Genomic DNA, 114,772 nt, shown 5'->3' on the forward strand with positions numbered 1-114,772 from the left:
CGACTCCAGCTCTGGGTGGCGGTGTGCTTGGTGAAGTACTTCCTCGATCAGTACGAACTCCTCCACGGGCCACTGACTCCAGCCGAGAAAGATCGGGTCGTCGACGATTCCCGGTGGCTCGGCACCACCCTCAACGTGACCGCGGAGCAGTGGCCGGAAAGCTACGCAGACCTACAGGAGTATTGGCGCGGTCAGCTCGACGACATGACCATCGACCCACCGGTACGCGCACTGCTGCAACAACTCTCGGATCTATCATTCCTGGAGGAGCGGATCGGACCGGCGGGCACGATGGCGCACAAGGTACTCGGCCGCCCCATGAGTTACCTCATCAGAGCGGGACTGCCGCCCGAGTTCCGCACCATGATGCACTGGCGATGGAGTCCCGAGGACGAAGCGGCCTACGACCGAACCCTGCGGGTCGCCCGCCTGGTCGAGCCGGCGACCGGGCGGGTCGCGCGAGGTCTGCTGCAGGCGTACCTCTACGACATGCGTCTCCGGCGGCGGTTGGGGATCAAGGTCTTCTGAGTCGGCGTGCCCACTAAGGCAATCGTTTCCTTTCTTGCAGGAATGCCGCTGTGGCAGTTGAGTTGAGCCATGACCGTCGATCACGAACATCAGCACCGCGGCGAACCGCACACCGGTTCCCTGGCGAATCGGTTGAACTGGCTGCGCGCAGGTGTCCTCGGCGCCAACGACGGGATCGTCTCCACAGCAGGCATCGTGGTAGGCGTGGCGGCCGCCACTGCGGCCCGTGCACCGATCTTCACCGCAGGCATTGCCGGACTCGCTGCGGGTGCCGTCTCGATGGCGCTGGGCGAATACGTCTCGGTCAGCACCCAGCGCGACACCGAGCGAACGTTGCTGGCAAAGGAACAACGGGAACTGCTCGAACAACCGCAGGCCGAGTTCGACGAACTCGTGGGCCTCTACGAGGCAAAGGGACTCACGCACGAGACCGCGTGCCGGGTGGCTCGGGAGCTCAGTGACCACGACGCCTTCGAGGCGCACGCCGACGTGGAGCTCGGCATTGATCCGGACGAGTTGACCAACCCCTGGCAGGCCGCCCTCTCGTCGGCGGTGTCGTTCACTGCCGGGGCGCTGCTCCCCCTGATCGCCATTCTCGCGCCGCCGGTCTCATGGCGAATCCCGGTGACGTTCATCGCCGTGATCGTCGCCCTTGCGCTCACCGGTGCCATCGGTGCGACACTCGGCGGTTCCCGTCCGTGGCGGCCGATGCTGCGCGTGGTGATCGGCGGTGCGCTCGCGATGATCGTCACCTTCGCCATCGGCCGGCTGGTCGGGCACACGGTGGCGTGATCGCGGCTCCACATGTGTGAACGTACCCGTTACCGCAGGGGCCGAAACTGTCGGAAGCGAGCGGTAGTCTAAGGGGTTCTGGCCAGCTCAAATTGACGAGTTTCTTTGCGGCACTGAATAATTGCTTGACTCGAACGTATGTGCGAGTATGCTGGATGGCATGGGGGAGATCAGCTCGATCATTGCTTGTGCGCGTGAGGTCACGGTCGCCGATGCGGCGTCGGGGCGGCAGGTGTTCGACGCTACGAAGGCGTTGATGGAACTGCGTAACGTTGTCGATCACCGGCTGGCGATCCACGCCGCGGCGCTCGACCGGTTGGGCGTGGCACAACAGTCCGGCGGCACAACGCGCAACCTGCTGATCGAGATGGGTGCCGCACCCGGCGTCGCGTCACGCTGGTTGCGGATCGGTACAGCACTGACAGCCTTGCAACGGCTGCCGGGCTACGCCGACGATGGCGTGTTCTCCGGTGAGCATGTCGATGCGATGGTGGCCGGGTTGGCGCACATCGTGCGTCGGGCCGCCGACGGGCTCTGCGATGAGGAACGCCTCGAACACGAGCAGGCGTTGATTGCCCAAGCACTGTCCGGAGCCACACCCACAGCGATCGAACAGGTCGCGCGGGGACGCGGCAACCAGGTCGCCGAGGAAACCGGTGGCGTGCCCGCCGGTGAGGACCGCCGACTCAACGAATTCAACGTCGTCCCGACCACGGATGGGCGAGTGAAAGTCTCTGGTGACCTCGACATCGTGATCGGCGAGAAAATCACCGCCGCCATCGACTCACTCACCCCGGCGCGACCCGAACCCGACGGCTCCCCCGACGCCCGCACCCCCGGTCAGCAACGCGCCGACGCACTCGAACAGATCCTCGACGCCGCCGCCTGCGCGAACACACCATTCATGACCGCCCCGAAAACCCACATCAACCTCACCATCCCCGTCGACACCCCCGACCTCGCGTCACTGCCATGGCTCGGCCCGCTATCACAGGCGACCGCGAAGATGCTGGCGTGTGATGCCGGCATCACCGAGATCATCATCGACGGCAACCGGGCACCACTGGACATGGGCTTTGAACAACGCCTGTTCACATCCCACCAACGCAAAGCCATCATCGCTCGCGACCAGTGCTGCATCAAATGCGGGGCACCAGCCTCCTGGGCACACATCCACCACATGACCCACTGGATCGACGGCGGACCCACCGACCTCGACAACGGCTGCCTGCTCTGTCCGTCCTGCCACGCCCAGGTCCACGCCCACGGCTGGGACATCGCCCTCGGCATCGACCGCCACCCCTGGCTGATCCCACCGAGCGCCGTTGACCCGCACCGAAAACCATTGCCCGCCTACCACCGACGCACCATGCACCTCGACAACATCGCCGCCTGAGGTCTCGATACGCCTCCTCACCACGTTCGTCAGCTACCCGACCAGCGGACCGGGAAGTTACGCACACCAGCGCAGCACATTTCGGGAAGAACATTCACCGTGCACCCGACCACCATCGGGACCGCACACGAACCTTGACAACTCAACAGTGTGAGGGCATCTCGGCAGGAGCCCCGTTGCCCCTGGCCTGTGTGACACAGTCTCCGGGGCAACGTGGCTCCCGATCACGATGCGCGATTCAGACCCAGCGCGGCCGCGGACCGGTCGAGACTGTGCGCCGCGGCCTCCCGGTTCCAGTCCGTACGGTCGAGATCCGGGATCGCCTCCGCCACCACAGTTTTCCAGCTCGTCTCCCATTCGTCCGGGAAGCACCGACGGAGTAGGTCCACCATGATGGGGACCGCCGTCGACGCGCCCGGCGAGGCGCCGAGCAGCCCGGAGATGGAGCGATCAGCACTCACGACGAGCTCTGTCCCGTGCCGGAGCACGCCGATCCGCCGACTGTCCGGTGTCACGAGTTGGGCGCGTTGACCGGCCGGGATCAGCTCCCACTCGTCGGACCGCGCGGACGGAAGGAACTTCTGCAACTGCGCGAACCGCCGCCTGGGACCGGCGACGAGTTCCGTGAGCAGGAAGCGGATCAGTGACAGGTTGTGCAGACATGCAGCCAGCAGGACATGCACATTGCGCCACCGCAGCGTGGTGAAGAAGTCGATGAAGCTGCCCTGCTTGAGGAGCTTGGTACTGAACGTCGCGTATGGCCCGAACAGCAGGTACTCGTCGTGGTCGACGATGCGTTTGTCCAGATGCGGCACGGACATCGGTGGCGCACCGACCGCGGCCTGTCCGTAGACCTTGGCGTCATGCCGGGCGACCACGGACGGTGTCGCGCAACGGTAGAACGCGGCGCCGACGGGCAATACCGCGTAGCCGTCGATCTCGGGGATGCCCGTGCGTTGGAGCAGTCGCAGGGCGAACCCTCCGGCACCGACGAACACATGCTGCGCTTGCACAGTGAACCGCTCTCGCCGTCGCGTCTGCCGGCCGGTCACCCGCCAACTGCGGTCCGGGTTCTGGCGGAGGGCTCGCACGTCGTGATCCAGAAGCACCGCCCCGCCCCGCTCGACGATGATGCGCGTCAGGGCCTTGGTCAAGGCGCCGAAATCGATATCGGTGCCACGCGGGTGACGCGTTGCGGCGATCGGTTCACCTACTTCACGTCCTTCCATGACCAGCGGCGCCCACGCGCCGATCTCCTCCCGGTCCTCCGAGTACTCCATCTCCGCGAAGAGCGGGTCGGCAACCAGGGTCTGGAAGCGGCGACGCAGATAGTCGACATCGCGACGGCCGAACACGATGTCCATGTGTGGCGTCGTCGTGATGAAATCGTGTGGATCCTCGAGGAGCCCCTCGTTCGCGAGGTACGCCCACCACTGTCTGCTGAGATGGAACTGCTGGGCCACGGTGGCGGCCGTGCGCCGGTCTGCCGGGTCCGGCATGTAGTTGAGTTCGCACAATCCCATGTGCCCGGTCCCGGCGTTGTTCCATGGGTCGCTGCTCTCCATCGCTAGCGCGCCGGCCCGCTCGACGAGAAGGACCCGCCAGTTCGGCTGCAGGACCGCGATCATCGACCCCAGCGTCGCCGACATGATCCCTCCCCCGACGAGGACGACGTCGGCCTCGTGGCGACGCCCATCGTCGGCGCCTGTGTCCGTACCCATGTCATGGCTCCCTTCGGTAGACGCCCGATCACTCACACCGTCCCGCATCGCACATTGATCCGTCCAATGAATCATCAGTCGAATATCATCCATATATGGATGAATGGGTCACCGAACTCGCACCACAATTGCGCGCCCTCGTCGAGCTCGCCGCCCACGAAGGTCACGTGACCGGATCGGCGTCGACCCTCGGCATCCCACAGTCATCGATGAGTCGTCGGATCCACGCACTCGAGAAGGCTCTCCACGTACCGCTGGTGGTGCGGGACGGCCGGACAGTGCGCCTCACGCCGTCGGCGATCGCGCTGGCCGATTCGGTGCGTACGCCGCTCCGCGAGGTCGAGGCCGCACTCACCCAGATCGCCGACGCCGCCGATCCCGACCACGGCACCGTGCGGTTCGGTTTCCCCTTGACCATGGGGTCAGGGCCGGTCACCGACCTCCTCGTCGACTTCAGCCGTCGCCACCCCGGCATCCATCTTCAGCTCAAGCAGGCGCATGGTGCGGAACTCAGCGACGATCTCCGACACGGCAGGCTCGACCTCGCGATCACGATCCCACCACCGCCCGACCTGCCGCATCGAGTGCTCGCGACACAGGAGATCTGCGCTGCGCTACCGGAGGGCCACGCGCTCACCGGCCGTCCATCGATTCGACTGAGCGAGCTGGCCGACGAGCGATTCGTCGCGAACCCCCCGAGCTATCACCTACGCCAGGTCACCGAAGAGTGGTGTACAACAGCAGGATTCGTCCCCGAGATCGGAATCGAGATCACCCAGTTCTCGACCATTCGAGACTTCGTACGCAAAGGCCTCGGCGTGGCGCTGCTGCCGCGCACCGCCGACCGCGTCCGCGGCATCGTCGAGAAGCCCATCGCCGGCGGCGATCACACGCGTCAGATTGCACTGACGTCGGCCACCACCACCCAGAGCCCCGCAACGCATCGATTGAGCACTTTCATCGTCGGGCACCGTTTTCAGTGATCAACCCGTGCCGACCGACGGTGTTATCCTGGCCAGAGGCAACACGATTGCCCTGCCCCAGGATGTGAATGGCCCCGTGTCCCAGAAGACCGATCCACGATGACACCTGACCCTCGCCGCACACCGGTGACCGAGAGCGGGTTCACCCTGTTCGAGGATCTCGAACTGCACATGCAGTTCGCGCCGGTGTGCCGATTGACCGACGGCGCCGTCGCCGCGCTCGAACTGCAGCTCCGCGGACCTTCCGGGACCAGACTCGGGACGGCCGACGCGCTGCGTCGCGCCGCGAGATTGATGGAACAGCATCACGTCATCGACCGGCGACGCCACGAGTTCGCGCGCTCTGCCCGCGCTCGGTCCGTCGCCACCGTCATTCCTCTGCTGGTGGCGATGGATCTCGAGCTCCTCGACGATCTCGAAGGCGACACCATGGACACCCTCGAACGTCAGATCATGGTCGTCATGCCGAGCGCGGTGTCCCGCAGTCCCCAGCGCACGCTCGCTCGTGTCGCCCGGGCCCGGGCGGCAGGGAAGGTCATCTGCGTCGACGGCCTCGAACGCAGTGAGGACGCCGCGACCCTGCTCTCCCTGATCGAGCCGGACATCATCATTACCGGGTCAGATCTGTTGCAGCACAATGCTACTCAGGACTCTGCCCGCCTGGCTCACATTTTGGCCGCACACACCGAGCGAAGCCACGCGGTCGTCATCGCCGAAGGCGTCGACGACGATGCCCGGCGAATCACGGCCATGACGATGGGCGCCTCGTTCGGGATCGGCGGACTCTATCCCCCGGTGGAGAATCCCACTGCACTGTCGAACGTTCCGGTCGTGCCGCTTCCCGACATTCCTGTCTGGTCGACCCCCGGTCCGGACCAGGACACCCCATACGCCATCGCGTCGGCGTCCATCGCGCCACGCCTCGGTGACAAACGCCTCCTCATCGAGATGAGCAAGGCGCTCGAACACCAGGCGGCCATCGGTGGCGCGGCGATCGTCCTCGGCACCTTCCAGCACGCCGAGCACTTCACCCCGCGAACCGCGGAACGATGGCGACTGATGTCGGAGAAGACAGGTCTCGCAGGGGTATACGGCGTCGGGCTGCCCGACTTGCGCGAAGGCAACGTCCATCGCGCACCGCTGCGGCGCGACGACGACCTCGTCGACGAGTGGAATGTAGCCGTCCTCGGCCCGCACTTCGCTGCACTGCTCTCGGCGCGCGACAAGCACAGCGGCCACGCCGACCTCGACCGCACCTTCGACTTCGTGCAGAGCTACGACCGGATGACCGTCACGCAGGCAGTGCGCTCGATCCTGCTCCGCTTCGACTGAGGCCGCCGGGAAACCTACGGTCGACGCCTCAGATCGGCATCAGATAATGCTTGCGCGGCGTGCGGTACTCCGTCTTGTCGCGCAACTGCGCCAAAGCCTTTCGCAGCTGTAGCCGTGTCTCGGCCGGCTCGATGACGGCGTCGATGTAACCACGCTCGGCCGCCAGGTAGGGCGTGGCCATGTTGGTGTTGTAGAAGTCGATGAAGTCGCGACGCACCTTGTCGGCGTCGGCCGCCGACATCCCGTCGGTCTCACGGCGGGTGAGCACCGCAGCCGCCGACTCCGCGCCCATCACCGCGATCTTGGCGGTCGGCCATGCCAGGTTGATGTCGGCGCCGAGCTGTTTGCAGCCCATCACCGCGTATGCGCCGCCATAGGCCTTGCGCAACACCACTGTCACCTTCGGGACGTCGGCCTCCACGTAGGCGTAGAGGAACTTGCCGGAACGACGGATGGTGCCCTTCTGCTCCTCGGCAAGCCCCGGAAGAATTCCCGGCGTGTCCACCAGGAAGACGAGCGGGATGTGGAAGGCGTTGCAGATGCGGACGAACCGAGTGGCCTTCTCCGACGAATCAGTGTCCAGCACACCGGACATCACGTTCGGCTGGTTCGCGACCACGCCCACGGCACGACCGTCGACCCGGGCGTACCCGGTCAGGATGTTCGGTGCGAACAACTCGCCGACCTCATGGAAGGCGCCGTCGTCGAACAACTTGATGACGATGTCGTGCATGTCGTAACCGGCATTGTCGTTGTCCGGCATGAACTCGTTGAGCGACAGATCCGTCTCGGTGATCTCCGGCTCCAGACCGGGATTGATGATCGGCGGCAGCTCGTACGCGCTCGACGGCATGTACTGCAGGTACTCGCGCACCCACTCGAATGCCGTCTTCTCGTCCACCGCGACGTGATGAATGTTGCCCCAGCGCGCCTGATTGTGGGCGCTGCCGAGGTCCTCGGCCGAGATGTCCTCGCCGTTCACCTGTTTCAGCACATCTGGTCCGGTGACGAACATGTAGCTCTTGTCCTCGACCGCGACCAGGATGTCGGTGTTGGCGGGCGTGTACACCGCACCACCGGCACACTTGCCGAGGATCACCGAGATCTGTGGCGCGAGACCGGACAGCAACAGATTGCGCCTTCCCATCTCCGCGTACCAGGCCAGCGACGTGACCGCATCCTGGATGCGGGCACCCGCCGAGTCGTTGATGCCGACCATCGGGCAACCGATCTTGCCGGCCCACTCCATCAGCGCGGAAACCTTGCGGCCGAACATCTCTCCGACCGTTCCGCCGAACACCGTCTGGTCGTGTGAGAACGCCGCCACCGGGCGGCCGTGCACCAGTCCGTGTCCGGTCACCACACCATCGCCGTACCCGCTCTGAGCGGCACCCGGCATCTTTGCCAGCGCGCCGATCTCGACGAACGTCCCGGCGTCGAACAGCATCTCCAACCGCTCGCGCGGCGAGCAGATGCCCTTCGCCTGACGCTTGGCGATCGCCTTGTCGCCTCCGGGTTCCTTGGCGGACTCCAGCTTCTCGCGGAGGTCGGCCAGCTTTCCGGCGGTGGTGTCAGTCACGGTGCTCTCTTCCTTACTCGCCGGCGTTGCCGCGGCGGCCCACATTCTTCAAACGCGCGGTGAGGTCCGCCCCGACCCTGCCGATATAGGGCTCGTCGACGATCGAGAGGTGGTCCCCGCCGATGTGGATGATCTCCAGGTCGTCGACCACCTCGCCCCACCGGCCGTCCTCATCGATCTTCGCCCACTGCGGTTCGAGTTCGATTGCGCCGTCGTGCATCTTGTCGGCACGGTAGAGGACCACCTTGCCGTCGTAGCTCGTCGGCTCGATGTTCGTGAGCGCGCGGTTGTCGAGGAACGAGGTGCGCTGGTGTTCGATGATGCCGCCGGGGATCTTGGTGCCCGACATCGACATCATCTCCATGATGATCTGGAACTGTCCCTCGTCGTCGGCCTCCACCAGCCGATCCATCGGGATGGGGACGTCCCCGTCGAGGTCATACGTCTTGACGGCGAAGTCGCGCCAGCGCTCCAGGCGGGCCCGCTTGGTGTCGGCGGTCTCGACCACCGGCTCCGACGGACGCACCACGTCGATCAGGCCGACGAAGTCGACGACCTCCCCCTCGTCGCGCAGCACCTGCGCACATCCGTAGGCCAGCGCGCCGCCGAGCGACCACCCGATCAGCACGTACGGCCCATGCGGCTGGATCTCACGCAGGCGCGGCATGTACTGCAGTACGCGCTCCTCGATCGAGCCCTCGACGCGGTCGAAACCGATCACCGGCTGGTCGTCGGGAAGGCGCTTGAGCAATGCCTCGTACGCCGAGGTGTTGCCACCCGCCGGATGGAAGAGCAACGCGGGCACCGGATCACCGGCCGACGGGTCGTACGACTTCTTGCCGTCCGGGACGAGACGCAGGTACCGGATGAAGCCGTCGGTGTGTGCGCTCGCGTCGAGGAACTCGCGAACGTAGTTCGACATCTCCTCGATGGTCTCGGAATCGAGGATGTCCTCGACGTCGATGTCACCGCCGGTACGCTCGTTCAGCCGATCGGTGAGCTGCTGGGCCATGTCGTCCGTGAGTACCGGGAGCTTGTTGAAGACGCCCCCGGCCGACTTCTTGGTGACCACCGCATACACACCGAACGTCAGTCGCTCGGCGGCATCTCGCGGCGGCACGTCGGAACCCGTGGCGTCGGCGACCGCCGACTGATCCGTGAGGTTGGTCGCGGGTTTCGGAGTGCCGTCGGTGGGTTTGACGTTGCCGTCGGCAGGAACCGTGTTGCTGTCGGCAGGTCTCGATACGGCGCTCGCTTCGCTCGGGCCTACTCGACCGGCGGTGGAGTCGTCGGTGGCGGTGCTGTCGGCAGGAACCGTGTTGCTATCGGCGGGTTTCGGGTTGCTGTCGGCGTCGATGAGTGCGTTCAGGGCCGCGGTGTCGAGATCGCCTTGTCCGGTAGAGCCTTCCGCGAGCTGGGCGACCTCGTCGCGGTGCTCGACGGCGTAGCTGACGAACTTGACCACGTCGGAGAGGTTGGCCTGCCGCATCGCCTGGAGCTGCAACTGCGGGATGTCGAACTCGAACTCGACACGGTTCTTGATGCGGACCGCCATCAGGGAATCGAGCCCCAGCTCGATCAGCGGGATCTCGCGCGGTAGGTCCTCCGGGTCGTAACCCATGGACTCCCCGACGATCACCGCAAGCCGATCTTCCACGGACTCATCAGAATCCGCGTTCCACTTGTTGCCGATGTCATCCACGACCTCGTCCTCGACGACAACCTTGTCGTCGGCGAAGACCGCTGCCGGCGACGTCTGCGCAGACTCGGGCTCGCCGGCCGGGGGCACCTCGCCCCCGGTCACGACCGCCTCGAACAGCATCCGGAAGTCCTTGTCCTGCTTGCTGTGCACCGTGACCGATGCACCTCCCGGGTGCGGGCTGAGGGTGGTGGTCAGCGTACCGACGGCCGGGATGTCGCCGTGGCCGAGAGCAGCACCGACGGTGGCGCCGGCCAGTACCTGCGCCGCGGCCGCCCGCACGAGTTCGCGCGGATCGGTGACCGCCGAGGCGTTCACCTCCCAGGCGTGACGCCCGTCGGGCAGTGCGACGTGCGAGCCCGGGACCTTGCCCGAGGACCCGCCGGACGACAGCTGCGCCTTGAGCCAGAAGTCCTTGCGCTCGAAGCGGGTCCGCGGGATCTGCCCGAATCCCCCGATGCCGAACAGCGAGCCGACATCGACCGAGTGTCCGTGCACGTACAGCTTCATCAGCGCGTTCACCACACCGAAGCTCTCGTCCTCCTTGCGCCGCAGCGTCTCGATGAGCTCGGCGTCGTGCAGACCGGCCGAGAAGGTCACCGCGGCAACGGAGATGAGGACGGCAGGGTTCGGCGAGAGTTCCAGGAACGTTCGGTGGCCGTTCTCCACGGACTTCGCGATGGCCTGGCTGAACCAGACGCTGTACCGCAGGCCCTTGCGGAAGTAGTCGATCGTGTGGACCGGGTCGTGGCCCGGGCGGTAGAACGTCTCCCGGTCGACCGAACTGTAGAAGCCGACGGTCGGACGCAGCGGCTCGATTCCGGTGAGCTCGTAGGACAACTCACCGAGGATCGGGTCCATCTGGGAGGTGTGGCTGGCACCCTTGGTCTGCAGCTTGCGACCGAGCTTCCCCGCCTCTTCGGCGCGCGCGACGATCGCATCGACCTGGGATTCCGGACCGCCGATCACCGTGTGCGTCGGTGCCGCGTACACACAGATCTCGAGATCGGGAAAGTCGACGAGGACGTCGTTGATGTCCTCGGCGCTGTACTCGACGAGCGCCATCAGGCGGATGTCGTCGCCCTGCAGCATCGACTCGCCCTCGCCCATCAGACGCGAACGCTGGCAGATCACTCGGGTCGCGTCTTCCAGCGAGAGTCCGCCGCTGATGTACGCCGCGGACGCCTCGCCCATCGAATGCGGTACCAGGACACCGGGTTCCGCGCCGTGATGGCGGAGCAGGTCGGCCAGGGCGACCTGGATGGTGTAGATACCGACCTGGCTCGTCTCGATGCCGTAGGTCTGCTCGTCGTCGAGGAACACCTCGGCGATCGAGTAGCCGAGCTCGTTCTGCACGTACTCGTCGACGCGGTCGACGTACTTCGCGAACACCGGATTCTCGGTGTAGAGCTGCTTGGCCATCTTGCGGTGCTGCGAGCCGAACCCGGAGAGCAGCCAGACCGCCGACGCCGCGTCGGGAGAATCAGCCGAGTAGACGAGCGGATTGTTCTTGCCCTCGGCGATCGCCCGCATACCGGTGATCGCATCCTCGTGGGTCCGGGCCATCACCACGGCGCGTGAGCGTCCGTGGTTGCGGTGCGCCAGGGCTCGGCCGATGTCGGCGAGCGCTGTCGCCTGTCCCGCTTCGGATTCCAGCCATTCCAGCAGGTCCTGAGCAGACTTCCGACGACGCGACGGCAGGAATCCCGAGATCACCAGTGGCACCACGGATCCCTCTGCGGCGCAGGGGGCGAAGCCGTCGGCCGGGTCTTTCTCGGTCTCCGCGATCGGCTCGGTGTCGGTGTTCGCCTGTGCGGCGAGGATGGCGCGTTCGGCCTCGGTCAGGTACTCGTCGTCGTCGAGGTCGGTGTCGAGGTCGGTGTCGAGGTCGGTGTCGAGGTCGGTGTCGAGGTCGGTGTCGAGTGGTCTCGATACGCCACTCACTTCGTTCGCGGCTACTCGACCAGCGGAAGCATCGTTCGCGGCTACTCGACCAGCGGAAGCATCGTTCGCGGCTACTCGACCGGCGGAAGGGTCGTTCGCGGCTACTCGACCAGCGGAAGCATCGTTCGCGGCTACTCGACCGGCGGCGGGGGCAGCACCGTCCAGATCCGACGGGAGTACCTCTCGGACCACGATGTGTGCGTTGGTACCGCCGAACCCGAAGCCGGAGACGCCGGCGATCGCGTGCCCGGAGTAGCGCGGCCACTCGGTGGTCTCGGGGACGACCTTCAGTCCGTTCGATCCGAACTGGATGTACGGGTTGGGACCCGCGTAGTTCAGCGAGGCCGGGATGCTGTCGTTCTGCATCGACAGCACCACCTTGGCCAGCGCGCCTGCGCCCGCGGCGGACTCCATGTGACCGAAGTTGGTCTTCGCGGAGCCGAGCAGGGCCGGCGTCCCGACCACGCGTCCCCGGCCGACCACGCGTCCGAGTGCATCGGCCTCGATCGGGTCACCCAGGATGGTGCCGGTGCCGTGGGCCTCCACGTAGTCGACGCTGCGCGGATCGATGGCCGCGTCGGTGTAGGCGTCGCGCAACACATCCACCTGCGCCTCGGGGTTGGGCGCGAAGATGCCGTTGGAACGACCGTCCGAGTTGACCGCGGACCCCGCGATCACCGCGAGGACCTGGTCACCGTCGCGGCGGGCGTCGGCCAGTCGCTTGAGCACGAACAAACCGCCGCCCTCGGAGCGCACCATGCCGTCGGCGTCACTGGAGAAGGCCTTGATGTGGCCGTCCTTGGCGACCGCGCCGATGGTGTCGAAGCCGACGGTCGCCGCTGGGGTCAGGATCATGTTGACGCCGCCGGCCAGCGCGACCTTCGACTCGCCCGACCGCAGGCTGCGGACCGCTTGATGGACGGCCACCAGCGAAGACGAGCACGCCGTGTCCAGGGCCACGGACGGACCGTGGAAGTCGAAGAAGTAGGAGACGCGGTTGGCGATGATCGACGTCGCCGTACCGGTCAGTGCGTAGGCCGCCGTCTCGTCGGAGCCTTCGCCCAGCCCCAGCGCGGCCATCAGCTGGTAGTCGTTGGTGGACGTGCCGACGAAGACGCCGACCGCGCCGCCCTTGAGGTCGCTGGGCGGGATGTGCGCGTGTTCGAGCGCCTCCCACGTCAGTTCCATCGCCAGCCGCTGCTGTGGGTCGACCATCTCGACCTCACGCGGGCTCATCTGGAAGAAGTCGGCGTCGAACGCCTTCACGTCGTCGAGGTAGCCGCCGCGCAGATTCCGCGCGTCGAGCACCTCGGCCATGCGCGGGTCGGACTTGAACTCGGTCCAGCGGTCGTCGGGTAGGTCGGAGATGCCGTCGCGGCCCTCGATCAGGGCCTCCCACGTCGACTCCGGGGTGCTGCCGGCCTTCGGGAACCGGGTCGAGAGTCCGACGATCGCGATGTCGTCGTCGGCATCGCGTTCGCGCTGCCAGAACGTGTCGGAGACCGCGTCGAGGCCCTCGTCCGGATCACCTTCGATGATGCGCTTGGACAGCATCGCGATGGTGGGGTGGTTGTAGGCGGCGGTCGCGGTGAGGATGACGCCGGTCTTGTCCTCGACGTCGGCGGCCAGCGCAACCGCGTCGCGCGAGGACAGGCCGAACTCCTCCATCGGGCGGTCGTCGGAGATCTGATCTGCCGGGATACCGGTGGCCTCGGACACCCAGCCCCGGAGCCAGTCGCGCAGTTCGGCGACGGTGAGGTCACCGGCCGTCTCGCCGGCGGTTCCCTCGCCGTGCCCCTCGATGTGCGAAGCGTCGTCAGCGCCGCTCGTCGACGAATCGTCGCCGGGCCCGACGTTGCTGGACTCTTCGGTATTCAGTTCAGACATCATTTCCAGACTACTGATCGAGGGCACCCGCAGAGGTGACCACGGGTGATTCGGGGTACCGGGGTGTCGACGCCGCTACTCGGCGTCGGGAAACGCGGTCTGCTTGTAGCCGCCACGAAGACTGCCGTCGATGTAGGCCGCGCGGGTGGCGCGACGGGCGATCTTGCCGCTCGAGGTCCGCGGGATCGATCCGGCCGGCACCAGCAGGATGTCGCGGGCCATCACTCCGTGCCGCGATGCGATGGCGGCGCGGACGGTGTCGGCGACCTCTTGCGGATCGTTCCGCTTGCCGGGGCCGCGCTCGGCGACGACCACGAGCTGCTCCGATGCGTCGTCGGCGTCGAACTTCAGGCCGCTGGTGGACTGCTCGAACACCACCGGGGGCAGCTGATTCGACGGCACGGCGAACGCCGCGACGAAACCGGGGCGCAGGCTCGCGCTCGACTCCTGCGCGCTGTACTCGAGGTCCTGGGGGTAGTGATTGCGGCCGTCGACGATGACGAGGTCCTTGACGCGGCCGGTGATGTAGAGCTCGTCGTCGAGCCAGACGCCGTAGTCGCCGGTGCGCATCCAGATCGAGTCCGCCGGCGCGCTCTCGGTGTGACTGCCCTCGGCGAGCGGGTTGGCGACCTTGTTGTGGAACGTCTCCTCGGTCTCGTCCGGCTTGTTCCAGTAGCCGGCACCGATGTTGAGGCCGCTCAGCCAGATCTCGCCGACGTGGCCGTCCTGCTGCTCGGTCGCGGTCTCGGAATCGACGATCGCCGCCCACTGGCTGACCGCCACCTGGCCGCAGGAGACCTGCGCGACGGCGTTCGGCGAATGCTGGTCGACGATCTTGAAACGGCCCGCGTTGAGTTCGTCACGGTCGACGTAGATGATCTTGGCCTCGTTCTCACGCTGGGTCGCGGAGACGAAGAGTGTTGCCTCGGCCATGCCGTAGCACGGCTTGATGGCCGTCTTCGGCAGTCCGTAGGGCTCGAAGGCATCGTTGAACTTCTTCATCGAGCTGACCGTGACCGGCTCCGAGCCGTTGATCAGACCGATGACGTTGGACAGATCGAGGCTCTCGCCCTCCTTCGGCAGACCGCGCATCGCAGCGTGCTCGAAGGCGAAGTTCGGGGCGGCGGCATAGGTCTCCGCGCCGTCGCTGGCGGCGGCGAGTTCCTTGATCCAGCGGCCGGGGCGACGAACGAAGGCCTGGGGACTCATGATGGTGATGTAGCGGCCACCGAGCGCGGGCAGGATCACGGTGAGCAGACCCATATCGTGGAACATCGGCAGCCACGTGACGCCACGGGCATTGCGGTCGATCTCGATCGTGTCGTAGATCTGCAGCACATTGGCGGCGACGGCCTGGTAGGTGATCTCGACGCCCGCGGGCACGCGGGTGGATCCGGACGTGTACTGCAGGTACGCGACGGTGTCCTTGTTGTGGTCCTTGCCCGCGACCGGGGCCACCCAGCTCGACCCGACCGAATCGGGAACGGCGTCCACGGCGATGACCCGCGGGCGCTCCTTGGCGGGGAGCGGCTTGAAGAAGTCACGGACCGCTTCGGCGGACTTCGTGGAGGTCAGGATCGCGGTGGGCCGGCAGTCACCGAGGACCGCGTGCAGACGGTCGGTGTGCCCGGGCTCGTCGGGCGAGAAGAGCGGGACCGCGACGTTGCTCGCGTAGAGCGCGGAGAAGAACCCGATCACGTACTCGAGCGACTGTGGTGCGAGAATCGCGACCCGATCGCCCGGCTTGGTGACCTGCTGCAGCCGTGCCGCCACCGCACGCAGTCGTTTGCCGAACTGCGCCCACGTCAGATCCTGCGCCTCACCGTCACGCTCACGGCTGTAGTCGATGAAGCGGTAGGCGAGCGTGTCGGCCTCGTCGCGCACATTGCGCTCGACGTAGTCGACGAGTGTGGCGTCCTCGGTGAAATGCAGTTGTCCGTTCTCATCGAGGAACTGCTCGAATTCTGTGTTCAACATCCGTTACTCCTGTGGCCCCCACGTGGCAGGCAGCACCCCCTGGTCGATCGGCACTCCCCGCGATGCCGTCCGGCCTGCGCCCTCCACGCCCTGTGTACTACCGCGGTCACGGTAGTCCAATCTTGTTATCTGCTCGAAATGCTCATGATCGTCAACTCGATCTTCGTGGCGGTGCAGAGCGGGCAAATCCCCCGGCTCGCCGCCACCCGATGTCCGTTCACCTGGTCATATGCGTTCAGGCCGTCGGCAATCTTACTCTCCCTTGAGAAGCTGGATCACCGGCGCGAACGCATCCATCTGGGTCGGAAAGACCCCTACGTAGGACATCGACGTCCGCCGCCGGACCTCCCGGATCTGGTCCGCTATCTCCTCGAAGGTACCCATGGCCAGATATGGCGAATGCAGCACGTCCGCGACGGTGAACTCGGTGTCCCGCTCGATGTTGGGCGGATAGCCCTGCTCGAGTGCCTTCAACGCCATCTCCGCCGTGGCCTCGCGGTCGTCGGTGATGACGATGACGGCGATCGTCCAGTTCAGTTCGATCTCGTCGAACCGGTCGCCCGCGGTCTCCCGAATCCGGTCGACGCGCTCGGCGGTCTTCTCGATCGTCATGTCCGAGAGCTTCATCTTGCCGTCCCGGGTGGTGCTCGGCGCCACCGAGATGATGTCGGCGTGCTTGGCGGCCAGCGCCAGCATCTTCGGCCCGCCGCCGCCGACGGCGATCGGCGGACGGGGCCCCTGACGCGGTCGCGGGCTGCCCTCGAGTCCGTTGATCTGATAGAACTCGCCGTCGAAGTCGACGGTCTCGCCGCGCATGAGGCCGTCCAGGATGGTCAGCGCCTCGTCGAGGCGCCGGATACGGACGCCGGGCGTCTCGAACTCGATGCCCGCCTTGTCGAACTCTTCCTTCATCCATCCGGCGCCGATACCGAGCTCCAGCCGGCCCTTCGACAGCACGTCGATGGTGGTGGCCTCCTTGGCCAGGAGCGCCGGATGCCGCCAGCCGTTGGCCAACACGGACGTACCGAGCCGGATGGTGCTGGTGGCCTGGGTCAGCGCGCCGAGTGCCGCGATGGGACCGACCTGGTTGCCGAGATGGTCCGGGACGGCGAAGGTGTCGTAACCGTATTCCTCGGCCGTCTGCGCAAGCTTCACGAACTTGCGCGCGCCGCCTTCGTCCTTGTTGCCTTCGCCGCCGGCGCCGAACCGGAACTTTCGCAGGTTCCCGGGTTCGCTCATTCGAAATATCTCCTCATGCGCGTGTGCGCGGTCGTCTGGGGCAGGAGCCCGATCGCCAACACACGTTAATGGAGCGAGAGGGCACCACCAAACGAATCGGTGAAGGTCGGCGGCATATTACGGCGTGTGCCACATCTGGGACCTTTGACCCAGTCAGGGGTGGCGGCCTCAGTTGTGTGCGGGCCGCGGCGCGTCGTGAATCACATCACTCGCCCAGCCGTACATCCACTGGGTCGCGGTGGAACCGTCGTGGGACCAGTACCGCGGCGTCCCGTACATCGCGTGCACCGGATTGTTGATGGCACCCGCGAGCCGGCTCACCGCTCCGATCGGATTCGTCACCGTCGGTGAGTCACAGATGAGATCGCCAGGCGCGCAGATGGATTGGACCCGATCCTGCAATTCGCCGAATCCGCCGCTGCGTGGTCCGGTCATGGTGATCCCGGGCACGATGCCGCGCATTCCCGACAACGCGACCTCGGCTCCCACACCGTTCGGGGAGGGATCGATGTCGTTCTGCTTGCCGGGTTCGCGGCGGCCGTCGGCGATGAGTCCGACGCCGAGGACGAGGTCCTGATCCGAAGCGGAGAGCACTCCCCGCCCGTTGCCGATGTTGCTAGCGAGGTCGCCGGCGATCACCGCACCCTGCGAGAAGCCCATGATCACGTAACGCGTCAACGGGCAGTTCTTGTTGGTCTCGATGATCTTGCCCGCGGCCCGCTTGTAGCCCTGCGTCCGTGAGACGTTGTAGTCGCTCTGATGGTCGGCCAGATTTGTCGGATTCCGGAACTGCGCGATGTAGGGCACGGTGTAGACGCTCGTGCGCGACGTCGGGAACTCATCGGCCAACGCGCCCGACACCCGCAGCATCAGCGACTTCGGATTGGCCGTCGGGTGGTACGGGTCGTCGTCGGGTGCGGATTCCCACGTCCCCGGGATGACGAGGCTCAAGACGTCGGGACAGTCGGCGGACTGGGCGTCGGGCCGCCCCGTGGTCTCCGTCGTCGACGGCCCGCCGGGAGTGGGGAGTCTCGGGGGTCCGGGCTTGAGGAGGGTGATCACCAGGATCACGATCAGGATGATCGCGGCGATCGCCAGCAGACCCAGGAACAACAGCAATTTCGGCAGCCGGCGCTTGCCGCGCGGCTTGGCCTTACGTGCGCTCACCCGTCAGCAGTAATGCTCGTCAGCGGCTTTGATCACCTTGTCGGCCTTGGAGTTCGCCTCTGCCACGGTCTTGGTGCCCGGGCCCACAGATGCCGTCACGAAGGCCTTGACCGTCACCGGATCGGTGCCCTTGCGCCGCTCGTTGCAGACGTATTCGGCCATCGTGAGGGCGACCGAGTTGTCGGTGTCGCCCATGAACGTCACCTTCTGCGCCTTGAGGGCCCCGAGATATGCCTGGCCCTTCGCGTTCACCTTCTGCCCGTTCGGGCCGGGGAAGCTCTGTGGCACGCCGGTGCTCGGATCGGGCGCGGTGGCCGGCAGTGCCGAGCCTGCCGCGGCCGATTGCCCGTTCTGTGTCGTCGAGCCGGACGTCGGGGCCGCGGAGGCGTCGGAGGTATCGCCGGCCGAGCTCGGCTGAGACGAGTACATCGAGGTGGTGGTGACCGGGTTACTGGTGATCGGGGCGGTGGCCGTCGAGTCGTCGGAACAGGCCGACACCGAACCCAGCGTCAGCGCGGCGCCCGCCACGACCATCGCGAGTTGCAGAAACTTACTGGTCATCGTCACTTCCTCGTCGCGCCCGGACAGTGGTTCCGACGGTGATCCATCGACCCCCGACCGCCCCGGCTCTCACCTGATGCCGCGCCTCGCCATCCGGCGATCGGCCTGCCGCAAGGCTACCTGCTCAGAGGCGCCACTCCGGCACAGTGACCCGCCCGACCTGCGGAAACACACCGATTCCTCAGCGAAGTCTCAGCACAGGCGACACCTGCGCTCAGTTTCGCGGCCCCAGCCCGAGTCCATCACTTGGTGACCCGTGCCCCGTCCTTGGCGGTCCACACGATCCGGCCGTGCTGGAAGGTGTTGAACCGGCCCTTGCCGTCACGGGTGGGAAGCTCGTCACTGGTCGGCAGGCCGAGCTTGCCGCCCGGACCGCCTGCGCCCACGTAGGCCCCGCCGATGCCGCCACCGATGACCTTCGGACCCTTCGGCCCGGTGATGATGCGACCGCCACGGAAGTCCTGGGCCTTGCCGCCGGGCACCGAGTACACGGGGGTCAGGCATTCACCGAGCGACTTCCGGTTGGCGTCGTAGGCCTTGCGGAACCCGACCTTGCAGGCGGGACGATCCGCACCGAGCCCCAGCGCAGCGGCCGCTTGAGGCCAGGATTGTTCCATCTCGAACTGCCAGTACGGCCACGTGTGTGTGCCCGACGGCCGGTACACGGCCTGACCGGGAATCCCGAGCTGGTTCAGCTTGATCGCGAACTGCTGAGAGGTCACGCGGCTCAGGATCTCCAGGCCGACGCCGGAGTAGTTGGTGGCCAGCATCGGGATGTCGGAGGCCTTGTCGTGCGGGCCGATCAGACCGTTGCCCGACGACACGTAGAGGCTCGTCCCGCGTAGCTTGTCGGCGAGCAGGTACGGATCGTGTTCTTTCCAGGCCGGATCGCTCGGCGGACCGAACATCTTCATCGAGTCGTAGCCGCCGCCGTCACGCAGGGCGAACTGGATGGCCTGCGGCATGCCGTACGAGGTCATCTGGAGGATGCCGGAGAACGACGCCGCGTACTTGTAGTAGCCCGGGTTGCGGGCCGCGAGCATCATCGCAGCCGAACCGCCCATCGACAGGCCCTGGATGCCGCGGACGTCCGTGGACCGCCACTGACCCTCCAGGACGGGCGGGAGTTCCTTCTGGAGGAACGTCTCCCAGCGATAGAGCTTGCCCTTGTCGCCGTCCTTCCAGTCCGTGTAGAAGCTGGACTCGCCGCCGATCGGGAGCACCACGTTGACGTTCTTGTCGCGGTAGAAGTCCTCGATGTCGGTGTTGAGGATCCAGCCGCTCTGATCATCTTGGGCACGCAGGCCGTCGAGGGTCACCAGCTGCGGGAAGCTCTGCTTGGGCTTGGACCACCAGTCGCGAGCCAGCAAGATCTGTACCTGGATGTCGTTGTTCATCGCCGGCGAGTGCACCCAGAGGGCGACACGGCGGTCCGAATACCAGTACGTCTTGGTGACCTTGACCTCGCCGACGGGCTGCGCTGCCATCGGGGCGGGCGCGGCCGGAGTCGCCTGCGGGGCGGGTGATTGCGGAGCAGGTGATTGCGGAGCGGGCGGAGCGGCTTCGCGAGGCTGAGCCGGTGCCGGCGGGGCAGCCGGCGACGCCGGGGCAGCGGGCGCCGCGGGCGCCGGTGGCGCTGCGGGCGCTGCGCTCGCCGGGGCCACCACGGCCGCGACGACGAGCACCACCGCGACGGCACTCGCCGCGCCGGCCGCCGTCCACCGGGCGATCACCATCTGCCGCCCCCGTTCATGCTGCGTCTCGTGACGCCGAACCACTCGCCGTTTCACCCTCGAACTCCTTCGCGCGCCTGAGCATCACAGCGTCCGCCCTGGTGAGTCGGTGACTTTCTCCCCAGAAGTCACATCAACCTCACAGACAACAGAACGCCCTACGTGTTTCTTACACGTAGGGCGTTCCGTTTTGCGTGCGCCACGCTGTTACGCGTGGGATTTGTGTGACTTATGTTGTCCGGCGGGTCGCCCCACCGTCCGCGATCAGCGGAAGAAGCCCCGGTTCTTGGCGTTCCACAACATGTCCTGCCAGTAGCCCCATGCGTGGGTGCCGTTGGCGTCGTAGGTCATGACGGGCACACCCTGCAGGGCTGCTGCCGCCTCGAAGGCCTTGGCCTGCGTGAACGCCAGGACCTCGAGAGTCGAACCCTTGAACAGGTCGTCGAAGACGTTCGGCAGGGCGTTGTACTGACCGAACAGGCCGTTGCCCGAGCCGACGAAGAGCTTCATGCCGTGCATGCGGTTGATGTTCATGAACGGGTCGTTGTCGAACCAGCGCGGGCTCCACGGCGGGCCCCACATGCTGTCGATGTTCCACGGCTTCGGGTCCACGTCCAGCATCGCGATGCGCAGTGCGCTGCGCATGCCCGGCGCGTTCAGGAAGTTGTAGCCCGACAGCGATGCCGCGCGGTCGAAGTTCCGGCGGTTCTGAGCACCGATCACGAGGGCGGCGTTACCGCCCATCGACAGGCCGGCGATGGCGTACTTGCGGCCGGCACCGACGCGGTAGCCGCGGGCGTCGAGGGCGCGGACCAAGGTGTTGGTGATGACGCAGTTCCACTTGTACGTGTACTTCTGGCCGTTGAAGTTGCTGGGCGCATCCCAGTCCGAGTAGAAACTCGCCGGGCCGCCGATCGGCTCCACGACGTTGACGCCGGAGCGCACCATCTCCTGGACGTTGCTGTTGATCTCCCAGCCGCTGTAGTCGTACTGGGCACGCATGCCGTCGAGCAGGATCACGGTCTTGTAGTTGCCCGGACGCTTCCAGGCACGGACCTTCACGTTCGGCATGCCGCAGCCGTTCACGAAGAACTGTTCCTGTCCGACCGATGTCCCACCGATCCGGGCATTCGCCTGGCCCGCTCCCCCGATTACTCCGGCGAGTCCGATCACTGTCGCCATCGCGACGAACACGGCGACGAAACGACTACTCGTCCGGCCGGCGGTTCGCGGCTTGGCAGCACCTTCGCGCATCGACTGTTTTCTCCCTCTGTCACCTGTCAGGTCGGGGACCTTCTGTCCCCGGCCCAACCGGATCTTCTACGACACCCGGCCGCTGGCCCTCCCCGAACCGATGCTCGATCGAGTCGTGAACAACTCGACCATCGGCCGACATCGGGCCGATCAGCACCGTTTTGGGAGCCTATTGCAAACCCCCTACCCTGACAAACCCTGTGACAGCAGTCACAAGGGCCAGGGAGACCCCTCGGTGGTGGGTCAGCGCACGGGCGTCCTGGTCACGCTGGTCTATCGACCAGATCCTGCCGAACGTTACCGATTCGAGATATTGAACACCAACCCGAACTGATGCCGATCTGTTGCCGATCCGACGGCCAGGACGACGAGATCGTCAGCGCGGATGGATGCGCGGAGGCATCTGGAGCCCACATCGCTGGATCTCGTACTCGGGGTCCCGTTCGATCCGGTAGTCGGTGAATCTGAACGACTCTTTGAGGTTGCTCTTGAACCGTTCGAAGGTCCACGGACCCTCATACGACTCGAAACGATCCTTGGTCTCCGGACAGGTCAGTGCGACCTCTGCCTGCCGGACGACGTCCTCGTCGAGATAGCCCGGCAGCACCGGTTTGCGGGGGAAGGCGTGTGCCTCGGCGACCACCCATTCCGACGGCAGCACCTTGTCGTGCCCGATCCGGCCGTCCTCGAGGCGCTCGGTATGGGCCGCGAGCGGGTACGCCAGGCCCATCTGGTCGATCACGCGGACGTCGAGCGGGGCATTCATGCTCGTCATGCCCAGATTGAGGAAGTAGACCGAGAGCTTTCGCTTCTTCGGCGCGATGTCGCCGGGCAACTTGGCGATGTACCACTCGTCGTAGTTGAAAGACGGCAGGATGACGCCGCCCTGGCTGTGGTATTTGTCGATCCACTCGACCATCGCGCGCATGCGCGGGTAGTCGAGGTAATCCTCCGCGGTGACCGGATTCTGGTTGCCCATGTTGGTCGTGTAGAAGCGGCGCTCGTCGACGATCCCGCTGCGGCCGATGTCGATGCCGGCATTGGGCAGGACGTTCTCGTGACTGTCGATGGCCCAGACCAGCGTGGTCACCCAGATGGCTGCCATCACGACGGAGCCGACGAGTTGGACGCGCGTTCGCCGCGTGCGGTCGGCGGATGCGGGGGTGCGACGGAAGGCGGCGCGCACATGACCCGGAATGGTGACCGGAATCACCATCAGCGGCAGCATCAGGGTGAACAACGGCACGAGCAGGACGCGCCCGTGCATGAAGTCGCCGCCCTGCCGGATCCAGTAGACGCCGCTGATGAGACCGGCGACCAGGATCATCACGACCACTGCGGTCGGGCTCTGCAACGAGGCGGACCACCGCGCCAGGCGTGCCCGCGGATTCGTGGCGGGGGCCGGGGCGTCATCGTCGGAGGGGCCGTCGTCGGCGGGGCCGTCGTCGGTGACCCGCATGCGGTTTCCGACGACGATCACGATCCCGGCGACGACCGCCAGGATGACCGGCAGCACCAGTACATAGGGACCGAACAGGTTGCCCACGTAGATGAAGCCCTGATGCCACTTGGACCCGCTGGCGTCCTTCGCCACGGCCGGATTCGGCACCAGCAGGGCGTAGTAGCCCATCCGGAAGATCTGATAACCCACGGGCAGGACGCCCGCGGCGACCACCATCCCGATCCGCATCTTCCACGACGACGGCGCCAGCAGCACGAGCAGCAACGCCAGGCCGCCGACCACGGTCAGCTCGGGGCGGATCAGCGGCGCGAGTCCCGCGGTGAACGCCAACGTGATCGTGGCCGCCCGGCCAGGCCAGGAGACGCCACTGCCGTGACGTCGGCTCCACGCGACCAGCTGGCACCACAACACGGCCACCCAGAAGATGCAGAGCCCGTTCTCCAGCCCGCTGGTGGCGAAGTCACGCGCGGGCGGCAGCGCGATGTAGACGATCGCACCCAACGGCAGCAGCAGGGTCCACCCGTCGCCGCCGAGCCCGCCGAGGCGCGTGCGGAACAGTCGCGCGGTGCCGTACATGGCGATCGGGATGGCCGCGACGGACAGCACGAGCGCGACCCAGAGGGCGACGTACTCGAGCTGACCGTCGGTGATCCACGCCCAGAACCACAAGAGGTAGGTCCACGCGGTCGAGGTGTTGGCCTCCACACGCTCGCCCGCGTTGAACACCGGGCCGTTGCCGGCGAACAGATTGCGGAGCGTCCGCAGGACGATGAGCCCGTCGTCGGCGATCCAGCGTCGCTGCCACGCACCGATAGCGAAGAAGATGGCCGTGGTGACGGCCCCGATGACGAAGCTGATGGTCGGAACCCATTGCCGCGGGCCCCAGCCGCGCACGCCGGTGCGGGTCGTCACGGTTCCGTCGGCCCGATCCTGGTTGCTCTCAGCGGGATTCCCGTTGCTGTCGGCGGGCTCGGTCGTCGCGGCAACGAACTTCTCGGTGTCGGACTCGTCGGAATCGACGTCAGTGGTGGGACCCTGGGCGGAGGACGAGTGCTCAGGAGACTGCATAGACCGCGACACCCACGCATACTAACCAGGCGACGGCCAGCAACTGCAGGACGCGGTCCCCGAGCGCGATCTCCTCCGGTTCACCCGCCTGGCCACCGTCGATGTCGACCGCGTAGCGCAGGATGGCGATGGTGAACGGGACCATCGAGATGGCGTAGGCGACATTGGTGTCGTGCCCGGAATTCTTGTCGAAGGCCCACAGCCCGTAGAACACGACGACTGCCGTGGCGGCCACCGTCCACACGAACCGCAGATAGGTCGTCGTGTAGTACTGCAGTGCCTTACGGATCTTGGCGCCGGTCCGTTCGGCGAGCTGAAGCTCCGCATACCGCTTGCCCGCGGCCATGAACAGCGAGCCGAACGCCATGACGAGCAGGAACCACTGCGAGAGGGCGATCTCGGCAGCGACGCCACCGGCGATCGCGCGCAGCAGGAATCCCGACGACACGATGCAGATGTCGATGACGGGCTGGTTCTTCCAGCCGAAGCAGTAGCCGAACTGGATGGCCAGATAGATCCCGATCACCAGCGCGGTCTGCCAGTTGGCGATGAAGGCGATACCGAGCGAGGCGACGAACAACACCGCGGCCAGGCCGTAGGCGAGCGGGACGGGCACCACACCCGCCGCGATCGGCCGGAAGCGTTTCGTCGGGTGATTCCGGTCGGATTCGACGTCCTTGGCGTCGTTGACCAGATAGATGCACGATGCGGCGAGACAGAACGCGACGAACGCGATCGCCACCGGGCCGAGTACATTGCCGTCGCCCACGCTTCCGGCGGCCAGCGGCGCCGCGAGGACGAGGACGTTCTTGACCCACTGTCGCGGCCGAACGGCCTTGATCAGACCGGTCGCCAGATTCTTCGGGGGTCCCAGCACCGGTTCGTGCTCGATCGGCTCTTCGCTCATGTCCTCGGGCTCATCTCGTTCCTGGATGTCGCGAACAGTCTGTCACCCGCCACCACGGCGGCCGCGCTCGCGGCTCCGATCGCCGCTCCGGCGAGCACATCGGTGGGGTAGTGCACACCCAGGACCAGCCGCGACACCAGCATCGGGGGCACGAGCGCGGCCGGCAGCGCGGCCGGGGGGAGTTCCGCGGCGCGACCGATCAGGATCGCCGCGGCGGTCGTCGACGTGGCGTGCGACGACGGGAAGCTCAACTTGCTGGGCGTGGAGACCCCGATACGGATGTCGGGATGCGAGGGCCGCCGACGCCGGACGACCCGTTTGATCACGACCGATGCGGCGTGGGCACCGAAAGCTCCCACGCCGGCCTCGATCCATCGTCGCCGCGCGTTCATGTCCCCGCGACGGTGCGCGAGTGCCGCGCCGGTGCCGGCCACGGCCAGCCATCCGAGCGAATGCTCGCCGAAATGCGAGAGCCCCCGCGCGGCCGGGACCACACCGGGCCGATCGGCGATCGCGGTCTGCAGACGGACCAGGAGCCCGGCCTCGCCGCTGGTCGGCCCGTCGAAGCCGTCCACCCCCGCGCGGTGTGAATCAATCGATTCCGAAGACACGCGCCCAACTCTCCTGACTCGTCAGTTCCTGGTGCTTAGCGCGGTAGGTCTCGCGCATCTGCGGGAAGCGTTCGCGCAGTTCCCGCACCAGTGCGGCCGATTCCCTGGCCAGCGCGATCATCTTGTCACGGTCACGTTGCCGATAGACCACACCGCGACCGTCGGCCGTGGTGACGGTCACCCCGTCCACCCGGCCCAGACTGAACCAGCGCGCCTCGATCGGCGGATAGTTCGCCTGCGGCACCTCGTGATGACGAGGGTCGGCCGGACGCGCGTTGTTGATCACCGCCGCCGCGAGAGACTTGATCTTGGCGACCTTGCCCACCGGCACCCGGGTGCCGAGATGGGTCGCCGCGCCGCTGGTCCGCGGGAGTTCGGTCGCCGACGGCAACACCACGGCGTCGGGATATTGCTTGCGCATCGCGGCGATCTTCGGCAAGGCGGTCGGCAGCAGATCCCGGATGTGGTCGGGTCCGGCGAGGAAGTCGCGGATCGCCTCGTTCTGGATCGCTACTGTCGAATACTCCAGGCACAGAAGATGTTTCGACGTCGCCTTGACCATCGACTTGAGGATTCCGTCGATCGGGCCGTCCTGGATCAGCGACGCGACCACCAGGCGGTTGCGCAGGTGGAAATAGGCCTGCCAGTCGATGGCGTCGTCCTTGTCGCTCCAGGCCATGTGCCAGATCGCGATTCCGGGAACGGTCGCCGTGGGGTAGCCGGCCCGCGCCGCGCGGAGTGCGAACTCCCAGTCGTCCCACTTGATGAACAGCGGCATGGGCAGGCCGATGGACTCCGCACATTCGCGCGGGATCATGCACATCCACCAGCCGTTGCCGTCGACGTCGATCCGACGATGGAGGTTCTTGGAGTTCTCCCGGTCGCGCAGTGGATGTTTCGCGAAGTTGTGGTCGTAGGAGACGAACGGCGCGGCGGTCCACATGAAGTTGTGCCGGTTGATCACCTCACCCATGCAGTGCAGGTGACTGCGATCCTGGAGGTTGAGCATCTGCCCGCCGACGAGCATCGGGGTCTTCGCGAATCGGGACATCGCCAGCGCCCGCAGGATCGAGTCCGGCTCGATCATGATGTCGTCGTCCATGTAGAGGATGTACGGAGAGTCGGTGAGCCGCAACGCCTCGTACATGATCCGCGCATAGCCGCCCGACCCACCGAGGTTGGGCTGCTCGAAGATGTGCAGCCGATCGCCGAGCGCTCCGGCCGCCTCGCCGTACCCGGGCTCGTCGACCACCTTGCGGGTGCCCTGATCGGGCATCAGCACGGCGTCGATGACCTCGTCCACGAGTGGATCGGACGTCAAGGCGGCCAGGGCATTCACCGCGTCGGTCGGTCGGTTGAAGGTGGGAATACCCACCGTGACCCGGCGGGTGTCCGGCCCGGCAGGGCTGTCGATCGGCGCGTACCAGCCGGCCGCGACGATCTCGGTGTCGGTGTCGCTGGTGATGTCGAACCAGATCCAGCCGCCGTCCTCGAACGGACCCAGGTCGAGCTCGAATTCCGCGACACCACGGCCGGTCTCGTCGGTGGCGACGAGGTCACCGCCGATGCCGATCCGGGAACCGTCGATCTTGGAGCGGTACAGGTCGACTCGACAGGTGCCGACCACCTCGACACGCAGTACGACCGATTCCAGGATGCTCCAGCGCCGCCAGTACGACGCGGCGAAGGCGTTGAAATAGGTCTCGAAGCTCACCTCGGACTCGGCCCCCACGAGCACCGAGGTCCGGCTCGGGGCATGGGCGCGCCGCGAATTGTCTTCCGACTCCACCAAGTACAGCGATCGCACGTCGATCGGCTCGCCGGGCCGCGGGAAGATGACCCGCTGCAGAAGCGCTTTCGCCTTCGACGGCGCCGCGCCCGCTGCCGGGATGTCGGTCTGGTCCACCGGGGTCACCGTCATCTATTCCACCTCTTCCGCGAGCGGCGCACCGTCGGCGAGGTGCGGCGCCAGCGTGTTGTCGAACATGGTGAGCGCACTCGCGATCGCCATGTGCATGTCCAGATATTGGTAGGTGCCCAGCCGACCGCCGAAAAGCACTTTGCGCGTTGCGGTCTCGGACTTGGCGAGCTCGCGGTACTGCGCAACCATCGCGCGGTCGTCCGGGGTGTTGATCGGGTAGTACGGCTCGTCGTCGTCCTTCGCGAACCGGCCGTATTCGCGCATGATCACGGTCTTGTCGTCGGGGTAGGTGTCCCGCTCCGGGTGGAAGTGCCGGAATTCGTGGATCCGCGTGTACGGCACGTCGGCGTCGTTGTAGTTCATCACCGGAGTGCCCTGGAAATCACCGGTCGGCAGCACCTCGGTCTCGAAATCCAGTGTGCGCCAGCCCAGCCGGCCCGCCGAATAGTCGAAGTAGCGGTCCAGCGGTCCGGTGTAGACGACCGGGGCGTCGGGACTGGCGGCACGCAGCTCGTCGCGGACGTCGAACCAGTCGGTGTTCAGCCGGACCTCGATGCGGTCATCAGCGGCCATCTTCTCCAGCCATGCGGTGTACCCGTCGACCGGTAGGCCCTCGTAGGCGTCGTTGAAGTACCGGTTGTCGAAGGTGTAGCGCACCGGCAGCCGCGTGATGTTGCCTGCGGGCAGATTCTTGGGATCGGTCTCCCACTGCTTGGCCGTGTAGTGCTTGACGAAGGCCTCATAGAGCGGGCGACCGATCAGGCTGATCGCCTTCTCCTCGAAGTTCGCCGCGTCCTTGGTGTCGACCTCACCTGCCTGCTCGGCGATGAGCGCGCGCGCCTCGTCCGGAGTGAAGTAGCGCCCGAAGAACTGCGACACCAATCCGAGGCCCATCGGGAACTGATAGGCCTGGCCCTTGTGCATCGCGAACACCCGGTGCTGATAGCCGGTGAAGTCGGTGAACTGGTTCACGTAATCCCACACCCGCTTGTTGGAGGTGTGGAACAGGTGCGCACCGTACTTGTGCACCTCGATACCCGTGCTGGGCTCGGCCTCGGAGTAGGCGTTGCCGCCGATGTGATGACGCCGATCGATGACCAGGACCCGCTTGTCGAGCTGGGTCGCCGCCCGCTCGGCGATGGTGAGGCCGTAGAAGCCGGATCCGACGATGATCAGATCGAAGGGTGCTTCGGTTCCGCTGCCGGCGTCGGTGCCCTGACGATTGCTTGCCACGGGAGTTCAGGGTAACGGACCCTTCCTGAGTAATCGCCGTGCACACGTCGCGACCGGTCGGTCGGGAGGTGTGCGCCCGTGACGAAGCCGCCGAACACGGGTAATCTCGACCCATTCGGCCTGCAGCCATCGGGCCTGGACATCCACCGTTGAGTTCAGGGGCTGCTCGTGCTCGTTCCTCTCGTTCCTCCTCCCGATCGACCTGCGATCGACCGCGTCGTGGTGGTGGTCCCCGTGCACAACGAGGAACGGCTGCTGTCGGCCTGTATTGCTGCCCTCGACGACGCCGTCGGCCGGGTCGCTGTCCCGGTCGAGCTCGTCGTCGTCCTCGACGCCTGCACCGACGGTTCCGCCCGGCTGGTCCCCGAGCATGTGACGACCGTCATCGGCACGGCTCGGTCGGTGGGGGCGGCGCGCCAGAGCGGATTCGCGCCCCACCTCGACCTGCCACTCGCCGATCGGACCTGGTTCGCCACCACCGACGCCGATTCCGAGGTGCCACCCGACTGGCTGGAAACCCACCTCGACGTCGCGAATCGCGGGGCCGACGCCTTCGTCGGGACGATCACCCCCAAGAACTGGGACAGCTGGTCGACGCACACCTCGGTCATGTTCGGCGCCCGCTACCTGCCCGGCGAGGGGCACGTCCACGTCCACGGCGCCAACCTCGGTGTCCGCGCCGACTGGTACCGCAGGGTCGGCGGCTTTGCCGCACGCAGCGGCGACGAGGACGTCGATCTCGTCCGGCGCCTGCGGGCCGCGGGCGCCCGGATCGACCGGAGCGGACGCGCGCCGGTGATCACGTCCACCCGGGCCGACGGCCGCACCGACGCCGGATTCGCCACCTACCTGCAAAGACTCGAGGCCCTGGGCCGCCAGGACCCGCATACGAGAAAGGTGTCACCGTGATCGTCGACGCTCCCGCACTGGCCTATCGCATCGTCAACGAGGGGGCGCTCGACGTCCCGTTGCCCGGCCACGGCGACACCGCGGTCCGGCTGCGCACTCTCGCCGACTTCTGTCATCGCGACATCTCGGTGGGACGACTCGTGGAAGCCCACCTCGACGCCGATGCGATTCTCGCGGAGATCGTCGGTGAACGCGTCGGACCCGACGAGATGTGGGGCGTCTGGGCGGCCGAACCGCCCGAACCGTGGGTCGCCGCCGAGTACTGCTCCGGGAACTGGCAGCTGTCCGGCGCGAAGCCCTGGTGTTCGGGCGTCGCCACCTGCACCCACGCCCTCGTGACTGCGGATCACGGCTCGCAGCGTCGGCTGTTCGCCATCGACCTGCGCCAACCGGGAGTCTGCGCCGAACGCGGGGGCTGGGCCGCCGCCGGGATGCGGGCCACCGAAACAGGTACCGCCCGCTTCGACCGGGCGATCGCACGCCCGATCGGCGAACCCGGCCAGTATTTGAGCAGGCCCGGCTTCTGGCACGGCGGCATCGGTGTCGCAGCCTGCTGGCTCGGCGGAGCCCGCAAGGTCGCGGGGGCTCTCTACCAGCGGGCGGAACGGCGGGACGGTGAGCACCGCGCGGACGAACTCACTCTGATGCACCTCGGTGCGGTGGACGCGATGCTGGCCGGCGGGCGGTCGGCACTCGAGCAGGCGGCGATCACCATCGACGCCGCGCCGAACGATGCGGCGGCGGCGCATCTGACCGCCCATCAGGTGCGCTGGGGCACCGAACAGATCGCTACCGCCGTCATCGATCGGGTCAATCGCGCCCTCGGTCCCGGACCGCTCGTCCACGATCGCGAACATTCGCGGGCGGTCGCAGACCTCACGGTCTACATCCGGCAGTCGCACGCCGATCGAGACCTGGTAGAGCTCGGCAGGCTCGCGGTGGAGCGGCACGTCTCCGACGACCGGCCACCGACAGCAATGGTGCCCGGGAACAGCGACGGCCGCTCGACGGTCATCCCGCACGCGATCCCGACGGAGATCCTGCGATGAACTCGATCGGGCCCGCACCCGGCGCGGCCGGGGGATTGGCGGTGACCCCGGTGCATGCGGACGGCACCCCGGAGGACCACTGGCAGCGCTGGCTGCAGGACCGCACACCGTGGCCTGCCCTGGAATTCGGCGTCGAGCGACTGGTGGTCCTCGGCGCGCACCCCGACGACGAGGTGCTCGGCGCGGGCGGGATCATGGCCTCCGCTGCGCTCGCGGGTGTCGAGGTCGTGGTCGTCTGCATGTCCGACGGCAGCGGCTCCCATCCCGGCTCGCGGACCCTCACCCCGGAACAGCTGGCGACCCGTCGCCATGTCGAGCTGGCGACCGCCACCGCGCTGCTCGGCCTCCCGACCCCCCGCTGGTTCGGACTGCGCGACGGCGGGCTCACCGAGCAGGCGCACACGATGGCGGGCATCCTCGACGCCGTCCTCGACGAAGTGCCCGACGTCCCGACCGGTCTGGTGTCGGTGTGGTCGCACGACGGCCATCCCGATCACGACGCGGTCGGCCGCTGCGCGATCGAGGTCGCCCGGCGGCGAGGTCTGCCGCTGTGGATGTATCCGATCTGGATGTGGCATTGGGCCGCGCCCGGCGACTCGTCGGTGCCATGGGACCGCGTACGCGTCCATCGCCTCGAGCCCGAGGTGCTCGCCGTGAAACATGCCGCCATCCGCTCCTTCGACAGCCAGATCAGACCACTGTCGCCCGACCCGGCCGATGCCGCCATCCTCCCGCCGCATGTCCTGGCGCACCTCACCCGCGCCTGGGAGTTCGTGATCGTATGACCGGCCAACCAGCCTCGTCGGCACCACCGCCGACCTCACCACCGCCGACCTCACCACCGCTGTCCGACAAATACTTCCATGACATGTATGCCGCCGGCGACGATCCGTGGGGCTTCACCGAGCGCTGGTATGAACGTCGCAAGTACGCCCTCACCCTGGCGTCGCTCTCGTCGGAACGATACCGGCTCGCCTTCGAGCCGGGCTGTTCCATCGGCGTGCTCAGTGCCGAACTCGCCCTGTGTGCGGATCGCCTCATCTGCATGGATCTCAGCCCCCGGGCGACCGAACTCGCGAGGCGGCGCCTGGCCCGGCACAGCGACCATGTGGAGGTCGTCACGGGCGACTTCGTCAGCGACTGGCCCGACGGCGAGTTCGACCTGATCGTTCTCAGCGAGATCCTGTACTACCTCACGCCGGCTGCGCTCGACGATCTCATCGACCGGCTGCCCCGTTCACTCTCCCCGGATGGCGAGATCGTCGCCGTACACTGGCGTCATACGGTTTCCGAGTACCCGCAGACCGGGGACGAGGTCCACGATCGTCTGCTCGACTCGGATCTCATCCATTCCGCGGGCTATCGCGACGCGGATCTCTGCCTCGACCTGTTCGGACGAGAGTCACGAGGATCAGTCGCCCAGCGCGAGGATCTCGTAGGCTGACCGAGTCAATTTCACTACCCGGCCGAACCGGGAATGGCGCCGAGGAGCCGGCATGAATTCCGAAAACACCGTCCGGATGGCCGAGATCGTCCGGGAACTACGGATGGAGAGCACCGACACCGAATCGGTGCTGCGCGGGATCTCGAAGACGGCGGTCGGTTCGGTACCCGGCGCCGAGTACGCCAGCGTCACCCTGGTGACGGATGGGCACATCGAGACGCCCGTGATCGTCGGTGATCTCGCGGGCAAATCCGACGCCGTCCAGCGTGAGCTCAACGAAGGACCGTGCGTGCGGTCCGCGGTCGACGACGTCACGATCATCATCGACGACATGCGCGACGAGCAGCGGTGGCCGCGATTCGCCCCCGCGGCATCCGCACTCGGCATCAGGTCGATGGCCTGCCTCTGCCTCTACATCGACGGCCGCGACTTCGGTGCACTCAACCTGATCAGCACCGCAACGCACGCATTCGACCCGGATTCCATCTCGGTCGGCGAGCTGTTCGCCGCGCACTGTGCCACCGCGTTCTCCGCGGTCCGGGAGAAGGAGCAGCTCCGGGCGGCGCTCAGCTCGCGCGACATCATCGGCCAGGCCAAGGGGATGATCATGGAGCGCTACCGGATCAACGCCGACGAGGCCTTCCGGCTGTTGTCGCGCCTGTCGCAGGACGGCAACATCAAACTCGTCGAGGTGGCGACCCGGATCGTCGAGTCGGGTCCCGAATAGTCGGGGTGACGGTCAGCGCAGCACGTCGGAACGCGGGAACCCGACCACGGGCTGACCGCCGCGGACCAGATAATCGGCGAGTCCCTTGCCGACCAGTGCGTGTGCACCCGTCTGCTCGCTGAACAACATCAGCCCGCGCTGGAAGAGCTGGATGACGCCTGCGCCGTCGGGGGTGAGGTTCGGTACGCCGATCACCTGACCGAGCGGGCCGGTGACGCCGCCGAGATCGTCGAACTTGCCGTCGAGCGCGCTGGTCCCGATGGAGAGCAGCTGCGACGAACCCGGAATCAGTTTGTCGGGCAGCGAGCTGAGGCTGCCGAGGTCGAGCGAACCGCCGCCCGGACCGTCGGGCCCGGTCGGCGGTTTGACGATCTTGGGTTTCGCCACCTGTCCCTGCACGGCGAACCACGCCGACTTGAGTTTGAGCATCGTGCGCGCTTCTTCGCCCGAGACCTCTCGGGTGCCTCCCGAGCCGACGGCGCGGACCTTGATCGCGCGGCCGTTCTCCGGTCCGAGACCGTTCGCCTCGACGACATCGAGGCTGCGCAGCGCACCCACGCCGAAGGCGGCGCCGACGCTGCCGGCGTTCACCGTCGCCGTCCAGTTGCGGTTCGGCGACGCGGAGTCGCCGTCGTCACGCACCGCGGGGAATCGTCCGCCTGCCGTGTATCCGCCGGTCGACGATGAGAATTCGGTGAAGGCCGGTTGTCCGCCCTGGAGCAGGATCTGTCCGGCGGTCGCATCGGCGGCCCGGTTGGTGCGCGGGTCCTCGCTCGCGACGGCGCCGTAGACCTGGGAGTTCTGGGTGTCGTCGATCTTCTTGCCCCCGGCGATGGCGGCCAACGCATAGGTGCGCGCGGCCACGGCCTGCGCCTTGAGTGCCTCGGCACCACCGGCGTCGGCCCATCCCGGCGAACTCTCCTTCGGGATCACGCCTTTGACGTAGTCGTCGATGTGGAGACGGTTGACGACCCGCCCGCCGTCGAATCCGAGCGCACCGCGATACGCCTGATTCGATCCGCACATCTTGAGGAATTCGTTGCCCGGCCGGCTCGGCCCCATGTTGATCGGCTCCACCGACGGCGCGGTGACCGTCCGAACAGGTCCACCACCGCAGCCGGTGGTGATGGTGGCAGTGTTCCCGGACAGGCTGACCGCCTGCCCGGGAGCCACCATTTGGCCACTGACTCGCATCCCGGCGTCCGCGTGCACATTCACCGAGTTCTTACCGGTCAGGATGACCGAGATCTCGGGCCTGTCCACCTTCCCCGCGGTGGTGCCGCCGTAATAGTGGCGCAAAATCTGTTGTGCCGACCAGCCTTTACGGGCGTAGCCGAACGCACCCCACTGCCCCATCCCGCGTCCGTGACCGAGACCGTGCCCGATCAGGGTGATCTGCGATCCGGCCGTGAGCGCGATGTCGTCCGTCGACCTCTTCGCCTCGTTGACGAGCAGCAGACCCCCCGCGATCAACACAGGCGCCAGCCCGATCGCAGCAAAGGACAGCGATCGGGTCCGGGCGTGCCGAGGGCGTGCTCTGACCAACGTCTCGGAAGTCCTTCCGTGCGGCGTGGAGTGCTTCGTACGTGTGTGGAGCGCGTGTTACTGGTGTGACTGTTGTGACCCTAGTGAATTATCCGATGGATCATCAACCCCAGGAGATAACAACCGCATCACGAGTTTCACAGACTCGGCGCGCGGCGTGGACGGTGCATGCGCGCGCCGACACGATGGCGAACCATGCGTCGCCCCCGTCTCAGCAGATCCCGTCCCAGACCCTCGATCGTGCTCGCCTCCGTGGCTGCGGCGATCGTCGCGAGTCCGTTCGCCGTCGTCATCGCCGGATCTGACCCGCGCCCGACCGACCGCCACCGCGACCTCCCGACGACCACCATCGACGAGCTCGGCCTGGCCGACGTACCGTCGGCGGTTCTCGACATCGCCGAATCGGGGCTCGCCGCAGCCGGAATCCGACTTCCCGAGCCCGATCCGGGACTCGCGATCCCGGCCACCGACGATCGGCCGGTCGGTGCGGCCGTCAAGCACATCGCCGGTGACAAACCCCTGAAGATGGTTGCGTTCACCTGGGATCGAGCAGTCGATGCATCGATGCTGTTGCGCGCCAAGCACTCCGACGGAACCTGGGGAGACTGGACGAAGCTCGAGCCCGTCGAGACCGCCGCCGCACCATCACCCGAGCACCCGGCCGGTACCGAACCCGTCTGGGTGGGCGACGCCCGCGAGGTCCAGGTGGCGGTGACCGACTCCGGGGTCGCCATCCCCGCTGCGGAAGCGCCCGGCGGTGGGCTCGTCGAGTGGGGCATCGGCACCGCGAGTGCCGTGGTCGAGAAGCTGCTGACCACCGCGATGTCGGCGATGACGGCGACACTGATCAGCCCGGAGAGTCTGCTGTCGCTGGGCTCCTCACTGTTGACCCCGCTGCTCGGTGGTCCGTCAGTGGTCGCCCGCGCGCAATGGGGGGCCGACGAGTCGATCCGGTGTTCGCAGCCGGCCTATTCCCCCGCGGCGCGCGCGGCCATCGTGCACCACACCGCAGGCAGCAACGACTACACGCCCGAGCAGTCCGCGGAGATCGTGCGCGGTATCTACGCCTATCACGCACGCACTCTCAACTGGTGCGACATCGGCTACAACGTGCTCGTCGACAAGTACGGACAGATCTTCGAAGGAGCGTTCGGCGGGCTCGACCGCAACGTCGAGGGCACCCACACCGGCGGCTTCAACAAGGCGACGGTGGGCGTCTCGATGATCGGCAATCTCGACCAGGTGGCCCCCACCCCCGCGATGATCTCGTCGGTCGCGCGATTCCTCCGCTGGCGGCTCGGCAAGGCCGGCGTGAACGGGCTGGGCAGCGCCCAGCTCACCGCGGAACCGTTCACCGACAGCAAGTTCCCCGCCGGAGCGGTCACCAGCCTGCCGGCGATCAGCGGGCACCGGGACTACAACAACACCAGCTGCCCAGGCGAATTCGGCCATGCAGCACTGACCGCCATCCGGTCCATGGCCGGTTAGTCCCCCCTCCCCAACCCAACAACCCACCCAACCCAACCCCCCTCCGCAGCCGCGACGGTTCTCGGCATCCGCGCCCCCATTTGGGCGTCGCGGATGACGGAAACCGTCGCGGCTGCGGGGTGGGGTGGGTTAGGTGAACCAGCGTTCGAGGACTCGGGCGACGCCTTCGTCGTTGTTCGTCAGGGTCACTTCGTCGGCGGCGGCGAGAGCCGCCGGGTGCCCATGCGACATCGCGACACCGTGATGCGCCCAGGTGAGCATCTCCACGTCGTTGGGCATGTCGCCGAACGCGATGGTCGATGTGTCGCGCAGATCGGCGAGTCCGACGAGATCCCGGAGCCCGGCCGCCTTGTGGGTGTCCGGCATCGACAACTCGATCAGCCCGTTGTCGGTGGAGAAGGTGATCTGGGCGAGCCCGCCGATCGCGTCACGCAGCCGTGCCGCCATCTCGTCGCTGCGCATATCTGGCTGCCGGACAAGAAGTTTCACCGCCGGTTCGGCGTACACCTCATCGTCCCCGACCTCGATGTGGTCGGGGTTGAGCCACGCGTGCCGGTACCCGGCGGTGGCGACGAACGGGAGCGTCGCGGCGTCGTGAGCCGATCGTCCGGCACGCTCGGCCGCGATTCCGCAGCCCGGGATCTGCCGATAGGCGCGTTCGACGAGTTTCTCCAGGGTGTCGGAATCCAGTGTCGCCGCGGAGATCACCCGATCGTGCGCGACGTCGTAGAGGATGGCACCGTTCGCACACACCGCGTAGCGGACCTGCGCGGCGGTTCCCTCGAATTGGTCGGTGATCTCGGCGATCCAGCGTGGTGGCCGACCGGTGGCGAGGACGAATTCGACCCCGGCGTCGACCGCTCGGCCCACGACCTCGATGGTCCGGTCGGACACGCGGTTCTGATCGTTGATCAACGTACCGTCGACGTCGGTGGCGATCAGCGTGGGCGGGCCGAATCCCGTTGGGCCCGGATCATTTCGGGTCACCGCTCACCACGCGCTTTCGCTGCTCGCGCGGCTGCCTTCTCGGCGGCCTCGACATCCTCGATCACATGCGCCTCCTCAGGCGTCGGCGCGGAACCACCCAGTCGCGACGGCACCCAGTAGGCGTCCGCCGGGTGCGGTCCGTACGTGTCCTGCACCTCGTGCAGGAGGGTGGTCATCGTCTCCTTGAGCCGCGCGGTCGCATCTTCCGGATCTTCATCGGCCCGGACCGTCACGGGCTCGCCGTATCGCACCGACATCGGGAGATGGCTGCGGCCCATCTGACGGGTGCCGGGCTTCGTCTTGGTCCACTGCCGCTGCGCGCCCCACACGATCGACGGCACGATGGGGACCTGCGCCTCGACCGCCATCCGGACGGCGCCGGTCTTGAATTCCTTCAGCTCGAAGCTCCGGCTGATGGTCGCCTCCGGGTACACGGCGACGATCTCGCCCTCGCGCAGCCGCGACACCGCCGCGCGGTAGGCCTCCGCCCCCATCGAGCGATCCACCGGGACCGTCTTCGTGTGGTTCACCAGGAAACGCATGATCGCGATGTCCATCACCTCGGACTTGATCATGTACCTGGTGCGGCGGCCCGCCCGGTACATCCCCAGGGCTGCCGGGATGAAGTCGGTGTAGGCCGTGTGGTTCACGGTCAGGACCGCGCCCCCGGTCCGCGGGATGTTCTCGAGCCCCGAGAATCGCAGGTCGAGCCCCTGCGCACGAACCAGACCGTTCGCGATGATCTCGAGCGTCCGGTAGACCGGTTCCATAGCGGCAAGCCTATCTGGCGTGAACGATCAGGATTCCGCGTCCGGTGCGTCACGTTGCGCGCGCTTGGCGGCCTGCTCGTCGGCGTCCATCCGGTTGGCTTCTTCGAGCGTGGGCGCCGCCCCGCCCAGGCGGGCGGGTACCCAGAACTCGCCTTCGGGGTGTTCGCCGTAGGCATCCTGCAGTTCGAGCAGCTTCTCGCCCATCACCTTGTGCAGCTCGGCGGTGATCGAGTCGGCGTCCCCCACCGGTTCGATTGGCTCGGCGACGCCGATCATGATCTTGACGCCGCTGCGACCCAGGTTCTTCGGATAGCCCTTCGTCCACACCCGCTGCGCTCCCCAGATGACCGTCGGGATGATCGGCGCTCCGGATTCCAGCGCCATCCGCGCGGCGCCGGACTTGAACTCCTTCAGCTCGAAGCTGCGGCTGATGGTCGCCTCTGGGTACACCCCGACGAGCTCGCCGTGCTTCAGATAGTCCACCGCGTCCCGATAGCTCTGTGCCCCGCTGCCGCGGTCCACCGGGATGTGCTTGAGGGCACGCATGATCGGACCGGAGACCTTGCTGTCGAAGACTTCTTTTTTCGCCATGAACCGCACCTTGCGGCGGTGCTGCAGGAACGCCGGGATTCCCGCGTAGGTGAAGTCCATGTACCCGGTGTGGTTGATCGCCACCACCCCCGGTCCGTCCTTCGGCACGTTCTCGACGCCGGACACCGTGAACTTCAGCCCCTCGGCCAGCCACAACAGTCGTGCGGTCGTGATCACAGCGTCGTAGACGGGTTCCATGCGTCGAGCTTAGGTCATCGCCGAGGGGCTACCCTGAAGGCCGATTTGTTCTCGGACCATCCCCGCTCGGTCCGAGTGCTCAGGAGGCGAGAAGTTGCAGATCACCAGCATCGGACATGCCGGTTTCCACATCCGGACCACCGCCGGATCCATTCTCTGTGATCCGTGGGTCAACCCTGCCTATTTCGCGTCATGGGTGCCGTTCCCGGACAACTCCGAACTGGACTGGAAGTCGCTGGGCGATTGCGACTACCTCTACGTATCGCACTTGCACCGCGACCATTTCGACGAGCGCAATCTCCGCGAGAATGTGAACAAGGACGCCACCGTACTGCTGCCCGACTATCCGGTGCCCGATCTGCGCCGCGAGCTCGAGGAGCTCGGCTTCCACACCTTCGTGGAGACCGAGGATTCGGTGAAGACGACCGTCACCAACGACAAGGGTTCGCTGGACGTGATGATCATCGCACTGCGAGCGCCGGCCGACGGCCCGATCGGCGACAGCGGGCTGATCGTCTCCGACGGTGAGACCACCTGCTTCAACATGAACGACGCACGTCCCATCGACCTCGACGTGATCGACGAGTCGTTCGGTCACGTCGACGTCCATCTCCTGCAATACTCGGGCGCGATCTGGTACCCGATGGTCTACGACATCCCACGCAAGTCGAAGGCCAACTTCGCGGCGCAGAAGCGACAGCGGGGCATGGACCGGGCCCGGTCCTACATCGAGCAGGTCGGGGCGAGCTGGGTGGTCCCGTCGGCCGGGCCACCGATGTTCCTCGACGACGACCTGTTCGGTCTGAACGACTTCGGCTCCGGCGTCGACGGTGCGGACGAGACGTCCATCTTCCCGGACCAGGAGACCTTCCTGGAACAGATGCGGATTCACGGCACGGACGACGGCGAGCGCCACCGCGGCCTGCTGATGGTGTCCGGGTCGGTCGCCGATTTCACCGGCCCGGCGTTGAACGAGGTCTCGCATCCCTATGCGCCGCACGAGGTGTTCGGCGAGAACAAGCGGGCCTACCTGGAGCGGATGAAGCAGAAGTTCGCGCCGGTCATCGCCGCCGACAAGGCGACCTGGGCCGTCGACGACGGCGAGCCGCTGCTGCCGGCACTGCGGGACCTCTTCGAGCCGATCATGGCGCAGTCCGATCTCATCTGCGACGGCATCGGCTATCCGGTCGGTCTGGTGATGGACGACCAGACCGTGGTACTCGACTTCCCGAATCGCATCGTCCGTGATCCGAAAGAGGGAGAAGGCAAGTACCGTTACGGTTTTCGGATCGCTCCGGAGTTGGTGCGGACCGTTCTCCGCGACGACGAACCCGACTGGGTCAACACGATCTTCCTCTCCACGCGATTCACCACGTGGCGGATCGGCGGGTACAACGAGTACCTCTACACGTTCTTCAAGTGCCTCAGCGACGAACGGATCGCCTACGCGGACGGCTGGTTTGCCGAGGCACACGACGATTCGTCGTCGATCACCAAGGACGGCTGGGAATTACAGCGCCGCTGCCCGCACCTGAAGGCGGACCTCTCCAAGTTCGGCGTGATCGAGGGCGAGAAGCTGACCTGCAACCTGCACGGTTGGCAGTGGGACCTGCCGAGCGGCCGATGCCTCACATCCAAGGGGCACGAGTTGCGCTCCCGACGGCTCGAGGGCTGAGCCTCACGAGCCGAGACGGCAGAATCCGAGAAGTCCAGTGGCACAACGCTCTTACCGTGGCCGCACGGTCGAGGAACGGCAGTCCGAACGTCGGGACAGGTTCATGACCGCCGCACTCGACGTCTTCGGCACCGGCGGTTACGACCGCGGTACCGTGTCGGCCATCTGCGCCGCAGCCAAGTTGTCCCGCAGGCAGTTCTATGAGCTGTTCGACACCCGCGAAGACCTGCTGATCGCGGCCTACGACATGATCCACGGCGAGGCGCGTGACGCCGTGCTGGCCGCCTTCGCCGACGTCGACCAGGCGGACGCCGGTATCGAGGAGCGCACCCGCGCAGCCGTGGGGGCGTTCTTCGACTCGGTCGCGACGGATCCACGTCGCATGCGGATCGCCTTCGTCGAGGTCGGCGGCGTGAGCAGTCAGGTCGAGAGTCACCGCGTGCAGGCCCGCGGGCAATGGACCGAATTCTTCTCCGCCGCGGCCGCCGAGTTCACCGGTTTGTCGGAGTCGGAGTTCGGCTTCACCTACGAGGCCGCCGCGTTCATCGGTGCGCTGACCGAGGCCGGGCATCTCTGGGCGACCAGTGAACACCGGCCCGACCGGGACACCGTGGTGGAGATGCTCGTCGGCATCATCCTGTCGTTTGCCGCGGGCCGGTCCACGCCGAAAGACCACTGACGCAGCAATTGCCCGCGCTGACCTGCCGTGCTACCTTCTGCGCAATGTGGAACTCGGTGTTCTCACATTGCCGGCTTCGCTGGTGACCACGGCGTGCCGTCCCGCCCTCGTCGCGGGAGGTCATGTCGGTCTGGGGGTCACCGGAGCGGTGCTCGGAGATCTCTTCGGCGCCGCTCCGGTGACGGCCTCGTCTCACCCCTGACGTGTCTCACCCCTGTCTTCTCTCATCCCTGTCTTCTCTCATCCCTGGGGAACCGCAGGTGACGACGCCACGGTGACCGCACCCGCGACGGCCGCGACGAACGCGATGGCCGCCACCGGCCCCCACCCGGCACGCGTGGTGTCGCCGAGCAGCGCGATGCCCACCGCGCCCGGCACCACCGTCTCCCCGACGACGAGGGCCGCGGCGGCACCGTTGACCGAACCGGTCTGCAACGCGACGGTGAACAGGTAGAAACCGCCCACACCACACACGACGATCGCGTATGCAGCCGGATCGGTGAGCAGTTCACCGAGGGCGAACGGCTCGATCCCGTGCACGATGCGGACCGCGACCGCCATCAGTCCGAACACGACGCCGCCGAGCAACCCGGCGACCACCGCGATGCGTGCACCCAGGACCTGGACGATCGCCTGGCCGCCGGCGATGAGTGCGAGCCCGAGGATCAGTACCGTCCAGTGCAGCCACGCCCCGTCGTGGCCATGCCCCTCGTCGGCGGAGGCCAGCGCGAGCACGACCAGCGCGACGATCACGACCGCGATGGCGATCTGGTCGCGCGTCCGCAGGCGGACGTGGAGGATCACAGTCGCCAGGATCGCCGTCACGACGAGGTTCGCGCTGACGATCGTCTGCGCGAGGAACAACGGGATTTCTCGCGCCGCGACGAGGTTCCCGATGAATCCGATGCCGTCGAGGACCAGACCGGCCAGGAACGAGACGGTGAGCATCGCGGTCACCGTCGACCGCAGGCTGGGAGCGTGCGACTGCCCGGATGCGTCCGTGTCCACCGTCGGATCCGCCACGCTCTGGGCGCCCCGGGCCTGGAGTACCGATGCCGTGCCGTAGCCGAGCGCAGCGACGACGGCGGCGACGATCCCGATGATCATCGGATCAGTATCGCCTGCCAGCGGCCGTCAACCCGTCTGGTCGACCGATTGCCTGCCGGGCGGTGCCATCCCGGCTGGGAGGTACCGCCCGGCAGGAGGCTCACGCCGCGGCACTCCCTGCGTCGTCGGCACCGTCGCCACCGGAATCGTCTGACGCCGCTCCCGCGTCCGCCGTGTCCTCCACGCCCGCATCGGCAGCATGACTGTCATCGGTCGTGGATTCCGCACTGCCGGACCCACCCGCGTCTGCGACGGTGCCGTCGGCACCGTCGGATGCGGTGACATCTGCATCAGCACCGGCACCGTCGCTCGCCGGCGACGCCGAACCCCCGGTCTCCGCTTGGTAATCGGTCTCGGCCGGGGCCTGCACCTCGTCCTCGGTGTTCCCGGTCGCGGTCTCCTGTGTCGCCGCGTCCCCGCTCGCGGACACCTCGCTCGCGGAAACCTCGGTCGCGGTCTCGGTGGTGTCCTCGGTCCCGGTCTCGGTGGTGGCGTCCTCCGGTACAACCGGCTCCTCGGAGTCGGTCGTCGCCGGGACCGCGGCCGAACCGGCCACTTCCTTGATGACGGCGGCGTTCACCGCTCGTGCGAACTTGATGACCGAGAAGCCGGCGTCGGCGAGGCCGCGATTCGCCGCCGTCGCGATGGCCGTGCCGTCGTGCGAATCCCAGGCCGCGACGACGTCATCGGTGGTGGCACCGAGTTGACGTTGCAAGGTCCGGAACTGCATCTGCACCTGTGAGGACAGCGTCGGTTGAGTGCCGAACTTCTGGCCGTTCCAGTCCAGCAACACCCATCCGTCCTCCGGATTTCCCTCGACGACAACATAATCGGTGTTGTCCAGCGAGGCGGTCGTCAACAGCTTGATCTTGTCCGCAAGGGTGAGGTTCTGCGCATTGATCATCGTCCAGATCATGATCGTCCCACCGTGGGAGAAGACCACCGCGTTGCGGTCACCGTTGTCGTAGACGGTCTGCAGGGCGCCGTTCACCCGGTCGTTGAACTCATATCCGTTGCTCGCGCCCGGGATCCGCATGTCCAGCTGGCCCGCCATCCAGGCACCCAGGTACAAGGCGTACCCACCGGCCGCCTCAGCCTCCGGAGTGCCCTCGTAGATCCCGGCCTCGATCTCGCGGAATCCCGGCAGCACCTGGATCGGCAGACCCAGATACTGGGACATGGGCGCTGCGGTGAGCTGCGTCCGCACCATGGACGATGCGTAGATCCCGTCGTAGTTGTTGTCCCCCAGCAGCTGCGCTACTGCCTTCGCCTGTTGCTGCCCCTTCTCGGTGAGGACAGGCCCGGGGACGGAGGTGTCGATCAGACCCGAGGCATTACCCTCGGACTCGCCGTGCCGGACAAACGTCACCTGCATCATCTCTGCAGCCGAGGCCGGCACGGCCGCGAGCAGGATGACGACGGCCGAAGCCATCAAGGTGAGCAGGGCGCGCCATCGTAAGACGCGTCGGCGCCGGGATGGTCCGGGCTGAACAAGGCGGTATGTCATACGTCACTCTCCAGGAGCCGAATGGGACATATCACCCTGGCTCGTCGAACGTATGACCGGCAACGACACTTCCCGCTCAGCGGGCACTCAGGAAACGGGAGTTCAAGAAAGTGGGTCGGAGCCCTTGTGCGCGCGGTCCAGACCCAGCTGCTGGGTACGGCCGTAGCCCCGAGGCATGTTCGTGACGTCGGCGGATTCGACCGCCGTGACCGCACCCGAGGAGGCGAGGACGACGCCACCCCCGACCGCGGCGACGAACGCGACGATCGCGACCGGGCCCCAACCGGCGCGCGTCACATCGCCCAGCAGCAGGATGCCGACCAGACCGGGAAGTACCGTCTGTCCCACCACCAGGGCGGCGGCCGCACCGTTGACCGACCCTGTCTGCAACGCCACGGTGAACAGGTAGAAGCCGCAGATCCCGCTGAACAACAATCCGTAGAGCGCCGGGTCGGTGAACAGGGTGCCGGGGTGGAAGGGGTCGAGGCCGTCGAGGATTCGTGATGCCACCGCCATGACGCCGAAGAGCGCCCCGGCGATCAACCCGGTGGCGGCGGCGATGTGCTTGTGTATCTTGCGCATGACGACGATGCCGAGGCCGAACACGAGCGGCCCGGCCACCAGGACCGCCCAGTGCGTCCAGCGGTCGTCGTCGACGCCCTCGCGACCGGCCGACACCGCCAGCAGCACCAGTGACGCGATCACCACCGATCCGGCGAGCCAGTCCCGCATGGTCAGCGACACGTGCAGGACGACCATCGCCAGCAACGCGGTCGCCACCAGTCGCGCCGAGATGATGGTCTGCGACAGGAACAACGGGATCAGCCGGGCCGACAGGATGGTGGAGATGAACCCGACGATGTCGAAGACGAACCCGATCAGGAACGGCACCGTGAGCATCGTGAGCATCGTGGACCGAAGTGACGGATGGGATTTCGATGATTTCCGGCGTTCTTCCCGGATCGCCGCGCGGTGCGCGACCTGATCTGCTCCCAGCGCCTGCAGCACTGCTGCCGCGGCAAACGCGATGGAGCCGATCACCGCGATGATGATGCCCGTGGTCATCCGACGGCGACTATTCCGTGTGCCGGATCATTTGGGCTCGAGCACTTCGGTGCCCACGAACCGCGCGAGCTCCGGCGGGAGCTTCACCGAGCCATCGGGCTGCTGGTGGTTCTCCAGGATCGCGACGATCCAGCGAGTGGTCGCGAGGGTACCGTTCAGCGTCGCCGCGATCTGGGGTTTGCCGTTCTCGTCGCGGTAGCGGATGGACAGCCGCCGCGCCTGGAACGTCGTGCAATTCGACGTCGAGGTGAGTTCCCGGTAGGTGTTCTGGGTCGGCACCCAAGCCTCGCAGTCGTACTTGCGGGCGGCCGACGAGCCGAGATCTCCACCGGCGACATCGATCACGCGGTAGGGCACGTCGATGGCGGCGAGCATGTCCCTCTCCCAGCCGAGCAGCTTCTGATGCTCGGCTGCGGCGTCCTCGGGTCTGCAGTAGATGAAGCCCTCGACCTTGTCGAACTGATGCACCCGGATGATGCCGCGGGTGTCCTTGCCGTAGCTGCCGGCCTCCCGACGGAAGCAACTCGACCAGCCCGCATAGCGTTTCGGTCCGTCGGCGAGGTCGATGATCTCGTCCGAGTGGTAGCCGGCCATCGGCACCTCCGACGTCCCGACCAGATAGAGGTCGTCGTCCGCGAGGTGATAGACCTCGTCGGCGTGGGCTCCGAGAAAACCGGTGCCGCCCATGATCTCCGGCCGCACCAGCACCGGCGGGATCATCAGGGTGAACCCGTTCGCCACCGCTTTCTGCGCGGCCATGTTCAGCAGTCCGAGCTGGAGCAGGGCGCCTTGGCCGGTCAGGAAGTAGAAGCGCGATCCGGACACCTTGGCCCCGCGCTCCATGTCGATGAGCCCCAGCGACTCCCCGAGTTCCAGGTGGTCCTTCGGGTCGTCGATCGTGCGCGGTTCACCGACATGCTCGAGCACCACGTAGTCGTCCTCGCCACCGGCCGGCGCGCCGTCCTCGACCAGATTGGAGATCGCGCGGTGCGCGGCCGTCGCCGCCTCGTCGGCCGCATGCTGGCGGCCGACCGCGGCCTTCACCTGCTCGGCGAGGTCCTTGCCCTTGGCCAGCAGTGCGGTCTTCTCGTCACCCTGCGCCTTGCCCACCTGCTTGCCGAGCGCCTTCTGCTCGGACCGCAGCGTGTCGGCCTCGACGATGGCCGACCGTCGTGTGGCGTCGGCGTCGAGCAGGGCGTCGACCAGGCCTGGATCCTCGCCCCTCGTCCGCTGCGAAGCTCGCACGAGGTCGGGGTTCTCACGAAGAATCTTGAGGTCGATCACGTATGAAACCCTACTTGAGGTGTGGTTGCGCCCGTAACGGAGTGGCGCCGCCCGCCGATCCCCATCACGACACCTCGCGCCCCGCACTCGCCCGGCGCTCCTCCATCTCTGCCCGGTCCGGAAAGGACTCCCCGCATGCACGTGACCCGTGCGTTTCTCACGCGTACCGCAACCGTCGCGGCTTCTCTGGCGACCGTCGCGATCGTCGCCGCGGGTATGGCGATCGTCGAGCTGAGCAGTCCCGACGTGGAGGCCTCCGCGGCGCGCAACGAGCGCGCGGCGTCGGTCGGCCGCCCGGCTGCGAAGTATGTGGCCTTGGGGAGTTCGTATGCGGCCGGTCCGGGCGCCACCCGGCTGGTGGATCGACGGTGTCTGCGGACCACGGACAATTACCCACACCAGGTCGCCGCCGCCCGCGGCCTGTCGCTCACCGACGTCACCTGTTCCGGAGCGACCACGGCGAACATTCTCCGGACACCCCAGTCGCCGTACGCCGGCGTCCCGCAGATCACCGCGGTCACGCCGGACACCGATCTGGTCACCGTCACCATCGGCGGGAACGACCTGGGCTACATCAGCCGCGTCGCCGCCCAGGGCTGCGCGAACACGGTCGCCGATCTGACACATGGCACTGTGATCAGCGGTTGCCGCGTGGGCGCACGGATCCGTCCGGAGCCGTCGGCTGCCGCCTACCTGGCGGTCGAGCACGCGATCGTCGAGATCGTCTCCGAGGTCCGTTCCCGCGCACCGCATGCCAAGGTCGTGATCGTCGACTATCCACCTCTGATCGATCCGCACGCGCCGCACTGCAGTCGGATTCCGTTGACCGCGGCAGAGGTCGCCGAGACCGTACGCGTCCACGACGGGCTGGTCGCCGCGACAGCGCGCGCTGCCCGCAGCTCCGGGGCCGCGCTGGTGACCGCTTCGAAAACCGGCGCCGCGCACACGGCGTGCTCGGCGACACCGTGGCTGTCGGGATTCGAGCCGCCCGCGCCGTATCATCCGACGGAGCTCGGTAAATCGGGTGTTGCACAACTGGTTCTGCGCGTGCTGAACCGGGCGGGCTGAAGGCGGGGGTCTCGATACGCCACTCCCGGGCTCGCGGCTACTCGACCGGCGGAGTGGTCGCAGGCTCGCGGCTACTCCACCGGGGGCTCCCAGAATCGGACATAGTCGGCGCGATCGAACATCTGGGCGGCGTCGTGCGCCGACGGCGCGCCCGCGTACGGGTCGGCCCCGCCGCGCACCAGGATCTCCACCACGTCGTCGTAGCCCTTGAACACCGCACCGGCCAGCGGCGTCTGCCCCTTGTCGTTGGCGACGTTCGCGTCCGCGCCGTGGTCGAGCAACGCGGTCACCGTCGGCGCCGAGCCGTGATACGCGGCGAGCATCAGCAACGAATCCCCCGCCTGGTTCCGCAGATCGACGGGCACCCCGGCCTCCAGGTAGGCCCGCAGTGTCTCGGCATCGCCGGCCCGGGCCATGTCGAAGAGCCGACCGGCCAGTTCGGCGATGTCGTCGGGGACCTCGGCGCCGGCCTCGTTCGCGTGGTCGGGGTTGTCGGGGGTCACGGACGCGAGTCTAGTGGCGCAATTCCGGCGTCAGGCGATCGTCGCCGCTCGGCAGCGGTACGACGGAGGCACGACGGAGGGCACGACGGAGGGCACGACGGAGGGCATGGCAGGGGTACTACGCCCTCCCGACAACAGGCATGATGGATCCCGATGAACGACGACGACCCCACTCCCGACGACGCCGACGACTGGGTGCGCCTCCCCGGCGACGACGACACCGACCGTGTGGACGTCGTCGACGATTCCCCAGGCGAGGGGCAGCCGACCGGCGGCGACGCCGAACCGGACGAGGCGACGAAGCCCAGCGGATGGCTCACCACCATGCTGGCCCACCCCACCCGCGTGGTGTTGTCGGCGGTGGTGATCGGTGCGATCGTGGCCGGCGGCATCGCGCTCGCGATGGGGGTCTTCAACGACAGCGGCAGCGTGGGCGGGACCGACATCGGCGAGAACGAACGGATCGCCCAGAACGCCTTCACGAAGTCGGTGACCGGGGATTGCCTGGATTGGCCCGCCGGCGACCCCGGCAACCCCAGCAAGGTCGGCTGCGATCAGAAACACCGATTCGAGGTCGCCGGACCGCTGGACACCGCAGTGCTGCCCGGCTCGGAGTTCGGCGAATCCGCCGTGTGGCCGGGTACCGAACGATTCGCCGCGATCCGCGACGAGCAGTGCCCGGTGATGGTCGACCAGTACCTGGACGGACGACTCGATCCGCAGGGACGGTTCTCGGTCGGCATGATGTACCCGTCGCAGGTGCAGTGGGACAAGGGTGCCCGGGAACTGCGCTGCGGAGTCCAGCAGACCGGGAAGGACGGCGCCCCGGATCAGTTCGTCGGACGCGTCGGCGACCAGGACCAGTCCTTCCAGTGGCCTGCCGGCACCTGCATCGGGATCGACCGGGCGACCAGGAAGCCGACCGGAACCACGGTCAACTGCACCGAGGCACACGCGTTCCAGACCACCGGCACGGTCTCCCTCGCGCCACGGTTCGGCGATCGACTCTCGGGCAAACCGTGGCCGGCGGCCCAACAGCAGAACGACTACCTGCAATCCATCTGCCCGGTCCAGGCGAACAGATTCCTCGGCGGCAAGAACAAGCTGGACGCGACCACCCTGAACGTGCAGTGGTCGGTGCTGTCGGAGCCCAGTTGGCTCGCCGGCAGCCGAACGGTCGTCTGCTACCTGGGCCTTCCCGACGCGGGCGGGTTCGCCACGCTGGTCGGCGATGCCCGGTCCACCCTTCTCATCAACGGCAAACTCCCGGTCCCGCCGCCGCAGGCGCCCCCCGGCCGCGCGTTGCCGACACCGGTTCCCCTCCCGCCCGGCGTGGAGCCCAACCCGATCGAGACGCCGGCTCCGGCCGGGTGAGCCGATGCCGATCCAGATGTCCGACGACGAGTTCGACGGGCTGGTGTCCGACGCTCTCGACACCATCCCGTCGGAGTTGACCGACAACATGTCGAATGTGGTGATCCTCGTCGAGGCGCACAACCCCGAGGAGCCGACCATCCTCGGCCTCTATCATGGCGTCGCGCTCACCATGCGAGACCACGAGTACGGCGGCTACCTTCCGGACACCATCACCGTCTACCGCGAACCGATCCTGGCGATGTGCCGCGACCGCGACGAGGTGGTCCGCGAGGTCGCCGTGACCGTGATCCACGAGATCGCCCACCATTTCGGCATCGACGACGCCTGGCTGCACGCCAACGGCTGGGGCTGAGAGTTCAGGCTGGGCGATCAGCCCATCGGGTCGGTCACGAGCGGTTCGTCGACCGTCGGGCCGAACGGACCGGTGACGGCGCCCCAGCGGTGCAGACGCCACAGGCCGTCGACGTACTCGAGTTCGATGCTGCCGGTGTTCTGCAGATGCGTGCTCGCCGCAAAGGTCGGGTCGACACCGGCGAGCCGTGCCGCGATCAGGCGGATCGCAGCGCCATGACTGACCACATAGACATCGCGCTGATCGGGTCCGACCAGGTGCCGGGTGGTGAGATCGTCGATCACCGGCAGATAGCGTTCGTAGACCATCGCGAGTGATTCGCCACCCGGGATGCGTGCCTCGATGTCACCTCGGTGCCAGCGGTCCACGATGTCCTTGAACACGCCGTGGGCGTCGTCGTCGGAGCGGTCCTCGAGCTCGCCCACCTGGACCTCGTGGATGCCGTCGGCGACGTCCGGGTTCGTTCCCCACACCGATCCGATCAACTCGGCCGTCTGCTGGGCACGTCGCGCCACCGAACTGACCAGGACCACCCGATCGTCGGGTGTGTGTTCCAAGGCGAACCGCACGCCCTGGCGTCCGCCGAAATCCGTCAGACCGGCGCCGGGCAGCGCGGTGTCGAGCCGTCGCATCACGTTCGACGTGGTCTCGCCGTGCCGGACCAGGTGCAGCCGCGCCACTACCGGACCTCCCCGCGGCGCAGGGCGGCGAACCAGGCGGCGCTGTCGGACGGATCCGGCGGCGGCGCCCCGGTGCCGCGATCGACCGGCCACGAGCCCAGGTAGGTCACCCGCTCACACCGTCGGTACAGGGCACGCAACGCCTCGCCGACCGCGTCGTCGTCGAGGTGACCGACGGCGTCGAGGTAGAACCGGTAGGACCCGGGTACGTCTCGCCGGGGACGCGACTCGATACGGGTCAAATCGATTCCCCGCGAGGCGAATTCGTTCATCGCGGACATCAGGCTGCCCGGCACGTTGGGGAGGTCGAGGATCACCGAGGTGCGGTCGGCGCCGGTCGCGGACGGCGGCGGCCCGGGACGCCCGATCAGGAGGAAGCGGGTGTAGGCGTCGTCGGCGTCGGCCACCCCGTCGGCCAGGGTCACCAGCCCCGACAACCCGGCCGCCGGCGAGGTCGTCACCGCGGCATCGGCGCGTTGCGCCGCGACGTCGGCGGCGGCCGCCGCGTTCGACGACGCCGTCACGAACTGGGCGTTCGGATAGAGCTTCTCGACCGATTCACGCACCTGCGCGGCGGCGACCGGATAAGCGGCGAGGCTGCGCACCTCGGTGGCGGGGATCGGCGTCCGGGCGGCGATGGTGAACGCGACATCGAGGACCACCTCGGCGAACACCTGCACGCGGCCCGCGGTGCCCGGACCGGGCGGGACCAGCGCATCCGCGGTGGCCGGAACGGCTCCCTCGACGGAACTCTCGATCGGTACGCACCCGAAATCGGCGACCGCCCCACGAACCATCTCGATGGTCGCCGCCGGACTCTTCGCCGCGATCTTCTGCGCGTCACCAGCCGTTCGTGGCAACTGCACGCCCGAGGCGAGCACCTTGTCGAGGGCGATCTCGGTGAAGGTCCCCGATGGCCCGAAATATGCGAACACTGTCACGACAAGATCGTAGTCGAGCGGGCGCTCTGCCCAGTTCGCCTTCGGACCGGCCCGAACGAAAACGTTGACGAGCAAGGCCGTAACCTCTTAGGTTAGGTTTACCTTCATTGATCGAGAGCGAGGGAGCGCATGGCGCACGCAGTCACCGACCACCCGTCGGATGCCGAACTGATCCAGACCGCATGCCGGCGCGTGACCGGCGCGACCCTGGCCGTCGAGGGCGCCGAGACAGCGCCCGTCAACGTGATCCACCTGTTCGAGTCACAGGCCTTCGTGCTCGTGCCGACCGACGGCGAGGCGATGCTCCTCGCCGGCGACTGCCCCGACGGGATGGCCGCGATGGTCGAGGTCACCGACTGCGCTCCCATCGATCTCCGCGAACGCGTGCGGTCGCTCATCTGGCTGACCGGCCACCTGCACGCGGTCCCGTCGAACCTGGAACGCGACCTCGCGGTGGAGATCGCCGCCGAAGATCCCGACGACGGGCTCCTCGACATCGGCCACGGCCACTCGATGCTGCGCCTGCAGATCGACAGCGCGGTCATCGCCACGGCCTCGGGGGCCGCATCGGTCCCGGCCGCCGAACTCGCCGGGGCGCTCCCCGACCCGTTCTGGGAGTACGAAACCGACTGGATCGCCCATCTCGACGCCGACCACGCAGACGTGGTGGGCCGGCTGGCGCGCACGCTGCCGCGAGCGCTGCGCACCGGACGCGTCCGTCCACTCGGACTCGATCGCTTCGGCATCCGGTTCCGCATCGAGGGCCCGGCCGGCGATTCCGACATCCGGCTGCCCTTCGCCCAGCCGGTCTCCGACGTCTACGAACTCTCCCAGGCGCTGCGCAACCTCGCGGGCTGTCCGTTCATCAACAGCCTGCCCGACTGACCGGCCCGGCGCGCACCCGTAAGCTGTGCGCCATGCGCGCCACGCTCCGATCGGTACTGACACCGGAGCGCCCGCGGACCGTCGACGTCGTGACCGACCCCACCGAACGGCGGGCCATCGTCGTCGAACTGGCGATCGTCGGTGTGCTCACCTTCCTGTTCTCCGCAATTGCCGCCGCGCTCTCGCTCATCGAGGCGCAGCTGTCGGGAGGGATCGGGAACACCACCGTCGCACTGAATCCGTCGCGCTCGGATCTCGACTGGATCGACTTCGTGCGGCAGCTGATGAGCGCGATCCGGCTGTTCGCGATCGGCGCTCTCGGGATCTATCTCTTGTGGCGCAGCGGGATCGGACTGAACCGGGTCGGCCTCGGCCGATGGGCACCGCGCCGCGACATCCCGGCAGGCGTCGGTCTCGCCGCGCTGATCGGGCTGCCCGGTCTCGCCCTGGTCGCCATCGCCCGGTCGCTGGGGATGAACGCCCATCTGGTGCCGAGCGAGGTCGACGGCGTGTGGTGGCGCTGGCCGATCCTGATCCTGATCTCGATCGGCAACGCGGCGGCCGAGGAGATCATCGTGGTCGCCTACTTCATCACCCGGCTACGCCAGCTCGGCACGTCGGAGAATGCCTCACTGGCCGCCAGTTCGGTGCTTCGCGGTGGCTATCACCTGTACCAGGGCGTCGGCGCGGGCCTCGGGAACGTGGTGATGGGGCTGGTCTTCGGGCGGTTCTTCCAGATCACCTCACGCGTCTGGCCGTTGGTGATCGCACATGCGGTGATGGACGTCGTCGCGTTCGTCGGGTACGCGCTGCTCCACGACCATCTCAGCTGGGTGGGTTGACCCGACCGTCAGATGGTCAGTGGTTCCAACGCATACGGCGGCGCGCCGACACCGACGACCCGCACCGCACCCGACGGCGTGACCTCGGCCAGCCGCGCGTCCACCGGTTCTCGATCCCCGATCGACACGGTCACGTGCTTCACCCGATCGTCCTTCCACGTCCGCACGTCGGTGCCGAACGCCGTTCCGGCCCAGTGGTACAGCCCGTCGAGCGGATCCAGATACCCGGAGATGCGCAGGTGCGCGAAAATCTCGTCACCGTCGGCGGAGAGCGTCGCGTCGCCGTCGAAGACGTCGTCGTCGATCGACTCGGTCCCGACCCAGTCGTAGTCCTCCGGGCGGAAAGTTCGCAGCCGCTTGCGGCGAGTGCGCTCCGAACCCACTGCGGCCCACTCATTCTCGATCGTCCGCCGCACCACCACCGACCTCGCGCCGGTCACGGCGAAGTGCTCGATCAGGTCGACGAGGTAGCCGATCGCCCGCTCATCGGTGAGAAAGAATTCGCCGGGCCGTCCGGCCGAGGCGACGCCCAGATAGCCACCATCCGGCGACGGCGCCTCGCGTACCGCGAGATCACCGGGCGCCGGGTCGTCGACGATCTCGATCATCATCGGCGACTGGCCGATTCGTGTCTTGAGCCGACGGGCGAGCGGCCCGCACCCGATTACCGCGACCGAGATGATCTCCGGAGTGGTCACTGGGCCGGTCACAGGAACCCGCCACGACGCCAGCCGTATCGGGAGAGCCTGCTCATCAGTCCGGCGCTCTCGAGAAATGATGCGAGTGAGGCGAATCCGCGTACCTGGGCCTCACGGAACCGAGGGTTGGCGCGGGCTGCGCGAGCCGCGGCCCGACCGTCGAGCCCGGCCCGGCGATACATGGCGGGATTGGTGAAGAGCCGGCGGAAGAGGACACCGGCGAAGGCGTGCCCGTTGGCCGCGACGAAGGTCTCCCATCGGCCGCGGATCGGCTTGCGCCGCATGATCCCGTCCCGGGCGAAACCGATGTGCCGGGCCTCCTCCGCGACGTGCACCTGCATGAGACGGGCCACCAGCGGCTGCAGCCGGGGATCGTCGAGCATCTCGCGTTGCAGGGCGTCGAAGATCTCCTCACCCACCAGCGCGGCCACCCACAGGAGACTGCCCCGCAGCGCATGGGGCAGCAGTGCCATCCCGACCCGCTCCCACAGTCGCATCTGGAACGGCCGGGCACCCGACCACTCGATGGCCCGGCCGAACATCACCATGTGCCGGCATTCGTCGCCCATCTCGGTGAGGGCGTAGTGCGTCGTCGCCGAGGCCGGGTCGGCGACCATCAGTCTGGCCAGCAACGTGCGATTCAGCAGATTCTCGAACCAGATGCCGACCGAGAGGATATTGGCCATCTCCTGCCGGGACAGGTCGATGCGCTGCTGCGGCGAGAGCCCTTCCCAGATCTCGGTGCCCACCAGGCTGAGCACGCTGGGCGGCAGGAAGTAGCGCTCGGGTTCGGGGGCCCGATCCCAGTCCAGATCGACGACCGGTGCATACGACCGCTTCACGGAGCCGTTGATCAGTCGCCGCGAGACGGCCTCCCGGCCCGCGGTGTCATCGCGTTCTGCCTCGGTCGTCGCGCGGGTCGTCACGGTCATCGCACACCTCCGGATCGGTACTGCCTGTGACCTCCGACACTAAATACGCGGGACGTATGTGTCAATACTCACTGTCACAGTTGGTGATGTTGTTTTGTGCGATGGGTCGCAGGCGGCCGCTCACGGGCCAGAATCCGGATCGGCGATGCGTACATTGGTTGGGATGAATACGCCAGAGCCGCCGATGATGCGTCGGCACGGTGGCCCGCCCGGGCCCGCGCCGCGCTCCGGTGACCCTGCCCAACGGGGTGCTCCGGGCGGGCGACCGCCCCGCCGCAACCCGGTGCCGCCCGTCGAGAACGGCCCGACGCGACAGATGCCGCCCGGACGTGGGCCGGTCCCGCCCCCACGCCAGTCCCCACCTCAGGCCCCACCGCCTCGAGCCCCATCGCCTCAGCCCGGCGCCCCCGAACCCACCGCCCATCTGCGCGACCGCCGGTCCGACGGCTCGCGCTATCAGCCCCCGCTGGCATGGTCGGACTCGCCGGGGTCACCGAGACCCGGCTACGCGCCGACTCAGCAGCCGGAGCCCATCCCGGGGCGCCCGGCCGAACCGCCCAGGCGTTCCGCGGAGCCGGGTCGTTCGGGTTCGCGGGGGTCGGGCGGTGTCCCGCCCCGCCGAACACGGTCGAGCTCGACGACCGCACCGCCGGCACCCAAGCCGAAGCGAAAACGTCGTCGGCTGCGGATCGGTCGGCTCATCCTGGCCGTGCTGCTCCTCTTCGTCGTCGCGTCGGTGGGTCTGCTCTTCTACTACGACGGCAAGCTCCACCGCACCGAGGCGCTCGTCCCCTACGCCGGCCGACCGGCCGACACCCCGGGCACGAACTGGTTGATCGTCGGTAGCGACTCGCGCGCGGACCTGAGTGACGACCAGCGTCAGCAGCTCTCCACCGGCGACAGCGACGGTTCCCGCACGGACACCATCATGATGGTGCACAAGCCGCCGAGCGGTTCGGCGATGATCATCAGCATCCCGCGCGACCTCTACGTCCCGATCCCCGGTCAGGGATCGCACAAGATCAACGCCGCCTTCAGTTTCGGTGGGCCCCAGCTACTCACCCAGACGGTGGAGCAGCTGTCGGGCGTCCGGATCGACCACTACGCGGAAATCGGCTTCGGCGGGTTCGACAGCGTGGTCGACGCCGTTGGCGGCGTCACCATCTGTCTCGATGAACCGCTCAATGATCCCAAGGCCGGTCTGAAGCTGCCCAAGGGCTGCCAGGAACTCAACGGCAAGCAGGCACTCGGACTCGTCCGCACCCGTGCCTTCCCCAATGCCGATCTCGAGCGGGTGGTGAACCAGCGCAAGTTCCTGAATGCCTTGATGGCCAAGGCGACAAGTCCGTCGGTGCTCGCCAATCCGTTCCGGCTGATCCCGTTCGTCAACGGAGCGGTCGATGCGCTCACTGTGGACGAGGGTGACCACATCTGGAACCTCATGGGGCTCGCATGGGCGTTGCGCGGCAACCCGATCACCACCACCACACCCACCGGCGGGGACGAGTACACCGACGACGGTGACTCACTTGCCGTGGGGGACAACACCGAACAATTCTTCAGCTACATCCGCAAGGGCGTCGCCGTCCCCGACGACCTCCTGTCCGGCAAGGGCGGCGTGCTCGGCGGCTGAGGTGAGGCGAGCCGAATGTTGGTGAGGCTGAACTCAGTTAGGCTCAACTGGGCTGAACTGGGCTTTTCGGGCCTTCTACGATGAACCCCATGACAGCCACCACGGACGAGACCGTCTTCCACAAGCTGCTGCATGACCAGATCGGCAACGAGTTCGCCGCCGCACAGCAGTACACCGCGGTCGCCATCTACTACGACAGCCACGACATGCCGCAGCTGGCGAAGCACTTCTATGCCCAGTCGGTCGAAGAGCGCAACCACGCGATGATGATCGTGCAGTACTTCCTCGATCGCGACATCGATGTGGAGATCCCCGCCGTCTCGGCTCCCCGCAACGACTTCGCCGACTACCGGGCACCGATCGAACTGGCCCTGACACAGGAGAAGACCGTCACCGAGCAGATCGTCGATCTGGCCCGGGCCGCCCGCGACAACGGCGACTACCTCGGCGAGCAGTTCATGCAGTGGTTCCTCGCCGAGCAGGTCGAGGAGGTCGCCACGATGACCACCCTGCAGACGATCGCCGAACGCGCACAGGGCAATCTGTTCGACCTGGAGAATTTCGTCGAGCGCGAGGTCAATGGCGCGCCTGCTTCCGCGACGCCTGCCCCTGCTGCCGCAGGCGGCAATCTGTAAGAACGCGCGTGGCCCGTTTCACATGCTCAGCGCGTTTCACATCATTCAGCCCGTTTCACATACTCGACGCGTTTCACATACTCAGCGCAGTGTGACCTGCCGACCGCGAATACCATCGCGCGAACGGAGTTCGGCGGTGCTGAGATCGCCGGTCTGGGCCATCGCCTCGGTGAGGCATTCGTCGAACCGGTCCAGGCCGGGGTACCACTCCTCATGGTGGAGCTCGTTGTCCAGATCGAACACCGGCACCAGCAGCCCGTGGGTGCGGAACGATCCGGCGAAACGCGAACCCTCGCCGAGGGTCAGGCGATCCGCGGCATGCAGCCGGGCCAGCGCGGTCATCAGGTCGTCCTCGTCCTCCGGTCGCACCCACCTCAGATGGGCGCGCTCGCCGGCGTCGACCCACCAGGGTGCGCCGACACCGCTCTTCGGGTTCAGACGCGCGGTCGGCATGATCGAGTCGTTGGCCCGCTGGAACATGTCCGCGATCTCCGGCGGCACATCGGTTCCCGCCGGGAACCACCACGAGAAGTCGTCGTAGACGACCAGTTCCAGCTGCGCATCCACGTCGAGCAACTGGGTCAGTGACCGCGAGGTGCCGGCGGGCGCGTACTCCGCATCCGGCTCGGCGTGGGCTGCCCACTCGATGGCTTCGGCCAGCGATCCGGTCAGGTCGGCGGGCTCCGGGTCGGTCTGCATCGCGACGAGGCCCTCGGGCCCGTTCGTCGCGTCGCGGACCAGCGCCGGCACCGCGCCGGGCAGGATCGTCGCGAGTCGAACCTCGTTCCGAATACCCTTCGGCCGTTGCGATTTCGCCGAAGGGGCGGAATCGTCGGGCAGCGCCGACGTCAGTTCGGGTTCGGCCGGTCCGGGTTCGACGAGCGCGAGATCGGCGATGGCCGAGGCCACGAACGCGCGCAACGCCACGAGGTCGCACTCGGCCGCCAGTCCCGCAAAGGGCCTGGGCGGCGGTGCCATCGCGGCGAGCTGCCGCTCCTTGCGGGCGGCCACCCGCTCGGCCCGATTACTGCCCGGACGCGGTCCGCTGCCCCGCTTGCTCTTCTTCGCCATGCGTCCACCTTCTCATGAGGCGACACCGCCGAGCCGAGGGTGGCGGCCCGCCGCGTGGCCGGATCGGGCACCCGGCCTGCTCAGACTGGTCGGGTATGGGCGTGAACGATCGAACCCATGGCGGCATCTCGGTGAGCGAACGCCGGGATCACCGTCGCGGCCGATTTCTCGACGCAGGCCTGGCGCTTTTCGGGGAGGACGGCCACCAGAACGCCTCCGTGTCGGCGCGCGCCCTGCGCCTCCACAACCTCAGTGACGTCCTCGTCCGATTTCTGCTCGCGCTCACCTGGAGTTCACCGGAGCCGTATCGCTGCGCCCACCACCATGAGGCGGTATTTTATTATCGTGAACGAAGTTCACCTGTGTGGTTGCGCGAATCAGAGGAGGACACATGCTGCATCACGACGTGGCCGGTACCGCCCGCGGTACGGAGGAGGTCGGACAGACATGGCTCTTCTGAAGAAGAAGCGTGAGGCCGAGCCCGAGGCGGAGTCGGCCACCGAGACCGCACCGAGCGAGCCGGAGATCGTCATCGGCACCACGGTCTCGGCCACTCTCGACGACGGTACCGTCGTGGAGGCTGTCGTGGTCGACGACTTCGGTGAACAGACCGAGGCCTCACTGACCCACATCGGGTCTCGACCGATCCGTGCCAAGCGCTGGGCCATCAAATCGGCCACCGGCGAGTTGGCCTTCACCGACACCATCGAACCGCGCCACTAGCCGATAGGCGAGCGCACTTCCCAAGTGCGACATGGCGAATTGTCAGGGGAGGGCAATCCGTTGGTCAGTAGTTCTGCCGAGATCTTCACGTCCGAGGACCATGCGCGGATCACCGCCGCAGCGCGAGTACGCAGGCACGTCGCATTCGATGAGGTTGCGGCGCTGCGTACTCCGGGTCCGGCGTGGTCGTCGTATCTCGATGCTCTCGGACTGCCCGATCTGGCCGACCGCGCTCGAGCCAGGCTGCCCGCCGACATCGCCGACTTCGCGGCGCGCTCACGCGACATCGGGACACGATGAGATCCGCCGCATCCCCCAGCCCGGGACTCAGTCGACGGTGACCAGCCAGTCACGCACCTTCGCAGGACGATTGGTCGCGAGCCAGCGAACGCCGAGATCCGCGCAGAGCTGGACGTCGACCTGCTCGTCGACAGTCCAGCAGTAGGTGACCCGACCGGCCGCGGCGGCCCGGTCCACCAGATCCGGGTTCAGCCGCAGGGTTTCCACGGACGGCCCGATGCCGGTGGCACCCACCGCCGTCGCGGCACTGCCGCCGAGCAGGCGGGCGGTGTCCCCGAGCAGGATCGTCGGCAACATCGGGGCGTGCCGGCGAATCCGCCACACCCCGGCCGACGAGAACGAGATGACCACCGCGCGACTGTGATCCGCCGACGGCGGCGTGCCCACACCGAACTCGTGGAGCAGCGCCAGCAACTTCTGCTCCACCAGGCTGCCGTAGCGGACCGGATGCTTGGTCTCGATGAACAGCCGCACCGGCCGTCGCCAATCCAGCGTCAGGGAGAGCAGTTCTCGCAGGGTGAGCACCGACGCCTTGTCGCCTGCCGGATGCCAACTGCCGAAATCCAGATCGCGTAGTTCCGCCAGCGACATCTCGCTGACCACACCGGTTCCGTCGGAGGTCCGGTCGACGGTGCGGTCGTGGACGCAGACGAGCTCCTGGTCACTGGTCAGCCGGACGTCGCATTCGAGGCCGTCGGCTCCCTGACTCAGGGCCAGCTCGTAGGCCGCCAGGGTGTGCTCGGGGAGCGCCTCCGAGGCGCCACGGTGGGCCACCACGGCGGGCTTGCCGGATCGGGAGATCTGCTCGACACCCGTCATGCGACCGCCACCCATCGTCGCGACGGTAGCGGCTCGTCCTGGGGTGCACCGAAGATCGCCATCAGGCGGGTGCCGAGCCACCAGGCGAACACGCCGGACACCGCCGAGCTGATCACCACCGCCGCCAGTCCGTTGGCAGAGGTCTGGATCGAGCCCGATGCCGTCGCGACGACGCGAGTGATCACCGCGATCAGTGCGAGGACGTTGACGATCGCCCAGGCCACCCACAGCTTGGTGAGCCGGCGCCGTGTGCGCTCGGGCTCGAGATCGTCGCGCATCCGGGCGACCTCGTGCAGCAGGACCGCCGCTCCAGCCACGTTGACCAACGGTCCGGCCGCGAGCAGTGCGATCTGCCACCTCGGTCGCGGGTCGCGGAGATCGTGCCGGCGATAGGCATCGTCGCGCAGGGCGGTGATCCACCTCGTGAAGACGACGGTGGCATAGACGAACACCCCGAATGCCACCAGTCCGCCGAAGATCGCCAGGAATGCCGATGCCCGGTCCGTCCAGCCGGCGACCGGCACGGACCGGTTCACCACCAGGAGGATGTAGCGGAGCAGATGGACGACCGCGGCCAGCCCGAGCGCACCGGCAAGGAGCCGCAGTGCATGCAGGAGGACCGCCGTCAGCGCCTCCAGCGGATTGTGACCGTCGCCGCCGGCCTCGACCGGGACATCACGCAGGCCCCATCGCGGGACGTAGACGTATCGCGGGATCGGCCGCGGACCGGGTGCGACCATCGGGCGCCGGGCCGGGATGGCCTCCGGCGGCCGGCGGGCGACCCAACGGACATGCCTGCTCCGGTAGAGCCGACTGCTGCGCGGGCCGCTCGAGGGTTGACCCGGAGCCGACGGCGCCGCCGGCCGGGCCTGGATCTCACGATGGGATGCCGTCGGGCCGTGCGGCGTTTGCGCCGGGCCCGCCCGGTCGCCGATCACATCACTGTCGACCACGCGCAGCGGTCCGCCACAACGCGGGCAGCGTTCGCGCCCCGGACGATGCGGTGCCTGGATACGGCACTGCGGACACAGGTCGATCATTTCGACCCGGTACTCCCCGCCTCGACCGGCTTCTCGTTCTCGACCCACGCGAGCATGCCGCCGCGGACACAGCTGCCCTCGTAGCCGAGTTGTGCGAGATACTGCAGGACGCGCATCGATCGTCCGCTCGAATGACACACCACCAGGAGATCGGCGTCGAGGTTGATCTCGTCGATGCGGGCCGGCACATCGCCCAGCGGGATGTGTACCGCACCCCGGACATGACCCGCCGCCCACTCATCGTCCTCGCGGACGTCGAGCAGGACCCGGTCCGCCTCGTCGGTGAAATCGTCCGGCAGCTCCGTGACCGGCACCTGCCGGATGTCGCCCATGCTCACGAATCCATGGTGGCACAGCCGCCCGGGCCGCGGCGCGCCCTGTGCACAACCACTTCGGCCGTACTCCCGAATTGACACGGCCGTCGGCAGGTGAACAACACTATGCCGACCTACATATAACTATCCACATGCCGGTTTGCACGTCCGGCGTGAGGTGTGCATCGACCACCATAAAGCTGTGGATGAGACTGTGGAAACTGTGGACAACCAGGCCACATGCCGCACCGATCTGTGACCGTTACCACACCCGTTGTGATAGGGGTCACGGATCTGGTTGCGCAACGGTTGAGACTATTCGACAACGTGCAGACCCACGTCACAGTCAAAGGTTCTTCACGATAACCGCTTTCCCTGTGGATAACTTGGGGAAAGTTGGGGAGAAATCGGCGTGACCGGCTGAGCATGAACCCTCGATCCGTCACTGCAGACGCGTGGCGAGCGCCCGATCGACGGCGCTGACCGTCCCCGCGACCACGCTCTCCATCAATTGGTTCACACTGACCTGCCCGCCCACCAGGCGGGCGACAAGGGGTTTCGGTGCCTCGATCATGGTGATCTCGGCATCCGGATAGCGCTCGGCGATGACCGACCGCATGACGCCGATCCCGTCGACGAGTCCGACCTGCACTGCGCGGCTGCCGACCCAGATGTCGCCGCTGAACAATTGGTCGTCGGGAGCACTGAGCCGCTTGCCGCGCCGCTGCCGGACCCACGCGATGAAGGCCTCGTGCAATTGGGCCTGCAACGCCCTGAGCCACTCCACATCCTCGGGCCGCTCCGGCGAGAAGGTGTCCAACCGGGCCTTGTTGTCGCCGGTCGTGTACAGCCTGCGCTGTACACCGAAACGCGTCAGCACATCGGAGAGACCGAACCCAGACGACACCACCCCGATGGACCCGATCATCGAGGTGTGCGCAGCGAAGATCTCGTCGGCGGCACAGGCGATCCAGTAGCCACCCGACGCTGCGACGTCCTCGCAGAACGCGATGACCGGGACGCCCTTCTCCGCGGACAGCTGGCGGATTCGTTCGGCGATGTACTCCGACTGGGCGGGCGAGCCGCCCGGCGAATTGATGACGATCACGACAGCCTTCACGTGTTCGGTGCCGAAGGCGCGCTTGAGGACAGACTCGACATTGTCCGCGGTCAGCCCGGAACGGCCGAGACCGCCGATGCCGATCGGACCGTCGAGCCGGACCACGGCCACCCGGTCCGCTCGCGACCGCGCCACCCGTTTGGCCACCTTGTCCCACGGTCCACGACTCATGTGCCGAGTGTAGTGCCACGGGTCAGGTGTCATCGGGCACGCCGACGGCCGCCACGACATTAGACTCTCGGCGTGGAGATCCGATGGCTCACCGCATTCCTGGACTTTCCGGCGGAGCAGTTCGGCGCCGAGGTCACGTTCTGGCGCGCGATTGCCGGCAGCACCGTGTCGCCGCCGCGCGGCGAACACCGCGAGTTCGCCTCGTTGGAGCCGTTCAACGGAGATCCCCATCTCCGTGTGCAACGGATCGACGCCGGACCCGGCGGAATCCATCTCGACCTCCACGTCGACGACCCGCGATCGGCGACGTCCGAGGCGATCGCCCTGGGTGCCACCGTGGTTCGCGACCACGCCGGGCCCGCGTACATGTCGTTGGCCTCGCCCGCAGGCTTTGTGTTCTGCCTGGTCGAATGGCAGGGCGAGTCCGAGCGCTCGCGGCCGATCCGATGGCCGGGCGACACGATCAGCATCATCGACCAGGTGTGCATCGACATCCCACGCGAACTCCACGAGCGCGAGGTCGAGTTCTGGACCCGGTTCACCGGCATGCCCACCGAGCCGACCATCCGTCCCGAATTTCTCCGCCTGCGTCGCGACCACGACCTGGCTGTCGGCATCCTGTTGCAACGCAACGGGCCAGATGACACCGCGACGTCAGCCGGCGGGCATCTCGACCTGGCCGCCACCGCGGTCGAGGACGAGGTCGCGCGGCACGAGGACTGGGGCGCACGCGTCGTCGAAGAGTTCCCGACCTGGACGGTGATGTCCGATCCCGTGGGCAGGCGATACTGCATCACGAGCCGCAACCCGCGCACCGGCGAGTGATTCAGGCTCGCGTATCGCAGAACTGTTGCAGTCGTTGACGTTCGACTTCGAGTTCGGCACGGCCACGACGCGGGAGGTCGATCATCATGTCCGCGACCACGCGGTCGTCCTCCACCCGCCATGAGCCGGCGAGACGGCCGTCGACGAGCACGAAACCCGGGTATCGGCCGTTCGCGGTGAGGAGGCTCCGATAGCGGTCGTCGTCGGCGATCCGACGTCGATCTGCTTGCGCCACAATCACGTTGTCGTACGGAGCAATGAACCGGACCGGCGCGGGAACGTCCTCGTCCACGATGTCGAGACCGTCGAGGTCGAACAGTTGCTCTCCGTCCGGACCGGTGCGGATCACGAGTTCCCAATCGGCTTCCATCGCGTCGAGCAGCGGTCGCAGCCTGGTACGCCCGCACCAGGTCTGGATCCCCTGCACCGTCGCGGGACCGAATCCCCGGAGATAGAGCCGGATGAGGTCCTTACGGGCCTCGTCGTCGACGACCGCCGGTTCGCCGGGCCCGACCCAGTCGTCGAAGAGCTGATAGGTGGGCGCCGCGGAGCCCCGCCAGAGTCCGCGGGGTGGCACCTGGACCAGCGGCAACCCACACCTCGCGACCGCGACCAGCGTCGACGGGTCGTCGTCGGGGTGCCGTTGTGCCAGTTCACGACCCAGGGCCGCCCCGGACATCTCCCGGCCCGCCAGCAGTTCGGCCGCCTCGGCGAGCACGTCGGCGGCGGCGGTGCCGGCGAGACGTCGCTCATGGATCGCGACCTCGGTGTCCAGCAACGGTTGCGCGATCGGCCGGATCCATCGTGCGTCCGCGGCGTCGATCAGGAAGACCGTCGATCGCAGCAGCGCCATCCGGACGACCTCCCGATCGGTCAGCAGACCGTCGAGTTCCGCGGGATCGAAATCGTTGATACGCGACCACAAACCGAAGAACGGCGCCTTGGGTTCCTGGGCCTGGAGGCCGACGCAACGGTCGAGCACCTCGATGGCGTCCTCATCGACGCGGTCGAGCAGATGCTGGCGCTGCAGCAGCGTCCGGTTCCACTGACCCGGACTGATCTCGTCGGCCACCGATCAGGCGGCCGGGTAGTGCAGGCCCGTGGCCGCGTGGCACCGATAGCCGTGCGGATTCTTCGCGAGGTACTGCTGGTGGTAGTCCTCGGCATAGTAGAAGCGGCCGTCGCCGGCCTCGGCGAGCGGCTTGATCTCCGTGGCGATCGGGTCCAGTCCGGCATCGGCCAGCACCGTGCCGAACTTCTCGGCAGTGGACCGGGCGACCTCGGCATCGGACTCCGACACCGTGTAGATCGCCGACCGGTACTGCGTCCCGACGTCGTTGCCCTGCCGCATCTCCTGAGTGGGATCGTGGCTCTCCCAGAAGATCTTCAGCACGCCCTCGAAATCGATCACCGACGGATCGAACACCACCAGAACCGATTCGGTGTGCCCGGTGCGGGCGGTACAGACCTCCTCGTAGGAGGGATTCGACGTGTACCCGCCTGCGTAGCCGACGGCGGTCGTGTAGACCCCCGGTACTTGCCAGAAGATCTCCTCGATACCCCAGAAACATCCGCCCGCGAGGACCACGGCCGAGAGCCCGTCGCCGAACTCGCCGATCCCGTTCCCGTCCGGGTCGGTCGCTCCCTTCATCGGATGCCTCAGGAGAAGGTGATCGGCCGCGACCGGCACCGCCGCGTCGCGGCCGGGCAGCGCCTGATCGGCGGGTACGAGATGACGCTTGTGCGATTGCCCGGAAAGTAGCTGGTCAAGCCATGACATGCCCCGATCCTACGCCCGCGGCCGACACCGTCGGGGTTGATGTATGCCCGACGGTCTGCCTACTATGACGCGACCATTGGGTGTGTGACCACAGTCACTCTGGGTCACCACTGCCGGTCCGGCCCCGCGGCAAATGCAGCCGCGACCAGCGACGACGAAGGGTTTCGATGGCAACGCACGCGAGCACGGACCTCCGTCGAGCGATGAGCCCTCGCGCCGCGGCGCCGCGAGCGACGTACGACGTCCGCTCCGCGTGTTTCGGTACGGCCGCGAGCATCGCCGGGCTGATCGCGTTGCTCGTCCTCCTGATCGTCATCTGACCAGGCGGTCCGACGCCGATCTCGGCGAGGAGAACTTCAACCGCACTTGAAGTGGATTCCGCCGCAATGTTTGCAATCCCCCATGCTGTGGGTAAGGGTGGAAGTACCCGCGTGACCGACGTCAGACGTCGCAGCTTTTCACGCGCGCAGTGAGAAACGCACAGCACCTCAGAGAGGAAAATCGTGGCTGAATACACCTTGCCGGATCTCCCGTACGACTACGCGGCACTGGAGCCGCACATCTCCGGCAGGATCATGGAGCTCCATCACGACAAGCACCATGCCACCTATGTGAAGGGCGCAAACGACACCCTCGAGAAGCTGGCCGCGGCCCGCGACGACGAGACCATCGCCGGCAAGGTCTACGGACTCTCGGCAACCCTGTCGTTCCACCTCGGTGGCCACACCAACCACTCGATCTTCTGGAAGAACCTGTCCCCCAACGGTGGTGACAAGCCCGAAGGTGATCTCGCCGCGGCGATCGACGATCAGTTCGGCAGCTTCGACAAGTTCAAGGCGCACTTCACCGCCGCCGCCACCACCCTGCAGGGCAGCGGCTGGGCCATCCTCGGCTACGACACCATCGGCAAGAATCTGGTGATCCTGCAGCTGACCGACCAGAGCGGCAACATCCCCGCGGCGATCATCCCGGTCGTCATGCTCGACATGTGGGAGCACGCCTTCTACCTCGACTACCAGAACGTCAAGCCGGATTACGTGAAGGCGTGGTGGAACGTGGTCAACTGGGCCGACGCGGCCGAGCGCTTCGCGACGGCAAGCAAGCAGGGCGCAGGACTCATCGTCCCCGCCTGATCGCCCTGACTCGATCGACCTCGACGGCGGTCACCCACAATCGGGTGGCCGCCGTCGTCGTCTGCCGAGCGGGCACAGTCGTCCGTCGAGCGGGCACAGACCTTCGTCGATCGGGCACAGAAACTCGCCCACTGTGCGCAGAATCCCGCCCACTGTGCGCATCGACCGGTCGTCGCGCACGATCGGCACGAAAGTGCGCACGGTCGGCGGGATTTCGCGCACGATCGGCACGAAACTGCGCACGGTCGGCGGGATTTCGCGCACGATCGACACAAAAGTGCGCACGGTCGGCGGGTCGGGTCAGAGCAGGATCGTCGCGACGATTGCGCCGGCACAGGCGATTCCGACGACGACGAGCACCACGGCATCACGGAGTCCCGGTCGCGACGGATACGCGGTGAGACGCCCGGTACCGCCGCGGGCGGTGATCGCCTCCGCCATCTCCGCACTGCGCCGCAGCGCGCTCGACAACGCGGCCGTGATCATGTCCACCACACCCATCTCCGCGGCCGGGTGACCACTGCGCGCCGGGGCGGACGGGCGTAGCCGGTGGGCGGCCCGCAGCATCCGCAACTCCTCGATGAGCAGCGGCAGACCGCGCAGGCACAACGCGATCGCGACGGCCCATTCGTCGACCGGAAGGCGCAGAATCCGCAGCGGCCGCATCAATGTCGCGATCGCAGGTGCCACCTCGGCCATTGCCGTCGTCCAGATCACCAGGATCGAACTCGCCACCAGGACGAGTCCCAACGTGACGGCCCGCAGATAGACCACCAGCGCCGACGGCCCGAACGTCAGGTTGAGCGCGCCGCCCACGATGATCAGACCCCAGAACCACCACGGCGGACGGGGAATCGCGCCGAGCGGGATGCCCGCGATGATCGCCGTCAGGAGCACCACTACGGCGACCAACCCGAGCGCAGGCCACGACGGCAACACCCAGGTCATCACGCCAAGCGCCATCACGACGATCAGCTTGGTACCCGCCCAGAGGCGGTGGATCAGCGAATCACCCGGCACCTGCCGGAGCGGAACTGTCTGTACGCTCATTCGGCCACCTCCGGTGATGCGGACTGAAAGTTCGGTGTCCCGAGCGTCTTCGACGGTTCGGACAACGTGGCCAGCGTGCCGTCGGTCAGCTGGACCCGACGGTTCACCACCGCGTCGAGGTCGGTCAGATCGTGGGAGATGATCACGATGGTCAGTCCGTCGGCCCGTAGCCGCGCGAGCATCGCGACGATCTCGGTGCGGGCGTAGGGGTCCACACCGGCGAGCGGTTCGTCGAGGATGAGGACCTTGGGCCGCCGCGCGACCAGTCCGGCGAGCACCACGCGGCGCATCTGACCGCCGCTGAGCGAATCGATCCGCCGGGCCGCCATCTCGCGGGGCAGTCCGACCGACTCGAGCACGCGCGCGACCTCCGCGGTGCCGACCTCGATGCCACCCGCGGCCATGATCTCGTCGCCGACGGTCTGTTTCTGCAATTGCAGGCGGGCGTGCTGGAAGGCCAGCGCGACGTCACCGACCTGACCGGTCACCGGTTTGCCGCGCAGATCGGCCGTGCCGGCCGTCGGCCCGATGAGCCCGGCCATGATCCACGCAAGTGTCGTCTTGCCCGAACCGTTTCCGCCGACCACCAACACGCCGTCGCCCCGGCACACGGTGAGGGACACGTCGTGCAGCGCCTTCACCTGCCATGGGGAACCCCGCAGATAGGTGTGGCCGACGCTGTCGAGCACCAGCAGCGGTTCGCCGGTGGCCGCGCCGGGTACGGCGTCGAGCCCGGTCAGCACCACCGGCTCCTCGACCGAGCCGGGCCGTGGAACCCACTGTGGCGGATGATCGATGACCCGTCCGAGGTGCAGGTGGACCACCCGGTCGGCGGCCGCGGCCTCCGCGCCACGGTGGGTGATGAGCACGACCGTCATCCCGCGACGGGACGGCAGGTCGGCGAGGAGCGCGAGAAGTTCGTCGCGGCCGGTGGGATCGACCATCGAGGTCACCTCGTCGGCGATGAGCAGCGCCGGCTCGCGCGCGAGCGCCGCGGCGACGGCCAGGCGCTGCTGCTGACCACCAGACAGATCTGATGTCTCACGCGCCCCCAGCCCGGCGAGTCCGACCTCGGCCAGCAGCGCTTCCACATCGACGTCCACACCGGGCGGCAGCCCCCACACCACGTCGTCGGCGACACGCGAACCGAGCATCTGGGTCTCCGGACGCTGCAGCACCATCGCGGTACCCCCGTGACGCCCGAGCCCCGCCGCACCGGGCCGGGTGACCGAACCCGACGTCGGTGCCCGACCGGCCAGGATCTTCGCCAGCGTCGACTTGCCGGAACCGTTGGCGCCGACCACCGCGACGAACTCGCCCGGCGTCAACGTCACATGCACGTCGTCGAGGACCTGCGGCATCTCCGGTCCGTATCGGAAGCCAACGCCCGACAACGTGAGCGGTAGCGGACCGACCGGTGCGTCGCCGTCGGCGACATCGCCTGCGTCGAGCGTGTCCTCGCTCGGGACGTCCGCGAGTCGGCCGACGACTCCACCGAGCAGCCACCACGCCACCGCGAGGGAGAGCGCGGTGCCCAGGGCACCCGACACCCACATCCAGATCCACCACTGGTCGACCATGCTGTTGCCGAGCGACTCGACCGTGTCGGCGAGCCCGGACAGGGCGGGGAAGTTGTCGAGCAGCTTCACCAGTCCGCCGATGGTGTTGCCGAGCGCCTCGAGAGCCAGTTTCCGCAATGGCACCAGGACCAGCAGCACGAGCACCGAGAGACCCCCGATGATCGGTGATGCGATCAGGCTCGCCATCGTGATCGTCCCGAGGCCGCGGCCGCGGCGTTTCGTGTCGCCGACGATGCCGCCGACGAGGGCGGAGCCCAGGACGGTCGCGGCGGCGCCGGTGCCCGCCATCGCGAAGCTCACCCCGGTGGCCGCCACCGAGGCCGCTATCAGCGCCCGGGGACGGGTGCGCGCGGCTACCAGCGCCAACGGAACCGGGGCCAGCAATCCGACCGCGGTCGCCAGGGGCACCACGGAGGCGACCACGATCGCCGCGACGGTCAGCCCACCGAAGATGGCGACTGACGCCATCTCCATGGGACGCAGCGGGGCGGAATTTCTCACCCATCCAGTGTGCCTGGTCCCGCAGGCGCGCCGGTGTCACGGCGGACACATCGGCCGCAGAGCGCCGACTCTGACCCCGCTTCCCGGGCTGTCGGCGGACTACGGCGTGTAAAAGAACCGTCACAACCCTCGTGTTCGAGTTGTCTGCGAGGCATCCCGGGTGGATATTTCTTCCACAGGATCTCCGCTCTCGGGTCTGAGTCCGGAGTTCCGCCCTGTGGACGAGGGAGACCAGCGATGACGACATCCATCCCGATCGGCCTCACGCCGTTTCACTTCGAGGGAGCGCTCAACGGCATCCTGATCTCGGGCCGGTGGCCCGAATCCACGCTCGAATGGACGCAGACACTCGTCGCCTCCGTACGCATCGCCTGTCGCCCCGGTTTTCTGCCGACCACCACCATCTTCGGGGTCGTCGAGGAACGGCCCGACGATGCGGAGGCCGATGCCGTCGGGATGATGGTCGCGGTCGGCAACGTGATCGACGACAGTTTCGTGGAAGCGGGCCGATTCCTCAGCAATCCGCCCGCTCTGGTCATGCTGCATCCCCCGTCGCAGACCCGGCCGTCGCTGCCCGAGTGTTCGGAGGTCGCGTCGGGGTGCGTGTTGCTGCCGGGGCTGCCCGAACTCGGACTCGAACACCGGGCCGGTTGGGCCGAGGCCGAGGCCGACGGGACGGTTGTCACTCTGCGTAACCAAGTTGGTATCGATCCCAACTCCGACCCCGACACCGCGGTGCTCGCCATGCTGCTGGCGGCCTGACCTGCATCGAATGAGTTAGGGTCCCCAAAATTTTAGTTTTGTGCGTCCTACCTGCGGAAATACGGCTCGGCAATCTGTTGCGATGCCGACTGAGGCAACACTAACCTGGCCCTTATGATTGCTGCCCTGTTGCTGAGCTTCGGCGTGATCTTCGTCGCCGAGCTCGGCGACAAGTCGCAGCTGATGGCCATGACCTACGCCCTTCGCTATCGCTGGTGGGTCGTCCTGCTCGCGATCACCTTCGCCACCGCGGCGGTCCATGCCGTGTCGGTGTTCTTCGGGCACTTCCTGGGCGTGTCGATCCCCTCGGACGTGATGTCGATCCTCGCGGGTCTCGCGATGCTCGTCTTCGGTCTCTGGACACTGCGCGGCGACCACCTCGACGACGACGAGTCGACCAAGGCCGACCGGGTCGGGAAATCGGTGCTCTTCGCGGTCATGTCGTCGTTCTTCCTCGCCGAGCTCGGCGACAAGACGATGCTCGCGACGATCACCCTGTCGACCAACAACGACTGGCTCGGTGTGTGGATCGGGTCGACGATCGGTATGGTCGCCGCCGATGCGCTCGCCATCGCGATCGGCGCACTCCTCGGCAAGCATCTGCCGGAACGGACCATCGCCCGCGCCGCCGCCGTCCTGTTCTTCGGCTTCGCCGCGTGGTTGCTGTGGGAGGGACTCTCCGACGCCGGTACGGTCACCGTGATCGCCACCCTCAGCGCCGTCGTGGTGCTGCTCGGCATCGGTGCGGTCTACCTCCGGCATCTGCGCCGATCCGCGCCCGCCGACCCGCCCGGCAGCGACGTCGTCGCGCCCGACAACCAGAACGGGGTCTCCCGAACGAACGTTCGGTGATTCCGAGAAGTGTGGTCCGTCCCCCACCGCGCGCTGTCTATTGTGATCGGTGACACCGACACCTCGAAAGGATCGCTCATGGACGTAGCCGGATCATCGGTACTGGTCACCGGCGCGGCATCGGGGCTCGGCGCGGCAACGGCCGCGCGCTTCGCCGATGCGGGCGCGCAGGTATTCGGACTCGATCTCCAACCCGCCATCGACAAGGCCGGGGCCGTGGGTGGGGTGACCCTGCTGGCCGCCGACGTCACCAGCGAGATCGACGTGCGGGCCGCGATCGAGACCCTCGCCGACACGGCTCCTCCGCTGCGCGTCACGGTCAACTGTGCCGGCGTCGGCTGGGCCGCGCGCATCCTCGGCAAGGACGGACCGCACGATCTGAGCCTCTTCCAGAAGATCATCAACATCAACCTGGTCGGCACGTTCAACGTCATGCGTCTGGCCGCCGAACAGATGGCCACCGAGCCGACCGTCGACCACGATGGTCAGCGCGGCGTCATCATCAACACCGCATCCGTCGCCGCGTTCGAGGGGCAGATCGGCCAGATCGCGTATGCCGCGTCCAAGGGTGGCGTGCATGCGATGACCATCTCGGCGGCCCGCGATCTCGCGCGGGCCGGGATTCGCGTGTGCACCATCGCACCCGGCACCATCAAGACGCCGATGCTGGCGGGCGTCACACCCGAGTTCCAGCAGACGCTGGCCGGGGCCATCCCGTTCCCGCAGCGACTCGGTGAGCCCGAGGAGTACGCACAGCTCGCCCAGGTGATCGTCGAGCACAACTACCTCAACGGCGAGACCATCCGCATGGATGGCGCCATCAGGATGGCGCCACGCTGATCGTCGCGGTCCGGCTCGGCCGCTAGGCCGACTGCGCGGCGACCGCCCTCGACAACCTCAACAGGGGTTCCGCGTCGGCATCGATGTCCGGCCCGCCGGGCACCACCTCACGTACAGCGCCCCGGGGCCGTCCGGCGACCTCGTACTCCTCGACCGCCGCCCAGAGCATGTCCACTCGGGCGTCGTCGTCGACCACGTCGAAATCCTCGGTGAGAAATGGGCTCAGCTGGGTGAGCGCATCGCGCGTCTCCACCACGCGGCGATGGAACACCATCGACGCCGACGGCGATCCGGGCGTCGGCAGGACCACCTCGGGCACCGGCCCGGTCACCATCTCCCAGAGCGGGATCAGGTCGTCGGCGGCGCGTCGGTGGCGACGACGCACCGTGATCGAATGCCAGCGCGACCGCAGCATGGGGAAGCTGATGCCGATCAGGAAGGCGACCACGCCGATGATCGAGCACACCCGACTGACGTCCAACAACCACGGCAGCCGGACGACATCGCCCGCCGAGCCGATGACGAAGACGATCTGGAGCACCGTACTCGCGGTGAGGAAGACGAGGCCGACGAGCAAGAGGCCCAACGAGATCCGCAGGTAGCCAGCCGCGATCACGATGACCGTGCCGACGCTCCGCACGCAGGCGACGAACCCGTACGTGAGGTACCCGCTGGCGATCAGCATGAACAGGGCGAACGCGACGTTGCGAACCGTCCATTCGGAGACCTGCTCGGTGCGGAGGTCGGTGGGTATGACGAGCATCGTCACCTGCAGACCGACGAGCGCCACCACCAGCGGGATGGCCTCGATGCCGGCCCGGCGCTCTCGGGTGGTGGACCGACCGGGATAGAAGAAGACGACGATCAGCGCGGCGACGCCGACGGCGAGCAACGCGTAGAAGAGAACACGGTCGGCGCCGGTGAACGTCAGCGTGTCGATCGCATCCGTGACGTCGTCGCCGGAGACCACGAAGGCCATGGTCAAGGCCGCGATGGCCACCGTCATGGCGACGGCCTGCAGGCCACCGCCCTCGCGTCGGATCTGTTCGAGGCGCCAGCACAATGCAGCCGCGAAGAGGAGTGCGGCAATCGCGTTGACCACGCCGACGACGATCACGCTACAGCCAGCCCTTGTGCCCGCCGAGGACACGCTGGATGCCACGCAGATGGGTGTCGTCCGGTGTCGATCCGACGGTCAGACGCGCCTCACCGGCCCAGTTGAGGATCATCGATGCCAGCATCTCGGCTTCCCATTCACGCGCGTCCGAATAGCACGTGTGGTTCAGCGCCGCGTCCGACTGCTCGTCGGAGGGGGTGGTGAGGGCCGACGCCGAGACCGCGCCCAGCATCTGGTGTCCGGCGATCAGATGTCCGAACTCGTGCACGACGATCTGATCCTGGTGCAGCTTGGACGTATTCGCCTGGTAGAAAAAGTAATCCGCGTCATCGGCGGCCAACCAGATCCCGTTGGGCACCCCGGCAGGGAGCGGGTGGGCGATCAGCCGGATGGCACGTCCCCGCTGCGCGCCGAAGCGGTCGCAGAGTTGGGTGACGTCGAGCGGGAGGTCGAGATCGAGACCCTTGAGCGTGTCACGGCACAATGCGCGGAGCGCACGCTGACTTCGCATGGATCAGTGGGCCTCGTCGAACAAGGACGTTCAGTCCACCGCTCGCGCGCCCACGACGCGCAGGCGTGCTTCCTCCGTCGCGGCGTCGGAGATCCCCGCAGCGAGGATGTCCGGCGGATCCTTGGGCAGCCCCTGCTGCTCGCGCAGGACCTTGATCAGCTCGTTGACGACGGTGACCGAGTCGCTCGACAGTCCGGCCAGACGGAATGCCGCAAGCTGGACGTTGGTGTCGGCCTGCAGGCGCATCAGGTCGATCTCGTCGCGCGTCCGCTGCGCCGCCCGATCCTCGAGGAAATAGTGGACATCCACGCCGAACGCGGCGGCGATGCCCTCGACCGTCCGGAACGACGGCGACTTGGCCTTACCCGAGCGCAACTGACTCAAGTAGGACTCGCCCAGGCGAAATCCCCTCTCCGTCGACCGCGCTGCGATCGCTTTTGCACTGTAGGCACGGCCATTGGGTCCCGGAACCGTACGGAACAGTTCCTCGAGACGGCGTGCGAACAATCCTGGGTCCAGTGCTTCTCGTGGTGCGGAGCCGATCCCCTCGACGTTCATTCGACGGTCGCCCCCTACTGACACATCCGCAATTCGTGAAGTCATTCTTCTCCCCGGCAAATTCAAAGCTTGAACTTGCAAACATTTAAGACCGGCGTGCATCGTGGATGCAACGCCCGTTACGATTTGAACGTACCTGAACGCATCCCCCCACGCGTATCACCTGTGCCGATGCTGTAACGATTGCCCGGTGTGGCATTCTTCACACTCGATCGTGAATAACCTGTGGTGGCGCAAATCCGAGCTTACCGGAAGATGAACTCTGGGCGACCATAAGTCGATCATCGTTGCAGGACACGCACCGAACCGGGGGGTCCGATGAATCACCGAGCCGCGCGTCGAGCCGCGCCGCGCCGACGTATCGGTGCGCTCACGGCCGCCACCGCGCTGATCGCCACCACCGTGCTCGGCATCGGTGCGGGCGTCGCGTTCTCGGCGCCCGATTCGTCGTCGGGATCCGGAACCGGTTCCGGATCGCACAGCGGTTCCGGATCGCACAGCGGTTCCGGATCGCACAGCGGTTCGGGTTCCGGGAGCAGGCCCGGCCGGGGCGGCCACGATCACAGTGGTGACGACCAACCTGGTCACCACCAACCCGGTGACGACGAATCCGGGGGCGACGAATCCGGAGACGACGAATCCGGTACCGGCGGCGCGACGACGGGCCACCCCGAACCGACGCCAGGGCCCACGGACACCACCGACCCGACCCAACCCACGACCGAGCCCACCGAGCCCACCACTTCCACGGACGACGACGACGCACCCGCGGCCGTCTTGCCGTCCCGTCCCCCGCTCTTCACCTCGACCCCGCAGACCGGCGGACGTATGCCCGGCAGCTCGGGCGACGGGAGTACGAGCAGGGATGAGAACGGGCCCGCGAGCCGCGCAGATTCACATCAGGGCGGCGCAGCACCGGGTGCCGAGGTCCCCGGCCTCCCGACTGCCGACGCAGCGGGTCCGGCTCCCGCCCGAGCACAGGGTGTGGGACCGACGGCCGTCCCACCGACGACTGCCCGACCAGCAGGTCCGCCGCCGGCGCCCACCCCCCGGGCGTCGACGCCGAACTCGAACCAACCCGCACTCGCTGCCTCCCGGCCGACTGCGGCACCGCCCGCTGCCGACGACAGCGCGCTCGCCACGGCGCGGCGCATCATCCTCGGGCTCGCACCCGGGGCCCTTCTGCTGCTCGGTGCGGTCGCCCTGCTCGGGAGCGGCTCGTTCCTCGAGGCGCTGCGCGCCACGCGATCCTGATCGTCGCGGGAGCGACGGACGGGCTCAGCGGTCGCGGAACTCGAGCACCGTGTCCTCGTGGGGGACTTCGCCTTTCGCCGGGCCGTCGATCCATTCGCGCAGCACCTTGGTGGCGCGGACATCGTCCTCGTTGTACTCCAGCAGTCGTTGCCGCTGCGCCGGATCGGGGGTGGCGCCACCCAGACCGACGGCGTCTCGATACCAGTCCATCGACGCCTCGCCGCTCGCCTCGGCATCGCGCCAGGTGAAACCGGCGACCGGTGCGACTCGTTTGAGCCCCTTGCCGTTAGGACAGATGAAGTTGCGACCGACCGCCTCGTAGATGTCCACCCACTCGTCGGAGGCGATGAACTCTTCGACCTCGGCGCGCGGCGGTACCCCGTCGTCGCCGGCGAAACGCCGCGCGGATCCCAGCAGCCACCGGTTCTCGGCCTGCTGTGAGTAGCAGTATGCCGCAAAGGTTTTCCCGGCGGCGCGGGCCGCTTCACGTTCGGCGGTGAGCCAGCCCCAGAACTCTGCGAACGATCTGCCCTCGTCCCGGGTGGGGAGCGGCTCCCACGTGGCGAACGCCCGATACCGGACCTCGCGCGACGGATCGGCGTTGTCGGTCAGCAGGGTGCCCCACAGGTAGGCGCCATGTTCTCCGTAGCTCTCCATGTCCACGTCGACCTCGACGTCGGCCCGATCGACCTGCGGCTCTTCCAGGCGACGGATGAGCGGGATGTCGGTGAGCCAGGCGATCGCGTTCAGCACCGCGTCGTCGAACCGGATGTTTCCCGGCCAGTCCGTCGGTGGGGCGCCGCGGAATTGGGCCAGTTGGTCGATGGTCGTGATCCCGATCTCGCCCAGCGCGATGCTCTGGTTGCCGCCGACGACGAGACTCACGTCTCGGCGCTCTTCGAGTTCGGGCCCACAGCGCGGCCACCACGGACAGCTCCGGCACTCGCCGATGCGGCGCGGCGTGGTGGGGATGGTCTGCCCGGCGATCGCCATCCGGCGTTCGAACGTCTCGGCGTAATCCTCCAGCAGACCGGCCATCTCGAAGACGACGATGCAATCTGCGTCGATCCCGATGACACCGCCCCTGAGATCCACCAGGTCGGCCGAGGGCGTCAACCCGAGGTCGAGCAACATCGCGGTCAGCTGAGCCAGCCGCAGTTGGTCGCGACGCTGATTACGCGCGTTGCGGGACGCGTCCGGTCGCGGTGCCCACGTCCAGACGGGACTCGTCAGCGTCGAGCCGCCGTTACCGCCGTTTCCGGGTTTCACGTCGTAGCTGACCCGATGGTTCACCACGATCACCGGGACGTAGCCGGAGCCGTTGCGAATGAGCAACTCGGCGTGCCCTCGCCTGCCACGTTCGCGGTCGGTCGGCAAGGTGGCGTTCCAGATCCAGGGGGTCTCGGCGGCGCACGCGGCCATGGTGGCCGCGACGCGTGTCGCATGGTCGGACGTCGGGTCGACCAGCACGACCGTGCCGGGTGGCTGATCGCTGTGCAGACCGCGCACCATGTCGCGCACCCCGCCGCGATGGTCCGCGGCGGCATCCTTGCGCCGCTGCGCCTCGGGCGTATCGGGACGCGCACGGACGAGGTCGGGGTGCGACTGGTCGAGCGCGAGACGATGTTCGCAGCCCGCGAGATCGCGCGGGTGCAAGACCACTGCCGCTGCTGCCACTCGCCCATCCTTTCCGACATCGGTCCGTGCCTCGCGTCGTGCACCGACGCTTCGCGCGGGACCGCCCTCGTCGAGCCTATGTAATGCTTGTACCGATGCACGCACTCCCGCTCGGTTTCCGAGCCGGGTGGTTATCTCAAGCTCCGGGACACCGCACAGGAGGTAGGTTCCTCAGATGGGATTGTTCTCGTCGGATGGCAAGACTCGCGCCCAGCGAAAGGCCGAGGCCAAGGCGCTGAAGACCAAGGCCAAGTTGGAGGCCAAGCTCGAGGCGAAGAGTGCGCGGAGGTCGGACAAAGCCCGACGCCGCGCCGACCGTAAGGACCACGCCAAGGAGTTGAAGCAGGAGCGCAAGACCACCAAGGCGGCCGGCAAGGTCCAGCAGAAGGTGGCGAAGGCCGACGCCAAGGCGACCGCGGCCAAGGCGAAGGCCGACGCCGACGCCCAGGCGTTCAGCCCGGCAAGTGTCCGCCGTTATCTGACCGTCGTGCGGCTGCTGTCGCCCATTGTCGTGCCGATCGCCTATCGCGCGGCGGTGGCGGCGCGCGGTCAGGTCACCGCGCTCCAGGCGAACCGCGCCGGTGTCTCACCGGATGTGCTGCGTCAGTTCTCCGGCCACGGCGCGACGCTGTCGGCACGGATCGCCAGCACCCGGGCATCGCTGGAGAAGGTCGCCACCAAGGACACCTCCGACGAGGGTTCGGCGTTCGTGTCCGCGATGGCGACCCGTCTCGACAACCTCGCGATCGCCGTCGACGCCGCGGAGGCCATGCCGGCGGCTCAGCGCCGGACCGCACACCAATCGATCGAGTCAGAACTCGAAGCCATCGAGGCGGACATCCTGGCACGGCTCGGCGTGCGCGCCTGATCCTCCGTCGCGCGGTGCGTGACCACGCCGACGTCGTAAAATGGGGCCCTACCCGCCGCACCGATTCACCACGCAAGGGAGCGTGAGCAGCAGATGACCGACTCCGGCCCGAACAACACTCCCCAGGACTCCCCGTCCGACGACTCGGCGTCCGAAGTGGCCGGGTCGCCGGAGTCGGCAGGTACCGAGGCCGGCGAGAGCGCACCGGCCACCGAGACGCCTGCCGAGAAGGCACCGCCGAAGAAGGCTGAGCCAAACAAGGCCGCACCAAACAAGGCCGCAGCCAAGAAGCCGGCTGCGAAAAAGGCGCCGGCCAAGAAAGCGCCTGCGAAGAAGGCAGCAACACACAAGGCCGCGGCAAAGAAGTCACCCGCCCAGAAGCAGGCGACCGACAAGCAGGCGGCCGAGGAGCAGGCGGCACGGGAGACAAAACCGACGAGCGAGACGCCGGCCGAGCCGGACCCGCCGGCACCGCCCGATACCCCCGCACCGAAGCCCGACGTCGCCGCACCGAGGCCTGCCGCGCCCAAGTCCGCACCGCCCAAGCCCCCTGTCAAGAAGAAGGCGCCGACCGGACCGTCGGGTCCCGCGTCGACCGCACCGTCGGCCCCGCCGTCGCGTCCGTCTCCGGCCGTCGTCGACGCCGTCGCCGAATCCGATGCGCAGCGAGCAACCTTCGCGCAGCTCCGGGCCGGGGCGCCCACCGAGCTCCCGTCGGCGAACCGGACGGTCCCGATCGCCGCTGGCGCGGCGCTCGCCGCCCTGGTGGCGATCCTGATCGCGGTATTGCGGCGCCGCCGCTAGGTCGACTGGACCGCCACGCGGTCGAGGATCGCAGACGCAACCTCGGCAGGCCGGTTCTCCGGCAACCAGTGGTCGGCTCCGTGGATGACGCGGAAGTCGTATGGCGCGTCCACCCAGTTCGCGGTCATCTCCGCACCCGTGCGACCGAGCGCGAAATCGCCGTCGCTCCACAGGTATGTGGTCGGGACGACGATCTTCGGGAACCGCCGATCCTCGCGCGTCCCGAGAGGCAGGCCGCGGTACCAGTTCAACGCCCCGGTCAGCGCACCCGAGGCGACGATGTCGTCGTAGAGGCGACTCGCGAACGGCTCCGGCAACCCGATCCTCTTCCCACCACCGGCCGACGGCCGAAAAACCCTGGACAGGAACAGTTCCGGGATCTTCGGCAGGTTGAAGAACGCCATGTACCACGACCGGAGCAGCTGTCCGCGTGGCATCGCGCGCAGAAATGCGGCCGGATGTGGCACCGACACCGCGGTCAGCGTGCGGATCCGATCGGGATGCGCGCCCGCCACCGACCACGCGACGGCAGCTCCCCAGTCGTGGCCGACCAGGTCAACCGACTCGACGCCCAGGGCGTCGATCAGCGCGACCACGTCGCCGACGAGCTCACCCATGCGGTAATCGCGACGAGCGCTCGGTCGCGCGCGCGGCGAATAGCCACGCTGGTCCGGGGCTATCGTTCGAAAACCCTTGTCGTGCAACAGCGGTGCGACCAGTTCCCAGGCCGTCGCGCGTTGTGGGAAGCCATGCAGCAAGACGATCGGAACGCCGTCGATCGGTCCGCTGTCGATCACGTCGAAGACGTAGGGGCCATTGGCGAACTCGGTGAGTCGGTCGGTCATCGTCGTCATCCTTCCCCGGTGAATGACCCGACAGTACCTGCCGGAGAAACACCGACGATGCGAAGAGCCGCCCACCCCTGAGGGTGAGCGGCTCTTCCTTGTCGCTGGTCGGTCGAGGGCGTCGGATCAGTTGAGCTTGTAGACCGTCGTCCCGCCGACTGTGGTCGCGGTGTAGTTCTGCGCGACCCAGGTGGAGATCTCGGAGTTTCCGCCGGGACCGCCCTGTCCGCCGCCACCGATGTAGTAGCCGATCTTGCCGGCCTTCACGTAGTCGATGAACTGCTGCAGGGTCGGAGCGGGGTCTCCGCTCCATCCACCGATGGCCATCACCGCGGTGCCCGTGGCGATCTCGATGCCGGAGGCGGATTGCGACCCGTTGGTGGCCGCCGACCACGTGGCGTCCGAGGACTTCAGCAGGGCGACGAGTTCGGTGTTCGACGAGATGTCGCCACCCATGCCACCACCCATGCCGCCACCACCGGACGGGCGCTGGCCCTGACCACTGTTGGTCGTGGTGCCGCTCTGCGTTTGACCACCCTGGGCCTGACCGCTCTGGGCCTGACCGTTCTGGGCCTGACCGTTCTGGGACGGCGGAGTGCTGCCGTTCCCGCCGGGAGCGTTGCCACTCGGCGCGTTGCCACCCGGGGTGTTGCCACCGCCGCGGTTTCCACCGCCTCCGCCGGGTCCGCCCATGCCGCCACTTTCCATGGAGGTGCTGACCGCGGTCGGGATCGATCCGGTGTGTGCGGTCGCGGCGGTCGCGATCGCGAATCCGACGCTGCCGCCGGCCCCGGCGAGAGCACCGACGATCACGGCGCCTGCCACGGCCTTACGCCAGGCCATCACGCTGCCCACGAGCAGCATCACCACGCTGATCACCGCCACCGCACCGATCAGCCAACGGCACCAGACGGGTCCGAAGTCGTTGCGGTTCAGCAGGACGATGGACCACCAGCCGGCGAGGCCGATCATCGCGGCCAGTGCGATCCGGCCGTCCCAGTGATCCCGTCGCCGCCAGGCGAACACGCCGCCCATGCCGATCATCGCGCCGATCGCCGGCGCCAAGGCCACCGTGTAATAGGGGTGGATGGTGCCGCTCATGAAGCTGAAGATCAGTCCGGTGATCACCAGCCAGCCGCCCCAGGCGACCACGGCGCCACCCTCGACACGGCTGATCCCGTTGGTGAAGCGGAAGATCGGGAAGCTACGCAGCCCGAGGTAGATCGCGAAGGCGAGTGCGAGCAGGGCCACCGGGAGCAACCACGAGATCTCGTTGCCCATCTCCGAGCTGAAGAGCCGGTTGAGACCGGTCGAACCTCCGAAAGAACCGCCGGCCTGTCCACCACCGGGGCCGCCGCCCCCACCGGCGCCGCCTCCGCCACTGATGCGGCCCACGCCGTTGTAGCCCCACACCAGATCCATGAAGGTGTTGTTCGTCGAGCCGCCGATGTACGGGCGCGCCGAGGCCGGCACCAGGATGGTCGCCAGCACAAACCAGCCCGCCGACACGATGAGCGCGACGGTCGCACCGATCAGGTGGCCGATCCGCTTCCACCAGCCGTTGTCGGCGAACATCAGGTATGCCAACCCGAAAGCGGGCAGCACGAGCAATCCCTGCAACATCTTGGTGAGGAAGGCGAAGCCCAGGGCCACACCGACCAGCGCGAGCCAACGGCCCGAGTTCGTCCCGATCGCCCGGATCAACGCATAACCCGCGGCCACCATCAGCAGGACGAGCAACGCATCCGGGTTGTTGAACCGGAACATCAGCGCCGCAGCCGGGGTGAAGGCGAGCACAGCGCCCGCGATCAGGCCTGCGGCAGTGCCGTGGCGCGCGTCGGTGAAGGTACGTCGCATCGCGCAGTACAGGAGCGCGACTGCGGCCACCCCCATCAATGCCTGCGGGACCAGCACCGCCCAGCTGTTCATCCCGAACACCCGCACCGACAGGCCGGTCACCCAGAGGGACGCCGGCGGCTTGTCGACCGTGATGAAGTTCGCCGAATCGAGCGATCCGAAAAACCAGGCCGTCCAGCTCTGCGAGCCCGCCTGGGCGGCCGCCGCGTAGAAGGTGTTGGCGTACCCGCTGGCCGCCAGGTTCCAGAGGTAGAGCACGGCGGTGGTCACCAGCAGCCCCGTCAGGGCGAACGGGCTCCAGGCCACGGCGCGCTTGGGCCGCGGTTTCTCGCCGGCGTGGCGGCCGCGCGCTCCGGCCGGGGGTGGCGGTTCGCCGGGTGTCGTCGCACCCGGGCGTGCCAGCACTGTGGTCATGGGTCCTCCTGTGTCGGATGTCTTGATCCCACAGTGGGGCCTGCGACTCACGCCAGGCTGGACGATGACTGGGAGAACCCTGTGAGCGCCGACGCCACGTTGCAGCGTGTCATGTCCATCACAGAAATGACCGTGTACACGGTCGTCGCTCGCCATTCCGCCGTTTTCGGCAGATGCTGGAGGTACAAGGTCCCGGATCAGATCGACACCATGGGGAGGACGAACGGTTTGCGGTACGCGCTCGGCACGATCGGCGGACGGATGCCATGGTCGTCCAATCCGCTCCTGCGGCGAGGCGACCGGATGGTCGCAACCGTTGGGCTCGTGACTGCTGTCGTCGCGCTTCTCGCCGTCCCCCTGGCGGTCCTCGTGGGGTGCTCGACGTACGGCCAGGTGTCGGCGCGCGCCGCATCGACCACGCCGGTGACGGCTCGCGTGGTCGACGTGCTGCCCGCCGACCCGACCGCACTGGACACCGGGGCCACGGTCAGGTGGATGGACGACGGCGTGGCCAGGACCGACACCACATCGGTGCCGTCGACGACCCGTGCCGGCACGACGACCCGGATCTGGACGGATTCGTCCGGCAACGTGGTACCGCAGCCACCGGACAGATTCGGACGAGTGGCCGGTGCCGCTGCGGTCGGGGTGTTCGGGTGGCTCACGATCGCGGCACTACTGCTGGCCGGCGTGCGTCTGGTCGGCCTGGGGGTGGCACGACGTCACGCGGACCGCTGGGACGTCGAGTGGCGGCAGGCGAGCGCCGCGGACGGCTGGGCGTCACACTGATCCCTCGTGACACCGCGGGTCGGTTTTCATCCTGCGCTGTCGATGACAAGTGTGGGTGCAATGTCGTTGGTCAACAACATGCGGGATCCGATCAGGTGTCCGCGGATCTGCGGATCGGACGTCGCGGCGATCTTGCGGGTGATGACATCGACGATGAGATCGCGGATGTCGGGTTCGGTGACGTTGCTCGTGTCGCCCCAGTTCTGGGGATCGGCATCGTTGAGCAGGATGGCGACCGCCCGGTGGACGCGCCGTTGGCCGGGGGCGTCGACGCAGATGGTGGCCAATCGGTGGTGCTGGGAAATCAGCCCGCGGAGCTCGGTGCGGGCGCAGACGGCAATTGCGTGGTGACGGGTCATAGTGTGCTCGTTCGTGTGTGATGGTCTCGGCCGTCGTGTCTCTGGGACGGCGGCGCTACAGGGGCATCAGGAGATGTTTACGAGTGCTGCGTGGGCCATCCTTGTCGGCGAGCATCGCCAGCGATCTGCGTAGCTCGAGTCTGGTCTGGGACGGTTCGATGACGGCGTCGATGTAACCTCGCTCGGCAGCCACCCACGGGGTCGCGACAGTCGTGTTGTACAGATCGATCATCTGCTGTCGGACGGCGGCCCGATCGGCCTCCGGCACCGAGGCGAGCTGGCGGCGTTGGGTGAGGCTGACCGCGGCTTCACCACCCATGACGGCGATTCGGGCGGTCGGCCAGGCGAGGTTGATGTCTGCCCCGAGTTGTTTGGAACCCATCACCGCGTAGCCGCCGCCGAATGCCTTGCGGGTGATGACCGTGACGATCGGTACGGTTGCTTCGACGACCGCGTAGAAGAAGCGCCCACCACGTTTGATGACGCCGATACGTTCTTCCTCGACCCCCGGCAGAACTCCGGGTGTGTCGACGACGAAGATCAGCGGCAGTCCGAACGCGTCACAGAGACGAATGAAGTGGGCGGCCTTGTCTGAGGCGCGCGCGTCGATCGCGCCGGCGGCCACCTGCGGCTGGTTCGCGACCACACCTACGCTTCGCCCATCGACTCGAGCGAATGCGGTGATCATGTTGGCGGCCACACCATCGCCGATCTCGTGTAGGTCTCCGTCGTCGAAAATTCGTAGCAAGACGTCGAACATGTCATACCCGACGTTGTGCTCGTCGGGAATCACACGATCGAGTTCGCGGTCGGAATCGGTGATCTCGGGTTCCAGTCCCGGATTGACCAGCGGTGCGCGTTCGAAACAGCTCGACGGCATGAAGCGCAGATATGCCCGCGCCCAATCGAACGCCTCCTTTTCGTCTTCTGCGACATGGTGGATGTTGCCGTTGTGGGCTTGGTTGACGGCACTGCCGAGTTCGTCGAGCGTCACTTCTTCGCCCGTCGTCTCCCGGATCACGTCAGGGCCGGTGACGAACATGTGTGACGACTTCGTCGCGATCAGGACATCGGTGTTGATTGGCGAATAGACCGCTCCTGCAGCGCATTTGCCCAGCATCACCGATACCTGGGGCACCAGACCCGACAAATTGTGTTGACGCCGGCTCACCCACGCATACCAGGCCAGGGATGTGACGGCGTCCTGGATGCGGGCGCCACCGGAGTCGTTGATGGCGATGAACGGGCATCCGACTGTGGCGGCGGTCTCCATCGCGCTGGCCACCTTACGGCCGAACATCTCACCGACCGAGCCACCGAAGACTGTTTGGTCGTGAGCGATCACCACGGCCGGTCGGCCCTCGATGGTTGCATGGCCCGTGACCACACCGTCGCCGTAGAGAGCACCCGGGGATCCGGGCTGCTTGACCAGCGCCCCGATCTCCACAAAGCTCCCGGCATCGACGAGCATCGCAATCCGCTCGCGTGGACTGGGAATCCCCTTCAGCTCTCGCTTCGCGACTCCCGCAGCGCCGGCGGGCTCCCGGGTCTGCGCCATTCGGCGATACAGCTCCGCGAGCTTGTCGGCGGTCGTTGCGGGTGCCGCCGCGACCTCGGGCGTGGCGACCAGCCCGCCGCGTTGGAATTCGCCAAGTGCTTGTGTGGTCATGTCGTCACTTCCGAGATGAGGTCCGTAGGGCTTCCGGATGCAGTCCGGTCGTGCGTCCCAGGGTTCGACGCATTGGGCGAGTCGGCGACGAGCCGCGCAAGCGCTTCGATCTGTTCGGAGTTGTGGCACAACACCTTCGACGGCACAACCGAAATAGCGAAGCGAAACGCGAACGTTTCGGGGGCGTCGAGCACTGCGTCGAAGCCTGGTCTGACGACCGGTTCGAGGACGTCGAACGCCTCCGCTGGGTACCTGGCAAAGTATTCGTCTCGGTCCGGGCCATGGGCACGGCTGATGATGAGTGAATCTGGCATGAGCTCCCCCCAAGGCCGGTGAGCCTCGTACGCACAGCCAGCTGAACGCACGACGAACCCGCTGGCGCGGTCGACGGACCGGGCCTGTGACCAAATTGGTGCTGAAAACTGTTGTTGAAGAATGTTTCTGCGGACTGCATAGGCGGCGGTCGGGCCCCCGGCCGAAATGGATACCGACCCCCCGGTGCCCTTACCGACGGGTAACTTACTGGCGCGTAACCGTCACATTAAGGCACCGGCTCCAAGCTGTCCAGAGGCCGACCCAGATGAATCCACTCGACCTTCGTGAGTGAGCGTTCGGTCGTGCACCTGGGACACAAGGACTTCCACCGTCATGCGGGCGTACTGACGCCGGCGATCGGTATTCCGTGGACTTCGCGGCGGAAGTCGTGGGTGGCACGGGCGACGTGGTCAGGACTGGTGACCAGAACTGCGCCCGTGGAATGCCCTGCGACCAGGATTCGGGCGCAGTTGCGCGCGTTCTCGACGGTGTTTCGAGAGCGGTTCTCGGTTGCGATGCGAGCTGGGGCTATCTGGTGGTCGACCAGCCACGTTTTCATTGCCTGAGCTTCGGTTCGGCCGTGTTGCGGGTTGCCACCGGTCGTGATCACCCAGGCCTGCGGGAACTCCCGCGCCAGCCGCAGGGCTGCGCGCAGGCGCGAGACCAGCACCGGCTTCATCGAGCCGTCGCGGTTGAGCGCAGCGCCGAGCACGATGACGCGGGTCCCGAACGGGTCGATACGCAATAACGGCGGCGCGTTCACCGGCGGCCGCCGAGGAGCACGCGGATGCGGTGCCACAGCACAGGGATTTGCCGACCCCGAATTGACGAGTTCGCACAGGCCCGATGCCCACTCGACGTGGCGTGGAAACACCTCCGGATGCGGCGATGCCTGCGGTGCGGCATGGCCGAGTCCCGTGAGCATCATGACGCCGACGATCGTGATCGGGCAGCGAAAAATATAGTGCCGATTTGGCATTGACGGTTCCTCCCCATGAACGCGCAGCGAGACCGGGTCCGAAGGCCCGCCATTCGATGCCCCCCGGGCAGCGCGTGAGACCAGATCGTAAGAGCACTTTTCGCCAAGCGCCAGGGCCGATCTCCGTTCCAGGGCAGACCAGCCCATACGCGCCGTTGGGCAATTGACCCAGTCGTGTGTTCGGATTGTGCGCTACGTCAAGTTCATTGCGCAACAGCGGTTTTCAATCCCGTCTGACCAAGCGCTCGGTCAAGTTGTTCGAGAGACTGATTCGCGATTAGCGATACCAAAATTCCTGAATTCCTTCATCTTTCGGAACTGGTATGTGTAGCGTCTCCTGCGGAATATGCGTGGCCGCAACAGCACAATCGCATTGGGGGATCGGTTGTGATGCGGACACCGACATCGAGTGGGGGAGTTGAGAATCATGCGTCAATCCGTCCTGTCGCGAGGATCGTGGGGCCGACGGCTGGTAGGGGGAGCCGTCGTCATGGCCGCGGCCCTATCAGTAGGACTGGGAACAACGGTGCCCGCATCGGCCGCCAGTCAGCAGGAGTTGAACTCCACGATCAAGTCCGGTCTGAAGAAGAACGTCGCCGACGACGTCATCCTCAGCGGTTCGAGCACGTCCAAGGTGCCGACGGGGAGCGGCAAGGAGGAAGACGACTTCTGGAAGGCCTTCGGCAACGGATTGTCGAACCCCGACGTCGCCCCACCGGGTACCAACGACTGGAACTGCAAGGCCTCGGACGGGAAAGATCCCGTCGTCCTGGTGCATGGCACGTGGGAGAACGCCTATAACAACTGGGCCTACCTCGCGCCGAACCTCAAACGAGCCGGTCTGTGCGTCTATGCACTGAACTACGGGATCCTCGGTCTCGGCCAGGGTGGCGGACTGGGGACGGTGTTGCCGGGCGCCTATGGCACCGGCGACATCGCGCAGTCGGCCAAACAACTCGCCGCCTTCGTCGATCGCGTCCGCGCATCCAGCGGAGCGTCGAAGGTCAACATGGTGGGTCATTCACAGGGCGGATTGACCGCACGCCAGTACCTGAAGTTCGACGGTGGCGCCGGCAAGGTCGATCACCTGGTGACCCTCGGTGCCACCAACCACGGCACCACGCTGGTCGGGATCGGCGCACTGGGACGCACCATCAACAACCTCGGCATCGATGTTCTCGGTCCGGTCGCGCTCGGGGTCGGCGTCTCGGGTATCCAGCAGGTCTACGATTCGCGGCTGCTGAAGAAGCTCAACGCCGGCGGCGATACCGTACCCGGCGTGAAGTACACCGTTGTCGGTTCGAGGTATGACGAGGTCACCACGCCGTACGACTCGACCTTCCTCACGGGGCCCGACGTCCGCAACATCACCCTGCAAAACGGATGCGAGATCGACACCTCTGATCACCTCGCACTGAGCTACTCAAAGCGAGCAGTATCCATCGTTCTCAACGCATTCGGGGCGAAGATCGCGACCACGCCCGGCGGGCCTGCGCTGCCGGTACCCGTCGTCTGCGGTCCGAACGGGTGGCTGATCGGCTGACAGCCCGCGAGAGCTGACGCTGCGACCGGCGAGTCCGAACAACGGGCTCGCCGGTCGTACGTTGTACACCGAACGCGGGCCGTTCAGACCGGGGCCAACACTTGTGCCCGGCCCCGCCCGCGAGGTCGGCACCGTGACCACTGGCGCACTGCTCGGCCAGAGCGGAAAGCCCTTCGACAACATGGGGTTCGCTCTGCGCTACCGCCCTGGCAGGTACTTCAGAGCGCGAATCGCGTACGGCGTGATGGCCCGGTAGACGCCCTGCGGGATGCCGGGTGCGCGGTCGATGCCGATGAAGCGCTGTTCGGCGACGGTCTGCGGCTCCGTGTACTTGAGCAGCCCCTCTTCGCCGTGTCGGCGGCCGACACCTGAGATGCCCATGCCCCCCATGGGCGCAGCGGTCGACGCCCACGCCGCGGCATAGCCCTCGTTGATGTTCACCGTGCCGGCGCGCAACCGGTCGGCGATCTCGTTTGCCTCGGCACTGCTCCCCGCGAACACGCTCGCGTTGAGTCCGTAGGCGGTGGCGTTCGCCAGCTTGATCGCCTCGTCAGTGGAGTCGACGGGGTAGATCGACACCACCGGTCCGAATGTCTCGTCGGCATAACAGGTCATCTCGTCGGTGACGTCGGCGAGCACAGTCGGCTCGAAGAAGAACGGACCCAGGTCGGCACGACGACGACCTCCGGCAAGTACCTTCGCCCCCTTCGACACCGCGTCCTGCACATGGGCTTCGGCCGTGTCGATCTGTGCGGCCGAGGCGAGTGATCCCATGTCGGCGCCGAAATCGTAGGAGGCGTCAAGCTTCATCGCGGCGACGTACGCCGCGAACTTCTCGGTGAACTCGTCGGCGATCGCCTTGTCCACGTAGAGCCGCTCGATGGAGATGCAGAGCTGGCCGGAGTTGGAGAAGCAGGCGCGCGCGGCGCCCTGGACCGCCCGGTCGATGTTGGCCTTGGCGGTGACGATCATCGGGTTCTTGCCGCCGAGTTCCGCGGAGAAGCCGATCAATCGGCGTCCGGCCTGCTCGGCCAGCGTCGCGCCGGTTGTCGATGACCCGGTGAACATCACGTAGTCGGTGGTGGCGACGATCGCCTGGCCGACAACACTTCCCGGTCCGGGCACCACCGCGAACAGCTCCCGCGGCAGGCCGGCCTCGTAGAGCAGTTCGGCGAGTGCCAGTGCGCAGTAAGGGGTCTGGCTGTCGGGCTTGATCACCACGCCGTTGCCGGCGAGCAGTGCGGCCACCGCGTCCGACACCGCCAAGGTGAGGGGGTAGTTCCACGGGCTGATCACGCCGACGACGCCCTTGGGCTGGTACCGAACCCGCACGCTCGTCGCGCCGGGCAGCATGCCCTTGACCTTGTGGTCGGCCAGGGACCTGGGGCCTGTCGTCGCGTAGTGCCGCGCGGTGAGCGCGACGTCGATGACCTCTTCCTGCGCGTAGATGCGCGCCTTGCCGGTCTCGGCCTGCGCGATGTCCATCAGGTCGGCGGCGTGGGAGTGGACGAGTTCAGAGAACGCGGCGAGCACCTCCGCCCGCTGCGCCGCGGTCCGCTGCGCCCAGCCCTCCTGGGCCGCGCGCGCACGCGCGACCGCGGTCTCCAGATCCTCGGCGGTACCGACCGGGATGGTCGCCATCTCCACACCGCTGAACGCCTCGAGGACGGGGCGGGTGGGACGCGCGGCCGCGTCGTCGATGGCCACCAGTGCGGCCAGCCGGCGGAAGTATTCGGGCGTGGGCTTTCGCATGATCGGTTCCTCAGCTCTCGGTGGAGGCGGTGTCGGAGGGGTCAGCGGTCTCGACGGCAGCGGTCTCGACGGCAGCGGTCTCGACGGCAGCGGACCCGGCCGCGTCGACGTCGGCGGTATCGGTGTCGGTGTCGGACTCCGGGCCCGCGACGATGACGATGCCGTCGTCGTCGGAGTACACGATGTCGCCGGGGTTGAAGGTCTCGCCGCCGATGGTCAGCGGGATGTCGCGGTCACCGACACCGGTCTTGGTGGACTTGCGCGGGTTGGTACCCAGCGCCTTGACGCCGATCTCCATCTCGCCGATCGCCTTGGCATCGCGGATGGCGCCGTTCACGATGATCCCGGCCCAGCCGTTGGAACGCCCGAGTTCGGCGATGATGTCACCGACCAGTGCCGTGTGCACCGATTCCGCACCCTCGACGACGAGCACGCCACCGGGGTTGGACTCGGAGAGGATCGATTTCAGCAGGGCGTTGTCCTGGAAGCACTTGACCGTGGTCACCCGCCCGACGAACTCACGGCGGCCTCCGTACTGGGTGAACTGGGTATCACAGCTCCGGACGAGGTCGCCGATCTCGTCGACGAGGTCAGCGGTCGGAGTGAAGGTCGACTCGGTCATGGGACTCAGTTTAGGCCGACCGAGCGGTAGATGTTACCGGTGGGTACATCTACCGACACGGCGTGCAGCGCACATCCCGAGTTCAACGGCCGACTACTGCGTCTCGCGACTCCGAAGCCCGGCCATCACCACGTCGAGCATGCGTCGGGTGCGATCTTCCCACGCGTCGTCGAGGTCGACCCGCCAGAGAAACCCCACCAGGAGCAGCACTTCGTCGGGAGCGATGTCGTTGCGCAACGAGCCGTCTCGCTCTCCTGCGTGGAGCAGGGAGCCGATCGCGCCGACGACCGGGCCATACCCCTCCGCGGCGAGCTCGGTGTACATCGCGGTGTGGATCGCATCGGCCAGCCCGTGCTTGATCCGGCCGTATTGGGCGAGCTGGTCGAACCACAGCCGCAGGGCGACGTCCGGACGGTGATCGGCAAGGAGAGCCGGAGCCGCGTCGACGAGGTCGCGGACGTCGTTGCGGTGCACCTCCATGACCAGGGTCTCGCGGTTCGGAAAGTGTCGGTACAGGGTTCCCTGGCCCACGCCGGCGGCCTTCGCGATGGCATGTAGCGACACGTCGCGGTCGGCATCGAGGGCCGCGCGAGCGGCGTCGATGATCAGTCCGCGATTGCGCTCGGCATCCCGGCGAGCCGGACGTTCCTCGTTCACCACCATCACCTCGCTCATCGGCCACCCCGACTCCAGATGACAAAACGGACAGTTGTCCGATAAAGTCGGAGGGGTGCGGACAATTGTCCGCTTCAGCCTACGGGAGAGCAGATGACACAGCAGCACCCCACCGACCTGGCCGACCCCAGCGACGTCGCAGACCAGGGCACCATCGCCGGCAAGGTCATCGCGATCACCGGCGCGAACAGCGGGATCGGCGCCGCGATCGCCGAGCATCTGGCGCAGCGTGGTGCGTCGGTCGTTCTCGGTGCGCGGCGCGCGGACCGGCTCGCCGAGGTGGTCGAGCGGATCGATGCGGCCGGCGGCGTGGCATTCGGGCTCGAGGTCGACGTCCGACAACGGGCCGACGTCGCGCGGCTCGTCGCGACCGCGCAGGAGCGCTACGGGCGCCTCGACGTGCTCGTGTCGAATGCGGGCAGTATGGCGATCTCCGGATTCGACGAGCTGCGCCAGGACGACTGGGACGATATGGTCGCGACGAATCTGACCGGGGTGCTCAACGGGATCGGTGCCGCCCTCCCGGTGTTCCGCGCGCAGGGGTCGGGACACTTCGTCCACATGGCGTCGACGTCCGCACACCGGATCGTCCCCACCCAGGGCGTGTACGCCGCGACCAAGACGGCGGTCCGCGTCCTCTCGGAGGCGTTGCGTCAGGAGGCCGGCCCCGATCTCCGCGTGACCGTCGTGTCCCCGGGCATGACGAACACCGAGTGGGTGCGCTCCGCGGCGGCCGACGACGACGCCGCCTCCTATGTGAGGTCAATCGCCCAACCGCCGTCGGCGATCGCACGGGCAGTGGCGTACGCCATCGAGCAGCCCGCCGGAGTCGATGTCGGCGAGATCATCGTCCGACCCACCGCGCAGAGCTGATCGCAATCCCGCCGCCGGTGGCCGATCCAAACCTGGCCGGTATCCGGCGTCGGGTAGCGTCGGTCACGGTCGCCCGTCCACAGCACGCAAGCACGCCGACCGAGGAGCGTCGACATGTCGAGCGCAGATCTCCCGTCACCTTCGCCAGGACTGCGCGACATCATCGCCGCGGCTGCGCATTTCACCCGCGGCATGGTGCGGCCGCGGCCCCCTGATCAGCGACTGCTCGCATCGATCGTCGACGTCGGCTTACCGGACGGTGAGCGGACAGTCCGTGTGCGCGCGCTGCCACAGGTCTCTCGCCAGGTGCCCGCGATGGGGGTCGTCGAGGGGGCTGCACCGTATCGGCGGCTGCCCTCTGCCATGACCACCTTCGTCGTCGAGCATCCTGATGCGACCTTTCTGGTCGACCCCGGCTACTGCCGAAACGCCCGCCGACGCACGATCGCAGAATTGCCGCCGTTGACTCGCCTCCTGGTCACACCACCGGCGGCGACGATGAGCAGTCTGGATGCCCTGACCAGCCGACCACCATCCCGCACACCTGACTTCGCCCTTCCCACGCACGCCCATTGGGATCATGTCTGCGGACTGCTCGATTTCCCGGGCATGCCGGTACACCTCAGGAAATCCGAACGCGACTGGCTCCTGGGGCCCGATCGTCCGCCGGTGGGTGGCGTACGCCCCACCGTCACCGACGGACGTCCATCGGAGATCTACGAACTCGACGGTCCGCCCGTGGCCACGTTCGCGGCCAGCCACGATCTGTTCGGCGATCGCTCGGTGCTGGTGGTCGATCTGGCCGGGCACACCCCGGGCAGCGTGGGCATCCTCGCCCGGACCCTGAAGGGTTGGGTACTGCTCGCCGGGGATGCGGCGTGGCATGACGAACAGATCGAACGACTCCGTCAGAAGCCGGCGTTTCCGGGCGAGTTCGTCGACGAGGATCGTGAGGAGGCGTTCGCCAGCTTGCACCGTCTACACCTCGCTCGTCACCTCATGCGAGTGATTCCGACCCACGACTCCGACGCATCCGGCCACATCTGCACCTGATCGGCCGCGGCCGCCGCTCAGTTCTCACACACCAGATCCGTCGACGACTTCACATACGGCGGCGAAGAGTACGGCTGCACGATGGCCGACACCCACTTTTTGGCCATCGGCGACCACACCGGGTCCTTCCGGACACCCATGGCGAAGCAGCCGCCCCGGCGCACCAACAGGTCCAACCCGGTATCCGATCGGAGCCATGCACCGACCCCGGCGAACGGGAGATCCGAGTCGGCGAACGGCGGCACCAATCCGGATGCGTCGATCGCCCTGGTCTGAGCGGCGTTGAACAGCGTGTTGTACTCCATCCAGACGCCGGCCTGTGGCCAGTAACGGTGCCGGTAGATCGCGGGGAACGAGGCCCAACTACCGCCTGCGGGAACGCGCAATCCGGACAGGATCACTCCGGCCTTGCCCGAATCGACGCCACCCGGTGAAGCAGTTGCGGTCGAACCGAGTCCGGCCACCAATGCGGCGGCCGCAATGGCCACCACCAGCACTCGAACAACTGATCTCATGATCCGTGTCCTCTCGCGCAATCCGGCGACCTCCGGCCGTGGCCGAGATCTGCCCGCATGGCCGTCCGGCGGTTCAGCTCAGCAAACAGTATTTGCCATCGCGGACACAAGGGCGATTGTGCCAGGCGCCGCCTGATCGCGCAGCGCCATCGGACAACCCGACTGGCCTCAGCTTTCCTGCGGCTTGGCCAGCGGGAACGCCAAGGACTCGCGGATCGACTGCCCGGTGATCAACATGACGACGCGGTCCACGCCCACGCCGAGACCGCCGGTGGGCGGCATCGCGTACTCCAGCGCCTGCAGGAAGTCCTCGTCGAGTTCCATCGCCTCGGGATCACCGCCGGCCGCCAGGACCGATTGATCGGTCAGCCGCTTGCGTTGCTCGACGGGATCGGTCAGCTCGGTGTAGGCGGTGCCGAGTTCCACGCCCCACGCGACGAGATCCCAGCGCTCGGCCACCCCGGCGCGCGATCGGTGCGCGCGGGTGAGCGGCGAGGTCGACGTCGGGAAGTCGGTGTAGAAGGTCGGGAAGGTGGTCCGGTCCTCGCCGAGGTGCTCGTACAGTTCGAGCACCACCTGGCCGGCGTCCCAGTCGGGGCGATGGGCGATGTCGAGCCGGTCGCAGATCGCGCGCAGCATCTCCACCGAGGTCTCCGGCGTCACCTCTTCACCCGCTCCCTCGGACACCACCTGATGCACCGTCTTCACCGGCCACGCACCCGAGATGTCCACGCGCTCTTCGTTTCCGTCTGCGTCCGTCCGCACGATCACGGGTTCGCCATACGCGGCAACCGCCGCGTGTTGGATCATCTCCCGGGTGAGGTCGAGCATCTTCAGATAATCACTGTGCGCCGCATAGGCTTCCAGGCTGGTGAACTCGGGGTTGTGACTGAAGTCGACCCCCTCGTTGCGGAAGTTGCGGCCGATCTCGAACACCTTCTCGACGCCGCCGACGCACAGCCTCTTGAGATAGAGTTCCGGCGCGATGCGCAGGTAGAGATCAAGGTCGTAGGCGTTGATGTGCGTCTGGAACGGGGTGGCATTGGCACCGCCGTGGATCTGTTGCAGGATCGGGGTCTCCACCTCCAGGAAACCGCGTTCCGCGAGGAAGTCTCGCAACGACTTGACCACCACACTGCGCGTCTCGAGCAGCTCCCGGCTGCGTGGGTTGATCGCCAGGTCCACATAGCGCTGACGTACCCGGGCCTCCGGATCGGTCAGACCACTCCATTTGTCCGGCAGCGGCCGCAGACATTTGCCGTTGAAGCGCCACGCGTCGATGAGGATCGACAGCTCGCCCGACCGGCTGGTCCCGACCACACCACGTGCCTCGATCAGGTCACCCAGGTCGACGTCGGCACCGAAATCCGGTGTGCCCGGGATCAACCGTGACTCCTCGACCAGGACCTGCACCTGCCCCGACCAGTCGTGTAGGTCGGCGAAGACCACCTTGCCGAAGTCGCGAAGCCGGGTCACGCGCCCCGCGATGGTCACCACGGCGCCCTCCGGCTCGGCGACCGCCTGCACGATCGTGTGGGTCGGCGCATCAGCCGGGGGATACGGATCAAATCCCGCCTCGACGAGGCGCTCCATCTTGGCCAGGCGGACCCGAACCTGCTCGGGCCGATGCACATCCACCTGGTTGGCATCTGCCTCGGCCGCGAACTCGGCGATCAGTGCGTCGACGTCCACGCCGGCCGGGATCGACGACGCACCCTCGATGTAGTGCCGCGCGCGGCCGATGCGCGGCAACCGGACGAAGCCCTCGGTCACGATGGCCGCGAGTCCGACCCGGGGCATCACGCGGGCGTCCTCGAAGCACAGATACCGGGGCTGCCAGTCCGGCCGGTACTTGGCGTTCGACTTGTACAGCGACTCCATCTGGAAGAACTTCGATCCGAACATCAGGACGGAGTAGGTCGCGCGCATCACCGGCCCGGCGCCGATCTCGGCGCCGTGCTCGAAGAACGCGCGGAAGGTCGCGAAGTTCAGCGAGATCTGGGTGATGCCGTACTGCTCCGAGTTCTTCGCCAGTTCGGTCACCATCGTCTCGACGATGCCGTTCACCGAGTTCCGGTCCCGGCGCATGACGTCGAGGGAGACCCCGGTCCGGCCCCACGGGACGAACGACAGCATGCCGACGACCCTCTCCCCTGGCTCACCCTCGTGCTCGACGGCCTCGACGAGGAGACAGTTGCCGTCGGACGGATCGCCGAGTCGACCCAGGGCCATCGCGAAGCCGCGCTCCTCGTCCGTGTCGCGCCAGGCATCGGCGCGCGCGACGATCTCCGCCATCTCGGACTGTCCCCCGCCTGCCTTCCCGCCGACCGTGCTCGCCTTCCCGTCGATCGAGCCTGCCTTCCCGCCGACCGTGCTCGCCTTCCCGTCGATCGAGCCTGCCTTCCCGCCGATCGAGCCTGTCGAGATCTCGCCGTGGCGCCGGATGCGCACCGTGATCCCCGCGCGCTTCGTCCGGGTGACGGCCTGCCGGACACCCTTCATCGCGGGCCCGTTGATGCTGTAGTCGCGGGTGTAGAGGATCGCCTCGTCCCCGATCGAGAACGAGCCGAAGCCGGCCGCGTCGTAGGCGGTCGCGCCGCGCGCGCTCGACCCCATCGCCGCGGGATGCCAGCCGTATCGGTCGCAGAGGGTGAGGAACTCGGCCACCGCGTCGTCCCAGGACTCCGGGTCGCCGATCGGATCGCCACCGGCGAGCCCCACCCCGAGTTCGACACGATAGGTGAGTGCCGCGCGACCGTCCGGCGCGAAGACCACCGCCTTGTCGCGACGGGTGGAGAAGTACGCGAGCGAATCGTCGTCGTTGAAACGGGTGATCAACGCCCGGATGAGCTTCTCGTCATCGGCGGTGATCAGGGATCGGAGCCGCACCGACCGGAACAGCACGATCGCCGCCGCGATCAGCGCCAATGCACCGAACAAACCGAGCAGCCCATTGATCGGCGGAAAGCTGTGCCGCCCGTCGAAGGTCGCCTCCTGATCGATCGACCCGAAGGCGACGACCCGGTTGATGGCGTACGGCAGACGGTCAGAGCGCGTGAGGGTGTGCGGGAAGAGCCACACCAGACCCCAGCCCAGCAACGTGCCGACGACGAGGCCGCCGAGCAACACACCGACGGCCCGCAGGACCGCGCCGCGCCGGACACGCGTGTGGAACTGCTTGTAGGTGGCGATCAGATAGATCAGCGCGGCGAGATCGGCGACGATGCCGATCCACAGGTTGATGCGATCGTTGTCGGTGACCGCGAGGTCGTCGGCGAGCGCCGGGATCAGGTACAGGGCGTTGCCCAGCGTGTACAGGACGAGGTAGACCACGCAGATCCACCACGCGATGCGTTTGCGCATCGACAACGCGAACGCGACCAGACCCAGGACGAAGGCCCACGCGAAACTGGTGTCGGGCAGGGTGATGACAAAGGTGTCCACGTAGTCGCGCGGCACGTGGATCAGGTGCCGGAACCACGGGAAGATGCTGGACAGCAGTGCGATCGTCGCGAGCACGCCGACGACGGTCCCGGCGATCCGTGGCGCATGTCGCCCGAACCCGTGCGGCGTGCGGATGCTCTCGATCAGGGCGCGCGATCGCCGCGCGGCCGGCGTGTGCGTGCGCGGAGTGGAATCGATCGTCTCGTGCTCAGAGGTGCTCTCGGCAGCACGTTCTGAGCGCGGCGCTTCCAACGTCATGGATAGACGTTAGCCGTCCGGACTCGCTCGGCAGGCCATCGTTGGGCAAGATGGTTCCGATGTACGACATACCCATCCGCGACGGCTCGATCCGCCTGGGTCAGTTCTTGAAGCTGGCGAACCTCATCGACTCGGGCGCCGAGGCCAAAGGCGTGATCGCCGACGGGCTGGTGTCGGTCAACGGGGAGGTGGAGGATCGTCGAGGTCGGCAGCTGGAACCGGGCGACGTGGTGGAGATCGGCGGTCAGTCCGCGCGTGTCACCGCGGAATGATCAGTGACCGGCACCGATCATTCCGCGTGGTGATCACGTATGAAGTCGTCGGAGTTCGGCTTGGGTGACGAGGCGCTCGGCCTCGGCGGGAAAGGCGCGGGTGGTGGCGCGCGCGCGGCCGAATCTGCCGCCGGTGATGGAGCTCAGCATCGAGCTACGACGTGGACTGGAGGACGCATTAGCCAACCTCATGACCAATCACTTCCCTGATTCGCTACAACGGACTCGATCTTCGACTTACTGTAATCGGTCGGTCGGTCGCACCCAAGTCATTTGGTCCATCGAAGAACGTATTCTCCGCCACACCTGAACTCCGATTCGCCGGGTCCGCCCGCCGATATGTCAGCCATCCGGTACATCGATGATCCCACGGCGGCTGTTACATCCCTGGTAGCGACGGGCAGAGATCTCGTGCGTGCATCACCGCACGACGTGGCCGACGCCTTCCACATCTCGCGCCGACCACCGTGTCCGAAATGGTGGCGTCGGACCGGATCTTCTGTGCGTCGGCACCGTCAACGGACTGATGCTTGTGCGGGTTGGTCATCGCGTTGTTCGATCCGATCGACCTTCGTGAGGCTCAAGTAGGTCACCAAGATCAGCATCACCACGAGGAACACGACGTTGGTCGCCGTGGTACCAAGACCGATACCGCCGGCATCGGCCGGCTGCGTCAAAAGGTCACCCAGCGAAGCCCCCAGCGGACGCGTGACGATATAGGCGGCCCAGAAGGCGACGACTGCGTTGAGACCCAACAGAAAGTGCCCGGCAGCGATCGCACCGATCACCGCCGCGAAGATCGCCAACGAGGTCAGGTATCCGAGGGCCAGCTTCTCGGCGACCATGTCGCCGGCAGCAGTCCCCAATGCGAACGTGACGAGAATCGCCAACCAGTAAAAGGCTTCTCGGCGACGGGTTCGGATCGAATGGATCGAGAGCGTATGTTCCGTCAGATACCAGGCAGAAAAGACCAGCACGAGTGCCACCGCGAAAACGGTCGTCGACACCGCGAGTGGCACTCCGTATCTGTCGGTGAGATTGTCTGTGATCAAGGTTCCGGTGACGCTGATCAACAGCACAGTCCACCAGTAGACCCCCGGTATGTAGCGGTTCACCCTGAACTGTACGGCGAGGGTCACGACGAGCAGTGCGATCGCGACCAGGGTCGTCGACTGAAGTCCCAGGCCGAGGGTCATGTTGACGTAGTCCGCGGCCGTCTCGCCGACGGTGGTGGCGAGGACCTTGATGATCCAGAAGTAGACCGTCACCTCCGGCACCTTGCTCAGCGCCGGCTGTACCCGAATCCGGTCGATGTCATCGATGGGCATGGGGATCATCCGTCCTGTTGTTCAGTGCGACCGGATGCTCGACACCGAGTGCACTGCGACGGTATGCAAGTCCGGCGCCGGCCGAAATCACAACCGCGCGCATCGATGTCGCCGTCAGACACCATCCGGGGCGCGAGCGCATTCTTCCATCATGTGGTGCTGACACTTAATGGACGCTGAGTCGTCCGGTGGCGGGACGAGTGGCGGCACATGACTCAGCACCTCCTCAGCATGCCCGCACTAGCGTCGGCACCATGATCACGAGTTTCGTTGCCGTGGCGACGACACACGCGAGTGCGATGCCGGGCATCCTCGACCCCGTCACCGTTCTCGGGTATTTCGGCACCTGGGCCCTGGCCGGCCTGCTCCTGGTGATCGCCATCGAATCGGGTGTGCTTTTCCCTGTGCTCCCAGGTGATTCCTTGCTCTTTGTCGCAGGAATGGTCATCGCATCGGGCGGGAAGGAAGGCGTCCCCGCGTTCGCCTCGCTGTGGCAGGTTCTCGTACTCGCCCCGGTCGCCGCCATCCTGGGCGCCGAGGTCGGTTATCTCATCGGCCGCACTGTCGGTACCCGATGGTTCGGACCCGACCGGCGAATTCTCAAGCAGCGCTATGTCGACGAGGCCCATGATTTCTTCGACAGGCGCGGGGCAAGCACTGTGCTGGTGGCCCGATTCGTCCCGATCGTACGCACGCTCACGCCGATCGTTGCGGGTGCGGCGGGAATGAAGCACCGAACCTTCCTGATCTACAACGTCATCGGCGCCATCGCATGGACGTGCAGTGTCACCTTGCTGGGGTACTGGCTGGGACAGTTCACCGTGATCCAGAAGCTGATCGAGCCGATCTTCGTCCTGATTGTCGTGATCTCGGTGGCACCGATGGCCTGGCAGGCCATCTCGCGCCGACGGCGCCGCGCAGAGACCGAATCCCCGATCGGCCCGACCGCCGATATCAGCTGAGCACCCGGCCTCGACGTGCGCCGGTCAACCGAATCGGTCCGGGCGCGATGGATCGTGCATGCGGCGGGCACAGTTGTCTAGAGCAGGTCGTTGTCTAGAGCAGGTCGTCGTCTAGAGCAGGTCGTCGTCTAGAGCAGGTCGTCTAGAGCAGGTCCCTGGCGACCATCTCCGTGGTGACCACCATGGCGACGGCACTGACTGCGAGCAACGAGATCAGGACGAACAACTGCATGATCGCGGCAGCGGTCGTGGAGGCACCGCCGAGCACCATCCCGACGAAAGCACCCGGGATCGTCACAAGTCCTACCGAACGCGTCTGGTCGATGCCGGGGATCAACGCGGTCGCCGCGGCCGGCCGACAGATCTCCAGGCAGGCGTCACGGGGCAGCAGTCCGAGGGACAGCGCGGCATCGATCTCCCCACGACGGGTCCGGATCTCGTCGTGCGCCCGACGGCCCGCCAGTGATGTGGTGTTCATCGCTCCGCCGAACATGATTCCTGCGGTGGGGATCACCGCAAGCCCGGTGGCCGGCAGGACCCCGACAGCCACCATCGCGGTGACGATGACGATCGTGCTCAGCGCAACTGGGAGCAGGCAACGCGCAGCATTGCGCAGGGTGCCACGGCTCTCGGAAACCCGCCCTGCAGATGTCCAGGCCGCCACGCAGCCCATGATGACAATGAAAAGAGATGAGGCCCAGAAGGTTTGCACAACGAGGCCCAGAATCGCCGCGAGCCCCGCCAATTGCACGACCGCGCGGATCGTCGCGACGGCGGCGGCACGCGCCTGGCCGGTCTGCCCGACGTAGTTCACCGCGACCGCGAACACGGCGAGAACTGCGACCACGACTGCGAGGGTTGGGCCGATCCGGACGACGGCGTCACCGACAGTGTGCACGCCCTCATCATTCCAGTGCCCACGCCCGCGCAACACTGCTCGGTGAAGATCGACTCGCTATGCGACGCGGCGGATCAACACATGTCGGTCGCGGTCTCGTCGGCGGCGATGGCCCGGTGCAGGACTGCGAGGAGTTGATCGGCGATCTCGATGGCGGTCGTGTCGTCGTAGAGTGCGGTCGCATAGAGGATCTCGACGGCGACGTCTGGGCCGCGGCCAGGCAGAACCGATACGTGGAGATCGCATTTCGCGACATCCGGCGGCAGTGGCGTCACCTCGACACCGAATCCGGCGATCCCATCCGAACTGCCGGGCAGCTGAGCGTCATGGCCCGAGTTACCCGGAGCCGCGTCATCGAGGGTCAGATCGTCCACCGTCAGCATCGCCTGGAACAGGGGGTGCGCGTTCGCGGCCTGCCCACCGAGATCCGCCGCAACTTCGACGAACGGTGTCCGGGCATGGTCGTATGCGTGGAGTTCAGCTTCTCGAACAGCCGCAATTGTTTCCGAGACGGTCTCTGCGACTGGGCAGACGACGGTCACCGTGTTGACGAACATACCCACGACTCCGTTCCATCGGTGGTCATCGCGGCCGGATACGAGCGCACCGATGTGCACCGAATCCTGACCACCTCGCGCCGCGAGGCAGACCGCGAGGGCGGCGCGAACAACGGTCAGCCACGGCAGACGACGATGCCGTGCGTAATCGAGTACGCGTGGCCAGAGCGATTCGGGAATGGTTCGCTTGAATCGGCGGGCGTCCGGGTTCCAGACCGCGGGGCGCGCTCGATCCGATCCCGAGACGAGAAGTCGTCCCGGTTGGACCGTGGACCGCCAGAAGTTCAGTTCCGACTCGCGGACCCTGGCTTGTTCGCGACATGCGATCGGTACATAGTCGAGATAGTCCTGCTCCGCTGGGCACACGTCTCCGCCGAGCCCCGTGGCCAGCGCCCGTAATGAACCACCGTCCACCGCGATGTGGTGGAAGGCGACGGCTATGTGCGTGCACGCATCATCGTGACCGACGCCGATACGAAACGGATACTCGGACGCGAGATCCATTGGACGGTGGAGAAACTCGCGCGCCCATTGGAACCCGGAATCGGTGACGTCGACCTGGGCGACGGACCACCGGTCGTCCCGCACAGTCGCGTCCACGAACATCCGGTCTCCCGAGAAGGTGGATCGCAACATCTGGTGACGATCGACAGCGTCGCGCGCCATCGCACGAACGGCATCGGCGGCGATCACACCCGGGACGGTCAGCACGAACGGAATCAGGCCGACGGACGACCGGTCGGGTAGCCGAACATTGCGCTGGGCCGGGGAAAGCGGAACCGGACTCCCCGCTGTCGCCGTCCACGGTGCACGGAGTTCGTCATCGGGACGCGGCGTGAGCCGCGTTGCGAGCTCGCGGGGGGTCGGACCGTCGAAAACGTCACGCACCGTGACCCGATACTGCGGAGCGAGATCGGCGACGAGCTCCGTGGCACTGAGCGAATTCCCGCCGAGCTCGAAGAAGTCGTCGTCGACACCGATCTCATCGGCGACATCGAGTCGCCGCTGGTACGCGGCAACCACCTCACTCTCCGGTACGGATCGGGGGGCGGCGAATCGAGCGCTCGACACGAACAGCGGCTCCGGCAACTGTGCCCGATCGATCTTGTTGTTGGCGGTGAGCGGGATGCCTGCGACCGGGGTGATGCTCGCGGGCAGCAGATGGGCAGGCAGCTCCGACGACAACTCGGTCCGCAGTTGCACCAGTAGATCTCGGGTCGGTTGCCGCATGACCACATAAGAGTGCAGTTCGGTCAGATCGCGGCGCTGACGCGACACCGTGGTGCACGCTGCGACACGCCCGGTACGGAGCAGGGCGGCATCGACTTCGGCCGGCTCCACACGGAATCCGCGGATCTTCACCTGGTCATCGGTCCGCCCGACGTACTCCATCCGTCCGGTTGCGCGGACGATCACCCGGTCACCGGTGCGATACATCCGGCTGCCCGGTTCGCCCCAGGGATGTGCGACGAAACGCGAAGCAGTCGTGCCGAGCTGGTGTAGATATCCCAGGGCGAGGTTGGACCCCGCGATGTACAGCTCGCCCTCCCCGATGTGCGGTACCGGGCGCAGATGGCTGTCCAGAACCATTAGCTGGACACCACTCATCGGACGGCCGAGTTCTATTCTGCGCCTGGCACCGACCTGCTCGATCGGGTCGGTCAGGGCCACACTGCAGGTCGTCTCGGTGGGACCGTAGGCGCACCGGACGATGTGATCGGCAGCCCAGAGTCCGATCAAGGGCGCGGGGCACACATCACCTCCGACGACGAGGTGGGTGAGGGTGTGGACTTCATCGATCGAGAGCGTGGCCAGTGCGGCGGGCGTGATCAGCAGGTGGGTGACCCGATGGTGGTTGAGGAAGTCCGCGAGCTCCGTGCCGCCGCGGATTTTGTCCGGAACCACCACGAGGGACGCGCCGACCAGCGCAGCGGCGAGTATCTCCACCACAGCGGTGTCGAATCCCGGTGCGGCAACATGCGCGACCACGCAGGTCTCGTCGAGGTCATACGAGCGGACGATCTCTGCCGCGAGATCGCCGATCCCGCGATGCGAGACCACCACTGCCCTGGGCTGCCCGGTGGAACCGGATGTGTGGATGACATAGGCCGGGGTGTCGGCCGCGACCGCCGTCCGGTCGTCCGACACGCGCCTGCCCGATGGTGTCAGCAGCGGTACCGCGTCGACCAGTTCAACGCCGCGAAGCCCGGGCGGGGAACCGGCGTGGAAGGCGATCGCCGGCTGGACGGTGTCGATCATCGCCTGTTGCCGGCGAACCGGATGAGCGGGGTCGATCGGGACAAAACAACCGCCCGCGTATGCCACACCCCAGAACACTGCGACTTCCGCGACACCCCGCGACAGCACAGAGGCAACCATGTCTCCTGGGTGCACACCGTGGCGACGGCAGACGTCGGCGATTCTGCGCGCAGCCGCGTCGATGTCGGGGTAGGAGTATCCGACATCCGCGTCGACCACCGCCGGCGAAGTGGCATCGGCACGGCTGGCGACGCAGTCCCCGATGGTGGCGAGCCCGGCCCGCTGACGCGGCTCATCCGGCCCGACCGGCCACAGTTGCAGGTCACCAACCACCACGCCGGGCGCCGACTCCGACACCGCATGGACGCAGGACAACACCCCCTCGGCGATCGCCGCCGCATCGGCGTTCTCGTACCGTCGCGGGTTCGCCTCGACGTCGAGGCGCCACACGCCGGGAGTGGTCGGGTACAGGTCGATGTTGACATCGGCTACCGGACCGGTGGTGAGGATACGATGGCGCGACGTGACGGTGTCGCCGAGTCGCAGGGATTGGGCAACGGGCGCGATGTTGATCACCGGTGCATCGTGCAATGGCGAGGACGTCCCCGGGTCGCGGTCGCGTCTCATCTCTTCGACACGAAACTGCTGATGTCGCAACATCTCTGAAAGCGCACCCGAAACCTCACCGATCCAATCGGCGACGCGAGTGGCCGTGTTCACCCGCACCGCAACCGGAAGCAGATTCGACATGCATCCGGCCGCCGCTCGCAGCCGCGCCGTCGTGCGCCCCGAACTGGCGATGAGAACAGGGATATCGGCACGATCACGCACCAACGATAGGTAAAGGCAAATACCCGCAATCCAGATGGCCGCGTCGGCCGTATCGTGAGACCGCGCATATCTCTCGATGCCGGCCGCCGTCGACGTCTCGATGTCGATGCCGGCGAGGACCGGTGGGACAACCGGGCTCGCCGGTGACCCGTTCAGCCATAACGGTTCCGGCCGCCTGGACAGTTCCTCGAACCAGTACCGTCCATCCCGCCCGTGACGCGACGACGCGCGATACTTCTGCTCGTACTCCAAGATCACTTCTGGCGGCTGAGGGATGGAACCATCTGAGCCCGTGCCGATCCCGACCTCTCGTCGGTACAACTCGGCAGTCCGGGCCAGCAGCGCTGCCGCACCGTACCCGTCGATCACCAGATGGTGGGCACGAAGATAGAAGAACCACCGTCCATCTGCCTCGATCACCATCGACTCGGTGAGCGGCCCGGCGAGCGGAAGCGGCGCCGCTGCGGCTTCCTCCATCTGGCGGACCGCGTCCACCACAGAACTCGCCGAGAAGCGCGGAACGGCGCCGGGCGATTCCTCATCGATGGCGAGTCTGGGCTCCCCCTCCACCCCGACGATGACCCGACACGAGGCCATGCCGAGTTCAGCCGCGGCCCGCGAACCTGCCGAACACAGCGTGTCGACGTCGACATCGCCGGCGAATTCGATGTACTGCGCCACTGCGAGGGGGACATCACCCAGAGCCTGCTGCGCGTACCACAGGGCCGACTGGGCCCGATTCAGCGGAATGGTCCTGGATGCAGGCATGGGTCTCACCGTCGACGTGCTCGAATCACCACAAGCAACTCCCACCGTTGCCCAGGTGAGATCAGTCCCCGATCCTCCAGCCACTCTGCACGCTCATGCATCACTGGTCCGAAAGGTATTGTCCGCGTGTGTGACACCGATACCTGAAAGCCCAGAGAAGACAGTGCGGCCATGGTCCGATCTGCACTGCAGATCGTCGACTGGACCAGCAGCAGGGTCCCACCGGGGCGAACGAGGATGGGCGCGCGTTCGATGATCGAGTCGATCACGTCTCGCCCGAGTTCACCACCGTTGCAGGCATACCCGAGTGCGGATCGAGCCGCGTCGGAAGGAGTCGGTACGTAGGGCGGGTTCGCGAACACGACGTCGGCCGTGAGCGAACCGTCCAGGTCGTGCACGTCGGCACAACGGACGTCCAGGGCGACACCGTTCGCCCGAGAGTTCGACCGCATCGCCTCAATCGCCGCCGGGTTCTGATCGACCGCGATGACCGTGGACGCCCAGCGGCTCGCATAGAGACTCGCGAGACCTGCGCCCGCACAGAGTTCGATGGCCGACGTCGATCCGGTAGGACGTACCCGGAACTCCTCGGCGAGAGCAAGACACAGCAGCGCGGAGTCGACGGACGGCCGGTACACCTCGGGATGCTCGGCCATCTGGGGCACCGGACCGGGCAGTGCACCGAGGATTCCGTGGGTCCGCAGGTCCAGGGTCACCTCACCCATGTGCCCCACACCCACGAGATGCGGCGCGCACACTGGTGTCGAGTCTCATCAATGACTGTGGACATCTCACCGACGTTAATGCCCAGACACTTAAACCGAGCTGAAAATCATGATGTAACGCCCTCGAGTGGCCGCAGCAGGGACGTCTCGGAAGACTCCCAGCAGTGCCAGACATGTTCTGCAGCCAGTGCATCGAAAGCCGCACAGGCCCGGGCACCCCGGATCAATGATGCCCCGGCAGTGGGGTCTTCGGCGGCGAGTCGACCGGCCACCTCACGGACGACGAGCTGTTCGTGAACCGAATCCGCCTCCACGTGTTCGTCGAAGAAGAGTCGCGCATCGGCGCCGAATCCGAGCCTGGCAAGCCCTCGACTGTATTTCCTGCTCGGCAGCGCCGAGGTCATCTCGACTGCGCAGAGATGACCGATCAGCTCATACCTCAGAGAGCGATGCACGCCGAACAGCGACAACGCATTCACCCCAGCCAGTGTCGACGCCGGAATCACGTCGATATAGTGCGCGTAGGCGCTGCTCAGCCCTAGTGCACGCATCATTCGTGCGTAGAGGGTCGCGTGCATCCTCTCGATGAACCCACCGCCGTACTCGTCCATCTGGACTTCGACCAGGCCTGCCTTGGCTGCACCGTGCAAACGCGGTATCGCCATCGTGTGCACGTCGGCCTCGCGGAGCTGATGGAACGATCGGTGAACGATCAGCTCGCGAAAATGATCGCATTCGGCCGTTCGTGCCATGAACGACGCCAGCGGCGGACCGTCGTCGGCATTTCCGACCGCCCACAGAGCTTCTTCCAGGTCGTCCGGCCGTTCCACCATTCCGACCAGGTCGTCGACGGCCTCGAGAAAACGGCCCTCGAGAACCGCGCGCGTTGCCAGAAGATCTGCATTCCACTCCCAGTCGTCGGACACTCCCACGATTCCCCGCAGGTGCAGCTCGTAGAGCATCGCCATCGTGATCGCGATGTCCTCGTCGAGCAGAAAGTCCTTGCCCGTAGGCAGATCCGCAGCGGCACGGTCGCGCAGACGGTCGAGTCCCACGGCATCGCCGGTGAGCGCCGACACGACGGCGCAGCTCAATGGCCCACGAGGCGCTGGAAGCGGCATTCGTGGCTGACCTGCACTGGTAGCGTCGACGCCACTGCTCTCGATCGGGTGTGCGGAAGGTGAGGACAAATGGACTCCGGCCTCCACGATGACTGCCTCCAAGACGACGACGGCCGGGACAGGCGTGGCGCATCGACGACGATCGTGGCCTGCGACGGCGGGCCCCTGCTTGTGCGAGGACCGATTGATCTCTTCCATTCCGACGGTAGCCCAATCCCGGTCCGACGTTCGACCGTTGCACTGTGTCGGTGTGGACGCAGTTCCATCACGCCGATGTGCGACGGATCGCACAAGCTCGGCCGTGAGACCACTCGACCGGGCAGATCAGCTCGCTGAGTTCGCCCCGAACTCGGGCCGACCATGGGAACATCGCGGCATGCAGCGCACGTCGTACGCACTTCTTCTCGTGAGGGTCAGCGTGCTGGTCCTCACGCTGGCGGCCGCCGGGATAACGGTCACCGGACCACCTGTCGCAGCGGCGGACACGTTGGACGGCATCCCCTTCGCACATGCGAGCGCTGCCCTGCCATACCGTGAGACCCGGATCTCGCCGAGAAACCTCGTCGCATCGGTGTGGTCACGATCCATGGACACACAAGTGCCCGTGCTGGTGCAGTCGCCGGCCAACCGGAACCCGGGGGCACCGGTCATGTACCTCCTGAACGGCTCGAGCGGAGGTGAACACGGGGACGACTGGACACACGCCACGGACGCCAACGCCTTCTACGGTGCCAAGAACGTGTGGACCGTGACACCGATCGGTGGTGCGGCCAGCTACTACGCCGACTGGCAAAGAGTGGATCCCGCTGCAAACTTCCGGTTCGAGGTCAAGACCACCAGACCGCTCCGGTGGGAGACATTTGTGACGTCGGAGCTTCCGGCGGCGTTCGAGCGCGCCCATGGGCGACCGGGTCCAGGTCGTTCGCGAGGTATCGCGGGCATCTCGATGTCGGGAACGTCTGTTGCGGATCGCCGAAAACCATCCGGGTATGTACCGTGCGGTCGGCGCGTACTCGGGGTGCGCCGAGACTGCCTCTGTACAAGGGCAACTCATGGTCCGTATCGTCACCGGGCTCCCCGACGGCGCTGATGCCAGCAACATGTATGGCCCACCGGGCGACCCCGAGTGGGCGGCACAGGACCCGATCATCAACGCGCACAAGCTCGCACGGCGTACGCCGGCGCTGTGGATCAGCGCGGCAACCGGACTGCCCGGTGATCACGACAACCTCGCCGACCGCAGAATCGCCGGGAACGGCGGCCGACTCGCCCAGCAGGTGGTCGTCGGAGGACTCGACGAGGTGGCGGCCCGCTACTGCACCGACGCCCTCGCCCGGCGGTTGGGCCAGCTGCACATACCGGCGACGGTGAGGTTCCCCGCCACCGGCACACATTCGTGGGGCTATTGGCAGGACCAGATGCACGCGTCGTGGCCAATGTTCGCCCGGGCGCTGGGAGCCTGACCACCGCCCACGCCCGCACGATTTTCAGCGTCCTTTCAACCGTGCCGATTTACAGTGATGGCGTGAACACGGTGAATGGACTACCTGCGCACCCGTTGCTCGTCCACGCTGTGGTTGTGCTCGTGCCACTGGCGTCGTTGATGGCGGTTCTCGCCGTGCTCTGGCCCGCCGCACGCCGGCGATTGGGATTCCTTGTCCCCCTCGTCGCGCTGGCCGTCTTGATAGCGGTGCCGCTCACCACCTCCGCAGGCGAAGCGCTCGAGGCGCGGGTACCGCACACCGACGCCGTGGAGCGCCACACCCAATTGGGCGAGCAGATGATCTACTGGGCTGGTCCACTGTTCGCGTTGACGTTTCTCTGGTGGGCTGTGCACGACGCACGCGTGAGAACGTACGCAGCCAACCGTTTCCATCTGTCCCGGCGGGCCTACCGGACCATCGATTGGGTGCTCGGCGCCGCGACACTGGTCGTGGCAATAGGATCGGTGGTCACGGTCTACCGAATCGGCGACAGCGGCTCCCGGGCCGTATGGATGTGACACCGCCTGAGAAGCGAACGGTGACAGGACAACGTGCCACGCAGCGCCGAACCGCACGAACACCCGACGAACTCCTGCCACGGTCGAGCCAGGCGAACGTCAGAGAATTCGGTCACGACCCGTCGAACACATGCTCGTTGTGAACGCCGCGATGGTCGAGACCAGGGTGTCGGGCAGCGAGCCACTCCGCGCCTTCGAGAATGGCGGCACGTTCGTCAAGGCGGACAGCGGATAGCGGGCTTCCGTCGCCGGAGTAGGCGACACCGAGCTCCAGAGGGATGAGTGGGGCCGCTGCGACCAAAACGGTCGCGATCACGGCAACGGTGACCCGTCGCCGTCCGGGCGAGCGGCGGGACCTGTCCGATGCCGTGTCGGTCATTGTCGGATGTCGGTCATTGTGGGATGTCGGTCATTGTCGGATGTCGGTCTTTGTGGGATGACCTGGACGATGTAGCGTCGCAGGTTATCTGGAGAGTGTCTGCTCAGGGTGCGCAACAACGCCTCAGCCCAGATCGGCACGGCAAGGGCCACGGCGAGGCCCGCGCAGACACCGGCCACGACGTCGGTCACCCAATGGACACCGAGGTAGATGCGGGTACATGCGGCCACCAGGGTGATCAGACCGGCGGCCGACAGCGCCGCGATCCTGGTGAGACGGGTCGACTGCGTGGTGGCGATCAACGCCAGGGCGAACACGAAGGCCGTTGTCCCGGTGACGTGTCCGGATGGGAACGAGTACGTCGTCTCGAGTGTGCCCAATTGGTCGGCGATCGGCGGCCGGTGGCGATGTACGACGATCTTGATGATCTCACCGATCAGACCGGCTGCGGCAACTGATGCAACCAGCGGAAATGCGCGTCGAACGGCGTGGTCCCGGATGACGAAGAACGCTGCGGCGCATGCCGTCCAGACGGTGACGGCAAGCGGGCTGAACACCAGGGTCAACTCTCCGACAACCGAGGTGACCGCGGGACTACGCCACGCGACCGTCGCGTTCATGACGAGATCGTCGAGTCCGAGCGGCATCCCGTCCAGCATCATCCCGATGCCGAAAACGCAGACCGCCGCCATGAGAAGAAGACCCGCGATCGTCCTCAGCTGGGTGGAGCGCATCTGCCCACGATGCACCCGACATGCTTAGGAGACGCTGAGCCGGGCCGGCCGCCGGGCCATGAGACCCCCACCGGCAACTCGTCGATCTCTGCGATCAATCAGCGGCACTACCAGACCACCGGACTGTGCGCCACCTACGGCTGGGGTGCTCACTCAGAGTCTCCTAAGCCTCGTGGTCGCACAATCGGCCTGGTGCATCTCATGTTGCACCGTTCGTTCACCTCGCCCCGGTATCAAAACGGACCACATCTGCGAGCCGTCGTCGAAGGATCTATCTGCACGTGCCCGACGCCACCACGCAGCGATACACAGACCCACGGCCTATCCGTCCGCGTGCGTCCCCGACGGACCGAGAAGCGGCAGCACGCGCTCTGCGGGCGGCGCTGGCAGACGGAATGCTGTCGGTACCTGAGTTCGAGCAGCGTTGTGAAGCCGCCTATACGGCTGTCTACCAAGACGAACTGTCCACCATCACCATCGACGGCGCTCGCACGGCGACATGCAGGGATGCCAGGTCGCTCAGGACCCGAGCGCGCCAAGTGACCCGACCGCTCGCTGCGTTCACGATGTCCCTGCTGATGGCAGCAAGTCGGTATCCGCGCACCACGGCTGTGAACGTGGCCGTCGCCTTCCTGTTCATCGCCGCCGTCTCCGCCCTGACGGCAGGGCTGATCCTCATCCAGGCCGACCACGGGTGACGTATCCGGCAACGTGGCGTCTGGACGGAACAACATTCGCTGCATGGGTCCGAACTGCTCATCGGCGTCCCGGCTGAACGCGTTCCCGCTACAGTCGTCGCGTGCGAACCCGACTCATGAACGTCTACCAACGCCTGGTGCGCTGGTTGCGTCCTGTTCGCACACGATTGACATTGCTCGCCACCGGGTTGGTCACGCTCGCACTCGGCATTGCCGCAGTTCTGATGGTCGTGGCCCTTCATCACGTGCTGTTGAGATCCGCAGATGCCGGAACCTCCGCCCGCGCACAGGAGATCTCCCGCGAATTGTCCTCCGAAGGCCTGCACGGGGTGGACCCCGGTCTCCTCGCGACGGCCCAGAACATCGCGGTCATCCAGATCATCGACCGACACGGGAACATCCTCCTCGTCAACGACCCCAAATACGGTTGCCCGATGTCTCCCCCCGTCGCGCCCGGTCAGGAGCTGACCATCCACGGCGCCGTCGCGATGTGCGGTTCCGAGGCGGAATACCAGACAACAGCCCGTGGAGTCATGACTCCGGACGGGCCACTGAGCGTTCTGGTCGGCGCCGCCGAAGCACCGATCAACTCGACCGTGCTGACCGTCGGCATCCTCTGCTCCATCGTGTTCCCGCTCATCGTCATCGTCATGGCCCTCCTCACCCACTACTTCGTGGGTCGGACGCTGGGGCCCGTCGATGACATCCGACGCCGCGTCGAGGCCATCTCTGGGGGCGACATGGCCGAGCGCGTACCCGTACCCACGACTGGTGACGAGATCGCCACGCTGGCAACCACGATGAACGAAATGCTCGGTCGGATCGAGATCGCCCGCACCCAACAGCTCCGGTTCGTCAACAACGCCTCCCACGAGTTGAACAGCCCGCTCACCACGCTGGTCGGCCTACTCGACCTGTCCCGCACCAAGAACACACCGATCGACCCGGACACCGTCGACTCCGTGATGTTGCCCGACGCACTCAGATTGCAACGGATGGTCGCCGATCTCCTTCTACTGGCTCGCGCCGATGAAGGCGGCGTGCCATTGCGGGTCGGCGATGTGGACCTGGACGAGGTCGTCAGCGCCGAGGTCGCGCGCCTCGAAGCCGTCACCGGACACACGATCGATGCTCAGATCGTCGCGGTCCGCGTGCGCGGCGACGGCGAGAAACTCGGGCGGGCGCTGCGAAACATCGCCGACAACGCGTCCCGCCACACCCGCGACACCCTCACCTTCGCGATGGCGCGCGATGAGTCGGCCAAGTCCGTCACGATCACCGTGTCCGACAATGGGATCGGCATACCGGATGACGAAAAGAATAGGGTCACCGAGCGATTCGTCCGCCTGGACACGACGCGGACCCGCAGCAGTGGCGGCTCCGGACTCGGCTTGTCGATCGTGACCGAGATCGTGCGGGCCCACCACGGTCACGTCATCGTCACAGACTCTCCGACGGGCGGGGCGACCGTCGGATTCACGCTCCCGACCACCGCATGGGACGTCTAGCAACCGCCGTCGGCCGCCAGTCGGTAACCGACTCCGCGAACTGTTTCGATTGCGCGACAAGAGAATGGGGTGTCTATGCGCCTGCGCAGGTAACTCACATAGACCTCGACGACGTTCTCGTCGCCGTGATAATTGATGTCCCAGACGGAATCGAGAATCTCCGCTTTGGTGACGACCTGCCCCTTGTGCCGCATCAAGAACTCGAGCACACCGAACTCACGCGGAGTGAGCGTCAGTGCGACATCCCCTCGGTGCGCCACATGACCCGCCGGATCCAGGGTGAGCGAACCCGCGGTGAGGATCGCCGGCCGCTCGGGCGCGCCCCGACGCGCGAGCGCTCGCAGTCGCGCAATCATCACAACAAACGAGAACGGCTTCGTGAGGTAGTCGTCAGCGCCGAAGTCGAATGCGTCGGCCTGGTCGTACTCGCCGTCCTTCGCCGTCAGCATCAGGACCGGGGTCCACACCCCGGACTGACGCAGACGACGCACGACCTCGTATCCGTTGAGCCCCGGCATCATGATGTCGAGGACGACCACATCGAACTTCTCACTGACGGCCTTCTCGAGACCCGCAACGCCGTCATTCACCACATCGACGACCCAGCCCTCGGCAACCATCATCCGTCTGACGGTTTCCGCAACATTGTGGTCATCGTCCACCACGAGAACGCGCACTCATCCACTCTCGCCGGTCAGTATGTGTTTGTGCAACGTGGTGGCTGCCAAATCCCACGATTCAGCGCTCTCACGCCATGCCGGACGTGAACCGGGCAGCCCTACGCCAGGCGGGCCAGGAAGTCGTGGGCCCACTGCACCGCGGTCACGCCCGGGCGTACCTGGAACGCCGCATAGTTGCCGTGCGCACCCGACTTGAGGAAGGCGTTGAATATCGTGATCTGCTCGCGCGCACGAGCATTGCTCAGTTCCTCGACGATCTTTCCCGGTCCGCCGAGGGTGAGGAGCTCGGCGACGATGGCTCCGGCCTCCGCCTGGTACTGGCCGATCTGACTCGGCGTCGGGTCGCTGGTCTCCGCCAGATATCCCACGATCCTCGTGATGAAGTAGTCGCGAGGAACGTTGCAGTACAGGTCGAGTGGCTCACAGATCGTGAAGGCCCGCGGCTTGACCCACCCCATGCCATCGAGTCGCGGTCCGCCGCTGCCCTCGCCGGTCAGCGGCGGTCCGATCAGATTGTCCCGCCGCGATCTGCGGGGATCGGAGATCAACACCACGCCCGCCACCTGACCCGGCCGGATCGCGGCCCGGCCGGTCCCGATTTCCGATGCCACGTCGCCGGCGGCATCGGCGCCCTGGCTGTATCCCGTCAGGGCGATCCGGGTCCCCGGGCAACGGCGCAGCATGGCCGCGGCCAGTCCGGTCGTGTTGGCCACCGCCTGCGCCTTGGACTTTCCGTAGATCGCCTTCTCCCACGGGAATGCGGTGGCGTCGTAGCCGACGAACTGCACCCGGGTCTCCGGCCCGAGCCCCGAGGTCACGGCGCCGAGGATGCCGGGGCTCTGGCCGTTGGCCCAGGTACCGGGAACCGCGAGGACGTAGATCGCGGGACATCCGGCCGGTGCCGCCACCGACGGTGACCCGACACCCACCGTGATCCCCACGGCCGTGATCACGGCGGCCGTGGAGGCGATCATCCCGCGCAGCCGCATCGTGGACCACTCCCCTCGCGCCCGGCTCGTCTCACGAGTGTAGTGCGTGGACGCCCATCCGGAATCTCTTCGGCGACGAATCATTGACGGGTTCGCGTCGCGACGGTGGCGGGGCGGGCTCGCCGATGGTCCCCGATGCAGAGGAGTTCCCGTGGTCGATGTGACCCGCACGTTCACCGTCGCCCGTCCGCTCGACGAGGTCGTCGCCTATCTCCGCGATTTCGCCAACGCCGTCGACTGGGACCCGGGCACCCAGAGCTGCGAGCAGATCGGTACCGACCCGATCGGACTGGGTACCAAGTGGCACAACGTCACCCAGTTGTACGGGATCACCACCGACCTCACCTACGAACTGACCACTGACGACGCCGACCACCTCACGTTCACCGGCACCAACAAGACCGCGACCTCCGTGGACGACATGACATTCGGTACGAGCGACGGTACGTCGACCATCGTGACCTACCACGCTCATGTCGAGTTCAACGGCCTTGCCCGGCTTGCCGATCCGATCGGCCAGGTCGCCTTCGGCCGGCTCGCCGACACCGTCGAGCGCCAGATGACCTCGGCTCTCCTCCAGATCTGACGCGCACTCCCGTGCCGCCGATCAGCGCGTGGGCCGGATGATCGGCGCCTCGAGGACGGCCCGCGCCAGGTGGCGTGCGGCCTCCGGCAGATCGGGACTTCGCAATGTGGGGATACGCACCACGCCGTTGATCACTGCGAGGGCGAGGTCCACCAGCGCCTGTGCCTCGTCCGGGGTCAGCTCCGGCCGGCACTCCATCTCGAGTCGCCGCCACTCGCCCACATAGTCGAGGTAGGTCCGCTCGAGCGCCGCGCGTTCGGTGTCGTCGAGGATGCCCGAGTGGGAAAGGCAGACGGTGACGAGATCCCAGTGATCATAGGCGAAGCGCGCGTAGTGGTCGGTCAGATCGTCGAGCGCCTGTCGCGGCTCGGACGTGCTGCGCAGGACCTGCCCCAGGATGAGCCACAACGATTCGAACGCGCGGCTGACCCCGGACGCCACGATCTCGCGCTTGCTCGCGAAATGGTTGTACACACTCGGGCCGGCGATCCCCACCGCATCGCCGATGTCGTCGAGGCTAACGGTCTGGTACCCACCGACGGCGAACATGGTGATCGCCTTACCCAGCAACGCTTCCCGGCGCGATACCGGCCGCAGACCGGCCACGGCATCGGACGCGGACAGGGCATCCGCCGGGGACATCGAGGCACCACCCGATTCGTGGCCGACCCCCTGGCGGCCGGCGACCACGATCGCGTCGACCGCCGATGCCAGGGTTCGTCGTTGATCGACGGCCGGCACCGCGAGCGGCCGATGACCCGGCCAGTCCAGTGCCGCGAAGACCGCCCACGCCGTGGTGCGCGCCGGCACGCAGCCGGCCTCGGCACCCATTTCGATCATCGCGGCGACACGGCGTCCGACGCCCCGCAGTCGTTCGTAGAGCACGTCGTACTCCGCCGGGGACAGGTTCCCGCTGTCGCGGGACCAGAGCACATCGAAGGCCCGCGCGTCGAGGGCGGCCTGCGCGATCCGGTCGGTCGCGGTCTCCCAGTCGTCCACGCCCTCGACGGCCAACTCATAACGGACCAGCGCGGCATCCAGCACCGCGACCAGCAGGTCGTGCTTGCTTCGGTAATGCCGATAGAGGGCGCTCGGCACGATACCGAGGTTGCCGGCGATGTCGCTCATCCCGACCCCGTGGTATCCGTGGTCGCGGAACATGTCTGCGGCCGTCTGCAGGATCCGCTGCTTACGGTCCTTGGGACGGGATCGCCTCGCAGGGTGATCCACCTCTGTAGTCGTCATGGTCTTCCCGTCGGGTCAGGGCGTCGAGATGCC

General features: G+C 66.9%; 106 protein-coding genes and 1 pseudogene (1 of these 107 only partly in view). 45 read left to right on the forward strand and 62 right to left on the reverse strand.

The features are described 5' to 3' along the window. The 3 genes from ACLQ3I_RS03995 to ACLQ3I_RS04005 form a co-directional block, all read left to right on the forward strand. Positions 1-528, forward strand: partial view of an oxygenase MpaB family protein gene (locus ACLQ3I_RS03995; protein ID WP_425800165.1) — the 3' portion only. It extends 366 nt beyond the left edge of the window; only the last 528 of its 894 coding nucleotides appear in the window; the start codon falls outside the window, past its left edge; it ends in the stop codon at positions 526-528. A gap of 69 nt (positions 529-597) precedes the next feature. Next, positions 598-1,320 carry a VIT1/CCC1 transporter family protein gene (locus tag ACLQ3I_RS04000; protein WP_425793022.1) on the forward strand — a complete coding sequence of 241 codons (723 nt, stop codon included), beginning with the start codon at positions 598-600 and terminating at the stop codon, positions 1,318-1,320. 160 nt (positions 1,321-1,480) lie between these two features. Continuing rightward, complete coding sequence (locus ACLQ3I_RS04005) at positions 1,481-2,716, forward strand: DUF222 domain-containing protein (RefSeq protein ID WP_425800166.1); 1,236 nt, start codon at positions 1,481-1,483, stop codon at positions 2,714-2,716. A gap of 224 nt (positions 2,717-2,940) precedes the next feature. On the opposite strand, the gene mqo is transcribed toward ACLQ3I_RS04005, so the two are convergent. Next, on the reverse strand, positions 2,941-4,437 hold the full coding sequence (gene mqo / locus ACLQ3I_RS04010) for a malate dehydrogenase (quinone) (protein ID WP_425793024.1): 1,497 nt from the start codon (positions 4,435-4,437) through the stop codon (positions 2,941-2,943). 95 nt (positions 4,438-4,532) lie between these two features. Between mqo and ACLQ3I_RS04015 the strand changes: the two genes are divergently transcribed. Next, positions 4,533-5,420, forward strand: coding sequence for a LysR family transcriptional regulator (locus tag ACLQ3I_RS04015; protein ID WP_425800167.1), 888 nt, complete (start codon positions 4,533-4,535; stop codon positions 5,418-5,420). Positions 5,421-5,519: 99 nt separating this feature from the next. Beyond that, positions 5,520-6,752: a DICT sensory domain-containing protein gene (locus tag ACLQ3I_RS04020; protein WP_425800168.1), complete on the forward strand. Its 1,233-nt coding sequence runs from the start codon at positions 5,520-5,522 to the stop codon at positions 6,750-6,752. Between the two features lie 28 nt (positions 6,753-6,780). Here ACLQ3I_RS04020 and ACLQ3I_RS04025 read toward each other — a convergent pair whose 3' ends face one another. From ACLQ3I_RS04025 to glf, 13 genes are all read right to left on the reverse strand, one after another. Further along, complete coding sequence (locus ACLQ3I_RS04025; RefSeq protein ID WP_425793027.1) at positions 6,781-8,331, reverse strand: acyl-CoA carboxylase subunit beta; 1,551 nt, start codon at positions 8,329-8,331, stop codon at positions 6,781-6,783. A 13-nt stretch (positions 8,332-8,344) separates the two neighbouring features. Beyond that, positions 8,345-13,861 carry a polyketide synthase Pks13 gene (gene pks13, locus ACLQ3I_RS04030; RefSeq protein ID WP_425800169.1) on the reverse strand — a complete coding sequence of 1,839 codons (5,517 nt, stop codon included), beginning with the start codon at positions 13,859-13,861 and terminating at the stop codon, positions 8,345-8,347. A gap of 75 nt (positions 13,862-13,936) precedes the next feature. Further along, entirely contained in the window at positions 13,937-15,838 is a 1,902-nt protein-coding gene (gene fadD32, locus ACLQ3I_RS04035) for a long-chain-fatty-acid--AMP ligase FadD32 (protein ID WP_425800170.1), read from the reverse strand. Between the two features lie 252 nt (positions 15,839-16,090). After that, positions 16,091-17,077, reverse strand: a complete 987-nt coding sequence (locus ACLQ3I_RS04040) for an LLM class F420-dependent oxidoreductase (RefSeq protein ID WP_267631224.1) — start codon at positions 17,075-17,077, stop codon at positions 16,091-16,093. A gap of 168 nt (positions 17,078-17,245) precedes the next feature. Beyond that, entirely contained in the window at positions 17,246-18,244 is a 999-nt protein-coding gene (locus ACLQ3I_RS04045; protein WP_425793030.1) for a cutinase family protein, read from the reverse strand. Positions 18,245-18,247: 3 nt separating this feature from the next. After that, positions 18,248-18,805: a DUF732 domain-containing protein gene (locus ACLQ3I_RS04050; protein ID WP_425793031.1), complete on the reverse strand. Its 558-nt coding sequence runs from the start codon at positions 18,803-18,805 to the stop codon at positions 18,248-18,250. Positions 18,806-19,047: 242 nt separating this feature from the next. Beyond that, positions 19,048-20,541: an alpha/beta hydrolase-fold protein gene (locus tag ACLQ3I_RS04055; RefSeq protein WP_425800718.1), complete on the reverse strand. Its 1,494-nt coding sequence runs from the start codon at positions 20,539-20,541 to the stop codon at positions 19,048-19,050. A 261-nt stretch (positions 20,542-20,802) separates the two neighbouring features. Further along, positions 20,803-21,792, reverse strand: coding sequence for an alpha/beta hydrolase (locus ACLQ3I_RS04060; protein ID WP_425793032.1), 990 nt, complete (start codon positions 21,790-21,792; stop codon positions 20,803-20,805). Positions 21,793-22,168: 376 nt separating this feature from the next. After that, on the reverse strand, positions 22,169-24,322 hold the full coding sequence (gene zomB / locus ACLQ3I_RS04065) for a flagellar motor control protein ZomB (RefSeq protein WP_425800171.1): 2,154 nt from the start codon (positions 24,320-24,322) through the stop codon (positions 22,169-22,171). Then, positions 24,309-25,229, reverse strand: a complete 921-nt coding sequence (locus ACLQ3I_RS04070) for a decaprenyl-phosphate phosphoribosyltransferase (RefSeq protein WP_425793034.1) — start codon at positions 25,227-25,229, stop codon at positions 24,309-24,311. Before ACLQ3I_RS04070 ends, zomB begins: the two co-directional genes overlap by 14 nt. Further along, positions 25,226-25,840 carry a phosphatase PAP2 family protein gene (locus tag ACLQ3I_RS04075; RefSeq protein WP_425800172.1) on the reverse strand — a complete coding sequence of 205 codons (615 nt, stop codon included), beginning with the start codon at positions 25,838-25,840 and terminating at the stop codon, positions 25,226-25,228. The genes ACLQ3I_RS04070 and ACLQ3I_RS04075 overlap by 4 nt, the downstream gene beginning before the upstream one ends. Further along, positions 25,821-27,761 carry a glycosyltransferase gene (locus tag ACLQ3I_RS04080; RefSeq protein ID WP_425800173.1) on the reverse strand — a complete coding sequence of 647 codons (1,941 nt, stop codon included), beginning with the start codon at positions 27,759-27,761 and terminating at the stop codon, positions 25,821-25,823. Before ACLQ3I_RS04080 ends, ACLQ3I_RS04075 begins: the two co-directional genes overlap by 20 nt. After that, on the reverse strand, positions 27,762-28,994 hold the full coding sequence (gene glf, locus ACLQ3I_RS04085) for a UDP-galactopyranose mutase (protein WP_425800174.1): 1,233 nt from the start codon (positions 28,992-28,994) through the stop codon (positions 27,762-27,764). A 234-nt stretch (positions 28,995-29,228) separates the two neighbouring features. On the opposite strand from glf, the gene ACLQ3I_RS04090 reads away from it, so the two are divergent. The 5 genes from ACLQ3I_RS04090 (at position 29,229) to ACLQ3I_RS04110 (ending at position 33,123) form a co-directional block, all read left to right on the forward strand. Continuing rightward, entirely contained in the window at positions 29,229-29,903 is a 675-nt protein-coding gene (locus ACLQ3I_RS04090) for a glycosyltransferase (protein ID WP_425793038.1), read from the forward strand. Next, complete coding sequence (locus ACLQ3I_RS04095) at positions 29,900-30,952, forward strand: acyl-CoA dehydrogenase (protein ID WP_425793039.1); 1,053 nt, start codon at positions 29,900-29,902, stop codon at positions 30,950-30,952. Before ACLQ3I_RS04090 ends, ACLQ3I_RS04095 begins: the two co-directional genes overlap by 4 nt. Next, positions 30,949-31,737, forward strand: a complete 789-nt coding sequence (locus tag ACLQ3I_RS04100; RefSeq protein WP_425793040.1) for a PIG-L deacetylase family protein — start codon at positions 30,949-30,951, stop codon at positions 31,735-31,737. Before ACLQ3I_RS04095 ends, ACLQ3I_RS04100 begins: the two co-directional genes overlap by 4 nt. An 83-nt stretch (positions 31,738-31,820) precedes the next feature. Beyond that, positions 31,821-32,396, forward strand: coding sequence for a class I SAM-dependent methyltransferase (locus tag ACLQ3I_RS04105; RefSeq protein WP_425793468.1), 576 nt, complete (start codon positions 31,821-31,823; stop codon positions 32,394-32,396). Between the two features lie 52 nt (positions 32,397-32,448). Continuing rightward, complete coding sequence (locus tag ACLQ3I_RS04110; protein WP_425793041.1) at positions 32,449-33,123, forward strand: GAF and ANTAR domain-containing protein; 675 nt, start codon at positions 32,449-32,451, stop codon at positions 33,121-33,123. A 12-nt stretch (positions 33,124-33,135) separates the two neighbouring features. Here the strand turns inward: ACLQ3I_RS04110 and ACLQ3I_RS04115 are convergent, their stop codons facing one another. Continuing rightward, positions 33,136-34,629, reverse strand: a complete 1,494-nt coding sequence (locus ACLQ3I_RS04115) for a SpoIID/LytB domain-containing protein (RefSeq protein WP_425793469.1) — start codon at positions 34,627-34,629, stop codon at positions 33,136-33,138. Between the two features lie 279 nt (positions 34,630-34,908). Here ACLQ3I_RS04115 and ACLQ3I_RS04120 point away from each other — a divergent pair, with 279 nt between their 5' ends. Continuing rightward, a complete protein-coding gene (locus ACLQ3I_RS04120; RefSeq protein ID WP_425800175.1) occupies positions 34,909-36,156 on the forward strand; it encodes a peptidoglycan recognition protein family protein in 1,248 nt (415 codons plus the stop codon). A 129-nt stretch (positions 36,157-36,285) separates the two neighbouring features. Here the strand turns inward: ACLQ3I_RS04120 and ACLQ3I_RS04125 are convergent, their stop codons facing one another. From ACLQ3I_RS04125 to ACLQ3I_RS04135, 3 genes are read right to left on the reverse strand one after another with little or no spacing between them, the layout of a single operon-like run. After that, the gene (locus ACLQ3I_RS04125; protein WP_425793043.1) at positions 36,286-37,143 is read right to left on the reverse strand and encodes an HAD family hydrolase; all 858 of its coding nucleotides are present in this window, start codon (positions 37,141-37,143) and stop codon (positions 36,286-36,288) included. Beyond that, positions 37,140-37,913 carry a lysophospholipid acyltransferase family protein gene (locus ACLQ3I_RS04130; RefSeq protein ID WP_425800176.1) on the reverse strand — a complete coding sequence of 258 codons (774 nt, stop codon included), beginning with the start codon at positions 37,911-37,913 and terminating at the stop codon, positions 37,140-37,142. Before ACLQ3I_RS04130 ends, ACLQ3I_RS04125 begins: the two co-directional genes overlap by 4 nt. Before the next feature lie 27 nt (positions 37,914-37,940). After that, a complete protein-coding gene (locus ACLQ3I_RS04135) occupies positions 37,941-38,702 on the reverse strand; it encodes a lysophospholipid acyltransferase family protein (RefSeq protein WP_425800177.1) in 762 nt (253 codons plus the stop codon). 94 nt (positions 38,703-38,796) lie between these two features. Between ACLQ3I_RS04135 and ACLQ3I_RS04140 the strand changes: the two genes are divergently transcribed. Then, on the forward strand, positions 38,797-40,377 hold the full coding sequence (locus ACLQ3I_RS04140; protein ID WP_425800178.1) for a Rieske 2Fe-2S domain-containing protein: 1,581 nt from the start codon (positions 38,797-38,799) through the stop codon (positions 40,375-40,377). A 103-nt stretch (positions 40,378-40,480) separates the two neighbouring features. Then, on the forward strand, positions 40,481-41,056 hold the full coding sequence (locus ACLQ3I_RS04145) for a TetR/AcrR family transcriptional regulator (protein WP_425800179.1): 576 nt from the start codon (positions 40,481-40,483) through the stop codon (positions 41,054-41,056). 240 nt (positions 41,057-41,296) lie between these two features. Here ACLQ3I_RS04145 and ACLQ3I_RS04150 read toward each other — a convergent pair whose 3' ends face one another. The 4 genes from ACLQ3I_RS04150 to serS form a co-directional block, all read right to left on the reverse strand. Continuing rightward, positions 41,297-42,163, reverse strand: coding sequence for a hypothetical protein (locus tag ACLQ3I_RS04150; protein WP_425793048.1), 867 nt, complete (start codon positions 42,161-42,163; stop codon positions 41,297-41,299). A gap of 100 nt (positions 42,164-42,263) precedes the next feature. Beyond that, complete coding sequence (locus ACLQ3I_RS04155; protein WP_425800180.1) at positions 42,264-43,595, reverse strand: histidine phosphatase family protein; 1,332 nt, start codon at positions 43,593-43,595, stop codon at positions 42,264-42,266. Between the two features lie 177 nt (positions 43,596-43,772). Then, positions 43,773-44,735 carry an EamA/RhaT family transporter gene (locus ACLQ3I_RS04160; RefSeq protein ID WP_425800181.1) on the reverse strand — a complete coding sequence of 321 codons (963 nt, stop codon included), beginning with the start codon at positions 44,733-44,735 and terminating at the stop codon, positions 43,773-43,775. Between the two features lie 27 nt (positions 44,736-44,762). Further along, the gene (gene serS / locus ACLQ3I_RS04165; protein ID WP_425793051.1) at positions 44,763-46,019 is read right to left on the reverse strand and encodes a serine--tRNA ligase; all 1,257 of its coding nucleotides are present in this window, start codon (positions 46,017-46,019) and stop codon (positions 44,763-44,765) included. A 135-nt stretch (positions 46,020-46,154) separates the two neighbouring features. Between serS and ACLQ3I_RS04170 the strand changes: the two genes are divergently transcribed. Next, positions 46,155-47,087 (forward strand): SGNH/GDSL hydrolase family protein, encoded by a 933-nt coding sequence (locus ACLQ3I_RS04170; protein WP_425800182.1) that lies wholly within the window; start codon positions 46,155-46,157, stop codon positions 47,085-47,087. Positions 47,088-47,158: 71 nt separating this feature from the next. On the opposite strand, the gene ACLQ3I_RS04175 is transcribed toward ACLQ3I_RS04170, so the two are convergent. Beyond that, the gene (locus tag ACLQ3I_RS04175) at positions 47,159-47,503 is read right to left on the reverse strand and encodes an ankyrin repeat domain-containing protein (RefSeq protein ID WP_425793471.1); all 345 of its coding nucleotides are present in this window, start codon (positions 47,501-47,503) and stop codon (positions 47,159-47,161) included. Positions 47,504-47,743: 240 nt separating this feature from the next. Here ACLQ3I_RS04175 and ACLQ3I_RS04180 point away from each other — a divergent pair, with 240 nt between their 5' ends. Then, positions 47,744-48,964: a septum formation family protein gene (locus ACLQ3I_RS04180; RefSeq protein ID WP_425793053.1), complete on the forward strand. Its 1,221-nt coding sequence runs from the start codon at positions 47,744-47,746 to the stop codon at positions 48,962-48,964. Positions 48,965-48,968: 4 nt separating this feature from the next. After that, on the forward strand, positions 48,969-49,319 hold the full coding sequence (locus tag ACLQ3I_RS04185) for a metallopeptidase family protein (RefSeq protein WP_425793054.1): 351 nt from the start codon (positions 48,969-48,971) through the stop codon (positions 49,317-49,319). A 17-nt stretch (positions 49,320-49,336) separates the two neighbouring features. On the opposite strand, the gene ACLQ3I_RS04190 is transcribed toward ACLQ3I_RS04185, so the two are convergent. Continuing rightward, a complete protein-coding gene (locus ACLQ3I_RS04190; RefSeq protein ID WP_425793055.1) occupies positions 49,337-49,999 on the reverse strand; it encodes a histidine phosphatase family protein in 663 nt (220 codons plus the stop codon). Continuing rightward, positions 49,999-50,940: a prephenate dehydratase gene (gene pheA, locus ACLQ3I_RS04195; protein WP_425793056.1), complete on the reverse strand. Its 942-nt coding sequence runs from the start codon at positions 50,938-50,940 to the stop codon at positions 49,999-50,001. Before pheA ends, ACLQ3I_RS04190 begins: the two co-directional genes overlap by 1 nt. A gap of 129 nt (positions 50,941-51,069) precedes the next feature. On the opposite strand from pheA, the gene ACLQ3I_RS04200 reads away from it, so the two are divergent. Then, positions 51,070-51,825 (forward strand): DUF2470 domain-containing protein, encoded by a 756-nt coding sequence (locus ACLQ3I_RS04200; protein WP_425800183.1) that lies wholly within the window; start codon positions 51,070-51,072, stop codon positions 51,823-51,825. Between the two features lie 32 nt (positions 51,826-51,857). Next, on the forward strand, positions 51,858-52,667 hold the full coding sequence (locus ACLQ3I_RS04205) for a CPBP family intramembrane glutamic endopeptidase (RefSeq protein WP_425800184.1): 810 nt from the start codon (positions 51,858-51,860) through the stop codon (positions 52,665-52,667). A gap of 8 nt (positions 52,668-52,675) precedes the next feature. Here the strand turns inward: ACLQ3I_RS04205 and ACLQ3I_RS04210 are convergent, their stop codons facing one another. The 3 genes from ACLQ3I_RS04210 to ACLQ3I_RS04220 form a co-directional block, all read right to left on the reverse strand. Beyond that, complete coding sequence (locus ACLQ3I_RS04210; protein ID WP_425800185.1) at positions 52,676-53,377, reverse strand: DUF4873 domain-containing protein; 702 nt, start codon at positions 53,375-53,377, stop codon at positions 52,676-52,678. Further along, positions 53,374-54,297: an AurF N-oxygenase family protein gene (locus tag ACLQ3I_RS04215; RefSeq protein WP_425793060.1), complete on the reverse strand. Its 924-nt coding sequence runs from the start codon at positions 54,295-54,297 to the stop codon at positions 53,374-53,376. Before ACLQ3I_RS04215 ends, ACLQ3I_RS04210 begins: the two co-directional genes overlap by 4 nt. Before the next feature lie 516 nt (positions 54,298-54,813). Then, on the reverse strand, positions 54,814-54,999 hold the full coding sequence (locus ACLQ3I_RS04220; protein ID WP_425793061.1) for a hypothetical protein: 186 nt from the start codon (positions 54,997-54,999) through the stop codon (positions 54,814-54,816). Between the two features lie 7 nt (positions 55,000-55,006). Between ACLQ3I_RS04220 and ACLQ3I_RS04225 the strand changes: the two genes are divergently transcribed. Together ACLQ3I_RS04225 and ACLQ3I_RS04230 are read left to right on the forward strand one after the other, a co-directional pair. Beyond that, the gene (locus ACLQ3I_RS04225) at positions 55,007-55,930 is read left to right on the forward strand and encodes an LCP family protein (protein WP_425793062.1); all 924 of its coding nucleotides are present in this window, start codon (positions 55,007-55,009) and stop codon (positions 55,928-55,930) included. Positions 55,931-56,019: 89 nt separating this feature from the next. Next, positions 56,020-56,565 carry a ferritin gene (locus ACLQ3I_RS04230; protein ID WP_425793063.1) on the forward strand — a complete coding sequence of 182 codons (546 nt, stop codon included), beginning with the start codon at positions 56,020-56,022 and terminating at the stop codon, positions 56,563-56,565. A gap of 81 nt (positions 56,566-56,646) precedes the next feature. Here the strand turns inward: ACLQ3I_RS04230 and ACLQ3I_RS04235 are convergent, their stop codons facing one another. After that, positions 56,647-57,636: a DUF5926 family protein gene (locus ACLQ3I_RS04235; RefSeq protein WP_425800186.1), complete on the reverse strand. Its 990-nt coding sequence runs from the start codon at positions 57,634-57,636 to the stop codon at positions 56,647-56,649. 447 nt (positions 57,637-58,083) lie between these two features. Between ACLQ3I_RS04235 and ACLQ3I_RS04240 the strand changes: the two genes are divergently transcribed. Further along, the gene (locus tag ACLQ3I_RS04240; protein WP_425800187.1) at positions 58,084-58,359 is read left to right on the forward strand and encodes a hypothetical protein; all 276 of its coding nucleotides are present in this window, start codon (positions 58,084-58,086) and stop codon (positions 58,357-58,359) included. Positions 58,360-58,419: 60 nt separating this feature from the next. Beyond that, positions 58,420-58,659: a hypothetical protein gene (locus ACLQ3I_RS04245; RefSeq protein ID WP_425800188.1), complete on the forward strand. Its 240-nt coding sequence runs from the start codon at positions 58,420-58,422 to the stop codon at positions 58,657-58,659. A gap of 27 nt (positions 58,660-58,686) precedes the next feature. On the opposite strand, the gene ACLQ3I_RS04250 is transcribed toward ACLQ3I_RS04245, so the two are convergent. From ACLQ3I_RS04250 to ACLQ3I_RS04265, 4 genes are all read right to left on the reverse strand, one after another. Then, positions 58,687-59,493 (reverse strand): glycerophosphodiester phosphodiesterase, encoded by an 807-nt coding sequence (locus tag ACLQ3I_RS04250; protein ID WP_425793067.1) that lies wholly within the window; start codon positions 59,491-59,493, stop codon positions 58,687-58,689. Beyond that, positions 59,475-60,431, reverse strand: coding sequence for a DUF4328 domain-containing protein (locus tag ACLQ3I_RS04255; protein ID WP_425800189.1), 957 nt, complete (start codon positions 60,429-60,431; stop codon positions 59,475-59,477). The genes ACLQ3I_RS04250 and ACLQ3I_RS04255 overlap by 19 nt, the downstream gene beginning before the upstream one ends. 83 nt (positions 60,432-60,514) lie before the next feature. Continuing rightward, positions 60,515-60,850 (reverse strand): rhodanese-like domain-containing protein, encoded by a 336-nt coding sequence (locus tag ACLQ3I_RS04260; RefSeq protein ID WP_425800720.1) that lies wholly within the window; start codon positions 60,848-60,850, stop codon positions 60,515-60,517. A 424-nt stretch (positions 60,851-61,274) separates the two neighbouring features. After that, positions 61,275-62,123, reverse strand: a complete 849-nt coding sequence (locus ACLQ3I_RS04265; RefSeq protein ID WP_425793069.1) for a S49 family peptidase — start codon at positions 62,121-62,123, stop codon at positions 61,275-61,277. Positions 62,124-62,195: 72 nt separating this feature from the next. On the opposite strand from ACLQ3I_RS04265, the gene ACLQ3I_RS04270 reads away from it, so the two are divergent. Continuing rightward, entirely contained in the window at positions 62,196-62,948 is a 753-nt protein-coding gene (locus tag ACLQ3I_RS04270; RefSeq protein WP_425793070.1) for a VOC family protein, read from the forward strand. 1 nt (position 62,949) lies between these two features. Here the strand turns inward: ACLQ3I_RS04270 and ACLQ3I_RS04275 are convergent, their stop codons facing one another. Further along, on the reverse strand, positions 62,950-64,020 hold the full coding sequence (locus ACLQ3I_RS04275; RefSeq protein WP_425800190.1) for a winged helix DNA-binding domain-containing protein: 1,071 nt from the start codon (positions 64,018-64,020) through the stop codon (positions 62,950-62,952). A gap of 3 nt (positions 64,021-64,023) precedes the next feature. Continuing rightward, entirely contained in the window at positions 64,024-64,728 is a 705-nt protein-coding gene (msrA, locus tag ACLQ3I_RS04280) for a peptide-methionine (S)-S-oxide reductase MsrA (protein WP_425800191.1), read from the reverse strand. A gap of 167 nt (positions 64,729-64,895) precedes the next feature. On the opposite strand from msrA, the gene ACLQ3I_RS04285 reads away from it, so the two are divergent. After that, the gene (locus ACLQ3I_RS04285) at positions 64,896-65,048 is read left to right on the forward strand and encodes a hypothetical protein (RefSeq protein WP_425800192.1); all 153 of its coding nucleotides are present in this window, start codon (positions 64,896-64,898) and stop codon (positions 65,046-65,048) included. 183 nt (positions 65,049-65,231) lie between these two features. After that, on the forward strand, positions 65,232-65,861 hold the full coding sequence (locus ACLQ3I_RS04290; RefSeq protein WP_164309992.1) for a superoxide dismutase: 630 nt from the start codon (positions 65,232-65,234) through the stop codon (positions 65,859-65,861). On the opposite strand, the gene ACLQ3I_RS04295 is transcribed toward ACLQ3I_RS04290, so the two are convergent. Genes ACLQ3I_RS04295 through ACLQ3I_RS04305 form a run of 3 tightly spaced genes read right to left on the reverse strand, consistent with a single transcriptional unit; the run spans position 65,845 to position 68,965 of the window. Continuing rightward, positions 65,845-66,198: an alanine-zipper protein gene (locus ACLQ3I_RS04295; protein WP_425800722.1), complete on the reverse strand. Its 354-nt coding sequence runs from the start codon at positions 66,196-66,198 to the stop codon at positions 65,845-65,847. The genes ACLQ3I_RS04290 and ACLQ3I_RS04295 overlap by 17 nt on opposite strands. Then, complete coding sequence (locus ACLQ3I_RS04300; protein WP_425800193.1) at positions 66,162-66,911, reverse strand: energy-coupling factor transporter transmembrane component T family protein; 750 nt, start codon at positions 66,909-66,911, stop codon at positions 66,162-66,164. Before ACLQ3I_RS04300 ends, ACLQ3I_RS04295 begins: the two co-directional genes overlap by 37 nt. Then, positions 66,908-68,965 (reverse strand): ABC transporter ATP-binding protein, encoded by a 2,058-nt coding sequence (locus ACLQ3I_RS04305; RefSeq protein ID WP_425800724.1) that lies wholly within the window; start codon positions 68,963-68,965, stop codon positions 66,908-66,910. The genes ACLQ3I_RS04300 and ACLQ3I_RS04305 overlap by 4 nt, the downstream gene beginning before the upstream one ends. 264 nt (positions 68,966-69,229) lie before the next feature. Between ACLQ3I_RS04305 and ACLQ3I_RS04310 the strand changes: the two genes are divergently transcribed. The 3 genes from ACLQ3I_RS04310 (at position 69,230) to ACLQ3I_RS04320 (ending at position 71,446) form a co-directional block, all read left to right on the forward strand. Further along, on the forward strand, positions 69,230-69,754 hold the full coding sequence (locus ACLQ3I_RS04310; protein ID WP_425800194.1) for a peptidase: 525 nt from the start codon (positions 69,230-69,232) through the stop codon (positions 69,752-69,754). A gap of 114 nt (positions 69,755-69,868) precedes the next feature. Continuing rightward, complete coding sequence (locus ACLQ3I_RS04315; RefSeq protein WP_425800195.1) at positions 69,869-70,606, forward strand: TMEM165/GDT1 family protein; 738 nt, start codon at positions 69,869-69,871, stop codon at positions 70,604-70,606. A 78-nt stretch (positions 70,607-70,684) separates the two neighbouring features. After that, complete coding sequence (locus ACLQ3I_RS04320) at positions 70,685-71,446, forward strand: SDR family NAD(P)-dependent oxidoreductase (RefSeq protein ID WP_425793076.1); 762 nt, start codon at positions 70,685-70,687, stop codon at positions 71,444-71,446. Positions 71,447-71,468: 22 nt separating this feature from the next. Here the strand turns inward: ACLQ3I_RS04320 and ACLQ3I_RS04325 are convergent, their stop codons facing one another. From ACLQ3I_RS04325 to ACLQ3I_RS04335, 3 genes are read right to left on the reverse strand one after another with little or no spacing between them, the layout of a single operon-like run. Then, on the reverse strand, positions 71,469-72,548 hold the full coding sequence (locus tag ACLQ3I_RS04325) for an MAB_1171c family putative transporter (protein ID WP_425800196.1): 1,080 nt from the start codon (positions 72,546-72,548) through the stop codon (positions 71,469-71,471). A gap of 16 nt (positions 72,549-72,564) precedes the next feature. Next, positions 72,565-73,074: a hypothetical protein gene (locus ACLQ3I_RS04330; protein WP_425793078.1), complete on the reverse strand. Its 510-nt coding sequence runs from the start codon at positions 73,072-73,074 to the stop codon at positions 72,565-72,567. Between the two features lie 30 nt (positions 73,075-73,104). Continuing rightward, positions 73,105-73,632 carry an XRE family transcriptional regulator gene (locus tag ACLQ3I_RS04335; protein ID WP_425793079.1) on the reverse strand — a complete coding sequence of 176 codons (528 nt, stop codon included), beginning with the start codon at positions 73,630-73,632 and terminating at the stop codon, positions 73,105-73,107. A 318-nt stretch (positions 73,633-73,950) separates the two neighbouring features. Between ACLQ3I_RS04335 and ACLQ3I_RS04340 the strand changes: the two genes are divergently transcribed. Further along, a complete protein-coding gene (locus ACLQ3I_RS04340) occupies positions 73,951-74,886 on the forward strand; it encodes a hypothetical protein (protein WP_425800197.1) in 936 nt (311 codons plus the stop codon). Positions 74,887-74,910: 24 nt separating this feature from the next. Here ACLQ3I_RS04340 and ACLQ3I_RS04345 read toward each other — a convergent pair whose 3' ends face one another. Beyond that, positions 74,911-76,563 carry a TM0106 family RecB-like putative nuclease gene (locus ACLQ3I_RS04345; protein ID WP_425793081.1) on the reverse strand — a complete coding sequence of 551 codons (1,653 nt, stop codon included), beginning with the start codon at positions 76,561-76,563 and terminating at the stop codon, positions 74,911-74,913. Positions 76,564-76,738: 175 nt separating this feature from the next. On the opposite strand from ACLQ3I_RS04345, the gene ACLQ3I_RS04350 reads away from it, so the two are divergent. Together ACLQ3I_RS04350 and ACLQ3I_RS04355 are read left to right on the forward strand one after the other, a co-directional pair. Beyond that, complete coding sequence (locus ACLQ3I_RS04350) at positions 76,739-77,431, forward strand: DUF6474 family protein (protein WP_425793083.1); 693 nt, start codon at positions 76,739-76,741, stop codon at positions 77,429-77,431. A 93-nt stretch (positions 77,432-77,524) separates the two neighbouring features. After that, a complete protein-coding gene (locus ACLQ3I_RS04355; protein ID WP_425800198.1) occupies positions 77,525-78,235 on the forward strand; it encodes a hypothetical protein in 711 nt (236 codons plus the stop codon). Here the strand turns inward: ACLQ3I_RS04355 and ACLQ3I_RS04360 are convergent. Together ACLQ3I_RS04360 and ACLQ3I_RS04365 are read right to left on the reverse strand one after the other, a co-directional pair. Further along, the gene (locus ACLQ3I_RS04360) at positions 78,232-79,080 is read right to left on the reverse strand and encodes an alpha/beta fold hydrolase (RefSeq protein WP_425793085.1); all 849 of its coding nucleotides are present in this window, start codon (positions 79,078-79,080) and stop codon (positions 78,232-78,234) included. The genes ACLQ3I_RS04355 and ACLQ3I_RS04360 overlap by 4 nt on opposite strands. Before the next feature lie 126 nt (positions 79,081-79,206). Then, positions 79,207-81,351 carry an ArnT family glycosyltransferase gene (locus ACLQ3I_RS04365; RefSeq protein WP_425800199.1) on the reverse strand — a complete coding sequence of 715 codons (2,145 nt, stop codon included), beginning with the start codon at positions 81,349-81,351 and terminating at the stop codon, positions 79,207-79,209. A gap of 261 nt (positions 81,352-81,612) precedes the next feature. On the opposite strand from ACLQ3I_RS04365, the gene ACLQ3I_RS04370 reads away from it, so the two are divergent. Then, on the forward strand, positions 81,613-82,140 hold the full coding sequence (locus tag ACLQ3I_RS04370) for an Rv1733c family protein (protein ID WP_425800726.1): 528 nt from the start codon (positions 81,613-81,615) through the stop codon (positions 82,138-82,140). A gap of 26 nt (positions 82,141-82,166) precedes the next feature. On the opposite strand, the gene ACLQ3I_RS04375 is transcribed toward ACLQ3I_RS04370, so the two are convergent. From ACLQ3I_RS04375 to ACLQ3I_RS04390, 4 genes are all read right to left on the reverse strand, one after another. Beyond that, the gene (locus ACLQ3I_RS04375) at positions 82,167-82,499 is read right to left on the reverse strand and encodes a hypothetical protein (RefSeq protein WP_425793088.1); all 333 of its coding nucleotides are present in this window, start codon (positions 82,497-82,499) and stop codon (positions 82,167-82,169) included. 55 nt (positions 82,500-82,554) lie between these two features. Further along, a complete protein-coding gene (locus ACLQ3I_RS04380; RefSeq protein ID WP_425793476.1) occupies positions 82,555-84,057 on the reverse strand; it encodes an acyl-CoA carboxylase subunit beta in 1,503 nt (500 codons plus the stop codon). A gap of 107 nt (positions 84,058-84,164) precedes the next feature. Continuing rightward, on the reverse strand, positions 84,165-84,482 hold the full coding sequence (locus ACLQ3I_RS04385; protein ID WP_425800200.1) for a hypothetical protein: 318 nt from the start codon (positions 84,480-84,482) through the stop codon (positions 84,165-84,167). A 332-nt stretch (positions 84,483-84,814) separates the two neighbouring features. Continuing rightward, positions 84,815-85,609 carry a YdcF family protein gene (locus ACLQ3I_RS04390; protein ID WP_425793090.1) on the reverse strand — a complete coding sequence of 265 codons (795 nt, stop codon included), beginning with the start codon at positions 85,607-85,609 and terminating at the stop codon, positions 84,815-84,817. A gap of 280 nt (positions 85,610-85,889) precedes the next feature. Between ACLQ3I_RS04390 and ACLQ3I_RS04395 the strand changes: the two genes are divergently transcribed. Continuing rightward, positions 85,890-87,005 (forward strand): esterase/lipase family protein, encoded by a 1,116-nt coding sequence (locus ACLQ3I_RS04395; protein ID WP_425793091.1) that lies wholly within the window; start codon positions 85,890-85,892, stop codon positions 87,003-87,005. A 198-nt stretch (positions 87,006-87,203) separates the two neighbouring features. Here ACLQ3I_RS04395 and ACLQ3I_RS04400 read toward each other — a convergent pair whose 3' ends face one another. The 3 genes from ACLQ3I_RS04400 to ACLQ3I_RS04410 form a co-directional block, all read right to left on the reverse strand. Further along, positions 87,204-88,757, reverse strand: coding sequence for a succinic semialdehyde dehydrogenase (locus tag ACLQ3I_RS04400; RefSeq protein WP_425793092.1), 1,554 nt, complete (start codon positions 88,755-88,757; stop codon positions 87,204-87,206). Between the two features lie 10 nt (positions 88,758-88,767). Then, positions 88,768-89,379: a ribonuclease E activity regulator RraA gene (gene rraA / locus ACLQ3I_RS04405; protein WP_425800201.1), complete on the reverse strand. Its 612-nt coding sequence runs from the start codon at positions 89,377-89,379 to the stop codon at positions 88,768-88,770. 93 nt (positions 89,380-89,472) lie between these two features. Continuing rightward, entirely contained in the window at positions 89,473-90,054 is a 582-nt protein-coding gene (locus ACLQ3I_RS04410) for a TetR/AcrR family transcriptional regulator (protein WP_425793093.1), read from the reverse strand. Between the two features lie 93 nt (positions 90,055-90,147). Here ACLQ3I_RS04410 and ACLQ3I_RS04415 point away from each other — a divergent pair, with 93 nt between their 5' ends. Together ACLQ3I_RS04415 and ACLQ3I_RS04420 are read left to right on the forward strand one after the other, a co-directional pair. After that, complete coding sequence (locus tag ACLQ3I_RS04415) at positions 90,148-90,927, forward strand: SDR family oxidoreductase (protein WP_425800202.1); 780 nt, start codon at positions 90,148-90,150, stop codon at positions 90,925-90,927. A gap of 114 nt (positions 90,928-91,041) precedes the next feature. Further along, complete coding sequence (locus tag ACLQ3I_RS04420; RefSeq protein WP_425800203.1) at positions 91,042-91,980, forward strand: MBL fold metallo-hydrolase; 939 nt, start codon at positions 91,042-91,044, stop codon at positions 91,978-91,980. A gap of 17 nt (positions 91,981-91,997) precedes the next feature. Here ACLQ3I_RS04420 and ACLQ3I_RS04425 read toward each other — a convergent pair whose 3' ends face one another. Both ACLQ3I_RS04425 and lysX read right to left on the reverse strand, forming a co-directional pair. Beyond that, on the reverse strand, positions 91,998-92,495 hold the full coding sequence (locus tag ACLQ3I_RS04425; RefSeq protein ID WP_425800204.1) for a hypothetical protein: 498 nt from the start codon (positions 92,493-92,495) through the stop codon (positions 91,998-92,000). 168 nt (positions 92,496-92,663) lie between these two features. Further along, positions 92,664-96,197, reverse strand: a complete 3,534-nt coding sequence (gene lysX / locus ACLQ3I_RS04430; protein ID WP_425800205.1) for a bifunctional lysylphosphatidylglycerol synthetase/lysine--tRNA ligase LysX — start codon at positions 96,195-96,197, stop codon at positions 92,664-92,666. 59 nt (positions 96,198-96,256) lie between these two features. Here lysX and ACLQ3I_RS04435 point away from each other — a divergent pair, with 59 nt between their 5' ends. Beyond that, positions 96,257-96,469 (forward strand): RNA-binding S4 domain-containing protein, encoded by a 213-nt coding sequence (locus tag ACLQ3I_RS04435; protein ID WP_425800206.1) that lies wholly within the window; start codon positions 96,257-96,259, stop codon positions 96,467-96,469. Positions 96,470-96,984: 515 nt separating this feature from the next. Here the strand turns inward: ACLQ3I_RS04435 and ACLQ3I_RS04440 are convergent. After that, the gene (locus ACLQ3I_RS04440; protein WP_425793101.1) at positions 96,985-97,797 is read right to left on the reverse strand and encodes a hypothetical protein; all 813 of its coding nucleotides are present in this window, start codon (positions 97,795-97,797) and stop codon (positions 96,985-96,987) included. 299 nt (positions 97,798-98,096) lie between these two features. Between ACLQ3I_RS04440 and ACLQ3I_RS04445 the strand changes: the two genes are divergently transcribed. Continuing rightward, a complete protein-coding gene (locus ACLQ3I_RS04445; protein ID WP_425793477.1) occupies positions 98,097-98,759 on the forward strand; it encodes a DedA family protein in 663 nt (220 codons plus the stop codon). A gap of 142 nt (positions 98,760-98,901) precedes the next feature. On the opposite strand, the gene ACLQ3I_RS04450 is transcribed toward ACLQ3I_RS04445, so the two are convergent. From ACLQ3I_RS04450 to ACLQ3I_RS04465, 4 genes are all read right to left on the reverse strand, one after another. Beyond that, on the reverse strand, positions 98,902-99,657 hold the full coding sequence (locus tag ACLQ3I_RS04450) for an ABC transporter permease (protein WP_425793102.1): 756 nt from the start codon (positions 99,655-99,657) through the stop codon (positions 98,902-98,904). 74 nt (positions 99,658-99,731) lie between these two features. Then, on the reverse strand, positions 99,732-104,072 hold the full coding sequence (locus ACLQ3I_RS04455; RefSeq protein WP_425800207.1) for an amino acid adenylation domain-containing protein: 4,341 nt from the start codon (positions 104,070-104,072) through the stop codon (positions 99,732-99,734). Between the two features lie 5 nt (positions 104,073-104,077). Next, positions 104,078-104,797 (reverse strand): HemK2/MTQ2 family protein methyltransferase, encoded by a 720-nt coding sequence (locus tag ACLQ3I_RS04460; RefSeq protein WP_425793104.1) that lies wholly within the window; start codon positions 104,795-104,797, stop codon positions 104,078-104,080. Between the two features lie 107 nt (positions 104,798-104,904). Continuing rightward, positions 104,905-105,918, reverse strand: a complete 1,014-nt coding sequence (locus ACLQ3I_RS04465; RefSeq protein ID WP_425800208.1) for an iron-containing redox enzyme family protein — start codon at positions 105,916-105,918, stop codon at positions 104,905-104,907. A gap of 69 nt (positions 105,919-105,987) precedes the next feature. On the opposite strand from ACLQ3I_RS04465, the gene ACLQ3I_RS04470 reads away from it, so the two are divergent. The 4 genes from ACLQ3I_RS04470 (at position 105,988) to ACLQ3I_RS04485 (ending at position 107,920) form a co-directional block, all read left to right on the forward strand. Further along, positions 105,988-106,254 carry a CDGSH iron-sulfur domain-containing protein gene (locus ACLQ3I_RS04470; protein WP_425800209.1) on the forward strand — a complete coding sequence of 89 codons (267 nt, stop codon included), beginning with the start codon at positions 105,988-105,990 and terminating at the stop codon, positions 106,252-106,254. Between the two features lie 250 nt (positions 106,255-106,504). Beyond that, on the forward strand, positions 106,505-107,008 hold the full coding sequence (locus ACLQ3I_RS04475) for an alpha/beta hydrolase-fold protein (RefSeq protein ID WP_425800728.1): 504 nt from the start codon (positions 106,505-106,507) through the stop codon (positions 107,006-107,008). Then, complete coding sequence (locus ACLQ3I_RS04480) at positions 106,908-107,381, forward strand: alpha/beta hydrolase-fold protein (protein WP_425800210.1); 474 nt, start codon at positions 106,908-106,910, stop codon at positions 107,379-107,381. The genes ACLQ3I_RS04475 and ACLQ3I_RS04480 overlap by 101 nt, the downstream gene beginning before the upstream one ends. A 62-nt stretch (positions 107,382-107,443) precedes the next feature. Then, positions 107,444-107,920: a DUF2231 domain-containing protein gene (locus ACLQ3I_RS04485; RefSeq protein WP_425793108.1), complete on the forward strand. Its 477-nt coding sequence runs from the start codon at positions 107,444-107,446 to the stop codon at positions 107,918-107,920. A 375-nt stretch (positions 107,921-108,295) separates the two neighbouring features. On the opposite strand, the gene ACLQ3I_RS04490 is transcribed toward ACLQ3I_RS04485, so the two are convergent. Next, on the reverse strand, positions 108,296-109,033 hold the full coding sequence (locus ACLQ3I_RS04490) for a phosphatase PAP2 family protein (protein WP_425793109.1): 738 nt from the start codon (positions 109,031-109,033) through the stop codon (positions 108,296-108,298). Between the two features lie 281 nt (positions 109,034-109,314). Here ACLQ3I_RS04490 and ACLQ3I_RS04495 point away from each other — a divergent pair. The 3 genes and pseudogenes from ACLQ3I_RS04495 to ACLQ3I_RS04505 all read left to right on the forward strand — a co-directional run. Further along, positions 109,315-109,503, forward strand: a pseudogene (locus tag ACLQ3I_RS04495) (DUF1707 domain-containing protein); the annotation flags it as partial. A gap of 69 nt (positions 109,504-109,572) precedes the next feature. Further along, positions 109,573-109,731, forward strand: a complete 159-nt coding sequence (locus ACLQ3I_RS04500; RefSeq protein WP_425793488.1) for a hypothetical protein — start codon at positions 109,573-109,575, stop codon at positions 109,729-109,731. Between the two features lie 116 nt (positions 109,732-109,847). Continuing rightward, positions 109,848-111,239, forward strand: coding sequence for a sensor histidine kinase (locus ACLQ3I_RS04505; protein ID WP_425800730.1), 1,392 nt, complete (start codon positions 109,848-109,850; stop codon positions 111,237-111,239). Here ACLQ3I_RS04505 and ACLQ3I_RS04510 read toward each other — a convergent pair. Together ACLQ3I_RS04510 and ACLQ3I_RS04515 are read right to left on the reverse strand one after the other, a co-directional pair. Next, positions 111,236-111,916 carry a response regulator transcription factor gene (locus ACLQ3I_RS04510; protein ID WP_425793110.1) on the reverse strand — a complete coding sequence of 227 codons (681 nt, stop codon included), beginning with the start codon at positions 111,914-111,916 and terminating at the stop codon, positions 111,236-111,238. The genes ACLQ3I_RS04505 and ACLQ3I_RS04510 overlap by 4 nt on opposite strands. A gap of 101 nt (positions 111,917-112,017) precedes the next feature. Then, entirely contained in the window at positions 112,018-112,908 is an 891-nt protein-coding gene (locus ACLQ3I_RS04515) for a cutinase family protein (RefSeq protein WP_425800211.1), read from the reverse strand. A 151-nt stretch (positions 112,909-113,059) separates the two neighbouring features. Here ACLQ3I_RS04515 and ACLQ3I_RS04520 point away from each other — a divergent pair, with 151 nt between their 5' ends. Then, positions 113,060-113,494 carry an SRPBCC family protein gene (locus ACLQ3I_RS04520; protein ID WP_425800212.1) on the forward strand — a complete coding sequence of 145 codons (435 nt, stop codon included), beginning with the start codon at positions 113,060-113,062 and terminating at the stop codon, positions 113,492-113,494. 21 nt (positions 113,495-113,515) lie between these two features. On the opposite strand, the gene ACLQ3I_RS04525 is transcribed toward ACLQ3I_RS04520, so the two are convergent. Next, positions 113,516-114,739, reverse strand: a complete 1,224-nt coding sequence (locus tag ACLQ3I_RS04525; protein ID WP_425793113.1) for a TetR/AcrR family transcriptional regulator — start codon at positions 114,737-114,739, stop codon at positions 113,516-113,518. Between the last annotated feature and the right edge of the window lie 33 nt (positions 114,740-114,772).

This window comes from Gordonia sp. DT101 (assembly GCF_049844895.1).
Taxonomy (GTDB): domain Bacteria; phylum Actinomycetota; class Actinomycetes; order Mycobacteriales; family Mycobacteriaceae; genus Gordonia.

Coding starts and splice junctions, on each gene's coding strand:
- ACLQ3I_RS04000 (WP_425793022.1), top strand. CDS start 598: ATGACCGTCGATCACGAACATCAGCACCGCGGCGAACCGCACACCGGT.
- ACLQ3I_RS04005 (WP_425800166.1), top strand. CDS start 1,481: ATGGGGGAGATCAGCTCGATCATTGCTTGTGCGCGTGAGGTCACGGTC.
- mqo (WP_425793024.1), bottom strand. CDS start 4,437: ATGGGTACGGACACAGGCGCCGACGATGGGCGTCGCCACGAGGCCGAC.
- ACLQ3I_RS04015 (WP_425800167.1), top strand. CDS start 4,533: ATGGATGAATGGGTCACCGAACTCGCACCACAATTGCGCGCCCTCGTC.
- ACLQ3I_RS04020 (WP_425800168.1), top strand. CDS start 5,520: ATGACACCTGACCCTCGCCGCACACCGGTGACCGAGAGCGGGTTCACC.
- pks13 (WP_425800169.1), bottom strand. CDS start 13,861: ATGTCTGAACTGAATACCGAAGAGTCCAGCAACGTCGGGCCCGGCGAC.
- fadD32 (WP_425800170.1), bottom strand. CDS start 15,838: ATGTTGAACACAGAATTCGAGCAGTTCCTCGATGAGAACGGACAACTG.
- ACLQ3I_RS04040 (WP_267631224.1), bottom strand. CDS start 17,077: ATGAGCGAACCCGGGAACCTGCGAAAGTTCCGGTTCGGCGCCGGCGGC.
- ACLQ3I_RS04050 (WP_425793031.1), bottom strand. CDS start 18,805: ATGACCAGTAAGTTTCTGCAACTCGCGATGGTCGTGGCGGGCGCCGCG.
- ACLQ3I_RS04055 (WP_425800718.1), bottom strand. CDS start 20,541: ATGGTGATCGCCCGGTGGACGGCGGCCGGCGCGGCGAGTGCCGTCGCG.
- ACLQ3I_RS04060 (WP_425793032.1), bottom strand. CDS start 21,792: ATGCGCGAAGGTGCTGCCAAGCCGCGAACCGCCGGCCGGACGAGTAGT.
- zomB (WP_425800171.1), bottom strand. CDS start 24,322: ATGCAGTCTCCTGAGCACTCGTCCTCCGCCCAGGGTCCCACCACTGAC.
- ACLQ3I_RS04070 (WP_425793034.1), bottom strand. CDS start 25,229: ATGAGCGAAGAGCCGATCGAGCACGAACCGGTGCTGGGACCCCCGAAG.
- ACLQ3I_RS04080 (WP_425800173.1), bottom strand. CDS start 27,761: ATGACGGTGACCCCGGTGGACCAGACCGACATCCCGGCAGCGGGCGCG.
- ACLQ3I_RS04100 (WP_425793040.1), top strand. CDS start 30,949: ATGAACTCGATCGGGCCCGCACCCGGCGCGGCCGGGGGATTGGCGGTG.
- ACLQ3I_RS04105 (WP_425793468.1), top strand. CDS start 31,821: ATGTATGCCGCCGGCGACGATCCGTGGGGCTTCACCGAGCGCTGGTAT.
- ACLQ3I_RS04110 (WP_425793041.1), top strand. CDS start 32,449: ATGAATTCCGAAAACACCGTCCGGATGGCCGAGATCGTCCGGGAACTA.
- ACLQ3I_RS04130 (WP_425800176.1), bottom strand. CDS start 37,913: ATGGAACCGGTCTACCGGACGCTCGAGATCATCGCGAACGGTCTGGTT.
- ACLQ3I_RS04135 (WP_425800177.1), bottom strand. CDS start 38,702: ATGGAACCCGTCTACGACGCTGTGATCACGACCGCACGACTGTTGTGG.
- ACLQ3I_RS04145 (WP_425800179.1), top strand. CDS start 40,481: ATGACCGCCGCACTCGACGTCTTCGGCACCGGCGGTTACGACCGCGGT.
- ACLQ3I_RS04150 (WP_425793048.1), bottom strand. CDS start 42,163: ATGATCATCGGGATCGTCGCCGCCGTCGTCGCTGCGCTCGGCTACGGC.
- ACLQ3I_RS04155 (WP_425800180.1), bottom strand. CDS start 43,595: ATGGCTTCGGCCGTCGTCATCCTGCTCGCGGCCGTGCCGGCCTCGGCT.
- ACLQ3I_RS04160 (WP_425800181.1), bottom strand. CDS start 44,735: ATGACCACGGGCATCATCATCGCGGTGATCGGCTCCATCGCGTTTGCC.
- ACLQ3I_RS04170 (WP_425800182.1), top strand. CDS start 46,155: ATGCACGTGACCCGTGCGTTTCTCACGCGTACCGCAACCGTCGCGGCT.
- ACLQ3I_RS04175 (WP_425793471.1), bottom strand. CDS start 47,503: ATGGCCCGGGCCGGCGATGCCGAGACACTGCGGGCCTACCTGGAGGCC.
- ACLQ3I_RS04180 (WP_425793053.1), top strand. CDS start 47,744: ATGAACGACGACGACCCCACTCCCGACGACGCCGACGACTGGGTGCGC.
- ACLQ3I_RS04185 (WP_425793054.1), top strand. CDS start 48,969: ATGCCGATCCAGATGTCCGACGACGAGTTCGACGGGCTGGTGTCCGAC.
- ACLQ3I_RS04200 (WP_425800183.1), top strand. CDS start 51,070: ATGGCGCACGCAGTCACCGACCACCCGTCGGATGCCGAACTGATCCAG.
- ACLQ3I_RS04205 (WP_425800184.1), top strand. CDS start 51,858: ATGCGCGCCACGCTCCGATCGGTACTGACACCGGAGCGCCCGCGGACC.
- ACLQ3I_RS04215 (WP_425793060.1), bottom strand. CDS start 54,297: ATGACCGTGACGACCCGCGCGACGACCGAGGCAGAACGCGATGACACC.
- ACLQ3I_RS04220 (WP_425793061.1), bottom strand. CDS start 54,999: ATGAGCCGACCGATCCGCAGCCGACGACGTTTTCGCTTCGGCTTGGGT.
- ACLQ3I_RS04230 (WP_425793063.1), top strand. CDS start 56,020: ATGACAGCCACCACGGACGAGACCGTCTTCCACAAGCTGCTGCATGAC.
- ACLQ3I_RS04235 (WP_425800186.1), bottom strand. CDS start 57,636: ATGGCGAAGAAGAGCAAGCGGGGCAGCGGACCGCGTCCGGGCAGTAAT.
- ACLQ3I_RS04240 (WP_425800187.1), top strand. CDS start 58,084: ATGGCTCTTCTGAAGAAGAAGCGTGAGGCCGAGCCCGAGGCGGAGTCG.
- ACLQ3I_RS04250 (WP_425793067.1), bottom strand. CDS start 59,493: ATGGGTGGCGGTCGCATGACGGGTGTCGAGCAGATCTCCCGATCCGGC.
- ACLQ3I_RS04260 (WP_425800720.1), bottom strand. CDS start 60,850: ATGGGCGACATCCGGCAGGTGCCGGTCACGGAGCTGCCGGACGATTTC.
- ACLQ3I_RS04265 (WP_425793069.1), bottom strand. CDS start 62,123: ATGAGTCGTGGACCGTGGGACAAGGTGGCCAAACGGGTGGCGCGGTCG.
- msrA (WP_425800191.1), bottom strand. CDS start 64,728: ATGTCATGGCTTGACCAGCTACTTTCCGGGCAATCGCACAAGCGTCAT.
- ACLQ3I_RS04285 (WP_425800192.1), top strand. CDS start 64,896: ATGGCAACGCACGCGAGCACGGACCTCCGTCGAGCGATGAGCCCTCGC.
- ACLQ3I_RS04300 (WP_425800193.1), bottom strand. CDS start 66,911: ATGAGCGTACAGACAGTTCCGCTCCGGCAGGTGCCGGGTGATTCGCTG.
- ACLQ3I_RS04305 (WP_425800724.1), bottom strand. CDS start 68,965: ATGGAGATGGCGTCAGTCGCCATCTTCGGTGGGCTGACCGTCGCGGCG.
- ACLQ3I_RS04310 (WP_425800194.1), top strand. CDS start 69,230: ATGACGACATCCATCCCGATCGGCCTCACGCCGTTTCACTTCGAGGGA.
- ACLQ3I_RS04315 (WP_425800195.1), top strand. CDS start 69,869: ATGATTGCTGCCCTGTTGCTGAGCTTCGGCGTGATCTTCGTCGCCGAG.
- ACLQ3I_RS04320 (WP_425793076.1), top strand. CDS start 70,685: ATGGACGTAGCCGGATCATCGGTACTGGTCACCGGCGCGGCATCGGGG.
- ACLQ3I_RS04330 (WP_425793078.1), bottom strand. CDS start 73,074: ATGCGAAGTCAGCGTGCGCTCCGCGCATTGTGCCGTGACACGCTCAAG.
- ACLQ3I_RS04335 (WP_425793079.1), bottom strand. CDS start 73,632: ATGAACGTCGAGGGGATCGGCTCCGCACCACGAGAAGCACTGGACCCA.
- ACLQ3I_RS04340 (WP_425800197.1), top strand. CDS start 73,951: ATGAATCACCGAGCCGCGCGTCGAGCCGCGCCGCGCCGACGTATCGGT.
- ACLQ3I_RS04350 (WP_425793083.1), top strand. CDS start 76,739: ATGGGATTGTTCTCGTCGGATGGCAAGACTCGCGCCCAGCGAAAGGCC.
- ACLQ3I_RS04355 (WP_425800198.1), top strand. CDS start 77,525: ATGACCGACTCCGGCCCGAACAACACTCCCCAGGACTCCCCGTCCGAC.
- ACLQ3I_RS04360 (WP_425793085.1), bottom strand. CDS start 79,080: ATGACCGACCGACTCACCGAGTTCGCCAATGGCCCCTACGTCTTCGAC.
- ACLQ3I_RS04365 (WP_425800199.1), bottom strand. CDS start 81,351: ATGACCACAGTGCTGGCACGCCCGGGTGCGACGACACCCGGCGAACCG.
- ACLQ3I_RS04370 (WP_425800726.1), top strand. CDS start 81,613: ATGCCATGGTCGTCCAATCCGCTCCTGCGGCGAGGCGACCGGATGGTC.
- ACLQ3I_RS04375 (WP_425793088.1), bottom strand. CDS start 82,499: ATGACCCGTCACCACGCAATTGCCGTCTGCGCCCGCACCGAGCTCCGC.
- ACLQ3I_RS04380 (WP_425793476.1), bottom strand. CDS start 84,057: ATGGCGCAGACCCGGGAGCCCGCCGGCGCTGCGGGAGTCGCGAAGCGA.
- ACLQ3I_RS04385 (WP_425800200.1), bottom strand. CDS start 84,482: ATGCCAGATTCACTCATCATCAGCCGTGCCCATGGCCCGGACCGAGAC.
- ACLQ3I_RS04390 (WP_425793090.1), bottom strand. CDS start 85,609: ATGGGCTGGTCTGCCCTGGAACGGAGATCGGCCCTGGCGCTTGGCGAA.
- ACLQ3I_RS04395 (WP_425793091.1), top strand. CDS start 85,890: ATGCGTCAATCCGTCCTGTCGCGAGGATCGTGGGGCCGACGGCTGGTA.
- ACLQ3I_RS04400 (WP_425793092.1), bottom strand. CDS start 88,757: ATGCGAAAGCCCACGCCCGAATACTTCCGCCGGCTGGCCGCACTGGTG.
- rraA (WP_425800201.1), bottom strand. CDS start 89,379: ATGACCGAGTCGACCTTCACTCCGACCGCTGACCTCGTCGACGAGATC.
- ACLQ3I_RS04410 (WP_425793093.1), bottom strand. CDS start 90,054: ATGAGCGAGGTGATGGTGGTGAACGAGGAACGTCCGGCTCGCCGGGAT.
- ACLQ3I_RS04415 (WP_425800202.1), top strand. CDS start 90,148: ATGACACAGCAGCACCCCACCGACCTGGCCGACCCCAGCGACGTCGCA.
- ACLQ3I_RS04420 (WP_425800203.1), top strand. CDS start 91,042: ATGTCGAGCGCAGATCTCCCGTCACCTTCGCCAGGACTGCGCGACATC.
- ACLQ3I_RS04425 (WP_425800204.1), bottom strand. CDS start 92,495: ATGAGATCAGTTGTTCGAGTGCTGGTGGTGGCCATTGCGGCCGCCGCA.
- lysX (WP_425800205.1), bottom strand. CDS start 96,197: ATGACGTTGGAAGCGCCGCGCTCAGAACGTGCTGCCGAGAGCACCTCT.
- ACLQ3I_RS04435 (WP_425800206.1), top strand. CDS start 96,257: ATGTACGACATACCCATCCGCGACGGCTCGATCCGCCTGGGTCAGTTC.
- ACLQ3I_RS04440 (WP_425793101.1), bottom strand. CDS start 97,797: ATGCCCATCGATGACATCGACCGGATTCGGGTACAGCCGGCGCTGAGC.
- ACLQ3I_RS04445 (WP_425793477.1), top strand. CDS start 98,097: ATGCCGGGCATCCTCGACCCCGTCACCGTTCTCGGGTATTTCGGCACC.
- ACLQ3I_RS04455 (WP_425800207.1), bottom strand. CDS start 104,072: ATGCCTGCATCCAGGACCATTCCGCTGAATCGGGCCCAGTCGGCCCTG.
- ACLQ3I_RS04460 (WP_425793104.1), bottom strand. CDS start 104,797: ATGGGTGAGGTGACCCTGGACCTGCGGACCCACGGAATCCTCGGTGCA.
- ACLQ3I_RS04465 (WP_425800208.1), bottom strand. CDS start 105,918: ATGCCGCTTCCAGCGCCTCGTGGGCCATTGAGCTGCGCCGTCGTGTCG.
- ACLQ3I_RS04470 (WP_425800209.1), top strand. CDS start 105,988: ATGGACTCCGGCCTCCACGATGACTGCCTCCAAGACGACGACGGCCGG.
- ACLQ3I_RS04475 (WP_425800728.1), top strand. CDS start 106,505: ATGGACACACAAGTGCCCGTGCTGGTGCAGTCGCCGGCCAACCGGAAC.
- ACLQ3I_RS04480 (WP_425800210.1), top strand. CDS start 106,908: ATGTACCGTGCGGTCGGCGCGTACTCGGGGTGCGCCGAGACTGCCTCT.
- ACLQ3I_RS04490 (WP_425793109.1), bottom strand. CDS start 109,033: ATGCGCTCCACCCAGCTGAGGACGATCGCGGGTCTTCTTCTCATGGCG.
- ACLQ3I_RS04505 (WP_425800730.1), top strand. CDS start 109,848: ATGAACGTCTACCAACGCCTGGTGCGCTGGTTGCGTCCTGTTCGCACA.
- ACLQ3I_RS04515 (WP_425800211.1), bottom strand. CDS start 112,908: ATGCGGCTGCGCGGGATGATCGCCTCCACGGCCGCCGTGATCACGGCC.
- ACLQ3I_RS04525 (WP_425793113.1), bottom strand. CDS start 114,739: ATGACGACTACAGAGGTGGATCACCCTGCGAGGCGATCCCGTCCCAAG.